The sequence below is a fragment of the Streptomyces sp. NPDC091272 genome (genome assembly GCF_044757485.1).
Classification (GTDB): domain Bacteria; phylum Actinomycetota; class Actinomycetes; order Streptomycetales; family Streptomycetaceae; genus Streptomyces.
Map to the genome: position 1 here is coordinate 169,311 of NZ_JBIVVC010000005.1, position 112,859 is coordinate 282,169.

General features: G+C 71.3%; 103 protein-coding genes, 2 tRNA genes and 1 pseudogene (2 of these 106 cut by a window edge). 34 read left to right on the forward strand and 72 right to left on the reverse strand.

Annotated elements, in window-relative coordinates; genetic code table 11:
• From ACIQM4_RS16390 to ACIQM4_RS16405, 4 genes are all read right to left on the reverse strand, one after another.
• Positions 1-635: the beginning of a deoxyguanosinetriphosphate triphosphohydrolase gene (locus tag ACIQM4_RS16390; protein WP_401591732.1), read on the reverse strand. 655 nt of this gene lie to the left of the window's left edge; 635 of the gene's 1,290 nt are visible here — the first part of the coding sequence; the start codon lies at positions 633-635; its stop codon lies off the left edge, out of view.
• Positions 636-756: 121 nt separating this feature from the next.
• Complete coding sequence (locus ACIQM4_RS16395; protein ID WP_401591733.1) at positions 757-1,002, reverse strand: hypothetical protein; 246 nt, start codon at positions 1,000-1,002, stop codon at positions 757-759.
• A 194-nt stretch (positions 1,003-1,196) separates the two neighbouring features.
• Entirely contained in the window at positions 1,197-1,550 is a 354-nt protein-coding gene (locus ACIQM4_RS16400; protein WP_401591735.1) for a PRC-barrel domain-containing protein, read from the reverse strand.
• 191 nt (positions 1,551-1,741) lie between these two features.
• Positions 1,742-1,912, reverse strand: coding sequence for a hydrophobic protein (locus ACIQM4_RS16405; RefSeq protein WP_401591737.1), 171 nt, complete (start codon positions 1,910-1,912; stop codon positions 1,742-1,744).
• Positions 1,913-2,086: 174 nt separating this feature from the next.
• Here ACIQM4_RS16405 and ACIQM4_RS16410 point away from each other — a divergent pair, with 174 nt between their 5' ends.
• Positions 2,087-2,785 carry a vancomycin high temperature exclusion protein gene (locus ACIQM4_RS16410; RefSeq protein ID WP_401591739.1) on the forward strand — a complete coding sequence of 233 codons (699 nt, stop codon included), beginning with the start codon at positions 2,087-2,089 and terminating at the stop codon, positions 2,783-2,785.
• 98 nt (positions 2,786-2,883) lie between these two features.
• Here the strand turns inward: ACIQM4_RS16410 and ACIQM4_RS16415 are convergent, their stop codons facing one another.
• Positions 2,884-3,213, reverse strand: a complete 330-nt coding sequence (locus ACIQM4_RS16415; protein WP_401591741.1) for an I78 family peptidase inhibitor — start codon at positions 3,211-3,213, stop codon at positions 2,884-2,886.
• A 253-nt stretch (positions 3,214-3,466) separates the two neighbouring features.
• On the opposite strand from ACIQM4_RS16415, the gene ACIQM4_RS16420 reads away from it, so the two are divergent.
• The gene (locus tag ACIQM4_RS16420) at positions 3,467-4,357 is read left to right on the forward strand and encodes a hypothetical protein (RefSeq protein WP_401591743.1); all 891 of its coding nucleotides are present in this window, start codon (positions 3,467-3,469) and stop codon (positions 4,355-4,357) included.
• Positions 4,358-4,397: 40 nt separating this feature from the next.
• Positions 4,398-5,690, forward strand: coding sequence for an ATP-binding protein (locus ACIQM4_RS16425; protein ID WP_401591745.1), 1,293 nt, complete (start codon positions 4,398-4,400; stop codon positions 5,688-5,690).
• Positions 5,691-5,804: 114 nt separating this feature from the next.
• Here ACIQM4_RS16425 and ACIQM4_RS16430 read toward each other — a convergent pair whose 3' ends face one another.
• Positions 5,805-6,437 carry an NADPH-dependent FMN reductase gene (locus ACIQM4_RS16430; RefSeq protein WP_401591747.1) on the reverse strand — a complete coding sequence of 211 codons (633 nt, stop codon included), beginning with the start codon at positions 6,435-6,437 and terminating at the stop codon, positions 5,805-5,807.
• A gap of 295 nt (positions 6,438-6,732) precedes the next feature.
• On the opposite strand from ACIQM4_RS16430, the gene ACIQM4_RS16435 reads away from it, so the two are divergent.
• On the forward strand, positions 6,733-7,716 hold the full coding sequence (locus tag ACIQM4_RS16435) for a hypothetical protein (protein WP_401591749.1): 984 nt from the start codon (positions 6,733-6,735) through the stop codon (positions 7,714-7,716).
• Between the two features lie 255 nt (positions 7,717-7,971).
• Entirely contained in the window at positions 7,972-8,619 is a 648-nt protein-coding gene (locus ACIQM4_RS16440; RefSeq protein WP_401591751.1) for a class F sortase, read from the forward strand.
• Positions 8,620-8,753: 134 nt separating this feature from the next.
• Here ACIQM4_RS16440 and ACIQM4_RS16445 read toward each other — a convergent pair whose 3' ends face one another.
• The 3 genes from ACIQM4_RS16445 to ACIQM4_RS16455 all read right to left on the reverse strand — a co-directional run bounded on the left by ACIQM4_RS16445 (position 8,754) and on the right by ACIQM4_RS16455 (position 11,190).
• Complete coding sequence (locus ACIQM4_RS16445; protein ID WP_401591753.1) at positions 8,754-9,536, reverse strand: sulfite exporter TauE/SafE family protein; 783 nt, start codon at positions 9,534-9,536, stop codon at positions 8,754-8,756.
• A 37-nt stretch (positions 9,537-9,573) separates the two neighbouring features.
• Positions 9,574-9,777, reverse strand: a complete 204-nt coding sequence (locus tag ACIQM4_RS16450; protein WP_401591755.1) for a hypothetical protein — start codon at positions 9,775-9,777, stop codon at positions 9,574-9,576.
• 81 nt (positions 9,778-9,858) lie between these two features.
• Positions 9,859-11,190, reverse strand: a complete 1,332-nt coding sequence (locus ACIQM4_RS16455) for a ferric reductase-like transmembrane domain-containing protein (RefSeq protein ID WP_401591757.1) — start codon at positions 11,188-11,190, stop codon at positions 9,859-9,861.
• Positions 11,191-11,595: 405 nt separating this feature from the next.
• On the opposite strand from ACIQM4_RS16455, the gene ACIQM4_RS16460 reads away from it, so the two are divergent.
• Entirely contained in the window at positions 11,596-11,919 is a 324-nt protein-coding gene (locus ACIQM4_RS16460) for a putative quinol monooxygenase (protein WP_401591759.1), read from the forward strand.
• 175 nt (positions 11,920-12,094) lie between these two features.
• On the opposite strand, the gene ACIQM4_RS16465 is transcribed toward ACIQM4_RS16460, so the two are convergent.
• The 3 genes from ACIQM4_RS16465 to ACIQM4_RS16475 are packed head-to-tail and all read right to left on the reverse strand — an operon-like array spanning position 12,095 to position 14,784.
• Positions 12,095-12,760, reverse strand: a complete 666-nt coding sequence (locus tag ACIQM4_RS16465) for a response regulator transcription factor (RefSeq protein ID WP_401591761.1) — start codon at positions 12,758-12,760, stop codon at positions 12,095-12,097.
• 15 nt (positions 12,761-12,775) lie between these two features.
• On the reverse strand, positions 12,776-14,161 hold the full coding sequence (locus ACIQM4_RS16470; RefSeq protein ID WP_401591763.1) for a sensor histidine kinase: 1,386 nt from the start codon (positions 14,159-14,161) through the stop codon (positions 12,776-12,778).
• Positions 14,162-14,169: 8 nt separating this feature from the next.
• Complete coding sequence (locus ACIQM4_RS16475; RefSeq protein ID WP_401591765.1) at positions 14,170-14,784, reverse strand: sensor domain-containing protein; 615 nt, start codon at positions 14,782-14,784, stop codon at positions 14,170-14,172.
• 102 nt (positions 14,785-14,886) lie between these two features.
• On the opposite strand from ACIQM4_RS16475, the gene ACIQM4_RS16480 reads away from it, so the two are divergent.
• Complete coding sequence (locus ACIQM4_RS16480) at positions 14,887-15,825, forward strand: oxidoreductase (protein WP_401591766.1); 939 nt, start codon at positions 14,887-14,889, stop codon at positions 15,823-15,825.
• Positions 15,826-15,840: 15 nt separating this feature from the next.
• On the opposite strand, the gene ACIQM4_RS16485 is transcribed toward ACIQM4_RS16480, so the two are convergent.
• Entirely contained in the window at positions 15,841-16,254 is a 414-nt protein-coding gene (locus ACIQM4_RS16485; RefSeq protein WP_401591768.1) for a VOC family protein, read from the reverse strand.
• Positions 16,255-16,642: 388 nt separating this feature from the next.
• Between ACIQM4_RS16485 and ACIQM4_RS16490 the strand changes: the two genes are divergently transcribed.
• From ACIQM4_RS16490 to ACIQM4_RS16505, 4 genes are all read left to right on the forward strand, one after another.
• Positions 16,643-17,926: an ABC transporter substrate-binding protein gene (locus ACIQM4_RS16490; protein WP_401591770.1), complete on the forward strand. Its 1,284-nt coding sequence runs from the start codon at positions 16,643-16,645 to the stop codon at positions 17,924-17,926.
• A 284-nt stretch (positions 17,927-18,210) separates the two neighbouring features.
• Complete coding sequence (locus tag ACIQM4_RS16495) at positions 18,211-19,125, forward strand: carbohydrate ABC transporter permease (protein WP_401591772.1); 915 nt, start codon at positions 18,211-18,213, stop codon at positions 19,123-19,125.
• A 5-nt stretch (positions 19,126-19,130) separates the two neighbouring features.
• Complete coding sequence (locus ACIQM4_RS16500) at positions 19,131-19,967, forward strand: carbohydrate ABC transporter permease (protein ID WP_401591774.1); 837 nt, start codon at positions 19,131-19,133, stop codon at positions 19,965-19,967.
• Positions 19,968-20,064: 97 nt separating this feature from the next.
• The gene (locus tag ACIQM4_RS16505; RefSeq protein WP_401591776.1) at positions 20,065-21,225 is read left to right on the forward strand and encodes an alkaline phosphatase PhoX; all 1,161 of its coding nucleotides are present in this window, start codon (positions 20,065-20,067) and stop codon (positions 21,223-21,225) included.
• A 74-nt stretch (positions 21,226-21,299) separates the two neighbouring features.
• On the opposite strand, the gene ACIQM4_RS16510 is transcribed toward ACIQM4_RS16505, so the two are convergent.
• The 3 genes from ACIQM4_RS16510 to dusB all read right to left on the reverse strand — a co-directional run bounded on the left by ACIQM4_RS16510 (position 21,300) and on the right by dusB (position 27,195).
• The gene (locus tag ACIQM4_RS16510) at positions 21,300-22,250 is read right to left on the reverse strand and encodes a DUF5937 family protein (protein WP_401592338.1); all 951 of its coding nucleotides are present in this window, start codon (positions 22,248-22,250) and stop codon (positions 21,300-21,302) included.
• A 688-nt stretch (positions 22,251-22,938) separates the two neighbouring features.
• Positions 22,939-25,692 (reverse strand): pyruvate, phosphate dikinase, encoded by a 2,754-nt coding sequence (ppdK, locus tag ACIQM4_RS16515; protein ID WP_401591778.1) that lies wholly within the window; start codon positions 25,690-25,692, stop codon positions 22,939-22,941.
• A gap of 375 nt (positions 25,693-26,067) precedes the next feature.
• Positions 26,068-27,195 (reverse strand): tRNA dihydrouridine synthase DusB, encoded by a 1,128-nt coding sequence (gene dusB / locus ACIQM4_RS16520; RefSeq protein ID WP_401591780.1) that lies wholly within the window; start codon positions 27,193-27,195, stop codon positions 26,068-26,070.
• Positions 27,196-27,278: 83 nt separating this feature from the next.
• On the opposite strand from dusB, the gene ACIQM4_RS16525 reads away from it, so the two are divergent.
• Positions 27,279-28,757, forward strand: coding sequence for an MFS transporter (locus ACIQM4_RS16525; RefSeq protein WP_401591782.1), 1,479 nt, complete (start codon positions 27,279-27,281; stop codon positions 28,755-28,757).
• Positions 28,758-28,810: 53 nt separating this feature from the next.
• Here ACIQM4_RS16525 and ACIQM4_RS16530 read toward each other — a convergent pair whose 3' ends face one another.
• Positions 28,811-29,872, reverse strand: coding sequence for a helix-turn-helix transcriptional regulator (locus ACIQM4_RS16530; RefSeq protein ID WP_401591784.1), 1,062 nt, complete (start codon positions 29,870-29,872; stop codon positions 28,811-28,813).
• A gap of 158 nt (positions 29,873-30,030) precedes the next feature.
• Here ACIQM4_RS16530 and ACIQM4_RS16535 point away from each other — a divergent pair, with 158 nt between their 5' ends.
• Positions 30,031-31,434 (forward strand): MFS transporter, encoded by a 1,404-nt coding sequence (locus ACIQM4_RS16535; protein ID WP_401592340.1) that lies wholly within the window; start codon positions 30,031-30,033, stop codon positions 31,432-31,434.
• A 200-nt stretch (positions 31,435-31,634) separates the two neighbouring features.
• On the opposite strand, the gene ACIQM4_RS16540 is transcribed toward ACIQM4_RS16535, so the two are convergent.
• Positions 31,635-31,844, reverse strand: coding sequence for a DUF6243 family protein (locus ACIQM4_RS16540; RefSeq protein ID WP_401591786.1), 210 nt, complete (start codon positions 31,842-31,844; stop codon positions 31,635-31,637).
• A gap of 235 nt (positions 31,845-32,079) precedes the next feature.
• A complete protein-coding gene (locus ACIQM4_RS16545; protein ID WP_401591788.1) occupies positions 32,080-33,459 on the reverse strand; it encodes a glycine--tRNA ligase in 1,380 nt (459 codons plus the stop codon).
• 224 nt (positions 33,460-33,683) lie between these two features.
• Here ACIQM4_RS16545 and ACIQM4_RS16550 point away from each other — a divergent pair, with 224 nt between their 5' ends.
• The 4 genes from ACIQM4_RS16550 (at position 33,684) to ACIQM4_RS16565 (ending at position 36,891) form a co-directional block, all read left to right on the forward strand.
• On the forward strand, positions 33,684-34,661 hold the full coding sequence (locus ACIQM4_RS16550) for a metal ABC transporter substrate-binding protein (protein ID WP_401591790.1): 978 nt from the start codon (positions 33,684-33,686) through the stop codon (positions 34,659-34,661).
• Between the two features lie 5 nt (positions 34,662-34,666).
• Complete coding sequence (locus ACIQM4_RS16555) at positions 34,667-35,482, forward strand: metal ABC transporter ATP-binding protein (RefSeq protein ID WP_401592342.1); 816 nt, start codon at positions 34,667-34,669, stop codon at positions 35,480-35,482.
• A 13-nt stretch (positions 35,483-35,495) separates the two neighbouring features.
• Positions 35,496-36,377, forward strand: a complete 882-nt coding sequence (locus ACIQM4_RS16560) for a metal ABC transporter permease (protein ID WP_401592344.1) — start codon at positions 35,496-35,498, stop codon at positions 36,375-36,377.
• 76 nt (positions 36,378-36,453) lie between these two features.
• Positions 36,454-36,891 carry a Fur family transcriptional regulator gene (locus ACIQM4_RS16565; protein WP_401591791.1) on the forward strand — a complete coding sequence of 146 codons (438 nt, stop codon included), beginning with the start codon at positions 36,454-36,456 and terminating at the stop codon, positions 36,889-36,891.
• 90 nt (positions 36,892-36,981) lie between these two features.
• On the opposite strand, the gene ACIQM4_RS16570 is transcribed toward ACIQM4_RS16565, so the two are convergent.
• The 7 genes from ACIQM4_RS16570 to ACIQM4_RS16600 form a co-directional block, all read right to left on the reverse strand.
• A complete protein-coding gene (locus ACIQM4_RS16570) occupies positions 36,982-37,428 on the reverse strand; it encodes a response regulator (RefSeq protein WP_401591793.1) in 447 nt (148 codons plus the stop codon).
• Entirely contained in the window at positions 37,425-39,137 is a 1,713-nt protein-coding gene (locus ACIQM4_RS16575; RefSeq protein WP_401591795.1) for a CHASE3 domain-containing protein, read from the reverse strand. Before ACIQM4_RS16575 ends, ACIQM4_RS16570 begins: the two co-directional genes overlap by 4 nt.
• Position 39,138: 1 nt before the next feature.
• On the reverse strand, positions 39,139-40,341 hold the full coding sequence (locus ACIQM4_RS16580; protein ID WP_401591797.1) for a PP2C family protein-serine/threonine phosphatase: 1,203 nt from the start codon (positions 40,339-40,341) through the stop codon (positions 39,139-39,141).
• An 84-nt stretch (positions 40,342-40,425) separates the two neighbouring features.
• Positions 40,426-41,277, reverse strand: coding sequence for an isoprenyl transferase (locus tag ACIQM4_RS16585; RefSeq protein ID WP_401591799.1), 852 nt, complete (start codon positions 41,275-41,277; stop codon positions 40,426-40,428).
• Positions 41,278-41,341: 64 nt separating this feature from the next.
• Positions 41,342-42,091, reverse strand: coding sequence for a DNA repair protein RecO (recO, locus tag ACIQM4_RS16590; RefSeq protein ID WP_401591801.1), 750 nt, complete (start codon positions 42,089-42,091; stop codon positions 41,342-41,344).
• Between the two features lie 21 nt (positions 42,092-42,112).
• On the reverse strand, positions 42,113-42,331 hold the full coding sequence (locus ACIQM4_RS16595) for a hypothetical protein (protein WP_401591803.1): 219 nt from the start codon (positions 42,329-42,331) through the stop codon (positions 42,113-42,115).
• Entirely contained in the window at positions 42,328-42,516 is a 189-nt protein-coding gene (locus tag ACIQM4_RS16600; protein WP_401591805.1) for a hypothetical protein, read from the reverse strand. Before ACIQM4_RS16600 ends, ACIQM4_RS16595 begins: the two co-directional genes overlap by 4 nt.
• Positions 42,517-42,689: 173 nt before the next feature.
• Between ACIQM4_RS16600 and ACIQM4_RS16605 the strand changes: the two genes are divergently transcribed.
• Both ACIQM4_RS16605 and ACIQM4_RS16610 read left to right on the forward strand, forming a co-directional pair.
• On the forward strand, positions 42,690-43,523 hold the full coding sequence (locus ACIQM4_RS16605; protein ID WP_401591807.1) for a Scr1 family TA system antitoxin-like transcriptional regulator: 834 nt from the start codon (positions 42,690-42,692) through the stop codon (positions 43,521-43,523).
• Entirely contained in the window at positions 43,505-43,711 is a 207-nt protein-coding gene (locus tag ACIQM4_RS16610) for a DUF397 domain-containing protein (protein ID WP_401591809.1), read from the forward strand. Before ACIQM4_RS16605 ends, ACIQM4_RS16610 begins: the two co-directional genes overlap by 19 nt.
• Here ACIQM4_RS16610 and ACIQM4_RS16615 read toward each other — a convergent pair.
• The 3 genes from ACIQM4_RS16615 to leuA all read right to left on the reverse strand — a co-directional run bounded on the left by ACIQM4_RS16615 (position 43,708) and on the right by leuA (position 47,235).
• On the reverse strand, positions 43,708-44,520 hold the full coding sequence (locus ACIQM4_RS16615) for a hypothetical protein (RefSeq protein WP_401591811.1): 813 nt from the start codon (positions 44,518-44,520) through the stop codon (positions 43,708-43,710). The genes ACIQM4_RS16610 and ACIQM4_RS16615 overlap by 4 nt on opposite strands.
• 57 nt (positions 44,521-44,577) lie before the next feature.
• Complete coding sequence (locus tag ACIQM4_RS16620; protein ID WP_401591813.1) at positions 44,578-45,294, reverse strand: TerB family tellurite resistance protein; 717 nt, start codon at positions 45,292-45,294, stop codon at positions 44,578-44,580.
• Positions 45,295-45,447: 153 nt separating this feature from the next.
• Positions 45,448-47,235, reverse strand: coding sequence for a 2-isopropylmalate synthase (gene leuA, locus ACIQM4_RS16625; protein ID WP_401591815.1), 1,788 nt, complete (start codon positions 47,233-47,235; stop codon positions 45,448-45,450).
• Positions 47,236-47,543: 308 nt separating this feature from the next.
• On the opposite strand from leuA, the gene ACIQM4_RS16630 reads away from it, so the two are divergent.
• The 3 genes from ACIQM4_RS16630 (at position 47,544) to ACIQM4_RS16640 (ending at position 50,430) form a co-directional block, all read left to right on the forward strand.
• Positions 47,544-48,620: a M4 family metallopeptidase gene (locus tag ACIQM4_RS16630; protein WP_401591816.1), complete on the forward strand. Its 1,077-nt coding sequence runs from the start codon at positions 47,544-47,546 to the stop codon at positions 48,618-48,620.
• A gap of 70 nt (positions 48,621-48,690) precedes the next feature.
• A complete protein-coding gene (locus ACIQM4_RS16635; RefSeq protein WP_401591818.1) occupies positions 48,691-48,963 on the forward strand; it encodes a protealysin inhibitor emfourin in 273 nt (90 codons plus the stop codon).
• Between the two features lie 93 nt (positions 48,964-49,056).
• On the forward strand, positions 49,057-50,430 hold the full coding sequence (locus ACIQM4_RS16640) for a GH1 family beta-glucosidase (protein WP_401591820.1): 1,374 nt from the start codon (positions 49,057-49,059) through the stop codon (positions 50,428-50,430).
• 57 nt (positions 50,431-50,487) lie between these two features.
• On the opposite strand, the gene era is transcribed toward ACIQM4_RS16640, so the two are convergent.
• The 4 genes and pseudogenes from era to ACIQM4_RS16660 all read right to left on the reverse strand — a co-directional run bounded on the left by era (position 50,488) and on the right by ACIQM4_RS16660 (position 53,654).
• Positions 50,488-51,441, reverse strand: coding sequence for a GTPase Era (era, locus tag ACIQM4_RS16645; protein WP_401591821.1), 954 nt, complete (start codon positions 51,439-51,441; stop codon positions 50,488-50,490).
• A gap of 146 nt (positions 51,442-51,587) precedes the next feature.
• Positions 51,588-51,890 (reverse strand): annotated as a pseudogene (locus ACIQM4_RS16650) (transglycosylase family protein); the annotation flags it as partial.
• A gap of 440 nt (positions 51,891-52,330) precedes the next feature.
• Positions 52,331-52,699 carry a cytidine deaminase gene (locus ACIQM4_RS16655; protein ID WP_401591823.1) on the reverse strand — a complete coding sequence of 123 codons (369 nt, stop codon included), beginning with the start codon at positions 52,697-52,699 and terminating at the stop codon, positions 52,331-52,333.
• Positions 52,700-52,748: 49 nt separating this feature from the next.
• Positions 52,749-53,654, reverse strand: a complete 906-nt coding sequence (locus tag ACIQM4_RS16660) for a helix-turn-helix transcriptional regulator (protein ID WP_401591825.1) — start codon at positions 53,652-53,654, stop codon at positions 52,749-52,751.
• A 96-nt stretch (positions 53,655-53,750) separates the two neighbouring features.
• On the opposite strand from ACIQM4_RS16660, the gene ACIQM4_RS16665 reads away from it, so the two are divergent.
• Positions 53,751-55,307 carry an MFS transporter gene (locus tag ACIQM4_RS16665; RefSeq protein ID WP_401591827.1) on the forward strand — a complete coding sequence of 519 codons (1,557 nt, stop codon included), beginning with the start codon at positions 53,751-53,753 and terminating at the stop codon, positions 55,305-55,307.
• Here ACIQM4_RS16665 and ACIQM4_RS16670 read toward each other — a convergent pair.
• The 13 genes from ACIQM4_RS16670 to hrcA all read right to left on the reverse strand — a co-directional run bounded on the left by ACIQM4_RS16670 (position 55,288) and on the right by hrcA (position 67,483).
• Positions 55,288-55,644 (reverse strand): MmcQ/YjbR family DNA-binding protein, encoded by a 357-nt coding sequence (locus ACIQM4_RS16670; protein ID WP_401591829.1) that lies wholly within the window; start codon positions 55,642-55,644, stop codon positions 55,288-55,290. The two genes, ACIQM4_RS16665 and ACIQM4_RS16670, sit on opposite strands and share 20 nt — an antisense overlap.
• 30 nt (positions 55,645-55,674) lie before the next feature.
• A complete protein-coding gene (locus tag ACIQM4_RS16675; protein ID WP_401591831.1) occupies positions 55,675-56,964 on the reverse strand; it encodes a hemolysin family protein in 1,290 nt (429 codons plus the stop codon).
• On the reverse strand, positions 56,961-57,458 hold the full coding sequence (gene ybeY / locus ACIQM4_RS16680; protein ID WP_401591833.1) for an rRNA maturation RNase YbeY: 498 nt from the start codon (positions 57,456-57,458) through the stop codon (positions 56,961-56,963). Before ybeY ends, ACIQM4_RS16675 begins: the two co-directional genes overlap by 4 nt.
• 14 nt (positions 57,459-57,472) lie before the next feature.
• The gene (locus ACIQM4_RS16685; RefSeq protein WP_401591835.1) at positions 57,473-58,543 is read right to left on the reverse strand and encodes a PhoH family protein; all 1,071 of its coding nucleotides are present in this window, start codon (positions 58,541-58,543) and stop codon (positions 57,473-57,475) included.
• Positions 58,544-58,677: 134 nt separating this feature from the next.
• Complete coding sequence (locus ACIQM4_RS16690) at positions 58,678-59,778, reverse strand: carbohydrate kinase family protein (protein WP_401592345.1); 1,101 nt, start codon at positions 59,776-59,778, stop codon at positions 58,678-58,680.
• 368 nt (positions 59,779-60,146) lie between these two features.
• Entirely contained in the window at positions 60,147-61,052 is a 906-nt protein-coding gene (locus ACIQM4_RS16695) for a ribonuclease Z (protein WP_401591837.1), read from the reverse strand.
• 19 nt (positions 61,053-61,071) lie between these two features.
• Positions 61,072-61,431 (reverse strand): histidine triad nucleotide-binding protein, encoded by a 360-nt coding sequence (locus ACIQM4_RS16700; RefSeq protein ID WP_401591839.1) that lies wholly within the window; start codon positions 61,429-61,431, stop codon positions 61,072-61,074.
• A 114-nt stretch (positions 61,432-61,545) separates the two neighbouring features.
• A complete protein-coding gene (locus ACIQM4_RS16705; protein WP_401591841.1) occupies positions 61,546-62,502 on the reverse strand; it encodes a hypothetical protein in 957 nt (318 codons plus the stop codon).
• Positions 62,503-62,607: 105 nt separating this feature from the next.
• Entirely contained in the window at positions 62,608-63,012 is a 405-nt protein-coding gene (locus ACIQM4_RS16710; protein WP_401591843.1) for a VOC family protein, read from the reverse strand.
• A gap of 191 nt (positions 63,013-63,203) precedes the next feature.
• Complete coding sequence (locus ACIQM4_RS16715; protein WP_401592347.1) at positions 63,204-63,947, reverse strand: 16S rRNA (uracil(1498)-N(3))-methyltransferase; 744 nt, start codon at positions 63,945-63,947, stop codon at positions 63,204-63,206.
• Positions 63,944-65,041, reverse strand: coding sequence for a nitronate monooxygenase (locus tag ACIQM4_RS16720; RefSeq protein WP_401591845.1), 1,098 nt, complete (start codon positions 65,039-65,041; stop codon positions 63,944-63,946). The genes ACIQM4_RS16715 and ACIQM4_RS16720 overlap by 4 nt, the downstream gene beginning before the upstream one ends.
• A gap of 288 nt (positions 65,042-65,329) precedes the next feature.
• Positions 65,330-66,466 (reverse strand): molecular chaperone DnaJ, encoded by a 1,137-nt coding sequence (gene dnaJ / locus ACIQM4_RS16725; protein ID WP_401591847.1) that lies wholly within the window; start codon positions 66,464-66,466, stop codon positions 65,330-65,332.
• Positions 66,467-67,483, reverse strand: a complete 1,017-nt coding sequence (gene hrcA / locus ACIQM4_RS16730) for a heat-inducible transcriptional repressor HrcA (RefSeq protein ID WP_401591849.1) — start codon at positions 67,481-67,483, stop codon at positions 66,467-66,469.
• Positions 67,484-67,654: 171 nt separating this feature from the next.
• On the opposite strand from hrcA, the gene ACIQM4_RS16735 reads away from it, so the two are divergent.
• Positions 67,655-68,386: an MBL fold metallo-hydrolase gene (locus ACIQM4_RS16735; protein WP_401591851.1), complete on the forward strand. Its 732-nt coding sequence runs from the start codon at positions 67,655-67,657 to the stop codon at positions 68,384-68,386.
• Between the two features lie 34 nt (positions 68,387-68,420).
• A complete protein-coding gene (locus tag ACIQM4_RS16740) occupies positions 68,421-69,248 on the forward strand; it encodes a DUF3097 domain-containing protein (protein WP_401591853.1) in 828 nt (275 codons plus the stop codon).
• A 233-nt stretch (positions 69,249-69,481) separates the two neighbouring features.
• Here the strand turns inward: ACIQM4_RS16740 and hemW are convergent, their stop codons facing one another.
• Positions 69,482-70,723, reverse strand: coding sequence for a radical SAM family heme chaperone HemW (gene hemW / locus ACIQM4_RS16745; RefSeq protein WP_401591855.1), 1,242 nt, complete (start codon positions 70,721-70,723; stop codon positions 69,482-69,484).
• 140 nt (positions 70,724-70,863) lie between these two features.
• Positions 70,864-72,801 carry a SpoIIE family protein phosphatase gene (locus ACIQM4_RS16750; RefSeq protein ID WP_401591857.1) on the reverse strand — a complete coding sequence of 646 codons (1,938 nt, stop codon included), beginning with the start codon at positions 72,799-72,801 and terminating at the stop codon, positions 70,864-70,866.
• Between the two features lie 416 nt (positions 72,802-73,217).
• Between ACIQM4_RS16750 and ACIQM4_RS16755 the strand changes: the two genes are divergently transcribed.
• Positions 73,218-73,802 (forward strand): two-component system response regulator, encoded by a 585-nt coding sequence (locus ACIQM4_RS16755; RefSeq protein ID WP_401591859.1) that lies wholly within the window; start codon positions 73,218-73,220, stop codon positions 73,800-73,802.
• A gap of 118 nt (positions 73,803-73,920) precedes the next feature.
• On the opposite strand, the gene ACIQM4_RS16760 is transcribed toward ACIQM4_RS16755, so the two are convergent.
• Positions 73,921-75,810: an AMP-dependent synthetase/ligase gene (locus ACIQM4_RS16760; RefSeq protein WP_401591861.1), complete on the reverse strand. Its 1,890-nt coding sequence runs from the start codon at positions 75,808-75,810 to the stop codon at positions 73,921-73,923.
• 265 nt (positions 75,811-76,075) lie between these two features.
• Entirely contained in the window at positions 76,076-77,941 is a 1,866-nt protein-coding gene (gene lepA / locus ACIQM4_RS16765) for a translation elongation factor 4 (protein WP_401591863.1), read from the reverse strand.
• Between the two features lie 247 nt (positions 77,942-78,188).
• On the opposite strand from lepA, the gene rpsT reads away from it, so the two are divergent.
• A complete protein-coding gene (rpsT, locus tag ACIQM4_RS16770; RefSeq protein ID WP_401591865.1) occupies positions 78,189-78,455 on the forward strand; it encodes a 30S ribosomal protein S20 in 267 nt (88 codons plus the stop codon).
• Positions 78,456-78,704: 249 nt separating this feature from the next.
• On the opposite strand, the gene holA is transcribed toward rpsT, so the two are convergent.
• Positions 78,705-79,700, reverse strand: a complete 996-nt coding sequence (gene holA, locus ACIQM4_RS16775) for a DNA polymerase III subunit delta (protein ID WP_401591867.1) — start codon at positions 79,698-79,700, stop codon at positions 78,705-78,707.
• Positions 79,701-79,779: 79 nt separating this feature from the next.
• Here holA and ACIQM4_RS16780 point away from each other — a divergent pair, with 79 nt between their 5' ends.
• Positions 79,780-80,025: a hypothetical protein gene (locus ACIQM4_RS16780; protein ID WP_401591869.1), complete on the forward strand. Its 246-nt coding sequence runs from the start codon at positions 79,780-79,782 to the stop codon at positions 80,023-80,025.
• Between the two features lie 156 nt (positions 80,026-80,181).
• Here ACIQM4_RS16780 and ACIQM4_RS16785 read toward each other — a convergent pair whose 3' ends face one another.
• The 6 genes from ACIQM4_RS16785 to leuS all read right to left on the reverse strand — a co-directional run bounded on the left by ACIQM4_RS16785 (position 80,182) and on the right by leuS (position 90,344).
• The gene (locus ACIQM4_RS16785; protein WP_401591871.1) at positions 80,182-81,081 is read right to left on the reverse strand and encodes a YceI family protein; all 900 of its coding nucleotides are present in this window, start codon (positions 81,079-81,081) and stop codon (positions 80,182-80,184) included.
• 366 nt (positions 81,082-81,447) lie between these two features.
• Positions 81,448-84,135, reverse strand: coding sequence for a ComEC/Rec2 family competence protein (locus ACIQM4_RS16790; RefSeq protein WP_401591873.1), 2,688 nt, complete (start codon positions 84,133-84,135; stop codon positions 81,448-81,450).
• Positions 84,132-84,842, reverse strand: coding sequence for a helix-hairpin-helix domain-containing protein (locus ACIQM4_RS16795; RefSeq protein WP_401591875.1), 711 nt, complete (start codon positions 84,840-84,842; stop codon positions 84,132-84,134). Before ACIQM4_RS16795 ends, ACIQM4_RS16790 begins: the two co-directional genes overlap by 4 nt.
• Before the next feature lie 638 nt (positions 84,843-85,480).
• Positions 85,481-86,326 (reverse strand): DegV family protein, encoded by an 846-nt coding sequence (locus ACIQM4_RS16800; protein ID WP_401591877.1) that lies wholly within the window; start codon positions 86,324-86,326, stop codon positions 85,481-85,483.
• Between the two features lie 193 nt (positions 86,327-86,519).
• On the reverse strand, positions 86,520-87,287 hold the full coding sequence (locus ACIQM4_RS16805) for a hypothetical protein (protein WP_401591879.1): 768 nt from the start codon (positions 87,285-87,287) through the stop codon (positions 86,520-86,522).
• Positions 87,288-87,458: 171 nt separating this feature from the next.
• A complete protein-coding gene (gene leuS / locus ACIQM4_RS16810; RefSeq protein WP_401591881.1) occupies positions 87,459-90,344 on the reverse strand; it encodes a leucine--tRNA ligase in 2,886 nt (961 codons plus the stop codon).
• 425 nt (positions 90,345-90,769) lie between these two features.
• Between leuS and ACIQM4_RS16815 the strand changes: the two genes are divergently transcribed.
• Both ACIQM4_RS16815 and ACIQM4_RS16820 read left to right on the forward strand, forming a co-directional pair.
• Positions 90,770-91,591: a hypothetical protein gene (locus tag ACIQM4_RS16815; RefSeq protein ID WP_401591883.1), complete on the forward strand. Its 822-nt coding sequence runs from the start codon at positions 90,770-90,772 to the stop codon at positions 91,589-91,591.
• A 44-nt stretch (positions 91,592-91,635) separates the two neighbouring features.
• The gene (locus ACIQM4_RS16820) at positions 91,636-93,180 is read left to right on the forward strand and encodes an NADH-ubiquinone oxidoreductase-F iron-sulfur binding region domain-containing protein (RefSeq protein ID WP_401591885.1); all 1,545 of its coding nucleotides are present in this window, start codon (positions 91,636-91,638) and stop codon (positions 93,178-93,180) included.
• A 59-nt stretch (positions 93,181-93,239) separates the two neighbouring features.
• On the opposite strand, the gene ACIQM4_RS16825 is transcribed toward ACIQM4_RS16820, so the two are convergent.
• Positions 93,240-93,312: transfer RNA gene (locus ACIQM4_RS16825), tRNA-Ala, on the reverse strand.
• Between the two features lie 158 nt (positions 93,313-93,470).
• Between ACIQM4_RS16825 and ACIQM4_RS16830 the strand changes: the two genes are divergently transcribed.
• Complete coding sequence (locus tag ACIQM4_RS16830) at positions 93,471-94,739, forward strand: glycosyltransferase 87 family protein (RefSeq protein ID WP_401591887.1); 1,269 nt, start codon at positions 93,471-93,473, stop codon at positions 94,737-94,739.
• Here ACIQM4_RS16830 and ACIQM4_RS16835 read toward each other — a convergent pair.
• From ACIQM4_RS16835 to ACIQM4_RS16865, 7 genes are all read right to left on the reverse strand, one after another.
• Positions 94,718-94,951, reverse strand: coding sequence for a hypothetical protein (locus ACIQM4_RS16835; protein WP_185026367.1), 234 nt, complete (start codon positions 94,949-94,951; stop codon positions 94,718-94,720). The two genes, ACIQM4_RS16830 and ACIQM4_RS16835, sit on opposite strands and share 22 nt — an antisense overlap.
• A 107-nt stretch (positions 94,952-95,058) precedes the next feature.
• A tRNA-Ala gene (locus ACIQM4_RS16840) sits at positions 95,059-95,131 on the reverse strand.
• A gap of 135 nt (positions 95,132-95,266) precedes the next feature.
• Entirely contained in the window at positions 95,267-95,959 is a 693-nt protein-coding gene (locus ACIQM4_RS16845; RefSeq protein WP_401591889.1) for a histidine phosphatase family protein, read from the reverse strand.
• Positions 95,960-95,979: 20 nt separating this feature from the next.
• Entirely contained in the window at positions 95,980-96,429 is a 450-nt protein-coding gene (gene rsfS, locus ACIQM4_RS16850; protein ID WP_401591891.1) for a ribosome silencing factor, read from the reverse strand.
• A 102-nt stretch (positions 96,430-96,531) separates the two neighbouring features.
• Positions 96,532-98,268: an LCP family protein gene (locus tag ACIQM4_RS16855; protein ID WP_401591893.1), complete on the reverse strand. Its 1,737-nt coding sequence runs from the start codon at positions 98,266-98,268 to the stop codon at positions 96,532-96,534.
• Between the two features lie 47 nt (positions 98,269-98,315).
• Positions 98,316-98,990 carry a nicotinate-nucleotide adenylyltransferase gene (nadD, locus tag ACIQM4_RS16860; RefSeq protein WP_401591895.1) on the reverse strand — a complete coding sequence of 225 codons (675 nt, stop codon included), beginning with the start codon at positions 98,988-98,990 and terminating at the stop codon, positions 98,316-98,318.
• A 50-nt stretch (positions 98,991-99,040) separates the two neighbouring features.
• Positions 99,041-99,205, reverse strand: a complete 165-nt coding sequence (locus ACIQM4_RS16865) for a hypothetical protein (RefSeq protein WP_401591897.1) — start codon at positions 99,203-99,205, stop codon at positions 99,041-99,043.
• Positions 99,206-99,427: 222 nt separating this feature from the next.
• Between ACIQM4_RS16865 and ACIQM4_RS16870 the strand changes: the two genes are divergently transcribed.
• On the forward strand, positions 99,428-100,552 hold the full coding sequence (locus tag ACIQM4_RS16870; protein WP_401591898.1) for a M48 family metallopeptidase: 1,125 nt from the start codon (positions 99,428-99,430) through the stop codon (positions 100,550-100,552).
• Positions 100,553-100,700: 148 nt separating this feature from the next.
• Here ACIQM4_RS16870 and ACIQM4_RS16875 read toward each other — a convergent pair whose 3' ends face one another.
• From ACIQM4_RS16875 to galE, 6 genes are all read right to left on the reverse strand, one after another.
• Positions 100,701-102,005 (reverse strand): hypothetical protein, encoded by a 1,305-nt coding sequence (locus ACIQM4_RS16875; protein ID WP_401591900.1) that lies wholly within the window; start codon positions 102,003-102,005, stop codon positions 100,701-100,703.
• A 180-nt stretch (positions 102,006-102,185) separates the two neighbouring features.
• The gene (locus tag ACIQM4_RS16880) at positions 102,186-102,824 is read right to left on the reverse strand and encodes a hypothetical protein (protein WP_401591902.1); all 639 of its coding nucleotides are present in this window, start codon (positions 102,822-102,824) and stop codon (positions 102,186-102,188) included.
• Between the two features lie 72 nt (positions 102,825-102,896).
• Complete coding sequence (locus tag ACIQM4_RS16885; RefSeq protein ID WP_401591904.1) at positions 102,897-104,192, reverse strand: glutamate-5-semialdehyde dehydrogenase; 1,296 nt, start codon at positions 104,190-104,192, stop codon at positions 102,897-102,899.
• 191 nt (positions 104,193-104,383) lie between these two features.
• On the reverse strand, positions 104,384-104,890 hold the full coding sequence (locus ACIQM4_RS16890) for a hypothetical protein (RefSeq protein ID WP_401591906.1): 507 nt from the start codon (positions 104,888-104,890) through the stop codon (positions 104,384-104,386).
• A gap of 174 nt (positions 104,891-105,064) precedes the next feature.
• Positions 105,065-106,225 carry a glutamate 5-kinase gene (gene proB / locus ACIQM4_RS16895; protein WP_401591908.1) on the reverse strand — a complete coding sequence of 387 codons (1,161 nt, stop codon included), beginning with the start codon at positions 106,223-106,225 and terminating at the stop codon, positions 105,065-105,067.
• A 257-nt stretch (positions 106,226-106,482) separates the two neighbouring features.
• On the reverse strand, positions 106,483-107,457 hold the full coding sequence (gene galE, locus ACIQM4_RS16900; RefSeq protein WP_401591910.1) for a UDP-glucose 4-epimerase GalE: 975 nt from the start codon (positions 107,455-107,457) through the stop codon (positions 106,483-106,485).
• Between the two features lie 190 nt (positions 107,458-107,647).
• On the opposite strand from galE, the gene ACIQM4_RS16905 reads away from it, so the two are divergent.
• Together ACIQM4_RS16905 and ACIQM4_RS16910 are read left to right on the forward strand one after the other, a co-directional pair.
• Positions 107,648-110,554, forward strand: a complete 2,907-nt coding sequence (locus ACIQM4_RS16905; protein ID WP_401591911.1) for a CDP-glycerol glycerophosphotransferase family protein — start codon at positions 107,648-107,650, stop codon at positions 110,552-110,554.
• Positions 110,551-111,696, forward strand: coding sequence for a glycosyltransferase (locus ACIQM4_RS16910; protein WP_401591913.1), 1,146 nt, complete (start codon positions 110,551-110,553; stop codon positions 111,694-111,696). Before ACIQM4_RS16905 ends, ACIQM4_RS16910 begins: the two co-directional genes overlap by 4 nt.
• A gap of 94 nt (positions 111,697-111,790) precedes the next feature.
• Here the strand turns inward: ACIQM4_RS16910 and ACIQM4_RS16915 are convergent, their stop codons facing one another.
• Positions 111,791-112,859, reverse strand: partial view of a glycosyltransferase family 2 protein gene (locus ACIQM4_RS16915; protein WP_401591915.1) — the 3' portion only. The gene runs 566 nt beyond the window's last position; the window shows 1,069 of its 1,635 coding nt (coding positions 567-1,635); its start codon lies beyond the right edge, outside the window; it ends in the stop codon at positions 111,791-111,793.

The following is a 112,859-nucleotide window of genomic DNA, read 5'->3' on the forward strand; positions in this document are numbered from 1 at the left end:
ACCTGGGCCTCGAAGCACTTGCGCAGCCCCGGGGCGCCCTCGCGTGCCCACCGGAAGACCGGCAGGTCGTCCTCGTACACCCCGAACTTCACCGAGTGGGGGTCGGTGGGGTGACTGCCGCGCGGCCAGGGGTACTTGGTGGCGGCGTCCAGGGCGGCCCTGGTGAGGTTGAGGCCGACGCTGACGAGAGCGCCGCTCTCCTCGCTGCGTACGAAACGCTTGGGTTCGAGGCGGGTCAGCAGCCGCAACGACTGGGCGTTGCCCTCGAACCCGCCGCAGTCCTTGGCGAATTCGTGGAGCGCCTGCTCGCCGGTGTGCCCGAAGGGCGGGTGGCCCATGTCGTGGGAGAGGCAGGCCGCTTCGACCAGGTCGGGGTCGCAGCCGAGGGCGGCGCCGAGCTCCCGGCCGACCTGGGCGCACTCCAGGGAGTGGGTGAGCCGGGTGCGGGGGCTGGAGTCCCAGGCCTGGCTGCGCGAACCGGGCGTGACCACCTGGGTCTTGCCCGCCAGGCGGCGCAGCGCGGCGGAGTGCAGCACCCGGGCACGGTCGCGCTGGAACGCGGTCCTGCCGGGCCGTTTGTCGGGCTCGGCGTCCCAGCGCTGTGTCGCGGCCGAGTCGTATGCGGTGCTTTCCATACCGATGACCGTAACCGCAGCGACTGACAGCCGCGCCCACCCGCCGCGTGCAGGTCAGGCGGGTGAGGGGCCACCGGCCCGGCGGGAGCGGCCCACCGGTCGGGCAGGTTTGGTTCGCCGGTCAGGCGGGTGAGGGGGTTCCGGTGCCGCGCGGTGCGCCGTGGGGGTACTTCCCCTCGGCCCGGGTCCCGTTGAAGGACGTGCCGCCGAGCTGGGTGGACAACTGGGCGGTGATACGGGTGAGGAGCTCGGCGACGGTGTCGAACGGCAGGGAAGGCGTCCCACCGGGCCCGGGGGCGGGGCCGGCCCCCTGGACGGCGCGGGGCTCCCGAGGTGCTTCTCGCGGCGCTGCCGGCTCTGTCGTCATGCCGTCGATACTCCCCCTCACACATTGCACCGGCGTTGCGCGAGGGTGACCGCTGTTCACCGCCCTGCCCCGGCCCGCCAGAACCGGTTCCGCCCGGCCCCTGCTTCCCGTGGCGGCACGGCGGCGGGGCCGGCCGGGAGTCTCCTCCCGGCCGGCCCCGCCCGCGGTACTTGACGTCACCGCCCGCGCACCTCTCAGGGGCGCCGGTGCTTGCCGTAGTAGCCGCCGATCTGCTCGTGGTAGCCCGAGTCACCGATGTGCTTGTCCTTGTCGAACTCGGGCGCGTCCTTGATCTGGTCCTTGGTCAGGTCCACGTAGATCTTCTTCTCGGCCGCGTCGACGCTCTTGACCGTGCCGGCCGGCAGCAGCACGTGCTTGCCGAAGATCCAGACACCGGTGTCGACGACCAGGTAGGCCGAGCCCACCTCGTCGGAGTGCTTGTCGACCTTGCCGATGCTGCCGTCGGTCGCCTCGACCTTGTACCCGGTCAGGGCGGTGCCCGACTGGTGACCGGCCGTCGGCTGGTAGCCCCAGATGTTCTCGCTCATGAATGGCTCCTTCATCGTAGGCAATTGACGCGTGTCCCACGTCTTTCGTATCCGTCTTTCGTACCGGGAAAGCGTCCGCTCAACAACTGCCGCTTTCCCTCTGACGGACGGGTGCCCGGTGTTTTCTTTCCTACACGGGACAAACCGCCGGAATTTCTTCGCCGTCCGGCGGCCCGGCCGTCACGCCTCTTCTACCAGCGGTACCAGCGACCGCGTCGGCCACCGCTGCCGCTGGACCGCGCAACGAATCCGAGCGCCCACAGGATCAGCACCGCGAGGGCGATCCAGAAGAAAATCTTGACCGCGAATCCCAGTCCGAAAAGAAGCAGGATCAGCAGAAGTACCACCAACAGGGGAACCATGGTTATCAACCTCCAGGCACACGTGTTCCCCGGCAATTGGGCGCCATGCACAATGCATTCGGAACAACGCCGCCCCCCTGCCCTTCCGTTCGCCGCACGGGAGGAGGGGAACCTTCCGTGCCGCCCGAGCGTCCAGAGGGTGAGGAGCGGACGGGTACCACCAGGGGGAATGTGATGCGGTTCGGGCTACCGAGTGTCAAGTGGCCCCGGCTGCCGCGGAGCCGGGGGGCGAGACGGCGGCTGGTGCGGGCCGTGGTGGCCGGGTGCGTGCTCGCCCTGCTGCCGTCGACGTGGACGTACGCGGCGACCGGCGGGCGGGTCGGCGGCACCGGGGAGGCGCCGGAGCGGGAGGTGGGCATCGTCTTCGGGGCCGGGCTGTGGCGCGGCGGGCCCACGCCGTACCTGGCGCGCCGGCTGGACGCGGCGGCGGAGCTGTACCGGGCGGGGAAGATCCGTGTCGTGCTCGTCACCGGGGACAACAGCCGCGAGGAGTACGACGAACCGGACGCCATGCGCACCTACCTGGTGCGGCACGGGGTGCCCGCCGGGCACATCGTCAGTGACTACGCCGGATTCGACACCTGGGACTCGTGCGTACGGGCAAAGAAGATCTTCGGGGTGGACCGGGCGGTACTGATCAGCCAGGCCTTCCACATACGGCGGGCGGTCGCGCTGTGCGACGCGGCCGGGGTCGAGGGCTTCGGCGTCGGGGTCGACGACGTGCACGACGCGACCTGGTACTACGGCGGGGCCCGTGAGGTGTTCGCCGCGGGGAAGGCCGCCCTGGACGCCGCGTTCCGGCCCGATCCGCGCTTCCTCGGGGCGCGCGAACCCGGGGTGAGCGAGGCGCTGGCGGGGCCGCCTGCCCGCTGAGGCGCCGGACCTCTGCCGGTGGAGGGGCCCAGCGCTCTCCTCGCGGGGGCGCCGGGCCGCCGGGCAGGCGAAATCGGCAGGCAGGCGCGGTCGCCGGATCAGCCGAAGTTGACGCGGGTGATGGTGTTCCGGTCGTCGACGTAGAGGTTGAGCCGGTCCGGGCTGTACTCCTGGGTGACGAAGGAGTCCGGGGCGACGATCCGGTACGGCTCGGGGATGTCCCGCTCGTGGACCAGCCGGCCGGCGGGCACGCCGGAGGGGTCCGGTGAGCCGGTCGGGACGAGGGTCCTACCGACCCACTGGTCGTAGTCGGGTGCGACGGCCACCGCCGGCTGGGACTCGGCCGCATGGGACTCCCCCGTCGGCGCGAAGAACGTCGCCGCCAGGGCCGCCGCCGTGAACAGGGTCTTGAGGTGGGTGCTGTGCATGCACGGCAGGTTGCTACTGGCCACGCCCAACTTCCAAACTTCCCCCACCCATTCGGGTGTATCGCGTGTCGGCCCGCGACGGGGGCGGCCGTCCGGTGCGGAGCAGGGGGAGCCGGGCCCGTCGGGTGCGGGCGGCGGGACTTTCCGGGCGACCCGGACCGTACGCACGGTTGTTACAGAATGTCCGGGTTGCCGTGATGCTCGGTGCATAGGCTCAGGTAGCCCCTGTGTCCGTACCGGCAGATCGAGCCCCATGCGCAGAGCGAGCGGTCCTCCCGCCGCCGTCCCGGCCCCGGCCGCCGCGGCGGTACTCGCCGCGCTCGGCTGCGGGGTCCTGCTGACCGGCTGCGGCGCGCCGTCCGGTCTCGGCGAGGGCGGGCCGGCCCCGTCCGCCACCACCGAGGCGCAGCCGAAGAACCTGTGGCCCGCCTGGTCCCCGGGCTCGCCCGCCGCGTCGGACGCCGCCGCCGACCCCGCGCGGCAGCCCGCTCCCGATCCGCTGTCCGGCGCCCCCACGGTGCCGCCGGGCGGGCTCGCCGCCATGGATCAGCTGGACGTGCTGCGCGCGGATCCGCGCATGGCGCGCCCGGCGGGGCGCGGCGCGGTCGACAGGCCGGGCACGCCCGGGGTGCGGCCCGCCGCCCTGCACGACCTCACCGGTGACCGGCAGCCCGAGCTGATCAGCGCGGTGGACCTGGAGAGCGGCCGGATGCTGCTGGCGGTGTACACGGTGCGCGAGGGGCAGATCGTGCCCGTCCTGCACACCAGTGGCCTGCGTCCGGTCGTCGAGGCGGTCGGCGAAGACCTCGTCGTGCGCGGCCCGACGGCCGACGGCGGTGAGCAGGCGGTCCGTTACCGCTGGGACGGCAGGCGGATGGTCACGGCCAGCGAGGTGCGCAGCGTACGTACGACGTCTCCCGAGCCGGACGCCCCGACGGCTCCCGCACCGCGCACGTCCTCGCCCGGCGGGACGGCCCCCGCACCGCGCACGTCCTCGCCCGAAGGACCGGCTCCCGCGCCGAGCACGTCACCGCCGCGTGGACCGGCATCCGCGCCGAGCGCGTCGACGCCGGGTGGACCAGCTCCCGTGCGTACGACCGCGCCGGCCGCGGCCCCTGCGGCCGGGCCGGCGGGCGCCCCGTGATCCGCCGGGTGCGCGGTGCGGCCGGCCCGGCGGGTGCTTCGTGATCCGCCGGGCTGTCCGCCGGGTGCGCGGCTTCGCCGCCGGGCTCAGCCTGCGCTGGAAGATCGCCGCGCTGCCCGCCGTGGGCGCGGCGGTCGTGGCACTGGCCATCGGGGCGCTGATCCACCAGGCCCGTACCGCCCAGGTGGCCGAGACCGCCCGCGAGTCCGCGCTCGCCGAGCTGTACCGGGTACGGCAGCTGTACGAGCTGACCGGGCACGTCGACGCCGCCGACACCGGCTCGGCGATCGACTCCCCCGACCTGCCCGGCCCGTTGCACGACGCCGCCCGCGCCGGGATCCGCAACACCTACCTCGACCTGTCCGGTCACTCCCCCGCCGTGTGGGCGGCCCGCCCGGTCGGTGAGCGGGTGCTGTCGGTCCGGCTGCCGCTGGACGCCCAGCGCGAGGAGATCCGCGAGCTGGACCGGAGTCTGGTGGTGTGGGGTGCGGTCGTCGTCGTACTGGCCGCGCTCGGCGGGGCCGCCCTGGCGTCCCGGCTGAGCCGGTCGCTGCGCACGGCGGCGGCGACCGCCCGCCGGATCAGCGACGGGGACCTGGACGCCCGTGTCGCAGGCGGCGACCGGGCGCCGGGGGACGGCAAGGACGAGGTGGCCGAGCTGGCCGCCGCGGTCAACACCATGGCCGCTTCCCTGCAACGCCGCATCGAGGCCGAGCGGCGGTTCACGGCCGACGTGGCGCACGAGCTGCGGACCCCGCTGACCGGTCTGCAGACCGCCGCCGAACTGCTGCCGCCGTCCCGGCCGACCGAGCTGGTACGGGACCGGGTGGCCGCGCTGCGCACCCTCACCGAGGACCTGCTGGAGGTGGCCAGGCTGGACTCCCGTACGGAGGAACCGGACCTCGCCTCGCATCCGCTGGGGAAGCTGGTGGCGTCCGTCGCACTGCGGCTCGGCTGCCCGTTCACCGGGCCGGCCGAGGACGAGGACACCCGCGTCACGACGGACGCGCGCCGGCTGGAGCGCATCGTCGTCAACCTGGTCGCCAACGCGCGCCTGCACGGCGCGGACCCGGTGGAGGTCGAGGTGGAGGGCCCGTCCGTCGTGGTCCGTGACCACGGCCCCGGCTTCCCGCCGGCCCTCCTGCGGGACGGCCCGCAGCGGTTCCTCACCGGGGCGGCCGAGCGCGGCACGGGCGCCGGGCTCGGGCTGACGATCGCGTTCGGCCAGGCGCGGGCGATCGGCGCGGAGGTCCAGCTGCGCAACGATCCGCACCACGGGGGCGCGGTGGCGGTCGTGACGCTGCCTCAGGCGCCCGGGACGTCACAGGGGTAGCCCCGGGGCGCTCGGCCACCGCTGTCACAGGGAGAGCCCGGACTCCCTCGACCGCCCCTGCTCGTGCCTCTCACGGCTCAGCAGGCTCCTCGACCGGCTACGCCGAGAGACCGGTTACGCCGAGAAGGGGCGGCGCGACTTGGCGTCGCGCAGGGCGTGGGCCCACCAGGTCAACTGGTTGAGGAGCGACTTGGCGGCGGTGTTGGCCTCGCCGGGAGCGGTGTGCTGCCCGGCCTCGTCGAACTGGCCCCACGGCCCGTGGAAGGAGACGGTGTCGCGCAGGGTGACGGCGTGCAGTTCGGCGAAGACCTGCCGCAGGTGCTCGACGGCGCGCAGCCCACCGGAGAGGCCGCCGTACGAGACGAAGCCGACGGGTTTGGCGTGCCATTCGGTGTTGTGCCAGTCGATGAGGCTCTTGAGGCCCGCGGGGTAGGAGTGGTTGTACTCGGGGGTGATGACGACGAACGCGTCGGCCGCCGCCAGCCGCTTCGACACCCTGTCGCGCTCGGCCTGCACCTCGTCGGAAGGCTGGAAGGAGAGCGCGGTCGGCAGGTCGACCTCGGCCACGTCGACGACGTCGACGTCCAGCCCGCCGAAGTCCTCGGCGCGGGAGAGGAACCAGTCGGAGATCACGGGGGCGAAGCGGCCCTCGCGGTTGCTGCCGATGATGACGGCCACCCGGATGGGCTTCTCGGCGGGCGAGTTGGTGGCGGCAGATACGGCGGGTGCGGTGCTGTTGATGTCCATGCGGAGAAGGTTGTGACGTCAAGTCCACTTGAGGTCAAGCGCCGTACGGAATTCCCTCGCCGCCGGCCGCGGCGGGCGGGGTGTCACCCGTTCGGTCCGGCAGCGGGGGTGAGCCGCTGTCACCGCTGTGACCTGCCGGGATGTGCTGGCGTACGGGTGAAGGGGCGGCCCGTTGGGCCCCGTGGGGACGGTCCTCGGGAGGCGGGTGCGGCGCCGCGCCGCTTATCTCGGAGACAGAGCCGACACGTGTACAGGACGAGTACGGCCGGGCCCGCCCCAGCCTCCGGAGGACGACATGCGCAGCAGTGCCGCCCCACCCCGCCGCAACCGGCTGACCGGCGCGGTGTGCGCCGCGGCCGTGCTGGCGCTGGGCGGGAGCGCGACGGCGGCGGGCAGCGCGTACGCGGCCCAGGGGGGCACGGAGCAGGCCCGCGCCGGGCACATCCCGAACGACCGCGGGGCGCAGGTCGCGTACGAGAGCGCGGGGGATGCCGCGAGTGCCGGGCCGACCGGGCTCACCGCGGGGGAAGCGACGCCCGCGGAGGACGAGCGGTCCCAGCAGGATGCGGCGCCCCCTGAAGGCGCGTCACCGGTGGAGGACGGGCCGTCCCTGGCGGACGGGTCACCCTTGGAGGACGGGCCGCCCGCCGAGGGTGAGCTGCCCGCCGGGGATGGGCTGGCCGCCGAGGGTGGGCTGCCCCCCGGGGATGGGCTGGCCACCGAGGATGGGCTGCCCACCGGAGAGCAACCGTCCACCGGTGAGCGGCTGCCCGCAGGCGAGCAACCGTCCGCCGGTGAGCAGCCGCCCACCGGTGAGCATCCGTCAGCAGGCGGGCTTGAGTTCAACCCCGCGACCGCGTCGCCCGGTGACGTCGTCACCGTGAACACCACCGTGTGCGGCCCCGGCGAGCACGGCACCGGCAACGCCTCCTCGCTCTCGCTCGGAGACTTCACCATGCGGACGAGCACTCACCAGGAGGTGCTGGTCGGGCAGTTCACCGTGCCGGCGCACACCGCCGAGGGCGATTACACGATCAGCGTCTCCTGCGCGGACGGTCACAAGTCGGCGAAGGGCACCCTGTGGGTGACCGCGGACGGTGGGCCGAGCCCCGGCCCCGCCCACCCCGACCACCCCACCGGACACGTCCGTACCGGAGTCGGCGGCGGTACGTCCGCTGTCCCCGGCACCCCCCAGATCGCGGCGGGGGCGGCCTTTCTGGCCGCGTCCGCCGTGGGCGGCACCTGGCTGCTGCGCCGCCGGGCGAGCGGCACGCGCTAACAGCCTGGGCGGAGCGGGTGCGAGAGCACCGGCTCCGCGGGGCCAGTGCGGGAGCACAGGCCCAAACGCCGCCACCGCCCCGCGTCCCCGCCCTTCACCATGAGTCCCGGGCGGGGACGCGGGCCCAGACCACGAGCCGGAGTTCGGAGTAGCGCCGTGCCCAGGATCCCCAGGACCCTCAGGACGCCCAGGACCCTCAGGACGCCAAGGACCCTCAGGACGCCAAGGCCACCCCGGGCCATCTTCCCGGCGCCCGTGGACTCCGCCAGGTTCCGCACCCACTGCGCGCTGGTCGTGCTCTGCGCGCTCGCCGGGCTCTGGCTGGTGCAGGGCGGCCCGGGGAGCCTCAAGGAGCCGCCGCAGCCCACGTCGGCCGAGGCGTTCACGCCTGGACACGCGGGGCGGGAGGGCGAACGGCAGGCCTCCACGACGCGTCCCGTGGCGCTCCCCCGGTCCGCACCGGTGCGGCTGCGCATCCCGCAGATCCGGGTGGACACACCGATGATGCGGCTCGGCCTGGACGCGGCCGGTGGCCTCCAGGCCCCGCCCGCGGGCAATCCGAACCTCGCCGGGTGGTACCAGGACGGCCCTCCGCCCGGCGCCCCCGGAACCGCCGTCGTCGCCGGCCATGTCGACACGGCGGACGGCCCGGCGGTGTTCTACCGGCTCGGCGCCCTGCGCAAGGGCCACACGGTCGAGGTGCTCCGCGAGGACGGCCGTACCGCCGTCTTCTCGATCGACGCGGTCGAGGTGTACGACAAGGACGAGTTCCCCGACCGGAAGGTCTACGGCAGGGCCGCACGGGCCGAACTGCGGGTGATCACCTGCGGCGGCGGCTTCGTCGAGGGCAAGGGCTACCGGGGCAACGTGGTCGCCTACGCCCACCTGACGCGCGTCAAATAACCGCCGGGACACTTCGCCGATCCCCGGAGGTCACTCTGCCGAGTGGTCCCCGGGGCCACTTCGCCGAGTGGTCCCCAGGGTCACTTCGCCGAGTGGTCCCCGGAGCTCACCTTGCCGAGTGACGACCCCCGTGGTCACTTCACCCACTGGTCGAACGCCAGCTTCGCCACCATGGCGAACACCACCACCAGCAGCACCACCCGTACGAATCCGCTGCCCTTCTTGAGCGCGGTACGCGCCCCGAACATGCCGCCCGCCAGGTTGAACACCGCCATCAGCGCGGCGAGCTGCCAGAGCACGTACCCCTGGTAGGCGAACATCGCGAGCGCGCCCGCGTTGGTGCAGACGTTGACGATCTTCGCGGTGGCCGACGCGGTCACCATGTCGAAGTGCAGGATCGCGGAGAGCGCGAGTACGAGGAAGGTGCCGGTGCCGGGCCCGAACAGCCCGTCGTAGAAGCCGATACCCAGACCCGCGAGGGCGATCGCGGCGAGGATCCGCTGCCGGGAGGCCGGGCCGAGGGCCGGGGCCGTGCCGAACTGGGGGCGGAAGATGACGAAGCTGCCGACACCGACGAGTACCACCATGATCATGGGGCGTAGCACGTCGTTGCTGATCCCGGCGGCGAAGGAGGCACCGGCGGTGGACCCGGCGAGGGCCGCCAGCCCGATCCGGACCGCGATCTTCACGTCGATCGGGGCCTTGCGCACGTACGTGACGGCGGCGCCCGAGGTACCGACGATCGAGACCGCCTTGTTGGTGCCGAGCGCGAAGGTGCTCGCCATGCCGCCCGGCAGGCCCATGATCAGGGCGGGCAGGAGCAGCAGCCCGCCGCCGCCCACCACCGCGTCCACCCAGCCGGCCACCGCCGCGGCGAGGCAGAGGAGCAGGACGGTGGTGAGTGAGATGTCGGGCATGAGCACGACAGTACGGAGCGTAAGTCCCCTGCGTCACTTACTTGGGGGAAAGTTGAGCGAGATCTGAGGTGATGTTGCCCCGGTCCCGGTCCGGGGCGGGCGGAGCGGCCGGTTCCACCGCTGTGACCAGGAAGGTCGCGGCGAGCGCACTCGCCCCGAAGAGGCCGGCGGCGACCCTTCTGCGGGCGCGGTCGGTGACGGCTGCGGGACGGGCGGGTACGGGTCTGCGGTGACGTGCCACGAGGGGCCTCCAGGGGCTGGCCGGCGAAAGGGAGGATCAGGGGGACCCGGCGGGGGGGATCGAGGGAATCGGGCCGGGAGGTCAGAAGCGGAAGAGTTCGGTGTGGATACGGGCCGCCGGAACCCCGGCCCGTATCAGCGAGGCCGTCGCCGTGTCCGCCATCCCGGGCGGCCCGCACAGGTACACGTCGTGCTCGGCGAGATCCGGCACCAGTGCGCGCAGCGACTGGGGAGCGAGCGGGTCGTACGCGGCGTCGGAGGCGCCGAGCAGGAAGTGCAGCCCGGCCCGGCGCTCGCGGGCGATCCGCTCCAGCTCGGCCCGCAGCACCAGCTGCCCCTCGCCGCGCGCCCGGTAGAGCAGCGTCAGGTCCCCCGGCGCGCACGGCAGCGTCTCGAACAGCGCCCGCATCGGCGTGATGCCCACACCGCCCGCCAGCAGCAGCACCTTGCGCCGGGTGCGCCGGTGCGCGGTCATCGCCCCGAAGGGGCCGGTCGCCAGCACCCGGGTGCCGACCCGCAGCCTGCGCAGCCGCCGGGTGTGGTCCCCCGCAGCCTTGACCGTGATGCGCAGGGTGTCGTCCCTGACCGGTGCGGACAGCGAGAACGGCAGCGCGGTCCGCCACACCCGCCGCTGCAGGAACCGCCACCGGAAGAACTGGCCCGGCTCGGCCCGCAGCTCGTCGAGCCCGATGCCCTGCACCACCACCGACACCACGCCCGGCGCCTCGTCCCGCACCTCGGCCACCCGCAGACTGTGCCGCAGCGCCTGCCGTACGGGGACCACCGCGCGGTACCAGAGCAGCAGCACCGCCACACTCGCGTGCAGCATCGCCCACGCCCACCGCACCAGCGGATGGCTCGCCACGTCGGGGCCGACGAGCTGGTGCACGAAGCCGAGTGCGACGCCGAGGTAGGTGAGCAGGTGCACGGCCCGCCAGGTCTCGTGCGTGACCTTCCGCCGTACGGCACGGGCCGAACTCACACCGGCCGCCGCGAGGAGACCGGTGCCCACCACAGCCGCGAGGATGCCGCCGTAGCCCAGCAGCTCGGCCGAGGCGGAGAGGAGGTCGGTGCTGCGGTGCGCCGCGTACCCGCACAGCGCCAGCACCGCGTGCCCGGCGCACAGGGACAGCACGTACCGGCCGCCGAGCGCGTGCCAGCGGGCGAGCCGGTCGGCGCCGACCCCGTGCTCGACGGCGGGCACCCGGGCCATCAGGAAGAGCATGACCAGCACCCCGTAACCGGCCAGCAGCCCGCTCAGATGCGCCCCGGCGGCGAACAGCGCGTCCAGCCGGAAGGACGGCACGGCCTGTACGCCCCACAACAGGCAGACGGCCCCGACCCCGGCGACGATGCCGGCGCTGACGGTACGGGGGGCCAGCCGGGGCGCGGGACGGGGACGGCGCACGGGCATGGGACGGAGACGGCGCTCCGACACCGGGCGGGGACGGCGCTCCGACACCGTACGGAGACGGCGCTCCGACACCGGGCGGGGACGGCGCTCCCGCGCCCGCACAGGTGCCGGCTCCGGTACCGGCGCCGGTTCGTCAGCGGGCGGCCGGGGAGCCCGCACGGCAGCCCGGGGCCCCGGCCCGGCCTCCGAACGGGACAGGTACGCCGCCAGGGCGGGGTAGGTGTCCGGCGGCGGGGCGGACGCGCTGGGCGCGGGGATGGCAGGTGCGGGGGCCTCGATCGTCACGTCCGTCAAACTAGGCGCAACCCGGCCCGCGAAGGCCCTGGTCAGAGCCGGGCGGGCGATCTTTAAGGCGCCCTTGAGGGAGCCCTGAAGAAGGATTAAGGGCAGCCCTAGAATGGGGCAATGATCTTTATTGTCGTGAAGTTCCCCGTGAAGCCCGAGTACGCCGATTCCTGGCCGCAGCACGTGGAGGCGTTCACCGCCGCCACGCGCGCGGAGCCGGGCAACCTGTGGTTCCAGTGGTCGCGCAACGTCGAGGACCCGAACGAGTACGTGGTGGTGGAGGCCTTCCAGGACGACGCGGCCGAGGCCCACGTCAACTCGGACCACTTCCGCGCCGCGATGGAGACGATGCGCCCGCTGCTGCGGCACACGCCGGAGATCGTCAGCACGATGATCGAGGGCCAGACGGGCTGGAGCGAGATGGGCGAACTGAAGATCGGCTGACCCGGCCGCCCCTCACCGGGGGCGCGCAGGGCCCGCAGGCAGCACCCCGCACTCCGGGCCTTCCGCACCCCCGGCCTTCCGCGCCCCCCGGGGCGCACGGCAGCAGGGCTCCGCACCACCCTCGGCCCTCCGCACCCCAGCTCTCCGCGCCCCTGACCCGGCGCGGCACCCCCGCCTACCCCTCCAGGTACCGCAGCACCGCCAGCACCCTGCGGTGTCCGCCCTCCGCCGGGGAGAGGCCGAGCTTGCTGAAGATGTTCGCGACGTGCTTCTCGACGGCGCGCTCCGTCACCACGAACCGTCCCGCGATCCCCTGGTTCGTCAGCCCCTGGGCCATCAGGGCCAGTACCTCCCGCTCGCGTGGCGTCAGCGTGTCCAGCACCGAGCCGCGCCTGCTGGCCCCGAACAGCCGGGCCACCACCTCCGGGTCGAGCGCGGTCCCGCCCGCCGCGACCCGGCCCAGCGCGTCGACGAACTCCCCCAGGTCGACGACCCGTTCCTTGAGCAGGTAGCCGATCCCCGCGCCGCCGCCCGCGCCGCCGAGCAACTGGGCCGCGTACGCGGTCTCCACGTACTGCGAGAAGATCAGCACGCCGGTCCCGGGGTGGGTCCGGCGGATCTCGACGGCCGCCCGCAGCCCCTCGTCGGTCTGGGTGGGCGGCATGCGCACGTCGACGACGGCCGCGTCCGGCCGGTGCTCGGCCACCGCCGCGAGCAGGGCGTCGGCGTCCCCGACGGCGGCCACGACCTCGACGCCCCGCATCCCCAGGAGCTGGGCGAGCCCGTCCCTGAGCAGAACGGAATCCTCGGCGATGACGACCCGTAGGGGCCCTGGCGGCATGTTCGTGAACTTCCTCTAGAGGTACGGCAGCACGATCCGGACCACCGTAGGCCCGCCCGCCGGGCTGTCGCACTCCAGCGTGCCGTCCACGGCCCTGATCCGCCCCAGCAGCCCGGTCAGCCCGCTGCCCGCCCCGACGACCGCACCGCCGCGGCCGTCGTCCCGTACCACCAGCGTCAACGCCCCTTGTGACCCGTCCACTTGGACGTCCACCGTGTCCGACCCACTGTGCTTGGCGCAGTTGGCGAGGAGCTCGGCCGTGCAGAAGTACGCGATGGCCTCGATCGCAGGGGACGGCCGCGGGCCGACCGCCACCCGTACCGCCACCTCCAGCGGGCTGTCCGCCGCCAGGTTCGCCAGGGCCGCGGCCAGTCCCTGGTCGAGTACGGGCGGATGGATGCCCTTGACCAGGCCCCGCAGGTCGGCGACGGCCTGCTTGGCGTGCGACTGGGCGGCCTCCACGACGGCGAGCACCTGCTCCCGTTCGGCGCCGCCGGCCACCAGCTCGCGGATCATGGTGAGGTGCATGCCGAGCCCCACGAGCCGGACCTGGGTGCCGTCGTGGAGGTCCCGCTCGATGCGCCGCAGGGTGGCGGCGGCGTCCTCCACGGCCTGCGCGCGGGTCTCCTCCAGCGCCTGGATGCGCAGGTCGGCGGCCCCCGGCCCGAGCAGCGCGCGCAGGACCGTCACGTACGGGCGCATGGCCAGCCGCACGAGCCGGGGCGCGAGGGCGAGCAGCAGCACGCCCACCGCGACCACGGCCGGCCACCGCGGCCAGGAGTCCATCGGGGCACCGAACCACTCCACCGAGATGTGCTGCTCGCTGCCGTCGGGGGCGCGCACCGTCCGGTGGTTGAGGTGCCGGAGGAAGGGGTGCAGGAGGTAGAGCACTCCGTACGCGTAGCCCACCAGGACTGCCACCGGTCCCGGCGCGGCGAGCACGGGGGCGGCGAGGGTCCATCCCACCGCCCGCCGTCCGGCCCGGTCGGCGAGCACGGCGCGCCGCCACCCGAAGGGCCCCGGCGCGGCCGGGGAGGCGGGAGGGGCCTCGACCTCGACCCCCAACAGGGCGCGTGCCAATGCCCGTTGGACGGCAGCCAGCCCGCACGCCCCACGCAGGGTGGCGGCGATCAGCCACGGTCCGAGCGCGGTGACGGAGAGCGCGCCGCCCACCAGCAGGCCGGCGAGCACCAGGACCAGGCCGACGAGCGCCAGGGGCAGCGCCAGGAGGGCGTGCAGCAGGGCCCGCAGCTGACGTGGCGCGAGGAGGGCGCGCAGCAGGGCCCGCAGATGACGTGGCGCGAGGAGGGCGCGCAGCAGAACCCGCGGGCGTGGCCGTGCCGGGAGGGCGTGCGGCGGCATGAGGAGGGCGTGCGGCAGGGCTCGCGGGCGACGTGGCACGGTGCCCACTAAAGCTGATGGACGATCGGCACGGCGAGGAGCCCGCACACGGCCGCGCTGCCGAGCGCGAGGGCGAGGGCTCCTCCGGCGCCCCGCCGGTCCCGGCCGAGCAGTGACGCGGCGAGCCGCGTCTGGAGGGTGGTGAAGCCCCTGGCGACCCACGGCGCGAGGAGGAGGAAGCCCAACCCTCCGACGACGCCGTGCAGCGCCCAGGCGCCGGCCATGGTGGGGCCGCCCCACGAATCCGTCGGGTCGTTGTCCGGCCGCAGCGGATAGCCCAGGTTGATGACCACCACGAACCAGCAGAAGTACGTCACCACCAGGGCGACCAGGTGCACGGGCAGCGCGGCCAGGGCGTGGACGGCGCCGAGCACCTCGGCCCGCTCGCGCACCTCGAACTCCTTGCCCAGCAGCCTTCTGTGCAGCGTGAGTTGCAGTCGCCCGACGGGCCTGCCGACCAGCGCCGGCGGCACACAGAGCAGTCCCACCGGGAGCGCCAGGAGCAGAAAGAGCATCCGCCGCCAGGTCTCCGCCAGGAACGGCTCGCGCAGGATCTCCCGCGGGCCGGGAAACCTCCGGCCGTGCGGCGCGGGCACTGTCGACTGCGTGGTGAGGGTGTCCATTCCTCAAGGGTGTCGGGGCCCGCCCCCGCCTTCGATCGTGCCCGCACGACACCGGGGGTGGGGCAAACCGAACCACCGCCCGCCCCGCCGTACCCTGAGGCGATGACTACCGGTTGGAACGCCCACGACATTCCCGACCAGACCGGCCGCACCGCGGTGGTCACCGGTGCCAACAGCGGAATCGGACTGGTGACCGCCAGGGAGCTCGCCCGGCGTGGTGCGCACGTCGTTCTCGCGTGCCGTGACGAGGGCCGGGGCAGGGCGGCCGAGGAACTGCTGCGCAGCGAGGTGCAGCGCGCCCGCGTGGAGTTCAGGCCTCTCGACCTGGCGGACCTGTCCTCGGTACGGGACTTCGCGGCGGCCTGGGCGAAGGACCACGGTCCGCGCCTGGATCTGCTCATCAACAACGCGGGCGTGATGGCGCTCCCCGAGGGCCGCACCGCCGACGGCTTCGAGACCCAGTTCGGCGTCAACCACCTCGGCCACTTCGCCCTGACGGGGCTGCTGCTCCCGCACCTGCTCGACACCACTGGCGCCCGGGTCGTCACCCTCTCCAGCGGACTGCACGTCCTCGGCAACATCGAGATCGGTGATCTCAACAGTGAGCGCCGCTATCAGCGCTGGCTCGCCTACGGCCGCTCCAAGACGGCCAATCTCCTCTTCGTGCACGAGCTGGCCCGCCGCCTGACCGCCGCGGCCTCGGGTCTGGTGGTGGCCGCCGCCCATCCCGGGTACGCCGCCACCAACCTCCAGACGGCGGGGGTGCGCATGGAGGGCCGCAAGCGGGTGGAGCGGCTCGTCGAGATCGGCAACCGGATCCTCGCGCAGCCCGCCGAGACGGGCGCACTGCCCACCCTCTACGCGGCGACCGCGCCGGGCGTGCGGTCCGACTCCTTCACCGGGCCCCGGATCCAGGGCCTGCGCGGGGCCCCCACGAAGTCGCTGCGCGCGCCGTGGACCCGCAACGACAGGGCCGGTGAGCTGCTGTGGGCGGCCTCGGAGCAGCTCACCGGGGTGACGTACCCGGACCTCGGCGCCTGACCGGCACCCCGTCCCTCAGCCCTCGACGGCCGCGGGGTCCATCCAGATGACCTCCCAGTTGTGCCCGTCCAGGTCCTGGAAGGAGCGGCCGTACATGAACCCGTGATCCTGCGGCTCGGCGGCCGGCGCGGCGCCGGCGGACAGGGCCGCGTCGCACAGCTCGTCGACCTTGGCCCGGCTCTCGGCGCTGATCGCGATCAGGGCCTCGGTGGTGGTGGCGGTGTCCGCGATCTCCTTCTTGGTGAAGTCCTTGAAGCGCGGCTCCGTCAGCAGCATCACCACGATGGTGTCGCTGATCACCATGGACGCGGTCTTGTCGTCGCTGAACTGTTCGTTGAAGCCGTAGCCCAGTTTGCCGAAGAAGTTCTTCGAGGCCTCCAGGTCCTTGACCGGAAGGTTCAGGAAGATCATCTGCTGGTACGTCGCCATGGTCGGTGCCCCTGTCTCTGCTGTCCGGCGCGGCCCGTCTGCCGCCGTCTTTCACAGATATAGACCGGGGGTGCGGCGATAAGTCATCGCCCGCGCGGAAGAAAAATGAAACAAGATTCGAACGGCAGCCGCGGGACGGAACCGGAAGAAGGCCGGCAGAAACAGACCCGCCCGACCAGGCGGACACGGGCCCGCCCGACCAGGCGGACGCGGGCCCGCCCGACCAGCCTGCGCGAGCGATGTCAGTCTCTGCCGGCGCTCCGGTTACCGACACGCGGTAGCAACACGCCGTACGTGAGCGGGGCGCATGGTTGATCGCCGGGGCGTCCCGCAGCACGATGTCCCGGTCCGACGTGCAACCGGCGTGCCAGCTCAGGGGGAACACCACATGACGATCAGCCGCAGGGCACTTCTCGGTACGGCAGCGGGTCTCGGCGCCGCAGGCGCGTTGAGCGCGTGCGGCTCCAACACCGGGCGGGGCGGCGGTGGTTCGGGTGGTGGCCAGGGCAGCGGGCCCGAGCTCGCGCAGTGGTACCACCAGTACGGCGAACCCGGTACCGAGCAGGCGGTCCGCCGGTACGCCGCCGCGTACAAGAAGGCCAGGGTCACCGTCCAGTGGCGGCCGGGCAACTACGACCAGCAGACCGCCGCCGCCCTCCTCACCCCGGGTGGCCCCGACGTCTTCGAGGTCAACGGGCCGACCCTCGACCAGATCCGGGGCGGCCAGGTGGTCGACCTCACCGACCTCTTCGACGGCCCCGGGGTGAAGGACGACTTCAACGCCGCCGTCCTCGCCCCGAAGACGTACGAAGGGAAGATCTGGTCGGTCCCGCAGGTCGTCGACATGCAGCTGCTCTTCTACCGCAAGAGCCTCCTCAAGGCAGCGAATGTCCGGCCGCCGCAGACGCTCGACGAACTCGTGGACGCGGCGCGGGCGTTGACGAACAAGACGACCAAGGGTCTCTTCCTCGGCAACGACGGCGGCGTCGGCGCCATCGGTGGCACCCCGCTCTACGCCGCCGGGCTCTCCCTCGTCACCGAGGACGGCAAGGTCGGCTTCGACGACCCGGCCGCCGCCCGCGCCCTCGGCAAGCTGCGCCAGCTGTACGCCGACAAGTCGCTGCTGCTCGGCGCCCCCACGGACTGGTCCGACCCCTCGGCCTTCGTCCAGGGGCTGACCGCGATGCAGTGGTCGGGGCTGTGGGCGCTGCCCGCCGTCCGCAAGACACTCGGCGACGACTTCGGCGTGCTGCCGTTCCCCGAGGACGGCGCGGGCGGCAGACCGTCCGTGCCGGTCGGGGCGTACGGCGCGGCCGTCGGCGCGCGCAGCAAGCAGCAGGCCGCCGCCAAGGAGTTCGTCAAGTGGCTGTGGATCGAACAGGCCGACTTGCAGAATGACTTCGCCCTGTCGTACGGCTTCCACATCCCGGCCCGCACCTCACTGGCCGAGAAGGCGGACAAGCTGAAGGAGGGCGCGGCGGCCGACGCCGTGCGGTACGCGGGCGAACACGCCTACGCACAGCCGCTCCTGTGGACGCCCGCCTCGGCGACCGCCTACCAGGACGCCCTCAGCCGCATCATCAAGGACGGCGCCAACCCGGACACCGAGCTGAAGGCCGTCGTACGCAAGGCGGGCGAGGAACTTCAGCGCGTGAAGAAGAAATCGTCGTGAGGGAAGGGATCCCGGGCGCCCGGGGCCGGGACGGCGCGAGGGCGCGCGGCGCCCGGGGCCAAGCCGGCGCGACGGCCCGCGACGCCCAGGGCCAAACCGGCGCGACGGCGCGCGGCGCCCGGGACCGCGCCGGTGCCACAACGGCCACGGACCAAGCCGGCACCACAGCGGCCCGGGACCGCGCCGGGGCGACAGCGCGACGCGCCCGGGACCGCTCCGGCACCACGGCGCGGGTCCCGACCCCCCGCTCCGGCACGGGCGCCGGTACGGCCACCGGCACCACCATGAGGACACGGCTCCTGGGCACCCAGAACCACACCCTCTGGTTCTGGGTCTTCGTGGGCCCCTTCGCCGTCGGGCTCGGCCTCTTCACCTACGTCCCGCTGCTGTGGAGCCTCTACCTCAGCTTCTTCGACGCGCACAACACCGTCTCCCCGACGGACTTCGTCGCCTTCGACAACTACGCGGCGATGCTGCGCGACGACGCGTTCACCAGCAGCCTCGGCACGTTCGTCGTGTTCACCGCGTTCATCGTGCCCGCGACGTACGCGCTGTCCCTCGCGCTCGCGCTGATGGTCAACCGGATCCGCTTCGCGCAGGCCTTCTTCCGGTCGGTCTTCTTCCTCCCGGCGGCGTGCAGTTACGTCGTCGCGGCGCTCATCTGGAAGATGTCGATCTTCAACGGGGTACGGTTCGGCCTCGCCAACACCGTCCTGGGCCTGTTCGGCGTCGACCAGACGGCCTGGCTGTCGACGACCTCGCCGCCCTGGTACTGGCTGGCCATCGTGACCGTACGGCTGTGGCTCCAGGCCGGCTTCTACATGATCCTCTTCCTGGCCGGGCTGCAGCGCATCTCCCCCACCCTCTACGAGGCGGCGGCCGTCGACGGGGCGCGCCCCGGCTGGCAGGTCTTCCGCCACCTCACCTTCCCGCAGCTGCGGGCCACCTCGGTCGCGGTCGTCCTGCTCCTCGTCATCAACGCCTTCCAGGCCTTCGACGAGTTCTACAACCTGCTCTCCGACTCCCGCGGCTACCCGCCCTACGCCCGCCCGCCGCTCGTGTACCTGTACCACCAGGCGCTGGGCCAGGGTCAGAACCTGGGGCTGGGCAGTGCGGGCGCCGTCATCCTGGCAGTGGTCATCGCCGTGGTGACGATCTTCCAGGCACGTTTCTTCGGCCTCGGCCGGAAGGAGGACTGAGGTCCGTGGACGACGCTCTGGTACGGGTGGGCCGCGCGTTGCGCGTGGCGCTCCTGGTCGCTCTCGCCCTGCTCTTCCTCGTCCCCTTCTACCTCCTGGTCCGCAACGGGCTGGCCACCGACGCCGAGATCACCTCGCCGCAGTGGACCTTCCTCCCCGCCGACCTCCGGTGGGACAACGTCGGCGAACTCTTCGACGACACCGCGATCCCCTTCGCCCGCTCCCTGCTCAACTCGGCGCTGATCGCGGTGGCCACCACGCTGGGCACCCTCCTCACCGCCTCGCTCGCCGGGTACGGCCTGGCGCGCATCCCCTACCGCCACTCGGACAAGGTCTTCTACGCGATCCTGGGCACCCTGATGGTCCCGGCCGCGGTCACCTTCGTGCCGAGCTTCGTGCTGGTCTCCTCGCTGGGCTGGATCTCCACCCTGCGCGGGCTGATCGTGCCGACGCTGTTCTCCGCCTTCGCCTGTTTCGTCTTCCGGCAGTACTTCCTGGGCTTCCCCAGGGAGTTGGAGGACGCGGCACGCGTCGACGGGCTCGGCCACTGGCGTACGTACTGGCGTGTCGTCGTGCCGAACTCCCGCCCGGTGTTCGCCGCCGTCGCCACCATCGTGTTCATCGGTGCGTGGAACGCGTTCCTGTGGCCGCTGGTCATCGGCCAGGACCAGCGGTCCTGGACGGTCCAGGTCGCGCTCGCCACGCTCAACACCGCGCAGACGGTCAACCTGCACGAGCTGTTCGTGGCGGCCGCCGTGTCGATCCTGCCGCTGCTGCTGGTCTTCCTGTTCTTCCAGCGGTGGATCGTGGCAGGGGTCGAAAGGTCGGGGATCGACGACTGATTCCGCTTGTGTTCACGACGAGTTGACGGTACGTCAATTAACGGCTTCTAAGTTCCACCGGCAGGCCCTGCCCGACCTCGCCACCTCTGGAGTCCCCATGGAACGCCGTACCTTCCTGCGCACCGCCGTCATCGGCTCCTCCGCCGCCGCCTTCGGGGGCACCCTGTGGCGGGGCGCCGCCCTCGCCGACCCCGCGCAGCCGGGCGCCGGCCCCTACGGCGCGCCCGGCGCCGCCGACGCCAACGGCATCCAGCTGCCCGCCGGGTTCCGCAGCCGGGTGATCGCCCGTTCCGGGCAGAAGGTCACCGGTACCTCGTACACCTGGCACAGCGCCCCGGACGGCGGCGCCTGCTACGCCGACGGCACCGGCTGGATCTACGTCTCCAACTCGGAGGTCAACCCGTCGGGCGGCGCCGGCGCGGTCCGCTTCTCGGCCACCGGGGCGATCACCGGCGCCTACCGCATCCTCTCCTCCACCCGGCAGAACTGCGCGGGCGGCAAGACCCCCTGGAACACCTGGCTGAGCTGCGAGGAGGTCGACCGCGGGTACGTCTTCGAGACCGACCCGTGGGGCGTGAAGGCCGCCGTCCGCCGGGACGCCATGGGGCGCTTCAAGCACGAGGCCGCCGCCGCCGACCCCGTCCGCAAGGTGATCTACCTGACCGAGGACGTCACCGACGGCTGCTTCTACCGCTTCACCCCCTCGGTCTGGGGCAATCTCGCCGCGGGCAAGCTGGAGGTCCTGAAGATGGGCTCCGGCACCAGCGGGCCCGTCACCTGGGCCACCGTCCCCGACCCGTCCGGCGCCTCGAAGGCCACCCGGGACCAGGTCTCCGGCGCCAAGCGCTTCACCGGCGGCGAGGGCTGTTTCTACGCCGACGACGTCTGCTTCTTCACCACCAAGGGCGACAACCGGGTCTGGCGTTACGACGCCGCCGCGCAGAGCCTCGCCCTGGTCTACGACGACTCCCTGGTCACCGGCGGCGGCGCCCCGCTGACCGGCGTCGACAACGTCACCGGTACCTCGTCGGGGGACCTGTTCGTCGCCGAGGACGGCGGCAACATGGAGATCTGCCTGATCACCCCGGACGACGTCGTCGCCCCCTTCCTGCGGATCGGCGGCCAGTCGGGCTCGGAGATCACCGGCCCGGCCTTCTCCCCCGACGGCAGCCGTCTCTACTTCTCCAGCCAGCGCGGTACGAGCGGCAGCTCGTCGGGCGGCATCACCTACGAGGTGACGGGCCCGTTCCGCGCCTGACCGCCTGACCGCCTGCCCGCCTGACCGCCTGGCCGCATGCCCGTCTGACCGCCTGCCCCCTGGCCGTCCGGCCGTCAGTACTGCAGCGCCGGCGCCGCCCCGCCGCGCAGCAGCGCCGCACCCAGGGGGGTCAGCGAGTGGAGCACCGCGCTGCCGTTGCGCAGTGTGACCACCAGCCCCGCCTCCCGCAGTACGCACGCGTGCTGGCTCGCCGACGCGAGGGACACCCCCGCGCGGCGCGCCAGCTCGCTCGTCGTGCAGCCGTGGTCGATGGCACGCAGCACGGCGGACCGGGTGTGCCCGACGAGCCTGCCCAGGTGCGGGCCGCCCGCCGCCGACGTACGGGGGGCGGCGTGCTCCACCGGGTAGACCAGCACCGGTGGCAGCCCGGGGTCGTACAGCATCACCGGCGCCCCCTGGCAGAAGAACGACGGCTGGAGCCGCAGCCCCCGCCCGGCGAGCATCACGTCCCGGTCCACCGGGTAGTCCGCCTCCAGCACGGGCGAGCGCCAGCGCAGCGCCGGCGGCAGCGACGCGAGCAGCGCGTCGGCGCCACCGTCGAGGAGGGCGCGCCCCCTGGCCGCCCGTTCGGCCTCGACCCGGGCGTGCACATGGGGCCAGTACGGCGCGACGGCGGCCCGGTGGTAGTCGCCCAGGGCGTCCACCAGGGCGGCGAGCCGCGGTGGCTCGTCGAACTGTCTCTTGAGCAGCGCGAGTTCGCCCGCGAACCGGCCGCCGGCCGTGGCCCGTACGGCGGAGAGGCCCTCCTCCCAGCCGTGTACGCCCTCCGCGGGGGTGAGGAAGTCGGGGAAGTAGCCGCGTGCGGGCACCACCGAGGCGAGCAGCCGCCGGGAGCCTCCCCTGCCCAGCCGGGTCCGCGCCTGGGCGCGCCAGTCGCCGTACACCCGCCCGCCCCGCCGGTCCCGGAGCCGGTGGAAGCTGAGGACCGTCTCCCAGAGGGCGTCAGGACGGGCGGCGAGCCGCACCCGTGCGAGATCCTCCCCCGTGAAGTGGATACGCAGCACCACTGATCCAACTCCCCACCCTCGCCGACCGGTTGCACCCGCAACCGTTCCCCCGAACGAGTATGCACGCCCTTACACCGGGTCACCATGGCCTTTCGGCCATGCGTGAAACGCCTCGCGGGTGCGCCGGGCAGCGGCGAAGCTTGACGGCGTCGGACACCGACAGCCTCGGACGCCCGAGGGGAGCGACGAAGGCCGTGGGGGGCTTCGCCGCACTTGACGGCGGCGTACGGGGTTGCGCACTCGGTGCCCGGCCGAGGTGCGTGGGTGCGGGCGGCGGGTGGGGATCCGCCGTCCGCGCTCCGCACCACCGCACCGCCGCGCGACCGCCCCCGGCCGCCGTACCCCGGCGCCGCGAAGGTCAACTTTTCAACTGCCACTTCGCGCAGTTGGGTTGACCTTCACCCTCCGGCAATGTGCCGCCACAGCGAGTGTCCGCACCCACCACCGTGGCGCGAACTCGCCGCGGAACTGCCGAAGCGGCGGCACCCCCGCACAGGGTGCCGCCGCTTCGTGGGGGCCGGAGCCGCCGCCGGGGGTGAGGGTGGGTAACAGGTCCCGGCGGGGGTTCCGGTGGTTCGTCGGGCCGCCCGGAGCAGGTGCCTGCCCGGGACTCAGCGACCGTGCCTGCCCGGGGCTCAGCGACCGTGCCTGCCCTGCGGCCCGGAGGCCGTGCCTGCCCGGGGGCTCAGCGGCTGTCGCTGCCCGAGGACTGTGCCGCCGCCCGGCCCGCCTCCAGCCGCGCGACCGGAATCCGGAACGGGGAGCAGGAGACGTAGTCCAGGCCGACCTCGTGGAAGAAGTGGACGGACTCCGGGTCGCCGCCGTGCTCACCGCAGACGCCCAGCTTGAGGTCGGGGCGGGTCTTGCGGCCGGCCTCGACGGCCGAGCGCACCAGCGCGCCGACGCCGTCCCGGTCGATGGTCTCGAACGGGGAGACCCCGAAGATGCCCTTCTCCAGGTACGCGGTGAAGAACGAGGCCTCCACGTCGTCCCGCGAGAAGCCCCAGACGGTCTGCGTGAGGTCGTTCGTACCGAAGGAGAAGAACTCCGCGGCCTCGGCGATCTGACCGGCCGTGATGGCCGCCCGCGGCAGCTCGATCATCGTGCCGAGCGCCAGCTTTAGGTCGGTGCCGTGGGCCGCCTCGACCTCGGCGATGACCGCTTCGGCCTCCTCGCGGACGATCTCCAGCTCCTGGACGGTGCCGACCAGCGGAATCATGATCTCCGCGCGCGGGTCGCCCTTGGCGTTCTTGCGGGCGGCGGCGGCCTCGGCGATGGCGCGGACCTGCATGGTGAACAGGCCGGGGATGACCAGGCCGAGCCGTACGCCGCGCAGGCCGAGCATCGGGTTCTGCTCGTGCAGCCGGTGCACGGCCTGGAGCAGCCGCAGGTCGTTCTCGTTGGCGTCCTTGCGGGACTCGGCGAGCGCGACCCGTACCGACAGCTCGGTGATGTCGGGAAGGAACTCGTGCAGCGGCGGGTCCAGTAGGCGGACGGTGACCGGCAGGCCGTCCATCGCCTCGAAGAGCTCTATGAAGTCCTTCTTCTGGAGCGGCAGCAGGCCCTTGAGGGCGTCCTCGCGCTCGTCGTCCGTGTCGGCGAGGATCAGCTTCTCGACCATCTCGCGGCGCTCGCCGAGGAACATGTGCTCGGTGCGGCACAGACCGATGCCCTGGGCGCCGAAGCGGCGGGCGCGCAGCGCGTCCTCGGCGTTGTCGGCGTTGGCCCGCACCCGCAGCCTGCGGCGGCGGTCGGCGTACGCCATGATCCGGTGCACGGCCTCGACCAGTTCGTCGGCGTCGTCGGCGCCGGCGTGCATCCGGCCCTCGAAGTACTCGACGACCGGCGACGGGACGACGGGGACCTCGCCCAGGTAGACCTTGCCCGACGAGCCGTCGATGGAGACGACGTCGCCCTCCTCGACCACCGTGGAGCCGACGGTGAGCCGGCGGCGCTTGGTGTCGACCTCGATCTCCTCGGCTCCGCAGACGCAGGTCTTGCCCATGCCGCGCGCCACCACGGCCGCGTGCGAGGTCTTGCCGCCACGACTGGTCAGGATGCCCTCGGCGGCGATCATCCCGTCGAGGTCGTCCGGGTTGGTCTCACGGCGGATCAGGATGACCTTCTCGCCCGAACGCGACCACTTGACGGCCGTGTACGAGTCGAAGACGGCCTTGCCGACGGCGGCGCCCGGCGAGGCGGCGATGCCGCGGCCCAGGAGCTGGGTCTTCTTCGCGTCCCCGTCGAAGCGCGGGAACATCAGCTGCGCGAGCTGTGCGCCGTTGACGCGCTGCAGGGCCTCGGCCTCGTCGATGAGGCCCTGGTCGACGAGCTGGGTGGCGATCCGGAAGGCGGCGCCCGCGGTGCGCTTGCCGACCCGGGTCTGGAGCATCCACAGCTGACCGCGCTCGATGGTGAACTCGATGTCGCACAGGTCCTTGTAGTGCGTTTCGAGGGTCTCCATGATCTGCATCAGCTGGTCGTACGACTTCTTGTCGATGGACTCCAGATCGGCGAGCGGGACCGTGTTGCGGATGCCAGCGACGACGTCCTCGCCCTGCGCGTTCTGGAGGTAGTCGCCGTAGACGCCCTGATGCCCGGAGGCCGGGTCACGGGTGAAGGCGACGCCGGTGCCGGAGTCGGGGCCGAGGTTGCCGAAGACCATCGAGCAGATGTTGACCGCGGTGCCCAGGTCGCCCGGGATGCGCTCCTGGCGGCGGTAGAGCTTGGCGCGGTCGGTGTTCCACGAGTCGAAGACCGCGTTGATGGCGAGGTCCATCTGCTCACGCGGGTCCTGCGGGAAGTCCCGGCCGCACCCGTCGGAGACGATCTTCTTGAACTTCTTCACGAGCTTCTTGAGGTCGGCGGCCTCCAGGTCGGTGTCGACCTTGACCTTCTTGGCCGTCTTCGCCTCGTCGAGGGCCTCTTCGAAGAGTTCGCCGTCGACGCCGAGGACGGTCTTGCCGAACATCTGGATGAGGCGCCGGTAGGAGTCCCACGCGAACCGCTCGTCCCCGCCGAGCTGCTTGGCGAGCCCGGTCACGGACGCGTCGGAGAGGCCGATGTTGAGGACGGTGTCCATCATGCCGGGCATCGAGAACTTCGCGCCTGAGCGGACCGAGACGAGCAGCGGGTCGTCCTGCTGGCCGAGCTTCTTGCCCATCTTCGACTCAAGGGCGTCCAGGTGCGCGCTGACCTCGTCGCGCAGCTCCCTGGGGGCGTCGCCGCTGTCGAGGTAGACCTTGCAGGCCTCGGTCGTGATGGTGAACCCCGGAGGCACCGGCAGGCCGAGGTTGGTCATCTCGGCGAGGTTGGCGCCCTTGCCGCCGAGCAGGTCCTTGAGGTCCCTGTTGCCCTCGGTGAAGTCGTAGACAAACTTCTGCCCGGCCTGCTGCGCGCTGCCGCGCTTCGCTACATGGGGTTCTTTGTTTTCCGACACGGTCTCGGCTCCTCGAAGACGCGTTGGCTGCCCTGACGGCGAGGAACATACCCAGATCGAAGGTGTCTGGGTATGTCCACTCAACCGTCATACGGCTTTAACCACCCGTCCGCCACCGGATCGAAAGTGGTCCGCCGTCGCCGGATCGTTGCAGCATTACTTCAGGAGTTGAACGCATCACTACGCTCCGAATGCGACATGCACTATTCACCGACTCTCCGTGATCGAAACCCATGAAGAGTGAAAAAATAAAGGGTGGCACTGGGTGCCACCCTTTGGAAAATGCATACCGCCGTCGAGCGCTCATCTGAGCGTCTACATCATCAGGCGTGGCGAGAATCACGCCGCCGAGCGCTCATCGGAGCACCCCAGATCTCACCCTCCGGACGTATCCAGCTCGGCTTCGTCACTGATTCCGGCGCAGTCGTAGGGGTCCTTGAGCCAGCCATCAGGTAGGACAACCCGCCCATTTCCGGACGTACGCCCCCTGGGCCCATCCGCCCCCTGGGGCCACGGCTGGTCCAGATCAAGCTCGCTCAGATGAGCGTCCATTTCGGCGAGAGAAGACGCCACAGCGAGCTTCTTGCGCATCTCGCCACCCGTCGAGAACCCCTTGAGGTACCAGGCCACATGCTTGCGGAAGTCAATGACACCGCGTGCCTCGTCGCCGATCCACTCGCCGAGCAGTTCCGCGTGCCGCCGCATCACCACGGCCACCTCGCGCAGGGTCGGCGTCGCCCGCTCCGCACGCCCCTCGAAGGCGGCCACCAGGTCGCCGAACAGCCACGGCCGTCCCAGACAGCCACGGCCCACCACGACGCCGTCACAGCCCGTCTCGCGCACCATCCGCAGCGCGTCGTCCGCCGACCAGATGTCGCCGTTGCCGAGCACCGGGAGCTCCGGGACGTGCTCCTTGAGCCGCGCGATGGCGTCCCAGTCGGCCGTGCCGCCGTAGTGCTGGGCGGCGGTGCGGCCGTGCAGGGCGATCGCGGTGACGCCCTCGTCCACGGCGATGCGGCCCGCGTCCAGGAAGGTGATGTGGTCGTCGTCGATGCCCTTGCGCATCTTCATCGTGACCGGCAGGGCGCCCGCGCCCGTGACCGCCTCGTGCAGGATCGCCCGCAGCAGCGGCCGCTTGTACGGGAGGGCCGAACCGCCGCCCTTGCGCGTCACCTTGGGCACCGGGCAGCCGAAGTTGAGGTCGATGTGGTCGGCCAGGTCCTCGTCCACGATCATGCGGACCGCCTTGCCGACGGTGGCCGGGTCCACCCCGTACAGCTGGATCGAGCGAGGCTGTTCGGTCGCGTCGAAGCGGATCAGCTGCATGGTCTTCTCGTTGCGCTCGACCAGCGCCCGCGTCGTGATCATCTCGCTGACGAACAGCCCCTTCCCGCCGGAGAACTCACGGCACAGGGTGCGGAAGGGGGCGTTCGTGATGCCTGCCATGGGTGCGAGGACCACGGGCGGCTGCACGGCATGGGGGCCGATGTTGAGCGAGGTCATTACCTCATTGTCGCGCACGCCAGGCCCTCGGCCGAGCGAGTTGTTTAGTTATCCGTACTATCGAACTGGCTTACCATCGGAAGATGTCCGAAGCCCTTGCCGCGCGGCCCGCCCCGCCGCTCCCCCACAGCCGCCGCATGCTCGTCCTCGGCATCTGCTGCATGAGCCTGCTGATCGTCAGCCTCGACAACACGGCGCTCAACGTCGCCCTGCCCTCCATGCAACGGGAGCTGGACGCCAGTGTCTCCGGGATGCAGTGGACGATCGACGCCTACACCCTGGTGCTGGCCTCGCTCCTGATGCTGGCCGGCTCCACCGCCGACCGCATCGGCCGCCGGAAGGTCTTTACGGCCGGCCTGGTGATGTTCACGCTCGGCTCGCTGCTCTGCTCGCTGGCGCCGAACCTCGAATCCCTGGTCGCCTTCCGCGCGGTCCAGGCGGTCGGCGGCTCCATGCTCAACCCGGTCGCCATGTCGATCATCACCAACACCTTCACCGAACCGCGCGAGCGCGCCCGCGCGATCGGCGTCTGGGGCGGCGTGGTCGGCATCTCCATGGCGGCGGGGCCGCTGATCGGCGGGCTGCTCGTCGACTCGGTGGGCTGGCGCTCGATCTTCTGGGTCAACCTGCCGGTGGGCCTCGCCGCGCTGCTGCTCACGCTGCGCTTCGTACCCGAGTCCCGTGCCCCGAAGGCCCGCAGGGCCGACCCGGTGGGCCAGCTCCTGGTCATCGGGCTGCTCGCGTCACTCACGTACGCGATCATCGAGGCCCCGGAGGCGGGCTGGACCTCGCCGCTGACGCTGACGCTGGCGGGGGTCTCGGTGCTCTCGCTGATCGGACTGATCGTGTACGAGCCGCGCAGGCCGGAGCCCCTGATCGACGTCCGGTTCTTCCGGAGCGCCCCGTTCAGCGGCGCCACGGTCATCGCCGTCTGCGCCTTCGCCTCGCTCGCCGGGTTCCTCTTCCTCAACACCCTCTACCTCCAGAACGTCCGGGGTCTCTCCGCCCTGCACGCCGGGCTCTACATGCTGCCGATGGCGGCCATGACCTTCGTCTGCGCGCCGTTGTCGGGACGGCTGGTCGCCGCACGCGGCCCCCGGCTGTCACTGGTGGTCGCGGGGGTGGCGATGGCCGTGAGCGCGGTGCTGTTCGCGGGCTTCGAGGCGGAGCGCAGCGATCCGCTGATGTTCACCGGGTACGTGCTCTTCGGCCTCGGCTTCGGCATGGTGAACGCGCCGATCACCAACACGGCTGTCTCCGGGATGCCCCGCGCACAGGCCGGGGTCGCCGCCGCGGTCGCCTCCACCAGCCGGCAGATCGGCTCCACCCTCGGGGTCGCCGTCATCGGCGCGGTCCTCGCGGCGGGCGTCAGCGGGACCTCGTACGCGGCCGGCTTCGTGACGGCGAGCGTGCCGGCCTGGTGGATCATCGCGGGCTGCGGGCTCGCGGTGCTCGTGGTCGGGCTGCTGACCAGCGGCAACTGGGCACAGCGCACCGCGAGGCAGACGGCGGACCGGCTGGAGGAAGAAGCGGCCCCGGCGAAGACCTCGGCACACGCCTGAGCGGACGGGGACGGGGACGGAGACGGGGACGGGGACCGGCGGCGGGCCTCGGATCAGCCGCGGGCAGCGGCAGCCCCGTCGCGGGCCTCCGTCAGTGCCTGGAGGCGTTCCAGTCGCGCCCTGGTGCCATCGTCGACCGGCGGGTAGCTGACCAGCCGCGGCCCGGTGGACGTGCTGGTGCCAGGGCTGAGCCAGAGGTTGACGTGCTCGACGTGCAGCAGCCCGACCTCGGCGTTACGGAGATGCTTGGTGTGGGCGACCTGCTCGACGACCTCGTGCCGCTGCCACAGCTCGCGGAACTCCGCCGACTCCGCCTCCAGCCGCGCCAGCAGCGCCTTCCAGGCGGGCTCGGCGAGGTGCCCCGCCATCGACACCCGGAACTTCGCGGCCATCAGCCGGTTGACCTTGGGCCGGTCGACGACCGAGGCCCGCCACTCCTCGTTGGTGAAGGCGAGCAGCATGCAGTTGCGGTCGGCGCGGGGCAGCGCGTCGAGGTCGCAGAGCAGCCGGGCGTACGTCCGGTTGTAGGCGAGGATGTCGTACCTGCTGTTCTGGATGCAGGCCGGGATCGGCTCCAGCTGGCGCAGCAGCGCCCGGTAGGCGGGGGTGACCGTCGGGCACGGCCCGTCGGGGGCGGGGTCGGGCGTCCCGGCGAGCGCGAACAGATGGCTGCGCTCCACCCGGTCCATCCGCAGCGCACGGCCGATGGCGTCCAGGACCTGCGGGGACACCTGGATGTCCCGGGCCTGCTCCAGCCACGTGTACCAGGTGACCCCGACGGCCGCGAGCTGCGCGACCTCCTCGCGGCGCAGGCCCGGTGTCCGGCGCCGGGGTCCGCGCGGGAGACCGACCCGCTCGGGGGTGATGCGTTCGCGGCGGCTGCGCAGGAAGGCGGCGAGCTCGGCCCTGCGGACGTCGGGCTCGCCGTTCCGCGCCGCGGGGGCGGCCTCCGGCGCCTGCTCCCGGACGTCCGCCTGCGCCGCCCCCGGCACAAGCCCTTGCGCCACTCCCTGCACGAGCCCCTGCGCCGCTCCCGGCACGAGCCCCTGCGCCGCCGTTCCCGGCGTCGTCTCCCGCCCCGGCCCTCGCGTCGTCACCTGTGCCATGGTCGTCATGCCTCCACCCTCGCCGAAGCTCCCGAGGACCGGCCAGCCCGTTGCCGGGTACTGCTTGTACCAGGATAGAGAGACTCTGGTACCAGGCTGCGGGCCCCCGCAGAGTGGCTGTCGTGACCACAACGACCCCGCTTCCCCCGGCTCCCGCCCGCCCCTCCTTGCGCTCCCGTACCGCGGAGCCCTCCGCCCTCGGTCCGCTCGGGCTGTTCACCGTGCTGCTCGGTGCGGCGCTCCCGCTCGTCGACTTCTTCATCGTGAACGTCGCCCTGCCGACCATCGACCACGAGCTGGCCGCGGGTCCTGCGATGCTCGAACTGGTCGTCGCGGGCTACGGCCTCGCGTACGCCGTCCTGTTGGTGCTCGGCGGGCGGCTCGGCGACCTGTTCGGCCGGCGCAGGCTGTTCCTGTGGGGCATGGCGGCCTTCGGCGTCACCTCCCTCGCCTGCGGTCTCGCCCCGGACGCCTGGACCCTCGTCGGCGCCCGGGTCGCGCAGGGCGCCGCCTCCGCCCTGATGCTGCCGCAGGTGCTGGCCACCATCCAGTCCTCCACCGCGGGGCCGCGCCGGGCGAAGGCGATGGGCCTGTACGGGGCGACGGCCGGGCTCGCGATGGTCGCCGGGCAGATACTCGGCGGTGTCCTCGTCGCCGCCGACCTCGCCGGGACCGGCTGGCGGTCGATCTTCCTCGTCAACGTGCCCGTGGTGGTCGCCGGACTGCTGCTCGCCGTGCGCACGGTGCCCGAGAGCCGCTCCGATAAGCCCTCGCCCGTCGACGTACCGGGAACGCTGCTGCTCGCTCTCTCGCTGATCACCCTGCTGGCGCCGCTCACCGAGGGCCGCGCGGCCGGCTGGCCGCTGTGGACGTGGCTGTCGCTGGCCGCCTTCCCGTTCCTGCTCCTCGCGTTCTTCCTGGTGGAGCGGCGCGCCGACCGGGCCGGGCGCACCCCGCTCGTCCCGCCGAGCCTGTTCGCGGTGGAGTCGCTGCGGCGCGGGCTGCCGCCGATCGTGCCGTTCTCCATCAGCTTCGGCGGCTTCATGTTCGTGATCGCGGTGGCGCTCCAGCAGGGTCTGGGCATGGGCGCGGTGGCCGCCGGGCTCGCCCTGGTCCCGATGGCACTCGCCTTCTTCGGGGCGTCCCTCGCCGGCCCTCGGCTGATCGGCAGGTTCGGCGGGCGGATCACGGTGGCCGGTGCGCTGTTCCAGGCGGTGGGCCTGGTGTTGCTGATCCTGGCGGTGCGCCGTGGCTGGCCGGATCTCGGCTTCGCGGAGCTGCTTCCGGGGATGCTGCTCGCCGGGCTCGGGCAGGGTTTCCAGCTCCCGGTGCTGCTGCGCATCGTGCTCTCCGACGTCCCGGCCGACCGTGCGGGGGTGGGCAGCGGGGTGATGGTGACTGCCCAGCAGTCCGCGCTCGCCGTGGGTGTGGCCACGCTCGGCACGCTGTTCCTGGCCCTGACGCCCACGCTGGGCATGGGTGCCGCGCTCACGGTGACCCTGCTGGTGCAGCTGGGGGTGGTGGCGCTGACGGGCCTGCTGAACCTCCGGCTGCCGCGCACCGTCAGCTGACGTGCGCCCGGGGTGGGAACACGGCCGCAGGGCCCGGACCGCGTACTTCGGCGGTCCGGGCCCTGCGGTGTGAAAGAGGTGCGTCCGGGACGCGCGGCCTTCGTCAGGCCTCGCTCTCGGGTCGCGTGGCCTGTGTCAGACCTCGCGTTCGGGTCGCGTGGCCTGTGTCAGACCTCGCGTCCGGGGCGCGTTGTTCGGCGTCAGGCCTCGGCGCCCGAGCCCGTCTCGCCGCTGCTCTCGCCCGCGGCCTTCTCGCGCATCTTCGCGACCAGTTCCGCCTTCTTGTCGGCGGCGCTCTGGCGGTCGGCGTTGCGGTGCGGGCCGTTGTTCGCGCGCTCGTCGCGGGACTGCCTCTTGCGCTGGCCGCCGCCCTGGCCCACGGGGTTGTTGATGTTCTTGCTCGTGCTCATGGGTTCTCCCGGAGTGAAGTGAGGTGATCTACGGATTCATCGGTGGGGGACGCGCCACGAAGGGGGCGTCGCGCTCTCACTCGTAAATCGGCGTCTGGAAGAACATGGTCAGAACGGTACCCCCTCCCGCTCGCCGACCGCACCAGATTTCCGGCCGCCCGACCGGCCCGCACGCCGCGACCCCCGGCCGCGCAGAGCGGCGGCCGGGGGTCGCGGGAAACGCGGGAGAAGGAGGTCAGCAGCCCAGCAGCCGGACCGCCAGGTACTCCTGGATCATGTCGAGGGAGACGCGCTCCTGCTTCATGGTGTCACGCTCGCGCACGGTGACCGCGTTGTCGTCGAGGGTGTCGAAGTCGACGGTCACGCAGAACGGGGTGCCGATCTCGTCCTGACGGCGGTAGCGGCGGCCGATGGCGCCCGCGTCGTCGAACTCGATGTTCCAGTTCTTCCGCAGGTCGGCGGCGAGGCCCTTGGCCTTCGGCGAGAGCTGCGGGTTGCGGGACAGCGGCAGGACGGCCACCTTGACCGGGGCCAGACGCGGGTCGAGACCCATGACGACGCGCTTCTCCATGACGCCCTTGGCGTTGGGCGCCTCGTCCTCACGGTAGGCGTCCAGCATGAAGGCGAGCATGGCGCGGTTGACACCGGCCGCCGGCTCGATGACGTACGGCGTCCAGCGCTCGTTGGCCTCCTGGTCGAAGTAGACCAGGTCGTGGCCGGACGCCTTGGAGTGCGCCTTCAGGTCGAAGTCGGTGCGGTTGGCGACGCCTTCGAGCTCGGAGAACTCCTGACCGCCGAAGTTGAAGCGGTACTCGATGTCGGCGGTGCGCTTGGAGTAGTGCGACAGCTTCTCGGCCGGGTGCTCGAACCAGCGGATGTTCTCGGGGTTGATGCCGAGGTCCAGGTACCAGTTCCAGCGCTGCTCCATCCAGTATTCCTGCCACTGCTCGTCCTCGCCCGGCTTGACGAAGAACTCCATCTCCATCTGCTCGAACTCGCGGGTGCGGAAGATGAAGTTGCCCGGAGTGATCTCGTTCCGGAAGGACTTGCCCATCTGCGCGATGCCGAACGGCGGCTTCTTGCGGGAAGTCTGCTGCACCTGGGCGAAGTTGGTGAAGATGCCCTGCGCGGTCTCCGGCCGCAGGTACGCGGCGGAGTCCTGGGTCGGGCCCAGGTGCGTCTGCAGCATGCCGGAGAACTGCTTGGGCTCGGTGAACTGGCCCTTGGTACCGCAGTTGGGGCAGTTGACGTCGGCCAGGCCGTTCTCGGGGGCGCGGCCGTGGTGCTTGGCCTCGTACGCCTCGATCAGGTGGTCGGCGCGGTGCCGCTTGTGGCAGGCGGTGCACTCGGTGAGCGGGTCGGAGAAGGTCTGGACGTGACCGGACGCCTCCCACACCTCGGGGGCCAGGATGACCGACGAGTCGATACCGACCACGTCTTCGCGCGCGATGACCATCGCGCGCCACCACTGGCGCTTGATGTTCTCCTTGAGCTCGACACCCAGCGGACCGTAGTCCCAGGCAGCCCTGGAGCCGCCGTAGATCTCACTGCACGGGTAAACGAAGCCACGGCGCTTGCTCAGGCTGACGATGGTCTCGATCTTGTCGGCGGCCACGGTGCTCTCTTCATTACGACGACGAGGTCTGTACGTTCTCAAGTTGCTTTCGACGCCGGTGCGCGCAGTCCCGCGCGGCCCCCCTGCACGGCCACGACCCGGCTCCGCCCGGCGAATGCTTCAGGTTACCGGCGTGCGGGGGCCCAGGATCAAATCGGTATGGGGTACAGAGCGGACAACCGCACTATTGACAATCGTTTCCACTTTTGTTGAAAATGACTGTCATGAACGTACGTCGCCTCATACCCGCCACCGCCGCCGCCGTCTCCCTGGGCCTGGTCACGCTGTCCGCGTGCGCGGGCAGCTCGTCCGCCGCCGACGGGAAGAACACCGACGGCAAGCTGGACGTGATCGCGTCGTTCTACCCCATGCAGTACCTGGCCGAGCAGATAGGCGGCGACAAGGTCGCGGTCAGCACGCTGGCCAAGCCGGGCCAGGAGCCGCACGATCTGGAACTCAAGCCCAAGCAGACCGCCGAGCTCTCCGACGCGGACCTGATCCTCTACCTGCGCGGCCTCCAGCCCGCCGTCGACGAGGCCGTGCAGCAGTCCGGCGCGAAGTCGGCCGTCGACGCCGCGACCCTGACGAAGCTGGAGACGCACGGCACCGAGGCCGGCGGGCACGAGCACGCCGAGGAGGAGGCCGGGCACGAGGGCCACGACCACGGGCACGACGAGGCCGGCACCGACCCGCACATCTGGCTGGACCCGGTGAAGTACGCCGAGGTCGCCAAGGGCGTCGGAGCTGCCCTTGAGAAGGCCGACCCGGACAACGCGGCGACGTACAAGAAGAACACCGCGACCCTGGTCACCAAGCTCGACGGCCTGAACACGGCGTTCGAGAACGGCCTGAAGAACACCACCACCAAGACCTTCATCACCACCCACTCCGCCTTCGGCTACCTCGCCGAGCGGTACGGCCTGGAGCAGGAGGGCATCAGCGGCGTCGCCCCCGAGTCCGAGCCCAGCCCGGCCCGCATCAAGCAGCTCCAGAAGATCGCCAAGGACGACAAGGTCAGCACGGTCTTCTTCGAGACCCTGGTCAGCGACCGGACGGCGAACACCCTCGCCAAGGACACCGGCCTCAGGACCGACGTCCTGGACCCGCTGGAGGGGATCACCGACAAGTCCAGGGGCGCCGACTACCTGGAGGTCATGCGGTCCAACCTCACGGCCCTGAAGAAGGCGCTCGGCGCGAAGTGAGCCGAATCCCGCAGCAGACGTCCCAGGAGGCGCGAACCGTGCGACACGACGCCGTCATCTCCCTGAGCTCGGCCACCGCCACGCTCGGCTCACGCCCGGTGCTGCGCGGCGTCGACCTCGCCGTGCGGCGCGGCGAGGTCGTCGCCCTGCTCGGCGCGAACGGCTCCGGCAAGTCCACGGCCGTGCGCTCGGTCATCGGCCAGGTGCCGCTGACGGGTGGCTCGGTCGAGCTGTTCGGCACCCCGCTGAAGCAGTTCAGGCAGTGGGCGCGGGTGGGATACGTGCCCCAGCGCACCACCGCCGCGGGCGGGGTGCCCGCCACCGTCCGCGAGGTGGTCTCCTCCGGCCGGCTCTCCCGCTCCCGGCTCGGCCTGCTCTCCTCGAAGACCGACAAGGCCGCCGTCGACCGGGCGATCGGCCTGGTCGGCCTCGCGGACCGGGCGAAGGACTCGGTGAGCGCGCTCTCCGGCGGCCAGCACCAGCGGGTGCTGATCGCGCGGGCGCTCGCCTCCGAGCCCGAGCTGCTGATCATGGACGAGCCGATGGCGGGGGTGGACCTGGCCAGCCAGGAGATCCTCGCGGGGACCCTGCGCCGGCAGGTCGCCGCGGGCGTCTCGGTCCTGCTCGTGCTGCACGAGCTGGGCCCGCTGGAGCCCCTCATCGACCGGACCGTCGTCCTGCGCGACGGCCTGGTCGTGCACGACGGTCCGCCGACGGCGGGCGCCCTGCCCGGCCACGACGACCACCACCTGACCAAGGAAGACTGCCACCCGGACGCGGCGGGCGCCGCGTCCCCGCTGCCGACGGGACTGCTGAGCTGACATGAGCGAACTGATGGACATCTTCAGCACCCCGTTCATGCAGCGGGCGCTGATCGCCGCCGTGCTCGTCGGCATCACCGCGCCCGCGATCGGCATCTACCTCGTGCAGCGCCGCCAGTCGCTGATGGGCGACGGCATCGGGCACGTCGCGATGACCGGGGTCGGCCTCGGCTTCCTGCTGTCGGCGAGCCCGGTCTGGACGGCGACCGCCGTCGCGATCGCGGGCGCGGTCGTCATGGAGCTGATCCGCTGGTACGGCAAGACCCGCGGCGACATCGCGCTGGCCATGCTGTTCTACGGCGGCATGGCGGGCGGCGTGCTGCTGATCAACCTGGCCCCCTCCGGCTCCAACGCCAACCTCTCCTCGTACCTCTTCGGCTCGCTGTCCACGGTGTCGCAGCAGGACGTGACGGCGATCGTCATCCTCGCCGCCCTCGTCGTCCTGGTGACCGTCGGGCTGCGCCGCCAGCTGTTCGCCGTCAGCCAGGACGAGGAGTTCGCCCGGGTCACGGGGCTGCCGGTGCGCGCACTGAACCTGCTGGTCGCGGTCACCGCCGCGGTGACCGTCACGGTCGCCATGCGGGTCGTGGGCCTGCTCCTGGTGAGCGCGCTGATGGTGGTGCCGGTGGCCGCCGCGCAGCAGGTCTCGCGCAGCTTCACGGTCACCTTCGTCCTCGCCGTCGCCATCGGCACCGCGGTGACCCTGGCCGGCACCGTCACCTCCTACCAGTACGACGTGCCGCCCGGTGCGACGATCGTGCTGCTGGCCATCGGCTTCTTCGTCGTCACGACGCTTCTCGCCGCGCCCCTGGCCCGGCGGCGCTCCCGCGCGGGACACTCTGCGCAGCGGGCGGCGGAGGGCGCCGCGACGGCCGCCGATCCGGTGAAGGTCTGAACGGGGCGCGGCCGGCGCTCCTGGCACAATGGCCCGACGCGTCTATTCGCGTAACGGGCGACCAGAGGAGGCACCTGTGACAACGGCGCCGAGCGGTGCGAGCGCGACGACCAACTCCGCACCGGTGCGGGGGCGCTCCACCCGGCAGCGAACGGCCGTGGCTGCGGCGCTCGACGAGGTGGACGAGTTCCGCAGCGCGCAGGAGCTCCACGACATGCTCAAGCACAAGGGCGACTCGGTGGGCCTGACCACGGTCTACCGGACGCTCCAGTCCCTCGCCGACGCGGGCGAGGTCGACGTGCTGCGCACCAGCGAGGGCGAGTCGGTCTACCGGCGCTGCTCCACGGGCGAGCACCACCACCACCTGGTGTGCCGGGTGTGCGGCAAGGCCGTCGAGGTCGAGGGTCCGGCCGTCGAGTCGTGGGCCGACTCGATCGCCGCCCAGCACGGATACGTGAACGTGGCGCACACCGTGGAGATCTTCGGTACGTGCGCGGAGTGCGCGGCGGCCTGACCCCTCCCCCGCCACCACCGGCGCACGTCCCGGCTCCCCCGCGGGGCCGGGGCGTGCGCCGTCCCGCGGCGGGCGTGGACCGGGCCTGGGCTAGCGTCCCTTCGGGGGCAGCTTCACCACCGTGACGAAGAACTCGTCGATCTGGCGGACCGCCGAGATGAACTGGTCCAGGTCCACCGGCTTCGTCACGTACGCGTTGGCGTGCAGCTTGTAGCTGCGCAGGATGTCCTCCTCGGCCGCCGACGTGGTCAGTACGACCACCGGGATGTGTGAGAGCTCGTCGTCGTTCTTGATCCGCTCCAGCACCTGCCGGCCGTCGTACTTCGGCAGGTTGAGGTCCAGCAGGATCAGATCGGGGCGGACCGCGTCGACGTGCGCCCCCTGCCGGTAGAGGAAGTCGAACGCCTCCTGGCCGTCGCGCACCACGTGCAGCGTGTTGCGGATCTTGTTGTCGGCGAAGGCCTCCCGGGTCATCAGCTCGTCCCCCGGGTCGTCCTCGACGAGCAGCACCTCGATGGGCGTGACGGGAGTGGTCATGTACGGACTCCTGAGGATTCGGTCGGCGGAGCGTGGGCCTCGTCCATACCCGCGACCGGCAGGCTGAAGCACACCCGGAGCCCGGCGGGCGCGGGCCCACCCGGCCCGGCCGGTGCGGGCCCACCCGGTCCGGCGGGCGCGGGCCCACCCGGTCCGGCGGGCGCGGTCCCGCCGGACCCGGAGTCGTCGGACCCGGAGTCGTCGGGCGCCGCTTCGAGCCGGATCGTGCCCCCGTAGTACTCCACGATCTTCCGGCACAGGGCGAGACCGATCCCGGTGCCCGCGTACGCCTCCCGCGAGTGCAGCCGCTGGAAGAGGACGAAGACCTTCTCGGCGAACTGCGGAGCCACCCCGATCCCGTTGTCGGTGACGCAGAACCGCCACTGCCCGTCGGCCTGTTCGCACGACACCACGATCCGCACCGGCGACCGCTCCGGGTGCCGGAACTTGATCGCGTTGCCGATCAGGTTCTGCCACAGCATGGTGAGACTGGTCGGGTCGCCGACCACCACCGGCAGCTCGGTACGCACCTCGACGACCGCGCCGGTCTCCTGGACAGCCATCGCGAGGTTGCCGAGCGCGTGCCCCAGGACTTCGTCCATGGCGACCTGGACCGGGGCGTCGTCCAGCCGGCCCACCCGGGAGAAGGTCAGCAGGTCGTTGATCAGCACCTGCATGCGTTTCGCGCCGTCGACGGCGAAGTCGATGTACTGCCTGCCCCGGTCGTCGACGACGTCCGCGTACCGCTTCTCCAGGAGCTGGCAGAACGCGGCCACCTTGCGCAGCGGCTCCTGGAGGTCGTGCGAGGCGACGTAGGCGAACTGCTCCAGCTCGGCGTTGGAGCGCCGCAGGTCCTGCGCCTGGACGGCGAGGTCGGCGGCCTGCACGGCGAGCTGGCGCTCGCGCTCCCTGGCCTCGGTGAGCTCGCCCGCGATCCGCCTGCGCATGGAGTCCACGGACTCGCCCACCGCCCGTACGTCCTCCGGGCCCCGCACCTCGATGCTGCGGTCGAAGTCGCCGCCCGCCACCTGGTCCGCCGCGGCGCGCAGCGCGGCCAGCGGGCGGACCACCGTCCGGCTCAGCAGCACCGCGATGAGGCCGCCGGTGACCGCGATCACGACGAGCATGGCGAGGAACGCCCAGTCGCGCTGCGTGCGCAGGTCCGCCACGTCGGCGCGGGCGGTCGCGCGTGCCTCGTCGAGATGGAGTTCCTGGACCCGCAGCAGTTCGCGCAGCACGTCGAAGGACCGCTTGCTGCCCTCGACGCGCGACTGTACGGAGGCGACGCTCGCACCGGCCCGGATCGCGGCGATCAACGGCTCGGCCTCCCGCTCGCGCCAGCGCGCCGCCTGCGCGCGGACGGCGGCCAGGTCGCTGCCGAACGTACCCGCGGAGCCCAGGAGTTCGGCCGTGGCGGCCAGCTGGCGCTGTTCGTCCCGCAGCCCCTGTTCGTACGGCTGGAGGAACGCCTCGTTGCGGCTGAGGGCGAAGCCCCGTACGCCGGTCTCCTGGTCGAGCAGGGAGCGCTGGAGCAGCAGCACCGCGGAGCGGCCCGGCTGGATGTGGTCGACGAGGTCGGCGTTGCGGACGCCGGTGCGTTCCAGCAGGACGGCGCCGACGCCCGCGCAGATCGCCAGCAGGGCCGCCATGGACACCAGCACCAGCCGGATCCAGCCCCGCACGGAGAGCCGCCGCGGCTCGCGGCGCACCTCAGCCGCTCCCCCACGCGAGGTGCAGTACCGCTATGTCGTCCGCGAGCCCGCCGTGCGGTGCGGCGGCGACGGTGGCCGCCTGGACGAGTGCCTGGACGAACTGCTCTGCGGGCAAGGCCCCGTACTCCTTCGCCAGCCGCAGCAGCCCGTTCTCGCCGAGCCGCGTGCGGGGTCCGGTCAGTCCTTCGAAGAGTCCGTCGGTGAACACGACGACGCCGGTGCCGCGCTCCAGCAGGAGGTCGGTCTGCGGCCAGGTGCCGGTGCCGGGCGCGATGCCGAGCGCCATGCCGCCCGGCGCGTCGTACCAGGTGGTGCCTGCCGGGCCGCGCAGCATCAGCCCGGGGTGACCGGCCCGCACCACCCGGACCGAGCGCCGGTCGGCGGGGAAGACCAGGGACGTCATGGTGGCGAAGACCTGCTGGGCGGACCGCTCCGCCACCATGATCTCCTCCAGCAGGCGGAGCTGGGCGGGGCCCGTGCAGCCGCTGAGCACCGCGGCACGCCAGGCCACCCGCAGGCACACGCCGAGCGCGGCCTCGGTCGCGCCGTGCCCGGACACGTCGCCGATCACCGCGTGCACGGTGCCGTCCGCGGTCTGCACGACGTCGTAGAAATCCCCGCTGAGCAGGCCCTGTTCGCGGCCCGGGTCGTAGCGCGCGGCCACCTCGAAGCCGGTGGAGCGCATCAGCGGCACGGGCAGCAGCCCCAGTTCGAGCCGGGCGTTCTCCTCGGCCCGCAGCCGGCCGGCGTGCAGCGCCACCGAGGCCTGCTCGACCTGCTTGCGCTGCACGGAGTAGCGCACCGCCCGGCTCAGGATCTCCGGGTCGAGCCTGCCCTTCACCAGGTAGTCCTGGGCGCCCTCGGCCACCGCGGTCTGCCCCACCTCGCCCTCGACGAGACCGGTCAGTACGACGATCGCCGCGTCCGGGTGCGCGGCGAGCACCTGCCGTACGGCGTCCAGTCCGCGCACGTCCGGCAGGTGCAGGTCCAGCAGGACGCACACCGGCCCGTGGTGGCCCCTGAGGAACCCCCGCGCCTCGTCCAGGGAGGTGCACCAGTGGACCTCGGCGCGCAGGTCGCTGTCGGCCAGCACCTCGGTGAAGAGCAGGGCGTCGGCGGCGTCGTCCTCGACCAGCAGCAGTACCGCGTCGAGGTCCCTCGTGCCGGGTCTCGCACCGGGCACCACGAGTCGTTCAGCCACCGCTCAACCCCCGCCCCGGGAAGCCGGTCGGCCCGGCCCGCTCGTGCTCCCCTCGGCCGAATGATACTGCCGGGGGGCGGGCCATCAGCCCTGTTCGGGAACCTGCGGCAGCGGCGTGGAGCCCACGCCCTGCTGCTCGTTGGGCACCGCGCCGCCGAACCGCCGGTCACGCTGGGCATATGCGTAGCAGGCGTCCCACAGGTTGCGCCGGTCGAAGTCCGGCCACAGCACGTCCTGGAAGACCATTTCGGCGTACGCGCTCTGCCAGAGCAGGTAGTTGGAGGTGCGCTGCTCGCCGCTCGGCCGCAGGAAGAGGTCCACGTCCGGCATGTCCGGGTAGTACATGTACTTGGCGAAGGTCTTCTCGTTCACCTTCGACGGGTCGAGCTTTCCGGCGGCTACGTCACGGGCGATGGCCTGCGCGGCGTCGGCGATCTCCGCCCGTCCGCCGTAGTTGACGCAGAAGTACAGGGTCATCGCGTCGTTGTCGACGGTCTGCTCCTGGGCCACCTGGAGCTCCTGGACGACCGACTTCCACATCTTCGGCATCCGGCCGACCCAGCGGATCCGGATGCCCAGCTCGTTCATCTCGTCGCGGCGGCGGCGGATCACGTCCCGGTTGAAGTTCATCAGGAAGCGCACCTCGTCGGGCGTCCGCTTCCAGTTCTCGGTGGAGAAGGCGTAGAGCGAGAGGTTCTTCACCCCCATCTCGATGCAGCCCTTCAGGACGTCGAGCACCACGCCCTCGCCGACCTTGTGGCCCTCGGTGCGCGGCAGCCCGCGCTCCTTGGCCCACCGGCCGTTCCCGTCCATGACGATCGCCACGTGCTCGGGGACCAGGTCCGCGGGGATGCTCGGCGGCCGGGCACCGGACGGGTGCGGCTCGGGGATCTTGTACTCGCGCCGGCCCAGTCCCAGAATCCCGCGTCGTGCCATGGCTCGTGCTCTCCCTGCTGCTGTGCTGACGTCTTCTTGGGCTTTCAGGCTTCTGCTGCGGCGCTCAGGCCTTCTCCACGTACCGCATCGAGCGCAGCCCGCGCTCCAGGTGCCAGTGCAGATACGCGGACACCAGCCCGCTGCCCTCGCGTGCGTGCCGCGGCTCGCACATGTCGGCCGCAGTCCAGTCGCCCGTGAGCAGCGCGCTCAGCAGGGCGACGGCCTCCGCAGAGGGTACGACGCTGCCGGGCACCCGGCACTCACCGCAGGTGACCCCGCCCGCCGCGACGGAGAACAGCCGGTTCGGCCCCTCGACCCCGCACCGGGCGCAGTCGTCGAAGCTGGGCGCGTAGCCGTTGACGGCGAGCGAGCGCAGCAGGAAGGCGTCCAGGATCAGGTTCGGTGCGTGCTCGGCCCGCGACAGCGTCCGCAGCCCGCCCACCAGCAGCAGGTACTGCTGCACCGCGGGCTCGCCCTCGTGGTCGGTGAACCGTTCCGCCGTCTCCAGCATGGCCGTGCCCGCGCAGTACCGCGCGTAGTCGGTCACGATCCCGCTGCCGTACGGGGCGATGATCTCGCCCTGCGTGCACAGCGGCAGCCCGCGCCCGACCAGCTCGCTGCCCCGCGCGAAGAACTGCACGTCCACGTGGCTGAACGGCTCCAGCCTGGCCCCGAACTTCGACTTCGTCCGCCGCACGCCGCGCGCGACGGCGCGCACCCTGCCGTGGTTGCGGGTGAGCAGCGTGATGATGCGGTCCGCCTCGCCCAGCTTCTGGGTGCGCAGGACGATGCCGTCGTCACGGAACAGGCTCATGCGTTCCATTGTCCCGTACGGCTAGGGGAGCTCCCCCCTGCTCCTCGCGTTCACGTACGCGGTCGCCGCGCGCAGCCGCTCGGCGGTGGTGGCCGGGCGGACCTCGCCCTGGTCGCGGTACCACTCCCGGCCGCTGCCCACCGGGGTGAGCCGCAGCAGGCCGCCCACCCCCGAGGCGACGCGGCCGACCCGCCCGGTGGTGAGATCCACCACGTACGCGCCGGGGGCCGGCGGCTTCACCTCTGCCCCGCCCCTTCCGCTTCCCCCCGGGGCAGTGCCACGGCCATCCGCAGGGCCGTGTCGACAGTGCAGCGGCCCAGGTCGACCAGCGGGCAGCCGGCCTCTCTCGTGTACGAGGTGGCCTCCACGCCGAGCGACGGCAGCACGACGCCGGCCCTCCCCAGCGCCGCGCGCAATTTCTCCACAACGTCCTCCGCCTCTGCGATGCATTCTGCCGAGTGGTGCGGGCTTTCCATCATTGTCATCCCTTCCCGTTCCGAATCGATTTCACGTTTCGCATTACGAGGATGGGGCTGGCTGGCTACGCTCGGAAGAGGTCTGCGCGCTACAAGGGCGCGGCTGGCGAGGGGGTTGACCTGTGGCCAATGCTGGGCGGCACCGATCATGGGAGCACTTCGGCGAGGAGCTGAAGCACCACCGGGAGGTGGCCGGGCTGACACAGGAGGCGCTGGGGCGGCTGGTGTTCGTGTCGGGCGGCTACATCGGCCAGTTCGAACAGGCAATTCGGAAACCGCAATTGGACATTGCGCAACGCATTGATGCTGCACTACAAACCGACGGTTTTTTCGAACGAACCTGGCGCAAGCTGATCAAAGACTCGCGGTACGCCGACTACTTTGCGCCCGTGGTGGAACTGGAACGGTTGGCGACGAAGATCTGCGAGTTCGCGCCGACGGTCGTGCCGGGGCTTCTTCAGACCGCCGAGTACGCCCGAGCCCTCACGATCGCTCGCAACCCGTTCGCCGAGGACGAGCACGTGGAGGAGAAGGTCGTCGCACGCCTGGAGCGGGCGCACATCCTTCAGCGCACTACAAGGCCCGTGCTGTGGGCAATCCTGCACGAGCAGGTGCTGCGTATCCCGGTCGGTGGCACTGCCTGCATGGCCACACAGCTGGAACACATCGCGCGGCTCGCGCGGGGTCGAGCAGTGTTGCTCCAGATTCTCCCCACATCGGCCGGAGCGTTCTCACTGATGGACGGAACGCTCACGTTGATGGATTTCGAGGATGCGCCGCCAACTGCCTATACGGAGACCTCGCTTTCGGGAACCTTGCTCGACGATCCAGCCGTGGTGAAGGGCGCGCAGGCCGCATACGATCTGCTCAGGGCCGCCGCGCTGTCGCCGGAGGTGTCCCTGGCCCTGGTCGAGTCGGCGGCGGAGGACTACAGAAAATGCGCAAGCACGACCTGACTACCGCCCAGTGGCGCAAAAGCTCCTACAGCAACGGAGAAGGTGGCAGCTGCGTCGAGGTCTCCGACGATCTCCCCGGCCTCGTCCCCGTCCGCGACTCCAAGGTTCAGGACGGGCCGGTCCTGATGTTCCGCGCCAACGTCTGGGGGCCCTTCGTCGACTCCCTCAAGGGCCGCCGCCGCGCCTAGTTCTCGATCTCCTCGCGGGACTCCACGTCCGCGTCCCGCAGGATCAGGAAGTGCCGGTCCACGTCCGTCATCACCTTCAGGAAGCCCGGCTCGGCCTCCAGCACGTACCCCACCAGCGGCGCCTGCCCGTCCCCTACCTCGATCCGCTCCAGCGGCATCCACGGGGTGCGCACCAGCGCCGCGCTGAGCAGCATCGCCAGGATTCCCGCGGCGGCCACCAGGGCGCCGAAGTTGCGGCCTGCCCAGCGGGACGCCTGGCCGACCTGTCCCTGCGACCGGCGGGCCAGTGCCAGGAAGCCGACCATCGCCGCCCCGACCAGCACGATCGCCAGCAGCAGCCACCAGGCGCGGAAGGTCAGGATGTAGGCCGTCACCCCGGCGACCACGATCGCGAGCAGTACCAGGCCCGCCAGGTCCACCGGGCTGCGTGCGCCGGCGGGCTGCTCGTGGGCGTCCGGCGGCCGGTCCACGACGCGTCTGCGCATCCGTACGGCCATCATGAACCCGCCCAGCACCCGGAAGAGGAACGCGGGCAGCAGCACCGCGAGCAGCACTGCGGCGACCACCGAGTCGGCCATCACGGTGCCCAGCACGATGCCGACGGCGTCGTCGATGTCGATGGTGTGGAGCACGGCGAAGGCGGTGTGCCAGTGGTACCCGGAGACGGCGAACAGCCGCAGCAGGAGGAAGAGGAACGCGGCCGTCGTCAGCGTCAGGCCGCTGTTCCAGCCGTGCCCGCGCTCCTCCGGGCCCTCGCCGGGCCCGGCCTCGGGGGGCCGCCGGGCATCCGCCTGTTCCGTGTGCGCCATGCGGCCCAACCTGCCACAGCGGCCGGGCCGCCGCCTCTCCTGAGGGGCCGGGCCCTGTCAGGAGGGTGTGCGGGCCGCGGCCAGCAGGCGGGACGTGTCGTCCGCGCACAGTTGCAGGGCCGTCCCCGCCAGCAGCAGGACCTCCCGCTCGGCGGCGCTGTACGGGCCGTCGGCGAGGGCGATGCGGGCGCCCTGGAGCAGGATCGACTCGCGGCCCGCGGGGGCCAGGTGCGGGGCGAGGGGGCCGAGTGCCTCGTGCAGCTCGATGGCGAGGGTGGCGCTGTACGGGCAGTCGGCCGCGCCGTCGGAGAACCGCCGGCCGGGGTCCGCGGCGAGGGCCTCGACGAGGAGCGTGAGGCCCTCCTCCGTACACTCCTCGAACCCGGCCGAGCGGACGGTGGCCGCCGCCGTGCTCGTCACCGAGCGGGAGGACGTGCCGCCGGCCGCGAGGACGGCCAGCGCCACCGTGTGGACGGCGTCCCTGAGCATCGCGGAGAAGCGGACCGTCGTCGGGTGGTCGAGGGCGTCGGCCCCGAACCGGCCGTCGCAGGACGCGCATTGGACGACGGGGCCGACCGTGCCGCGGGCGGCGAGCGGAACCCCGAGGACGGTCAGGCGCCGACGGCCCGTGCGGTGGGCGTAGTTGCGGTCTCCGCCGCAGCCGGGGCAGAAGAACTCGCCGTCCCCGACGGTGGTCCAGGTGGTGCGCACGCCCCACGGGCTGCGCACCACACTGCCCCGCGGGCTGGACGATCGGCCTCGTACTGGCAGCACGGCGCACCTCCGTAACGCTTCGGCATCTTTGCCGGGTTGGACGTGATGTTAGCCACATCCGGCAGGTGCCGTCAGCACCCCGGGGAAAGACGGAGGTCCCGCCCCCGGTGACCGGCGGGCGGGACCTCGTGAAACTTCACGGAAACACTCAGGTCAGCGCGCTGCCCGGTTCACGGCGGAGACAACTGCCTTCAGGGAGGCCCGAGTCGTGTTCGGGTCGATGCCGATGCCCCACAGGACCTTCCCGTCGATCGCGCACTCGATGTACGAGGCGGCCTGCGCCGAGGCGCCCTCGCTCATCGTGTGCTCCTGGTAGTCCAGCAGCCGGGCGTCCACGCCGACCGCGGCCAGGGCCTCGAAGAAGGCGGAGATCGGGCCGTTGCCGGTGCCGGTCAGTACCGTGTCCACGCCGTCCACGACCGCCTCGACGGTCAGGGTGTCGCGGCCCTCGGTGTCCGTCGTGGTCTGGCCGGAGCGGACCTGGATGCGGCCCCACGGGTTGCCGCTGTCGGGCAGGTACTCGTCGCTGAAGGCCGACCAGATGGCCTTCGGGGTGACCTCGCCGCCCTCGGTGTCCGTCTTCTGCTGGATGATCTTCGAGAACTCGATCTGCATCCGGCGCGGCAGGTCCAGCTTGTGGTCGTTCTTCAGGACGTAGGCGATGCCGCCCTTGCCGGACTGCGAGTTGACCCGGATCACGGCCTCGTAGGAGCGGCCGACGTCCTTGGGGTCGATGGGCAGGTACGGCACGGCCCACTCGATGTCGTCCACGGTCTTGCCCTGGGCCGCGGCGTCGGCCTCCATGGCGTCGAAGCCCTTCTTGATGGCGTCCTGGTGGGAGCCGGAGAAGGCGGTGTAGACCAGGTCGCCCGCGTAGGGGTGGCGCGGGTGGACCTCCATCTGGTTGCAGTACTCGGAGGTGCGGCGGATCTCGTCGATCTGGGAGAAGTCGATCTGCGGGTCGACGCCCTGCGAGAACAGGTTCATGCCCAGGGTGACCAGGTCGACGTTGCCGGTGCGCTCGCCCTGGCCGAACAGGCAGCCCTCGATGCGGTCCGCGCCGGCCATGATCGCCAGCTCGGCGGCGGCGACGGCGGTGCCGCGGTCGTTGTGCGGGTGGACCGACAGGCAGACGTGCGCGCGGCGGGTCAGGTGGCGGGACATCCACTCGAAGCGGTCCGCGTGCGTGGAGGGCGTCGAGCGCTCCACGGTGGCGGGCAGGTTCAGGATGATCTCGCGGCCCTCCTCGGGGCCCCACACGTCGCAGACCGCCTCGCAGACCTCCAGGGCGAAGTCCAGCTCGGTGTCGGTGAAGATCTCCGGGGAGTACTGGTAGCCGAAGATCGTCTCGGGGCCGAGGATCTTCTCCGCGTACTCCATGACCAGCCGGGTGCCGTCCACGGCGATCTGCTTGACCTGCTCCTTCGAACCGCGGAAGACCACCCGGCGGAAGGTGGGGGCGGTCGCGTTGTACAGGTGCACGGTGGCGCGCCGGGCGCCGCGCAGCGACTCCACGGTGCGTTCGATCAGCTCTTCGCGGGCCTGGGTGAGGACGGAGATCGTCACGTCCTCGGGGATCGCGCCCTCTTCGATGATGGAGCGTACGAAGTTGAAGTCGGTCTCGCCGGACGACGGGAAGCCGACCTCGATCTCCTTGTAGCCCATCCGCACCAGCAGGTCGAACATCTCGCGCTTGCGGGCCGGGGACATCGGGTCGATCAGGGCCTGGTTGCCGTCGCGCAGGTCCGTGGAGAGCCAGCGGGGGGCCCTGGTGATGCGGGCCTCGGGCCAGGTCCGGTCGGGGATCTCGACCGCGTCGTAGCCCGCGTACTTGTGCACCGGCATCCCGGAGGGGCGCTGGAGCTGCGTCGCGTTGGTGACGGGGGTGGGCCGGCCGACGGACTTCTCGTTCGGCTGCTGGGCCGACTGCTGGGTGGTCATGACGTAGGGCTCCTCGGGTCTCCTGCAAGGGGACGGCCGACGTGGTCTGCGCAGCACCAGATCCCGCGGGGAGGGAGTCGGCCTACGACTACAGGCCCTCGCCGCGGCAGCTAAGGAGAAGCAGCCCGAAACGCATGATGTGCCGCAGCCTAACCGAGGTACGGCGGGGGCGCCGGTCCCGTATCAGTATGCAAGACCGGACATGCTGGGCGGGGAAAGAGTGATCCTTCACTCCAAGCGATGAAATATGGACCGAATTTCGGTTGCAGGTAGTGACAGCGGCATGACCCGGTGCCACATTGCTCGCCATGGAAGCCATCCACCCCGTCTTCTGCACCATCGTGCCGCCCCACGTCCTCGACAAGCTCGCCCAGGCCGAGGACCCCGCGCTCGCCGGACCCGCCCGCCGCACCCTTGAGGCCGACGCCGCCCAGCGCACCCGCCGCCGGATGACCACGGTCGTCGGCGCCCCCGCGGCGGCCCCGGCCCCGGGAGCCGCCGACAACCTGATCCACCGCACCCTCCACGACGCCCGCAACACCCGCGACCTGCCCGGCCAGGTCGTGCGCAGGGAGGGCAAGGGCCCCACCAAGGACGCCACCGTCAACAGGGCGTACGCCGGCCTCGGTGCCACCTTCGACCTGCTCCTGAAGGCCTTCGGGCGCAACTCGATCGACGGCGAGGGACTGCCGCTGCTCGCCACCGTCCACTACGACCGGGACTACGGGAACGCGTTCTGGGACGGCGAGCAGATGGTCTTCGGCGACGGCGACGGCGAGCTGTTCCTCGACTTCACGATCCCCGTCGACGTCATGGCCCACGAGCTGGCGCACGGCGTGACCCAGTACACGGCGAACTTCACGTACTTCGGCCAGCCCGGTGCGCTCAACGAGTCCGTCTCGGACGTCATCGGCTCGCTCGTGAAGCAGTACGTCAACGACCAGACGGCCGGCGAGGCCGACTGGCTGATCGGCGCGGGGCTCCTCGCAGAGCGCGTCGAAGGCGTCGCCCTGCGCTCCATGAAGGCCCCCGGCACCGCGTACGACGACGACGTGCTGGGCAAGGACCCGCAGCCCGCCACGATGGACGACTACGTCTCCACCGGCCGCGACAACGGCGGCGTGCACATCAATTCCGGCATCCCCAACCACGCGTTCTACCTGCTCGCCGACGCCCTCGGCGGCAAGGCGTGGGAGCGGGCCGGGCAGATCTGGTACGACACCCTGACCGCCGGGACGCTCACCGTCACACCCACCTTCGCGGACTTCGCGCAGGCGACGGTGGTGGCGGCGCGCAGTCGGTTCGGGGACGGCGAGGAGCAGGAGGCACTGCTCAAGGCGTGGGAGCAGGTGGGCGTGCCCACCCGCCCGCAGGCCAAGCTCTAGGAGCGTCCGCCGGCCCGCCGGCAGGAGCGCCCCCTACCGGCGGGGACCCGGTTCGTACTAGAACGGACCCATGCTTATTCAGGTGGTCCGCACCGGAGGTTTCGCCGGCATCGAGCGCCGGGCGGAGGTAGACACCTCCGCCAGGCCCGACGCCCAGGAGTGGCACGCCCTGGCCGCGGCGGCAGTCGCCGACGGCCGGGGCGCCCCGCTGCCCGGGGCCGCGATCCCGGACGGTTTCAACTACGAGATCACGGTGGACGGCCGGACGGTGCACTGCGCGGAGCCTCAACTCTCCGAGGAGCAACGGGACTTGATCTCCCGGGTGCTGAAGGAGGGTGCGTGACGGCGGGCGTGTGACGGCGGGCGCGCCCGCCGTCACATCGCGCTGCGTCGCAGGCGTTGACACCTTCGCCCGGGGATACGGAGCATCTCCCCCATGACGACGCCGCCACCACTCCCGGCCGCCCCGCACGCCCCGCTGCCCCGCTTCCCGGCCAACTTCCTGTGGGGCGTGTCCACCTCGGCCCCGCAGATCGAGGGCGCGTCGGCCGAGGACGGCCGCGGCCCCTCCACCTGGGACGCGTTCGCCGCCGGTCCCGGCCGGATCAGGGACGGTTCCGACCCGTCGGTCACCGTCGACCACTACCACCGCCACCTGGAGGACGTGGCCCTGCTCAAGGGGCTCGGGGTGGGCGGCTACCGCTTCTCCGTCTCCTGGTCGCGGGTGTTCCCCGAGGGTGCGGGCGCGCTCAACAAGGCGGGCCTGGACTTCTACGACCGGCTCGTCGACGCGCTGTGCGAGGCCGGGGTGCGCCCGGTGCCCACTCTCTTCCACTGGGACACGCCCCTCGCCCTGGAGGAGCGGGGCGGCTGGCTGGAGCGGGACACGGCCTTCCGGTTCGCGGAGTACGTGGACGTGGTCGCGGACCGGCTCGGCGACCGGGTCGGCCACTGGATCACCATCAACGAGCCCGCCGAAGTCACCTTCCTCGGCCACGCGTTGGGCACGCACGCACCGGGCAGGCGGCTGCTGTTCGACGCGCTGCCCGTCGCGCACCACCAGCTCCTCGCGCACGGTCTGGCCGTGGACGTCCTGCGCTCGCGCGGCTCGGGCACCATCGGCATCGCCAACTCGCACGGCCCGACCTGGCCCGCCTCCCGCTCCGCGGCGGACCGGGACGCCGCCGACCTCTACGACCTGCTGCTGAACCGGCTGTTCGCCGACCCGCTGCTGCTCGGCGAGTACCCGGACGGCATCGCGGAACAGCTGCCGGGCCCCGTCGCGGAGGACCTCGCGCTGATCTCGCAGCCGCTCGACCGGTACGGCGTGAACTACTACCAGCCGACCCGGGTGGGCGCCCACGACCCTTCCGTGGGCACGGACTTCGCGGGGGTCGAGATCCCCGCGGAGATGCCGTTCTCGGTGCACCGGGTCGAGGGGTACCCGCGCACCGCCTTCGACTGGCCGGTGGTCCCGTCCGCGCTGAGCGAACTGCTCGTCTCGTTCCACGAGCGCTACGGCGACAGCCTGCCGCCGGTGGTCATCACCGAGAACGGGTGCAGCTACGAGGGCGTTGACGACCAGGAACGCATCAGCTACCTGGACGGCCACCTGCGGGCCCTGCACGACGCGATGGAGGCCGGCGTCGACGTGCGCGGCTACTTCGTGTGGTCCCTGCTCGACAACTGGGAGTGGGCCGAGGGCCACACCCAGCGCTTCGGCCTGGTCCATGTGGACCTCGCCGACGGCACCCGCACCCCGAAGTCCTCCTACGCATGGCTGCGGGCGGCGCTACGGGCCCAGCGGTGAGCGCCACGCCCCGCGACCACCCGCCCCGGCGACCGCCGGACCGGGCAGCCGCGCGCCTCAGAACCCCAGCTTGCGCAACTGCTTGGGGTCCCGCTGCCAGTCCTTGGCGACCTTCACATGGAGGTCCAGGTACACCGGCGTCCCCAGCAGCGCCTCGATCTGCTTGCGCGACTTCACGCCCACGTCCTTCAGCCGCTGCCCCTTGGGACCGATGATGATCCCCTTCTGGCTCGGCCGTTCGATGTAGACGTTCGCGTGGATGTCCAGCAGCGGCCGGTCCGCGGGCCGGTCCTCGCGGGGCAGCATCTCCTCCACCACCACCGCGATCGAGTGCGGCAGCTCGTCCCGCACCCCTTCGAGCGCCGCCTCGCGGATCAGCTCCGCGACCATCACCATCTCGGGCTCGTCCGTGAGGTCGCCCTCCGGGTACAGCGGCGGGCTCTCGGGCAGCATCGGCGCGATGAGGTCCGCCAGCAGCGACACCTGCTGGTCGCCGACCGCGGACACCGGCACGATCTGCGCCCACTCGATGCCCAGCTCGCGTCCGAGCTCGTCGATCGCCAGCAGCTGCTCGCGCAGCTGCTTCGGCTGGACGAGGTCCGTCTTCGTCACGATGGCGATCTTCGGGGTCTTCCTGATCCCGGCGAGCTCCTTGGCGATGAACTTGTCCCCGGGGCCCAGCTTCTGGTCGGCGGGCACGCAGAAACCGATCACGTCGACCTCGGCCCACGTCGTGCGGACCACGTCGTTCAGCCGCTCGCCGAGCAGCGTGCGCGGCTTGTGCAGGCCGGGCGTGTCCACCAGGATCAGCTGGGCGTCGCTGCGGTGCACGATGCCGCGCACCGTGTGCCGGGTGGTCTGCGGGCGACTGGAGGTGATCGCCACCTTCTGACCGACCAGAGCGTTCGTGAGGGTGGACTTGCCCGCGTTGGGGCGGCCCACGAAGCAGGCGAAGCCGGCCCGGTGGGGGGCGGGGTCGGCTGCGGGGTTTTCGGGAGTACGAGCGCTCATGGGCTTCATTCTCCCCGATGTACGCCGAAGGGCCGACCAGTGGTCGGCCCTACGCAGTCGTACGGGATGGCGAACGGTGTCGCGCCGGGCCCACGAAGGCCCGGCAAGGGTCCCGGGGGCGGGTCAGGTCAGAGCCCGGCCTTGGCGCCGCAGGAGCCCCAGGCGCCCGCGCCCTGGCCCGCGAGGACCTTCTCGGCGACGGCGATCTGCTCGGCCTTGCTGGCCTGGTGGGGGCTGGCGGCGTGCGCGGTGCCGCCGTAGGCCGCCCAGGTCTGCTGGGTGAACTGGAGGCCGCCGGAGAAGCCGTTGCCGGTGTTGGTGGACCAGTTGCCGCCCGACTCGCACGCGGCGACGGCCGACCAGTTGCTGCCCGAGGCGGCGGAGGCGGAGCCCGCGCCCGTCACGAGCAGGCCCGCTGCGGCGCCTGCCGCGACGACGGTACCGGTGATGCGGCGGGCGGCGGTGGTGCGGATCAGGGAGGAGAACACGTAGTTGCCTAACGCTGGGGAACGTGGACCGCCACCTGGAAACTTGCGATGTCCCCTTGCGGCGTACCTCCACACTCCCAGCGCGCACCGGCCCGTTCCACGGCCCTTCGGGGGGCCTGCGGGGGCCGGACGTCCCGCCCGCGGAGCCCCCCTCCCCCGGGGCGAAGGACCCGGGCCGAAGGTCCCGGCGCGCGCGTCATGCCGTCGGGCCCGCCCCGCGCGCCGGGCGACCGGCGGGGGCCGCCCGGCCCACGACCCGCCCCGGCATGGCCTACGTCACACCGGCCGCCCGCCCGTGCCCCGTACCCGCGCCCCACGGCCCCCGTACCCGAGCCGCACGGCCCGCACGGGCCCGCCAGTCCCGCGGGTCCGCCCGGCCCGCCAACTCGCGGTCCGCCCGGCTACGCCCCGAGCCGTGCCCTGACCGTCGCGTCCGGCCCGGCCACCAGTACCGGGGTGCCCGCGCCGCCCAGGTCCCGTACCGCCGCCAGGTCGTCGTCCGCCACGCCGTCGGCCGCCGTCACGACCGCCGCCGCCTCCAGGGAGTCCGCGCCGCTGGCGACCGCCATGGCGACGGCGGTCCGCAGCGCGCTGAGCCGCAGCGAGTCGAGGGCGACGGTTCCTGCGACGTACGTACGCCCGGTCCCGTCACGTACGGCCGCGCCCTCGGGCACCGCGTTACGGGCGCGGGTGGAGCGCGCGAGGGTGATGAGCTTCTGGTCCTCGGCGCCGACGGGGGCCGCGGTGTCCTGGCTGTCCTGAGAGGTCATGCCCCGAGCATAGGAAGCCCCGGCCGCCGTGCGCCGCAGGGGCCCCGTCTCACCCCGTCACCGGATACATCGCCCCGCGCCGCCCCTCCGGCGTCGCCAGCCACTCCAGCTTCTGCGCCGTCCCGGTGTCCGGCCGCGGCGTGTGCAGCACGATCACCAGGTCGGGACGGGCCGGCACCCGCAGCTGCGTGCTCTCCACGTGCAGCAGACCGACCACCGGATGGGTCAGGTCCTTGGCCAGCTGCCCGCCGGGCGCGATGTCCCGCCGCTCCCACAACTCCTCGAACTCGGGGCTCACTTCCCGCACCTTCGCGACGACCTCACGGAAGCCGTCGTCCTCCGGGCGCTCCGAGCACGCCGACCGGAACTGGGCCACCACCTGGCTCGCGAGCTGCTCCCAGTCGTGTGCCCTGGACCGGTACACCGGGTCGGTGAAGAAGGCGATCAGACAGTTCTGGACGATGCCGGGCCGCATGCCGAGCACCATGGCCGCGGCGTCGTTGTACTGGATCGTGTTCCAGTAGGCGTCCATGATGTGCGCGGGATAGGGCATCCACGCGTCGATGAGCCGCCGCAGCCCGTCGCACATGTCCGTGTTGGCGGGGTCGACCTCGGGGGCGGGCGGGTTGAGCCCGGCGAGTACGTAGAGGTGACGGCGCTCGGAGCTGCTCAGCCGCAGCACCCGCCCCACCGAGTCGAGCACCTGCGGGGAGACGGTGATGTCCCGTCCCTGCTCCAGCCACTGGTACCAGCTGACCCCGACCCCGGCGAGCACGGCGACCTCCTCGCGGCGCAGTCCCGGGGTGCGACGCCTGGCCCCGCCGTCGGGGAGCCCCGCCTGGCCGGGCGTGACGCGGGCCCGGCGGCTGCGCAGGAACTCCCGCAGCTCGGCGAGCCGGTGCTCCTTCGTGCTCAGGTGCCCGCCGTCGTCCGTGCGGTGTGCTGCCGTCGTCATCGCGACTCTCCCCCTGGTTCCGGCTGCCTGGTGGTGGCGCCAACAGGATAAGTTCCCGCTCCCCACGGGCATTCCGGCGAACGGAAGCTGTGGCACATGGCACTCGACACTCCCACCCCGCCCACCGCACCGGAGGACCTGGCCGCCACGGCCGGCCGGGCACCCGCCGCACCGGCCGCCCCGGCCGCCCCGGCCGCCGCCGAGCTTCCCGCCGCACCGGCCGCCGCCCCTGCCGCCGCCGCCGCTGCCGCCGCCGCCACCGCCGCTGCCGCCGCCCGGCGGACCGGCCGGCCCGGACGGTCCGCGCTCGTCCTCTTCGTGCTGTGCGCCGCGCAGTTCATGGTCGCGCTCGACTTCTCCGTACTGAACGTGGCGCTGCCCGCCCTCGGCGCCGACCTCGGCATGAGCCGGTCCGCCCTCCAGTGGGCGGTCACCGCGTTCGCCCTCCCCTCCGGCGGCTTCCTGCTCCTCTTCGGGCGCACCGGCGACCTGTTCGGCCGCCGCAAGCTGTTCCTGGCCGGGCTCGCCCTCTTCGGCGCGGCGTCCCTGCTCGCCACCTTCGCCTGGGACCCGGCGTCCTTCCTGGCCGGCCGGGCCCTCCAGGGCGTCGGCGCCGCGGCGATCGTCCCCACCGGGATGTCACTGCTCACCACCACCTTCCCCGAGGGCCCGCAGCGCGACCGCGCGCTGGGCATCAGCGGCACGCTCATGTCACTGGGCTTCACCGTCGGCATGGTGTCCGGCGGAGTCCTCACCGACGCGCTCGGCTGGCGCTCCACCATGGGCCTGCTGGCGCTGTTCACGCTGATCGTGCTGCCGCTGGCCCCCGGCATCCTGACCGAGTCCCGCAACCCGGAGCGCCCCCGCCTGGACGTGCCCGGCGCCGTCACCGTCACCGGTGGTCTGTTCGCCCTGATCTACGCGCTGTCCACGGCCGCCGAGCGCGGCTTCGGCGGCTGGGACGTGCTCGTCACCCTCGTCGCGGGGCTCGCCCTGCTCACCGCCTTCGTGCTCGTCGAGGCGAGGGCGAAGGCCCCGCTGGTCTCCCTGGCCATGCTGCGTCGCCCGTCGGTGGCCTGGGGCAACCTGGGCGGTCTGGCCACCTTCGCCACGATGACCACGGTCGTCTTCGTCCTGACCCTGTACCTCCAGGAGGTTCTGCACCTCTCCGCCTCGCAGACCGGCCTGATCTTCGGGGTGCAGGGCGTCATGTCGGTGATCGCGGGCGCGCTGACGCCGAGAGTCGTCGGCCGGCTCGGCGCCCGGCGCACGCTGGTGGTGTCGCTGCTGCTGCAGGGCCTGCTGATGGCGGCGCTGGTGAGCGTCGGGGCGCGGTCGGGGGCACTGCTCGTGACGGTCCTCGTGTCGCTGGCGAGCATGGCGCACCTGGGCGCGATCGTCTCGTACGGCCTGACGGTCACCTCGGGGGTGCCCGACGCGGAGCAGGGCCTTGCGACCGGGCTGGTCACCACCACGCAGCAGGTGTCCCTGACGGTCGGCATCCCGTTGCTCGGAGTCCTGGCCACCACCCAGGACGACCTCTTCACCGGTGTGCGCCTGGTCCTGGCGCTGGCGGGCGGCCTGGCCGTACTGACCGCCCTGCTGGCCGCGTACGGACTGCGCGGCCGTGCGCTCAGGGGCGGTCGAGCCTGAGCCGGTCCGCCTTCGCCAGCTTGGCGACCACCAGGTCGTAACTGTCCTCGACCAGCTCGCGCACGAGCCGGTCGGGGACGGTCCCGTCGAGGGTCACGGTGTTCCAGTGCCGCTTGTTCATGTGCCAACCGGGAACGATCGCGGGGTGCTCGGCGCGCAGCCGGAGCGCGTCCTGCGGGTCGCACTTCAGATTGACGGTGAGCGGGACGGCGTCCAGGGCGCTCAACGCGAACATCCTGCCCAGCACCTTGAAGACGGACGCGTCGGGGCCGAAGGGGAACTCTTCGACCGCCCCGTTGAAGTCGAGACAGAAGGCACGCAGCCGGGCGGGCGTCATGGCATCAGTATGCGACGCCGACGCCCGTCCCTACTCCCCGCCCCCGTCCGCCGTCACCGGCTCCGCCAGCACCGTCACGATCTTGTTGCGCCGGCCCGCGGGCGACTCCGCGGTCAGCCGCAGCCGGCGGCCGTCCGGCAGGTCGACCGTCGCCGACGCCCCCGCGATCGGCACTCGGCCCAGCGCCTTCGCGAGGAGCCCGCCGACGGTCTCCACGTCCTCGTCGTCGTACTCGTCGAGCCCGTAGAGCTCCCCGAGGTCGTCGATGTCGAGCCGTGCGGTGACCCGGAAGCGGCCCTCGCCGAGGTCCTCGACCTGGGCGACCTCGCGGTCGTACTCGTCGGTGATCTCACCGACGATCTCCTCCAGGATGTCCTCGATCGTCACGATGCCGGCCGTGCCGCCGTACTCGTCGATCACCACCGCCACGTGGTTGCGCTCCTGCTGCATCTCGCGCAGCAGGTCGCCCGCGTTCTTCGTGTCGGGCACGAAGACCGCGGGGCGCATCGCCGTCGACACGAGGTCCGACTCGGAGTCCCGGTTGACGTGCGTCTTGCGGACCAGGTCCTTCAGATAGACGACCCCCACCACGTCGTCCTCGTTCTCCCCGGTCACCGGGATGCGGGAGAAGCCGGAGCGCAGCGCGAGCGTCAGCGCCTGGCGGACCGTCTTGAAGCGTTCGATGGAGACCAGGTCGGTCCTTGGCACCATGACCTCGCGCACCAGGGTGTCGCCGAGTTCGAAGACCGAGTGGACCATGCGGCGCTCGTCGTCCTCGATGAGCGACTCCTGCTCGGCGAGGTCGACCATCGCGCGCAGCTCCGCCTCACTCGCGAAGGGCCCCTTGCGGAAACCCTTGCCGGGGGTGAGGGCGTTGCCGATGAGGATCAGCAGCTGCGGGACCGGCCCCATGACGCGGGCCAGCGGCAGCAGTACGTACGCGGAGGCCGTCGCCGTGTTCAGCGGGTGCTGCCGGCCGATGGTGCGCGGCGAGACGCCCACCGCGACATAGCTGACGAGGACCATCACCGCGATGGCGACGAGCAGCGCCTGCCACGTCCTGTCGAAGACTTCGAGGAAGCCGTACGTGACGAGGACGCCGGCCGCCATCTCGCACGCGACCCGCGCCAGCAGCGCGACGTTCAGGTACCGGGTGGGGTCGGCGGCCACCTGCGCGAGTTTCGCGCTGCCGCGCTTGCCCGCCCGTACCGCCTCCTGCGCCCGGAAGGTGGAGATCCGGGCCAGCCCCGCCTCCGCGCACGCGGCCAGCCAGGCCGCGACGACGAGGGCGACGGCGCCGGCGATCAGTTGCGGGCTCATGAGACGGTCGGCGCCGGAGAGGGACCGTCGAGGCCCTTGTCCGCCCGCCAGCCGTCGACGATGGCCGCCTGCAGGCCGAACATCTCGGCCTTCTCGTCGGGCTCCTCGTGGTCGTACCCGAGGAGGTGCAGCACGCCGTGCACGGTCAGGAGCTGGAGCTCCTCGTCCATGGAGTGCTCGGTGTCCGCGTCCTTGCCCTGCTGCTCGGCGACCTCGGGGCACAGCACGATGTCACCGAGGAGCCCCTGCGGGGGCTCCTCGTCGTCCTTCGCCGGCGGACGCAGCTCGTCCATCGGGAAGGACATGACATCGGTGGGGCCGGGCAGGTCCATCCACTGGATGTGCAGCTGCTCCATGGCGTCGGCGTCCACGACGATCACCGAGAGTTCGGAGAGCGGGTGGATGCGCATCCGCGTGAGGGCGTAGCGGGCGATGTCGAGGATCGCCTGCTCGTCGACCTCGGTTCCGGACTCGTTGTTGACGTCGATCGACATGGTGCTTGTCTGCTCTACTTCCCGCTCTGGCCGCGCCGTCCGTCCTGCTGGGCCTCGACGCGGCTGTCGTACTGCTCGTACGCGTCGACGATACGGCCGACGAGCTTGTGCCGTACGACATCCTCCGACGTGAGCCGCGAGAAGTGGATGTCGGGGACGTCACCCAGGATGTCCTGCACCTGGCGCAGACCGCTCTTCGTGCCGTTCGGCAGGTCGACCTGGGTGACGTCACCGGTGATGACGATCTTCGAGTCGAAGCCGAGCCGGGTGAGGAACATCTTCATCTGCTCGGTGCTGGTGTTCTGCGCCTCGTCCAGCACGACGAACGCGCTGTTCAGCGTGCGGCCGCGCATGTACGCCAGGGGGGCCACCTCGATCGTCCCGGCCGCCATCAGGCGGGGGATGGTCTCGGGGTCCATCATGTCGTGCAGCGCGTCGTAGAGCGGACGCAGATAGGGGTCGATCTTGTCGAAGAGCGTGCCGGGCAGGAAGCCCAGGCGCTCGCCGGCCTCGACCGCGGGACGCGTCAGGATGATCCGGTCGACCTGCTTGGACTGGAGCGCCTGCACCGCCTTCGCCATGGCCAGGTAGGTCTTGCCCGTACCGGCGGGGCCGATGCCGAAGACGACGGTGTTCCTGTCGATGGCGTCGACGTACCGCTTCTGGTTGAGCGTCTTGGGGCGGATGGTGCGGCCGCGGTTGGAGAGGATGTTCTGCGTGAGCACCTCGGCGGGGGTCTCGGTGACCTCCCCGTCGCCCTGCCCGTCCTTCCCGCCGCCGTTCTTGCCGTTGCCGTTCGCCCTGAGCATGGCGATCGAGCGTTCCACTGCGTCCTCCGTCATCGGCTGCCCGGTGCGCAGCACCAGCATCATCTCGTCGAACAGCCGCTGGATGAGGGCGACTTCCGCCCGGTCCCCGGTTGCGCTGATCTCATTGCCCCGGACGTGGATGTCGGCCGCCGGGAAGGCCTCTTCGATCACGCGCAGCAGGGCGTCGCCCGATCCCAGCACCATCACCATGGGATGGCTGGCGGGGATCTTGAACTCGGCACGGGCCTGTGGCTTACGTGTGGGTGTCTGAGTCATGGGCCGGCACTGTGGCCTGCACATACCTCCCGTTGCAGGGTTCTCGCTGGTCGAGGACCTCTGGAATCCCAAGCGTACGACCCCCCACCGACAACACCGAGGGGTTTTACCCCCGGGCCCGCCCGGCGCGCCGCTCAGGCCCTGAATCCGATGGTCGGCACCGCCCTGCGCAGCGGCCACGGCCGCGCGTCGGCGGGCAGCAGGTCCTCCAGGAAGGCGTACCGGCGCAGCGCCCCCTGGTCCTGGGCCGCGTACCCCTGCACCTGCTGCCACCACGCGCCGATCTCCGACCAGCCGGGCGCGGACAGCGACCCGCCGAACTCCTGTACGGACAGGGCGGCGGTCAGGCCGGCGAAGGCCAGCCGGTCGGCGAGCGGCCAGTCCGCGAGGGTGCCGGTGACGAACCCGGCGACGAAGACGTCGCCCGCACCGGTGGGGTCCAGGGCCTCGACGGCGATGGCGGGCACCTCGGCGGTCTCGCCGGTCGCGCCGTCCACCGCGTAGGCGCCCTCCGCGCCGAGGGTGACGACCGCGAGGGGGACCTTCTCGGCGAGGCGGTGCGCGGCCCTGCGGGGGCAGTCGGTGCGGGTGTAGCGCATGGCCTCCTCGGCGTTCGGCAGGAAGGCCTCGCAGTGCTCCAGGTCGGCCAGCCCCGCCAGGTCCCAGCGGCCCGTGTCGTCCCAGCCCACGTCGGCGAAGATCTTGGCGCCGCGGCGGGCCGCGGCGGCGGCCCACTCCTCGCGGCGGCCGGGGGCCAGCGAGGCGATGGCGGCACGCGCGCGCGGGGGGCACGCGGGGAAGAGGGCCGAGCCGTCGGGCGGGGGCGCCTCGTGGCCGTGCGACACCATGGTGCGCTCGCCCTCGTACGCCATGGAGACGGTCACCGGGGAGTGCCAGCCGGCGACCGTACGGGACATGCCGAGGTCGATGCCCTCGCCGTCGGCGAGCGCGTCCCAGCAGTACTCGCCGTAGTGGTCGTCGCCGAAGGCCGCGGCGAGGGAGGTGTGCAGGCCGAGCCGGGCGAGGGCGGTGGCCATGTTGGCGACGCCGCCGGGGCTGGAGCCCATGCCGCGGGCCCAGGTCTCGGTGCCGCGGACGGGGGCGCTGTCCAGGCCGGTGAAGACGATGTCCAGGAACACCGTGCCGGTGAGGAACACGTCGCACGCGGGCCCGTCCGGCGCGCGCAGGCCGTCCAGCGGGTCGAGGCGGCGGGCCGGGTCGTCACCGTCGCGCAGACCCTCGCGGCGGTCGGCGAAGCGGGCGCCCGGGTCGTCGCCGGGACGGTCGGCGAAGTGATCGCCGTGGTGCTGGTGCGTGCTCACTGGTCGCTCCCCGTGCTGCGGTCGTGTGCCTGCGTGCTGCGGTCGTGTGCCTGCGTTTCGCGGCCAGTGTGCACGATCGCGGGGCGGGGGCGGCGGTCCGTGAACGGGGTGTGACCTCGACGTCACGAAGCTGCCGGGCGGCGGAGCACCCCTGGGAGGGGTTGTGTTCGTGCCCGCTCCCACGCCTGCTCCTGTGCCGGCGGCGGAGCGCACCCGGGAGGGGCCGTGCCGAGGGTCCCGGGTGGGGTGCGGCGCGGCGCACCGGGCCGCGCCCCCCGGTCTCACAGGCGTTTGGGTACCGGCACTCTCATCAGGTCGGAGGCGACGGTCAGTTCACCGTCGAACCCGGCCGCGCGGGCCTGCCGTTCGAACTCCTCGGGGTCGCTGTAGCGCTGCGAGAAGTGCGTCAGGACCAGGTGCCGTACGCCCGCCTGCTGCGCCGCCCGCGCGGCCTGCCCCGCGGTGAGATGGCCGTGATCGGTGGCGAGCCGGACGTCCTCGTCGAGGAACGTGGACTCGATGACGAGCATGTCGCAGCCCTCGGCGAGGGCGTGCACGCCCTCGCACAGCCGGGTGTCCATGACGAACGCGAAGCGCTGCCCACGGCGTTCCTCGCTCACCTCCGCCAGACCCACGCCGTTCAGCGAGCCCTCCCGCTGGATGCGGCCGACGTCCGGGCCCCGGATGCCGTGCGCGGCGAGCCTGTCGGGCAGCATCCGGCGGCCGTCGGGCTCCACCAGGCGGTAGCCGTAGCTCTCCACCGGGTGCGACAGCTTGTGCGCGTACAGGGTGTACGCGGCCGTGTCGGCAAGGACGCCGTCCGCGGACACCGGGGCCGTCGCGATCCGGACCGTCTCGCGGTAGGCCGTGGAGTACCGCAACCGCTCGAAGAAGTGCTGCCCGCTCGCCGGGTAGTGGGCGGTGACGGGGTGCGGCACCTGGTCGAGGTTGATCCGCTGGATCACCCCGGCGAGGCCCAGCGAGTGGTCGCCGTGGAAGTGCGTGACGCAGATCCGGTCGATGTCGTGCGCGGCGACCCCGGCCCGCAGCATCTGGCGCTGGGTGCCCTCCCCCGGGTCGAAGAGGAGGCCCTCGGCGTCCCAGCGCAGGAGGTAGCCGTTGTGGTTGCGGCGGCGGGTGGGTACCTGGCTGGCGGTGCCGAGGACGACCAGTTCGCGTGCGGACACGGTGTCAGGGCCTTCCGCGTCAGCCGGGCGGCCAGGTGAGGCCGCGTCCGGCGAGCACGTGCGCGTGGGCGTGGAAGACGGTCTGGCCCGCGCCCGCGCCGGTGTTGAACACGATGCGGTAGCCGCTGTCCTCGACCTTCTCGTCCAGGACGACCTGCCCGGCCTCACGCAGCACGTCGGCGGCGATCTCCGGCTCCGCAGCGGCCAGCGAGGCGGCGTCCGGGTGGTGCACCTTGGGGATGACCAGGACGTGCGTGGGTGCCTGCGGATTGATGTCGCGGAAGGCGACGGTCGTCGCGCTCTCGCGCACGACGGTGGCCGGGACCTCCCCCGCGACGATCCTGCAGAACAGGCAGTCCGCCTGCGGTTCGCCTGCCATGGCGTGCCCTCCTCGGGATTGCGGTGATCGGCTAGGGCGCATGCTATCCGCACGCCCCGGGCCCGCCCGCTACGCCCTCCCGAGCCCCGCCGGCAGCAACTGCCCTTACTCCCGCTACGCCCTCCCGAGGCCCGCCAGCAGCAACTGCCCGTACTCCCGGTGCGCCAGCGGCAGCCGGAACGAGCCGTCGTCCTCCGGCAGCACCACCGACGCGTCGATCAGTGCGGCCAGCGCGCCGTCCCCCGAGAACACCGTGTCGACCTGCGCGGCGGTGAAGTTCCCCGTGAACGCCGACAGCCGCGCCCACAGCAGTCTCTCCGCGCGCCCGCACAGGTCGTGGCTCCACGCGATCGCCCGCAGCAGGGTGCGGTGGCGGGCGGGCTCCTTGGGGCCGTGTATCAGCACCCCGAACCTCGCCCCCGGTTCGCACAGGCTCCCGTACAGCTGCTGCGGCGTCACCGCCCTGCCCAGGGTGCGCGCCGCGAGCAGCACGCTCAGCGGGTCGCCGTCGAGACGCTCGGCCAGCAGCCTGGTCCAGAACACCGGCAGGTCCACCCCCTGCATCGCCGCCTTCTCGCGCAGCAGCTCGACGGTGAGCTCGCGCGACAACGGGCGCAGCGGCACCAGGTGTTCGTCCGGCACCCCGATCGGGGTACGGCTCGTCACCAGGATCTGCAGCCCGGGACACGCGTCGTGCAGCCTGCCCACCAGGTACGCACAGCCCACCCGGACCCGCTCGCAGGTCTCCAGCACGAGCAGCCCGCGCCGGCCCGACAGCAGCCGCAGCAGCGCCTCCGTGGGGTCCGTCCCGCTGCCGGGCGCGGTCCCCGCGTGCAGGGCCGCCGCGACGGTCTGCGGGACCAGTGCGGCGTCCGCGCAGGCGGAGAGGTCCGCCCGGTGCACCGGAAGGTCCGTGACGGCCTCCGCCACGCGTGCGGCCAGATGCGACTTGCCCACCCCCGCGGGCCCGGTGACGGTCACCAGCCCGGTCTCGGCGAGCACGCCGAGGAGCTCGCCGAGAACCGGCTCGTGAGGGGTACGGGGGACGGGGGGTCCGTATGCGGGAGGCATGGGCCCACTCTGGCCGGGCACCGGCCCCCCGCGCGCCCCCGAGGGCCGGAGATCCGTACACCTAATTCCCCTGGTGGGAACTACGTAGGTATGCGCGCCGGACGCTCAGCCGCCGAGCAGCAGCCATTCCTGGAGCTCCACCAGGTTCCCCTCGGGGTCCTTCAGGTGGGCGGCGCGCATGCGCTCCGTCATCGGCGCCGGGCCGTGCACCAGGACCGCGCCGCGACCGGTGATCTCCGCGCAGTACCGGTCGAGTTCGTCGACCCGCAGCACCACGAACGACCGGTGCCCCACCGGCTCCACGCCCAGCTCCACGCCCAGCTCCTCGCGCAGCTCGGCCGTCCTGGCACGGTCCTGCAGGGCGATCCCGGCGGACCCGGCGGACGGCGAGAACCTCTCGTAGGGGCCGTCGGCGAAACCGGACTGCGGCTTCAGCCCCAGCACCTCCCCGTAGAAGCGGTAACAGGCGGCGAAGTCCGAGACCAGCAGCCGGACCTGGGCGAGTTCCATGACGCGCTCCTTCATGGGGCGGTGGCCGTGCGGCCACGAGGTGGGGACACGGGGCGAAACCCCCTGCGGGACCTTCCTGCCGGGCGCCCCCCGCGGCGGCGACCTCAGGACCGCCTCCCCCGCGGAGGCACCCTCAGGACCACCTCCCCCGCGGAGGCGACCTCAGGACCGCCTCCCCCCGCAAGGCACCCTCAGGACCACCGGCCGGTGCGCCCCAGCAGCAGCGCCGTCGCCGCCGTGCCCGCCGTGGACGTCCGCAGCACACTGCGCCCCAGCCGGTACGGCCGCGCGCCGGCCGCGGCGAAGACCGCCAGCTCCTCGGGGGAGACTCCCCCCTCGGGGCCGACGACCAGGACGATGGTGCCCTCCCGGGGGAGTTCGGCGAGGGCCAACGCGCCGCTGGGCGCGTCCCGGTCCTCGTGCAGCACCGCGGCGAGGTCCGCCGTGGCCAGCAGCGCCGCCACCTGTTTGGTGCTCATGACGTCCGTGACCTCGGGGAAGCGGAGCCTGCGCGACTGCTTCCCGGCCTCCCGTGCGGTGGCCCGCCACTTGGCGAGGGACTTCGCGCCGCGCTCGCCCTTCCACTGCGTGATGCAGCGCGCCGCCTGCCAGGGCACCACCGCGTCGACCCCGGTCTCCGTCATGGTCTCGACGGCCACCTCACCACGATCGCCCTTGGGCAGGGCCTGCACGACGGTGAGACGCGGCCGGGGCTCTTCCTCGACGAGCGTTCCCGTCACCCGTACGACGAGCCGGTCCTTGCCCTCCGTGGCGGTGACGACGCCCTGGGCGCCGTTGCCCGACCCGTCCGCCAGGACGACCGCCTCGCCCTCCCGCAGCCGCCGTACGGACACCGCGTGGCGCCCCTCGGGGCCGTCCAGGACGTAACTGCCCTCCCGCGGCACGCTCTCCACCACGAACACCGGCGCCGTCATGTCCTCGTCCTCCTCGAAGCCGTGTCCGCCCACGCCGAGTCCGCCTCGGCCGCGAGCACCTGGACGAGCCGTCCGGCGGGCAGGTCCCGCGCCAGCCGGTGCCCCTGCCCCGCCCACAGCGCCATCCCCTGCGCGTCCCCCGCCCGCGCGGCCGCCCTGCGCAGCCCGGCGGTCAGGTGGTGGACCTCGGGGTACCCGGACGGGGCGTACGGGCCGTGCTCCCGCACGAACCGGTTGACCAGGCCCCGCGCGGGCCGGCCGGAGAACGCCCGGGTGAGTTCGGTCGTCGCGAACAAAGGGTTCTTCAGCGCCTTCTTGTGCATCGCGTGCGCCCCTGACTCCGGGCACGCCAAGAACGCCGTCCCCAGCTGCGCCGCGTCCGCGCCCGCCGCCCGGACGGCGGCGATCTGCGCGCCGCGCATCAGTCCGCCTGCGGCGATCAACGGCAGCTGCACCGTCTCGCGCACCTGGGTCACCAGCGACAGCAGTCCGAGTCCGGCGCTGCTGTCGCTCTGCGGGTCGTCCTGGTGCGTGCTGCGGTGCCCGCCCGCCTCGATGCCCTGCACGCACAGGGCGTCCGCGCCCGCCCACTCGGCGGCCTGCGCCTCTTCGGGGGTGGTGACGGTGACGACGGTGAACGTCCCCGCGTTGGCCAGGGCGTCGAGTTCGTCCCGTGAGGGGCAGCCGAACGCGAACGACACTACCGGCACCGGGTCGTCGACCAGGAGCGCCAGTTTGGCCTCGTACGCGTCGTCGGTGCCGTGCGCGTCGCCCTCGGCGATCGGCGTCCCGTACAAGGAGCTCTCACCGGCGAGCTGGCGGCGGTACCGGTCGACGGCCGCCGGGTCGGCGGCCGGCTGCGGCATGAACAGGTTGACCCCGAACGGCTCGCGGGTCAGCGCGCGCAGCTGCTCGATCTCCTCGTACATTCCCTCGGCGGTGCGGTAACCGGCCGCGAGGAAGCCGAGCCCGCCCGCGTCGCAGACGGCGGCCGCCAGTTCGGGACAGGAGACCCCGCCGGCCATGGGCGCCTGCACGATCCCCCGCCGGCACAGCTCCCCCAGCGCGGGCACCACCTGGGACTCAACAGACATGCCCGCATCGTTTCACGACCGGGCCGACCGGCCGAATCGGACCGGCGCGGAACAGTTCGGAGCGGCGAGGAACACTTTCTATCGGCGCGGAACAGTTCGGAGCGACGAGGAACAGTTCGTAACGGCGAGGAACAGTTCGCAGCGGTGAGGAACAGTTCTTAACGGCGCGGAACAGTTCGCAGCAGCGCAGAACAGTTCCTGACGGCGCAACGGCGCAGAACAGTTCTCAGCGGCGCAGAACAGTGGGGCCGGGCCACCCGGCCCGGCCCCACTGTCACTCCCCGGGACTCATCGCCCGTTGAACGCGTCCTTGAGCCGCGAGAACAGCCCCTGCTGTCCCGGCTGGAACTGACCCGTGGGGCGTTCCTCGCCGCGCAGCTTCGCGAGCTGGCGCAGCAGGTCCTCCTGGGCCGGGTCCAGCTTCGACGGCGTCAGCACCTCGACGTGCACGATCAGGTCACCGCGACCGCCCCCGCGCAGGTGCGTGACACCGCGCCCGTGCAACGGCACCGACTGGCCCGACTGCGTACCGGGCCTGATGTCGATGTCCTCGACCCCGTCGAGCGTCTCCAGCGGCACCTTGGTGCCGAGCGAGCCCGCCGTCATCGGGATGGTCACCGTGCAGTGCAGGTCGTCGCCGCGCCGCTGGAAGGTGGGGTGCGCCAGCTCGTGGATCTCCACGTAGAGGTCGCCCGCGGGGCCGCCGCCGGGGCCGACCTCGCCCTCGCCCGCCAGCTGGATGCGGGTGCCGTTGTCGACACCTGCCGGGATCTTCACCGTGAGCGTGCGGCGCGAGCGGACGCGGCCGTCGCCGGCGCACTCCGGGCACGGCGTCGGCACGACCGTACCGAAGCCCTGACACTGCGGGCAGGGCCGCGAGGTCATGACCTGGCCGAGGAAGGACCGGGTGACCTGCGAGACCTCACCGCGACCGCGGCACATGTCACAGGTCTGCGCGGAGGTGCCGGGGGCCGCGCCCTCGCCGCTGCAGGTCGTGCACACCACAGCGGTGTCGACCTGGATCTCCTTGGTGGTGCCGAAGGCCGCCTCGTTGAGGTCGATCTCCAGCCGGATCATCGCGTCCTGGCCGCGGCGGGTGCGCGAGCGGGGCCCGCGCTGGGACGCCGTACCGAAGAAGGCGTCCATGATGTCGGAGAAGTTTCCGAAACCACCCTGGCCGAAGCCACCTGCTCCGCCGCCGCCCGACTGGGACAGCGGGTCGCCGCCGAGGTCGTAGACCTGCTTCTTCTGCGGGTCCGACAACACCTCGTAGGCGGCGTTGATCTCCTTGAAGCGCTCCTGAGTCTTCGGATCCGGATTCACGTCCGGGTGAAGCTCACGCGCAAGACGCCTGAACGCCTTCTTGATTTCGTCCTGGGAAGCGTCGCGGCGCACGCCGAGTACGGCGTAATAGTCCGTGGCCACTTACGACTCCGCCAGGATCTGTCCGACGTAACGTGCCACTGCGCGTACCGCTCCCATCGTTCCGGGGTAGTCCATGCGGGTCGGTCCGACCACGCCTAGCTTGGCTACTGCCTCGTCGCCCGAACCGTAGCCGACTGCGACCACGGACGTGGAACTGAGTCCCTCGTGAGCATTCTCATGACCGATACGTACGGTCATGCCGGACTCCGTCGCCTCGCCGAGCAGCTTCAGCAGCACGACCTGCTCCTCCAGCGCCTCCAGCACGGGGCGGATGGTGAGCGGGAAGTCATGGCCGAAGCGGGTGAGATTGGCGGTTCCGCCGATCATCAGCCGTTCCTCGGTCTCCTCCACGAGCGTCTCCAGAAGGGTCGCGAGAACCGTCGCCACGGTTCCCCTGTCCTCCGGTTCGAACGACTCGGGAAGCTCCTGCACCAGTTGCGGCACGTCCGCGAACCTGCGGCCCACGACCCGGCTGTTGAGCCGTGCCCGCAGGTCCGCGAGGGACGTCTCGCCGAACGGCGCCGGACAGTCGATCATCCGTTGCTCGACCCGGCCGGTGTCGGTGATCAGCACCAGCATCAGCCGGGCGGGCGCCAGCGACAGCAGCTCCACGTGCCGCACCGTCGACCGCGTCAGTGACGGGTACTGCACGACGGCCACCTGCCGGGTCAGCTGCGCGAGCAGCCGCACCGTACGGGCGACGACGTCGTCGAGGTCGAGGGACGCGTCGAGGAAGTTCTGGATCGCCCGCCGCTCGGGCGTCGACAGGGGCTTGACCCCCGCCAGCCGGTCGACGAACAGCCGGTAGCCCTTGTCCGTGGGGATCCGCCCGGCGCTGGTGTGCGGCTGGGCGATGAACCCCTCGTCCTCCAGGGCCGCCATGTCGTTGCGGACGGTGGCCGGTGAGACACCGAGCTGATGCCGCTCGGTGAGGGCCTTGGAGCCGACGGGCTCCTCCGTGCCGACATAGTCCTGGACGATGGCGCGGAGCACTTCAAGTCTGCGTTCACTGAGCATCGCGCACACCTCCAAGCCGTGATGTTCCCCGGTGCGGACCGGGCGTACGGGGCTGGTGCCCCGCCACCGGCCTGGCACTCCCCGAGGGCGAGTGCCAGCCTTTACCCGGGTAAGTGTACGGCGGCGGGGCGCTTCCCGGGCAAGGGCGGCGGCTCACGCTAGCGTCACGGTATGGAGATGCGAACGGAAGAGGCGGGCTGGGAACGGCTCGCCCCCGGTGTCCACAGGCGCAGGCTGCCGGGCTGGGACGCGACGACCGGCCTGGTGGCGGGGGCGCACGGGGCGCTCCTGTACGACACCGGATCCTCCCTGCGCGAGGGCGCCGAGATCCGGATGCAGGCCGAGCGGATGCTCGGCCGCAGAGTGACACATCTCGCGCTCGGCCATCCCCACTTCGACCACGTGCTGGGCTCCGGGGTCTTCGCGGGGGTCGAGGTGTTCGCCGCCGCGGGCATGGACATCCTGCTCACCGCGCGGCGGGAGACCATCGCCGACGAAGCGGTACGCGAAGGGGTGGCGCCCGCCGCGGCGACCGAGGCGGCGCAGCTGCTGGCCGCCCCGCACCACCTGGTGTCCGACGAGCGGACCCTCGACCTGGGCGGCGGGCGCAGCGTCCTGTTCGCCAACCTGGGGCCCGCCCACAGCGGCCACGACCTCGTGGCCCTCGTCCCGGGCCTGGAGGGCGGTCCCGAGATCGTCTTCTGCGGTGACCTGGTGGAGGAGTCGGGCGAACCGCAGGCGGGCCCCGACGCGGTCGGCAGCCGGTGGCCGGCGGCGCTGGACCGGCTGCTGGCCCTGGGCGGCGAGCAGGCCCTGTACGTACCGGGGCACGGGGCGGTGGTGGACGCGTCGTTCGTACGGGCCCAACGCGACGCCCTCGCGCGCCGGTTCGAGGTCTCCTGACCGCACCTCACGCAGGTGTCGTAGCGTCTGACGCATGCGCAGCTACAGCCCCGACCTCACCCCGCCCTGGAAGAAGTCGACGCCCGCCCCCGAACTCCCCGCCGACCGCGACCTGGTGGTGGAAGAGGTGTCCACCGGCTTCTGCGGGGCGGTCGTCCGCACCGAGAAGACCGCCGAGGGCCCCACCGTCACCCTGGAGGACCGCTTCGGCAAGCAGCGGGTGTTCCCGATGACCGCGGCCGGCTTCCTGCACGAGGGCACGCCGGTGACGCTGGTACGGCCCGCGTCCGGGGCGGGCCCGGTGCGTCCCACCCGTACCGCTTCCGGGTCGCTCGCCGTCACCCACGCGCGGGCGCGCGTCGCGCGGGCGGGGCGCATCTATGTCGAGGGGCGGCACGACGCGGAACTCGTGGAGCGGGTGTGGGGCGACGACCTGCGCGTCGAGGGCGTCGTCGTCGAGTACCTGGAGGGCATCGACGACCTGCCGTCGATCGTCGCCGGGTTCGCCCCGGGGCCCGACGCACGACTGGGCGTCCTGGTCGACCACCTGGTACCGGGCTCCAAGGAGTCCCGGATCGCCGCACAGGTGACGGATGCCGACGTCCTGGTGGTCGGGCACCCGTACATCGACGTGTGGGAGGCGGTGAAGCCGTCCTCCGTCGGCATCGCGGCCTGGCCGCGGGTCCCCCGCGGGCAGGACTGGAAGACCGGCGTGTGCCGGGCACTGGGCTGGCCGGAGAACACCGGCGCCGCCTGGCAGCACATCCTGGGGCGGGTGCACACCTACCGGGACCTCCAGCCGGAACTGCTCGGCCGCGTCGAGGAACTGATCGACTTCGTGACGGCTCCCGAGGAGCCCTAGGACCGCTGAAGCACGGGCGGCGGACGGACGGGAGGGCGGGACCGCCCGTCGCCCCAGGGCGCCGCACGCGGCGCCCTCTCCGATCCGCCAGGCCCGGTGCTCGGCACCGCAGCGTCCCGTGCCGGGCGCCGCCAGGGCCGGTGTTCGGCGCCGCAGCGTCCCGTGCCGGGCGCCGTCAGGGCCCGGTGCTCGGCGCCGCAGCGTCCCGTGCCGGGCGCCGCCAGGCCCGGTGCTCAGTCGACCAGGTCCCGTACCACCGCGTCCGCAAGCAGCCGGCCGCGCAAGGTGAGCACCGCGCGGCCCTGCCTGTAAGGACCGTCCTCCAGGAGGCCGTCCCTTACCGCCTGCTCTGCGGCGGCCAGCCCGGCGGGCTTCAGCAGCGACAGCTCGCAGCCCTCGACCAGCCTGAGCTCCAGCAGGATCCGCTCGACCCTGCGGTCCTCGTCGAGCAGCACCTCACGCCCGGCCCCGGGGGACCGCCCGTCGCCCAGTGCCTGTGCGTACGCGCCCGGGTGCTTGACGTTCCACCACCGCACGCCGCCGACGTGGCTGTGCGCGCCGGGCCCGGCGCCCCACCAGTCCGCGCCGCGCCAGTACAGCTCGTTGTGCAGGCACCGGCCGGCCTGCGAGGTCGCCCAGTTGGACACCTCGTACCAGGAGAAGCCGGCCGCCGACAGCGCGGCCTCCGTCATCAGGTACCGGTCGGCGTGCACGTCGTCGTCGGTCATCGGGACCTCGCCGCGCCGGATCCGCCGGGCGAGCTGGGTACCTTCCTCGACGATCAGCGCGTACGCACTCACATGGTCGGGGCCCGCTCCCACCGCCGCGTCGAGAGAGGCCTGCCAGTCGGCGTCGGACTCCCCCGGCGTGCCGTAGATGAGGTCGAGGTTCACATGGTCGAACCCGGCCGCCCGCGCCTCCGCCACACACGCCTCGGGGCGCCCGGGGGTGTGCGTACGGTCCAGGATCTTCAGCACGTGCTGCCGGGCGCTCTGCATGCCGAACGACACCCGGTTGAAGCCGCCCTCACGCAGTTCCGCCAGATAGGCCGGGTTCACCGACTCGGGGTTGGCCTCCGTGGTGACCTCGCAGTCGTCCGCGAGGCCGAACTCCTCGCGGATCGACGCCAGCATCCGTACGAGGTCGGCGGCGGGCAGCAGGGTGGGCGTGCCGCCGCCCACGAAGACCGTGCGGACCGGGCGGGGGTCGTCGCCCAGCACCTTCCGCGCGAGACGCACCTCCTCCACCAGGGTCGCCGCGTAGTTGTCACGGGAGGCGAGCGCACCGCCGGACCCGCGCAGCTCGGTCGCCGTGTAGGTGTTGAAGTCGCAGTACCCGCACCTGGTGGCGCAGTACGGCACGTGCAGATAGAACCCGAGGGGCCGCTCCCCCGCCCCCCGCAACGCGTCGGGAGGCAGCGCCCCGTCCTCGGGCATGGGCTCACCGTCAGGCAGTACAGAAGGCATGTCCTCCATTGTCCGCCCTCCGGGCACCCGCATCGCCCGCCACCCGCGCGGTGCCCTACCGGCGCCACAGGACCCCCGCGCCGACGCCTGCCGTGGCACTGCTGGGCTGCGTACCGCCTACGTCCCCCCGCGGCGCCCTGGCGCCCCCTCTACTCCGCCCGCAGCACCAGCAACGCGAGGTCGTCGTCCGGGGGGTCCGCCGCGAAGCCGTGCACCGCCTGGGTGATCTTTTCCGCGACCCCCTGCGCGGAGAGCCCCGCACACCCCGCCAGCTCCAGCGCCAGCCCGTCGCCGTCGTCGAACATCACCCGCCCGCAGCGCCGCTCCGTCACTCCGTCGGTCACGCTCAGCAGTACCTCCCCCGGCGCCAGCACGAACGTCTCGCTCTCGTACGCGGCCTCGTCCAGCACCCCGAGCAGCACGCCGGGCCGGGCCGCCGGGCGCACCTCGCCGTCGGGCCGCAGCACCAGCGGCAACGGGTGCCCCGCGCTGGAGACGGTGCAGCGCACACCGCCGCCGTCGGCCTCCGGGAGCGGTTCCAGCTCCCCGTACAGCATCGACAGGAAACGTGCCTGCGGCCCGTCCGGAAGGTCCTGCCCGCCGGCCGTCGCGACGACCCGGGCGGCCGCGTCGGCGGACTCCGTCGCGTCGTCGAGCAGCAGCCGGTTGAGCCGGTCGAGGACCTCGGAGACCTGGTAGCCCTCGCGGGCGAGCAGCCGCAGCCAGGGCCGGACCAGGCCGGTGACGACGGCGGCCTCCGGGCCGTTGCCCTGGACGTCGCCGAGGGCGAAGCACCAGCGGCCGTCGGCCGCGTGGAAGATGTCGTAGAAGTCGCCGCCGGCCACCCCCTCGCCCCGGGGCTGGTAGACGAGCGCGCTGGTCAGGCCGGGGATCTCGGCGACCTGGCTGGGCAGCAGGGCGCGCTGCAGGACGCTGGAGATGGTGGCCTGCTGGGTGTATCTACGGGCGGCGCCGACGGCCAGCGCCACCCTGCGGACGAAGTCCTCGACGAGCCCGGTCACCTCGTCGGGAATGCGCAGGATCCCCGCCCTGCCGAGCATCAGGATGCCGACCCGGCGCCCGCCGACCACCATCCGCACGGCAAGCACCGCCCCGGCCCCGCCGAAGCTCTCCGCCGTGCCCGGCCAGGGCAGCGGCACGGGGCCGCCGCGCGCGGACTCGGGCAGCCGTGGCGGTTCCTTCTCCAGGAGGGTGCGCAGTTCCTCCATGCACGCCTCGCGCGCGTGCCAGACGCGGGCGAGGCGCGGTTCGGCCCCCGGGCCGCCGCCCTCGGGGTCGAGCCACACCGCGCACCAGTCGGCGAGCCGGGGCACCAGCAGCTGCGCGGCGAGCGCCACCACCATGTCCTGGTCGAACTGTCCGGCCAGCAGGTCGGAGGCCTCGGCGAGGAACGACAGGGCGCCCCTGCTGATCCAGTCCGGGTCCTCGTCCCGGACCTGCCTGCGCGGCAGCGGGGCGAGGATCTCGGCGGCCCGCAGCCCGCGCTGGAGCGCCTGGTGGGAGGTGAGGGCGGCCGGGGTGAGCGCGGGGTCGTCGGCCACGGTCGGCTGCCAGCCCTCCAACGGGAGGGCCGCCCAGACGGTCTTGAGGCCGGTGCGGTAGGTCACGCCCCAGCTCTCGGCGAGCCCGGCGACGAGGTGGAGTCCACGGCCGTACTCGGGGGCGCCGCTCCGGTCGCGCCGCTGCGGTTCGTTGCGCACGACCCGGGAGGGGTGGTGGTCGGACACCTCGATGACGAGCGCCGCGGCCTCGCTGGTGGCGCCCGGCAACTCGATCCGGCAGAGGAGTTCGACGGTGGTGCCGGCGTGCACGACCGCGTTGGTGACGAGTTCGTTGACGACCAGGGCGGCGTCGTCGGCGAGCCGGCCGGCGAACTGCTCGTCGGCGGGCAGCAGGGGCGTGCCGGACCAGTCCGCGATGGCGGCCCGCAGGAACTTCCGGGCGGCGGAGGGCGCGAGCGGGTTCCCGGGCAGACTGGTGCGGGCCTCGGACTGGATCTCGTGCCTCCCGGCCCACGGACTTGTCGCGCGGGCGACGGTGGCCCGCTGCGTCGGAATGGATGCCACAGTGCGGCTCCTGATCGGTTCTCGCAATGCGCCGCTGACGACAACCCCAGGGTGACAGACTGAGCCTGCCCATAAGCACCGAGTCACCGAAGTGGGCCACAATGAACGAAGATCGTGTCATTTCGCGCACCGGCGACGGATCGGGACCATACGACCCCTCAACCGGCCCAGGGGCGGTGACACGGGACGGTGACCGGCAGGGGGCGGCCCCGTCGCACACCCGGCCGGACGGCTGGCCGCGCGCCTCCGAACTGCGGCCTCTCCCGCCGCGATGACCTCACTGCGGGACGGGGACTCCCGGGTACGACTGCTGGAGGCGCAGGAGGGGGTGCCGAACGCCCCCGTCGTCCCGGGGCAGGCCGACGCTCAAAGGGAGCCCGCGGGCCCACCACCGACGCTGTGAGGCAAGTAGACCGATGACCGCTGAAGCACCGCAGAGCGATCGCGCCAGCATCCTGCTCGTGGACGACATGGAGGACAACCTCATCGCGCTGGAGGCAGTTCTCGGCGCGTTGAACGAGCCTCTGGTACGGGCCCGTTCCGGCGAGGAGGCGATGAAGGCACTGCTGCGCCAGAGGTTCGCCGTGGTCCTTCTCGACGTCCGGATGCCCGGCATGGACGGCTTCGAGACGGCGTCCAACATAAAACGGCTCGACCAGACGAAGGACGTGCCGATCATCTTCCTCACCGGCACCGAGGGCGACTCCGGTTACGCGTTCCGCGGGTACGCCACCGGGGCCGCCGACTTCCTGACCAAACCGTTCGACCCCTGGGTACTGCGCGCCAAGGTGAACGTGTTCCTCGAACTGCACCGAAAGAACCGGCAACTGGAACGGATGCTGGCACAGGAACGCAGACAGTTCGAGCTGCTCGCCGAACAGTTGGCGGAAATCGAGGAACATGTCCTGGAGAACCGCCATGGAGACGCGTCACAACTGCGCGAACAGGTGGCCCGGATGAGGGACACCCTAATAGAGATGCGCCGCGGCCAGGGCTGCTGACCGCGGCGCACCCCGGGGTGCGCCGGGGTGCGCCGGGAACAACAAATGTTCCGACGTCCCGACGTCCCGACGTCCCGACGTTCCGTAAGAACGGCAGAGTGTTTTCGGAATTCGGCGGTCAGGCCTCCCGGCTGCCCGCGTACATCTCGTCGATCAGGTGCTTGTACTCCCGCTCCACGACCGGCCGCTTCAGCTTCAGGCTCGGCGTGAGTTCACCGTTCTCGACGTCCAGGTCGCGCGGCAACAGCCGGAACTTCTTGATGGTCTGCCAGCGCTGGAGCCCGTCGTTGAGCTCCCTCACGTAACCCTCGATCAGGGTCTGCGTCTCCGGCGCGGCCACCACCTCGGCGTACGTCGTCGCCCTGAGGTCCTGCTCCTTCGCCCAGCCGAGGATCGTCGGCTCGTCGAGGGAGATCAGCGCCGTGCAGAAGTTCCGGTCGGCGCCGTACACCAGGATGTTCGACACGTACGGGCAGACCGCCTTGAACCGGCCCTCGGTCTCGGCGGGCGAGATGTACTTGCCACCGGACGTCTTGATGATGTCCTTCTTGCGGTCGGTGATCTTGAGGTAGCCGTCCGGGGAAAGTTCGCCGATGTCTCCGGTGTGGAACCAGCCGTCGGACTCCAGCACTTCTGCGGTCTTCTCCGGCAGCCCGTGGTAACCCTGCATGATGCCGGGGCCGCGCAGCAGGATCTCGCCGTCCTCGGCGATCCGCACCTCGGTGCCCGGGAGCGGCTTGCCGACGGTGCCGGTGCGGTACGCCTCACCTGGGTTGACGAAGCTGGCGGCGCTGGACTCGGTCAGTCCGTACCCCTCCAGGATGTGAATGCCGGCGCCCGCGAAGAAGTACCCGATGTCCGGAGCCAGCGCGGCCGAGCCGGAGACACAGGCCCGCAGCCGGCCACCGAACGCCTCGCGGATCTTCGAGAAGACCAGCGCGTCCGCGACCTTGTGCTTGGTGTTCAGCGCGAACGGCGCCGTCGCCTGCCCCGTGCGCCGGAAATTGTCCTGCGTCACCTTCGCGTACTCGCGGCCAACGCCGGCCGCCCACTGGAAGATCTTGTACTTGGCCCCGCCGCCCGCCCGCGCCTTGGCGGCGACGCCGTTGTACACCTTCTCGAAGATGCGCGGCACCGCGGCCATGTATGTCGGCTGCACGACCGGCAGGTTTTCAATGATTTTGTCGATGCGGCCGTCGACAGCCGTGACGTGTCCGACCTCGATCTGCCCGGAAGTGAGCACCTTGCCGAACACGTGCGCAAGCGGCAGCCACAGGTACTGGACGTCGTCCTTGGTGATCAGCCCGGTCCCCACGGTCGCCTTCGCCATGTACGACCAGCAGTCGTGCGGCAGCCGTACCCCCTTGGGGCGGCCGGTGGTGCCCGAGGTGTAGATGAGCGTGGCGAGCTGGCCGGAGGTGATGGCCGCGACCCGGTCGCGGACCGCGTCGGGGTTCTTCTCCAGGTGCGCCGCTCCGCGTGCCTCCAAATCGGCGAGCGAGAGGACCCAGCCTTCCGGGTCGCCGTCGGCCGAGGTGGCGTCCTCGGCGTTGACGACCACGACATGGGCGAGGTTCGGCAGTTCGGCGCGCTTCTCGCGGGCCTTGGCGAGCTGCTCGGCGTCCTCGGCGATCAGGACGCGGCTCTCGGAGTCGGAGAGGATGTACGCCGACTCCTCGGCGTTGGTCGAGGGGTAGATCGTGGTGGTGGCCGCTCCGGCGCACATCACGCCGAGGTCGGCGAGGATCCACTCCACCCGGGTGGCCGAGGCGAGCGCGACCCGCTCCTCGGGCCGCACCCCGAGCGCGACGAGACCCGCGGCGATGGCGTACACCCGCTCGGCGGCCTGCCCCCAGCTCAGCGAGCGCCACTCGTCGGGCCCCTGTCCGCCGGACGGTGGCACCGGATACCGGTAGGCCTCCCCGTCCGGCGTGGCAGCCACGCGCTCAATGAAGAGGGTCGCCACGGACGGCGGCCGGTTCTCGATCAAGGTCTGTGTGTCGCTCACGACGTCCTCCGGGCCCACGGCATTGCTGCGCGACTGGCTGGTATTTAACTGGCGAGTAACAAACGATCTGCGATCAGACTAGAGCGCGCGGCCCTGGCGCGTAAGGCCCACCGGTCCTCCTTTTCGTAACGGGCCGAAGCCGTCACCGCCGCACGGCGTCCCGCAGGCAGTGCGAGCGCGTCACCAGGCCCGACGAACGGGGACGGGCCCGCCGCACCGAGGTGCGACGGGCCCGCTGCCACGCCTGGGTCCGGGAAACGCCGGGCTACTTCTTCTTGCCGCCCGAGTCGTCGCTGGAGAGAACCGCGATGAAGGCTTCCTGCGGCACCTCGACACTGCCGACCATCTTCATGCGCTTCTTTCCCTCCTTCTGCTTCTCCAGGAGCTTGCGCTTACGGGAGATGTCACCGCCGTAACACTTGGCGAGAACATCCTTACGGATGGCGCGGATCGTCTCGCGGGAGATCACCCGGGATCCGATCGCGGCCTGGATGGGGATCTCGAACGCCTGCCGCGGGATGAGCTCGCGCAGCTTGGCGACGAGACGCACCCCGTACGCGTACGCCGCGTCCTTGTGCGTGACGGCGGAGAAGGCGTCGACCCGGTCGCCGTGCAGCAGGATGTCGACCTTGACCAGGGCCGCGGACTGCTCGCCGGTGGGCTCGTAGTCCAGGGAGGCGTAACCGCGGGTCTTGGACTTCAACTGGTCGAAGAAGTCGAAGACGATTTCCGCCAGCGGCAGCGTGTAACGGATCTCGACCCGGTCCTCGGAGAGGTAGTCCATGCCCAGGAGCGCGCCGCGACGGGTCTGGCAGAGCTCCATGATCGCGCCGATGAACTCGCTGGGCGCGAGGATCGTGGCCCGTACGACCGGCTCGAAGACCTCCGAGATCTTGCCCTCGGGGAATTCGCTCGGGTTGGTGACGATGTGCTCGGAGCCGTCCTCCATGCCCACGCGGTAGACCACGTTGGGCGCCGTCGCGATCAGGTCGAGGCCGAACTCGCGCTCCAGCCGCTCACGGATCACGTCGAGGTGCAGCAGTCCGAGGAAGCCGACACGGAACCCGAAGCCCAGCGCCGCCGATGTCTCCGGCTCGTACACCAGCGCGGCGTCGTTGAGCTGGAGCTTGTCGAGGGCCTCACGCAGGTCCGGGTACTCGGAACCGTCCACCGGGTACAGACCGGAGAAGACCATCGGCCTCGGGTCCTTGTAGCCGCCCAGCGCCTCGGTCGCGCCCTTGTTCAGCGAGGTGATGGTGTCGCCGACCTTGGACTGCCGGACGTCCTTCACACCGGTGATGATGTAGCCGACCTCACCGACGCCCAGACCGTCGGAGGGGGTCATCTCCGGTGAGGAGACGCCGATCTCCAGCAGCTCGTGGGTGGCGCCGGTGGACATCATCTTGATGCGCTCGCGCTTGTTGAGCTGTCCGTCGACCACTCGTACGTACGTCACGACGCCGCGGTACGAGTCGTAGACCGAGTCGAAGATCATCGCGCGGGCGGGCGCGTCCTTGACGCCGACCGGCGCGGGCACGTCACGCACGACCCGGTCGAGCAGCGCGTCCACGCCGACACCGGTCTTCGCCGAGACCTTCAGAACATCCTCGGGCTGGCAGCCGATGAGGTTGGCCAGTTCCTCGGAGAACTTCTCCGGCTGGGCGGCCGGCAGGTCGATCTTGTTGAGTACCGGAACGATCGCGAGGTCGTTCTCCATCGCCAGGTACAGGTTGGCGAGTGTCTGCGCCTCGATGCCCTGCGCCGCGTCGACCAGCAGGACCGTGCCCTCGCAGGCAGCCAGCGAGCGGGAGACCTCGTAGGTGAAGTCCACGTGGCCGGGGGTGTCGATCATGTTGAGGATGTGGGTGGTGCCCTTGCCCTCGCCCTCGGTTGGCGCCCAGGGCAGCCGTACCGCCTGGGACTTGATCGTGATGCCGCGCTCGCGCTCGATGTCCATGCGGTCGAGGTACTGGGCACGCATCTGCCGCTGGTCGACCACACCGGTCAGCTGGAGCATCCGGTCGGCAAGCGTCGACTTGCCGTGGTCGATGTGCGCGATGATGCAGAAGTTGCGGAGCAGTGCCGGGTCGGTACGGCTCGGCTCGGGCACGTGGAGAGGAGTCGCGGGCACGCAGGGTCCTGATTCTTGAGAAGACGTACACGGAAGGCGCCACGACTGTGCGTCGGGCGCGCGCGTGCGTCGTTCTCGTCTCGGTCCGGAAGTTGTGAAGTCTTCCCATGGTCCCACGGCCGGGGGCCTGCGGCCGGTTTGGGCCGGTCGGCGGGCGGCTGGTAGCCTGGGCAGCTGTGTCTCGTGCACCCTCACGGGTGACGGGACGCACACATCGAGATTCAACCGAACCTGTAAAGGCTCTTTCGTGGCGAACATCAAGTCCCAGATCAAGCGGAACAAGACCAACGAGAAGGCGCGCCTGCGCAACAAGGCCGTCAAGTCCTCGGTCAAGACCGCCGTGCGCAAGGCCCGCGAGGCCGTCGTCGCCGGTGACGTCGAGAAGGCCACGCTGGCCGCTCGCGACGCCTCCCGCGCGCTCGACAAGGCCGCAAGCAAGGGTGTCATCCACAAGAACGCCGCCGCCAACAAGAAGTCGGCGCTGGCCGCCAAGGTCGCCACCCTGCAGGCCTGAGCATCCAGCTCTGAGGTACCTGTGGTAAATCGCCGGCGTCAGGATTCAGCGGACCCTCTCTACCGCTCCTGACCCGGCACCCCCGCCGCGCACCGAACGCGTTCGCCACGCGGGCGCGGTGGACCCTTCTCGAACCGGAACCCCGGCCCCGTCCTTCCCCAGGACGAGGCCGGGGTTCTGGCGTTTCCCGCCGGACGGGCGCCGGACGTAGGGACGTGTGGACGTAGGGACATACGGACGTACGGACGTCTAACGGGCCGACCGCGCCCGAGCGGCCCGAGCCACCGCGACCACGGCCTTCTCCAGCGCGTACTCGGGATCGTCACCGCCGCCCTTGACGCCCGCGTCGGCCTCGGCGACCGCGCGCAGGGCGACTCCGACGCCGTCCGCCGACCAGCCGCGCATCTGCTGGCGGACCCGGTCGATCTTCCACGGCGGCATACCCAGGTCCCGGGCCAGGTCACCGGGGCGGGCCCCGCGCGGGGCCGAGGCGAGCTTGCCGATGGCGCGCACGGCCTGGGCTAGCGCGCTGGTGATCAGGACGGGGGCGACACCCGTCGAGAGCGACCAGCGCAGCGCCTCCAGGGCTTCCGCCGCCCGCCCCTCGACCGCGCGGTCGGCGACGGTGAAGCTGGAGGCCTCGGCGCGGCCCGTGTAGTACCGCCCGACGACGGCCTCGTCGATGGTGCCCTCGACGTCCGCGACGAGCTGCGAGACGGCGCTGGCGAGCTCGCGCAGGTCGCTGCCGATGGAGTCGACGAGCGCCTGGCCCGCCTCGGGGGTGGCGGACCTGCCGAGGGCGCGGAACTCGGACCGTACGAAGGAGAGCCGCTCGGCGGGCTTGGTCGTTCTGGGACAGGCGACCTCGCGGGCGCCGGCCTTGCGGGCCGCGTCGAGGAGCCCTTTGCCCTTGGCGCCGCCCGCGTGCAGCAGCACGAGGGTGATCTCCTCGGCGGGTGCACCGAGGTACGCCTTGACATCCTTGACGGTGTCGGCGGAGAGGTCCTGTGCGTTGCGCACGACGACGACCTTGCGCTCGGAGAAGAGCGAGGGGCTGGTCAGCTCGGCGAGCGTGCCGGGCTCCAGCTTGTCGGGCGTGAGATCGCGTACGTCGGTGTCCGCGTCGGCGGCGCGCGCCGCCGTCACGACCTGCCGCACGGCACGGTCGAGCAGCAGGTCCTCCTGCCCCACGGCAAGGGTAACGGGGGCGAGCGGATCGTCGGTCGTGTTCTTCCTGGTGGCCATCGCGGTCCAGCATCCCACGGGCCACCGACAGCGCCCGCCCCGCCGGGTCCGCGCACAGGGGGTGCCGGACAATGGGCCCGTGAGCGATGTACGACATGTGTTGGTGCTGCCGGACCGGGACGCCGCCGAGGAGGTGGCGCAGGAGCTGCCGGACCGGTTCCGGACCACCGAGGAGCCCCAGCTCGTACGGGACGCCCTGGCGGGCGAGGACGACGCCGAGGACGCCCAGTGGCTGGTGGTGGTCGAGGATCCGGAGCGGCGCCTGGACACGGCGGCGCTGGACGCGCTGGCCGCGGAGTACGAGGGCTGGCTGGAGGCCCCGTAGGAGCTGCGGTGCGCCGCCCGTTCCCAGGGGCGGGCCGGGCAACCCTTCTCGGAGTCCCGTGGAGGGCTTGCGTCGGCTCGCGCGGAGACGGGCGTGCGGCGGCCCGTGCCGAGGCAGGCATGCGGTGGCCCGCTCGCACGGATCTCTGCGGCTCGTTCAGGAGGCCGGGGCGCCCGACTGCTTGGGGACGATCTGGATGTCGAGCTCGACAGCGATGGACGACCCGACGGCGGCGATGCCGTGGCCGAGCATCGTCTGCCAGGTGAGGGTGAAGTCCTCGCGGTGCAGTTCGGCCACGGAGTGGACGGCCGCGCGGGTCTCGCCCTGGATGCCGTTGCCCGTGCCGAGGTACTGGCTGTCGAGCGTGACGGTGCGGCTGACGCCGTGCAGGGTCAGTGCGCCGGTGACGGCCCAGCGGCTGCCGCCGCGGTGCACGAAGCGGTCGCTGTAGAACTCCATCGTCGGGTAGTTGGCGACGTCGAAGAAGTCCTTGGAACGCAGGTGGTCGTCGCGCATCCTGACGTTGGTGTCGATGGACGCGGCGTCGATGATGACGTGCATGGCGGAGCTCTCCATGCGCTCGCCGATGCGGACAGCACCCGCGAAACTGTTGAACCGGCCGCGGATGCGGGCGAGTCCGATGTGCCGTGCGGAGAAGCTGATCTGGGAGTGCATCAGGTCGATCTCCCACTCGCCCGGGTCGGGCAGCGGGGGCGGCGAGGCGATCTGCAGGGTCACGTCGCCGAGTCCTGAGTGGCCGCTCTCGGTGACGGTGGCGCTGCCGCGGAAGGGCGTGAAACCCTCCGCGGTCACGGCGAGCCTGTAGTCACCCGCCGGTACGGCGGCGACGAGTGAACCGTACGGATCGGTCTCGCCCCCGACCACCTTGCGCCCGGACCCGTCGGTGACGACGAACTCCGCCTGCCGGACGGGCTCGTTCACCGGGTCCAGGACCCGGCAGCTGAGTACTCCCGCGGAGGCGGGGACGGAGAGCCCGGCGAGCGGGTTGGTGTGGCTTGCGGAGGCCGGGCGTCGGCCGAGCCAGCGGGAGATCATGATCTGCGCACCCCCGTGCGATTCGTTTCGTTGCTACAGGGGCGCGTCGAAGCACGACGAACCGTCGGGATGGCGACCCTTTGACGAAAAAACATTCGATCACTCATGGGGTGTTCGAGGCAAACGAGGGGCTCGGTGTGGAGATGGCCATGCCTGTCCCCAGAGGTCTGAATTGAGCATTCCGCTTGTCCGTACTCGCTGGTCACTGCCGCGTTACCCGCAGTAATCCAACTTCAGGTGCGGAGTTGCGAAGACCTCATGGAGACAGTAGGCCGGAGACACCGACAGCCTCGCGCAGCGACGGGCCAACTTCCTTGCCCAGGACGGGAACACGGCTGAAATCAGCTCCTCCGTAACATCTCCCACTCAGCCCTCCAGGGGGACCGCCCCCAGCTCTGCCCCCGAGCCGGTCACCGCGATCGGCCCGTCCGTGTCCGTACGGAGCACCATCGCGCCGCCGGACGTCAGCGCCGCCAAGGCCGCGGGAGCGGGGTGGCCATACGGGTTGTCCCGGCCCACCGGAACGAGAGCCAGCCGCGGGGCCAGCCTGCGCAGCAGCCCCGGATCCTGACGGGCCGACCCGTGGTGGGCGACCTTGAGAACGTCCACCGCGGAGAGTGCCGGACTTGACCGCAGCAGGGCCTGTTGGGCGGCCGGTTCGAGGTCGCCGGGCAGGAGCAGCGTCACGGCCCCGGCTTCGCCTTCATGTTCGCCTCCGCCGTCGCCTTCACCGGGAGCGCGGGCCTCGGGCCTCCCTTGCGCCTCGCCGTCCGTGCGGCCGTGCCGGCGGTCCGGGCCACCGTGCCGTACGAGCAGCGTGATGCTCGCGTCGTTCGGCTCATGGGGCGTCGGGTGCGGCAGCGGCGGCGGCCACAGCACCTGCCAGTCGAGCGGACCGATGCGACGCCGCTCCCCCGGTTGCACCGCGATCACCGGCACGCCCGCCCCGGCTGCTGTCCGGTGCACGAACTCGGCCTGGTCCCGAGGCTCCTGGAGCGTCGTCGTCTGGATCGCCCCCACCGCCCGGCCACGCAGCACCCCGGGCAGCCCCGCCACATGGTCGGCGTGGAAGTGGCTGAGCACCACCAGCGGTACGCGGGTGACACCGAGTTCACGCAGGCAGCGGTCGGCCAGGACCGGGTCGGGGCCCGCGTCGACCACCACGGCCGTGTTCCCCCCGCCGGCCGCGAGTACCGTCGTGTCGCCCTGGCCCACGTCGCACAGTACGAACTTCCAGTCCGGCGGCGGCCAGCCGGTGAGTGCCCCGGTGATCGGCGGCGGCCGCACCACCGCGAGCAGCAATAGAAGTACGCAGCCGCAGGTCAGCCAGGGATGACGCGGGGCGCGGCGCACGGCGAGCACCACCGCGACGGTCACCACGGCCATCAGCAGCCCGCCCCACCAGCCACCCGGCCAGCCGATCTCCGCCCCGGGCAACGCTGCCCCTGCCCTGGCGACCTCCGCGATCCACCCGGCGGGCACACCGGCGACCGCGGCGATCACCTTCGCGGCGGGCATCACCGCCGGGGCGGCCGCGAGCGCGGCGAAGCCGAGCACGGTGGCAGGGGCGATCGCCAGTTCCGCGAAGAGGTTGCAGGGGATCGCCACCAGACTGACCCGGGCAGCCATCACCGCGACCACCGGCGCACACACCGCCTGCGCCGCACAGGCAGCCGCCAGCACCTCGGCGACCCTGGGCGGCACCCCGCGGCGTTGCAGTCCTGCGCTCCAGAGCGGGCCGATGGTGAGCAGCGCCCCGGTGGCCAGCACCGAGAGCAGGAACCCGTAACTGCGGGCCAGCCACGGGTCGTACAGCACCAGCAGCAACACGGCGGCGGCCAGCGCCGGGATCAGCGACCTGCGCCGGCCGGTACCGATGGCCAGCAGGGTGATCAGCCCGCAGGCGGCGGCCCGCAGCACGCTCGGCTCGGGACGGCACACGATGACGAAGGCAAGGGTGAGCGCCCCGCCGAACAACGCCGTGGTGCGCAGCGACATACCGAGCCAGGGCGCGAGCCCCCGGCGTTCCGCGCGCAGGGCAAGGGCGGGCGGTCCGATGAGCAGGGCCAGGACGATCGTGAGGTTGCTGCCGCTGACAGCTGTCAGATGCACCAGGTCGGTGGCCTCGAAGGCGGCCTGCAGGTCGGGTTCCATCCGGGAGGTGTCGCCAACGACGAGACCGGGCAGCAGCGCCCGCGCGTCCGGCGGCAGCCCTTCGGTGGCCTCTCGCAGGCCCGCTCTGAGCCCGCCGGCCGTGCGCTGCACGGCGGTCGGCGCCGCCACGACCTCCGGGGGCCCGCTGCCCGGAACCCGCAGCACCGCGGCGATCCTGCCGCCCTCCAGAAACGGCGGCGCCAGCCGCGCCACGGCCACCCGCAACCGGGTGGAGGGCAGCAGACGCAGCCACTGTGCGGCGGGCCCGCGCATCGGGGCGAGGACCAGCAGCGGGGTCCGGACCTTGGTGACCGTCCCGTCGGCGGCGGTGACCCGGGTGAGTTCCGCGTCCAGGACGACGGACCGGGGCGCCGTCCGGTCACCATTCACCCGGGGCCGGGTCCGTCGTGGGTCACCGGTGACGGTGAGTTCCGCCTGCACCGTGGCGTACCGGCCCGCCAGCTCGGGCACCGGCCCGCGGTGGAGGTCCGCCGAGTGCAGAGCGGCCGACGCGGTGGCCCCGGCAGCGCAGAGCAGCACGGTGGCCACCGCCGTGAGCCGCAGACAGCGCCCGTCGGCCTGCCGGCCGTTCCCTCCCTCGCACGACCCCTCGGTCTGCGCACTGCGCCCCCGGCCCGGGCCCCGCGTTGCCAGGAGGGCCGCCGCCACGGCTCCGACGAGGGTGATGGACAGGAGCGCGACCGCCGGCGCCGCACGACCACCCACGGTCAGTGCCGCTGCCGCCCAGGCCGCGAGCGCCGGCGGCACCAGCCTGAGGTCCGCCGGCCCCTCCTGGCGCGGATGGGAATCCCCCAGCCGACGCCCGGACGCGGCGTGCACATCGGCGCCCACCCCCGCTGCCGCCCCGGTCGGAGGGCCGGAACCGTCTTCGCGGTTCACGGCCGTACGAGGTTCTGCAGGTCCGTGAACCTGCGATCTCCGATCCCGTTGACCTCACGGAGTTCCCCCACCGAGCGGAAACCGCCGTGCTGCGTGCGGTAGTCGACGATGTGGCGGGCCAGCACGGGGCCCACCCCGGGCAGGGTGTCGAGCTGCTCCACGGTTGCCGAGTTGAGGCTGAGCGGACCGCCCTGCGGAACACCTCCCGCCCTGAACCCCGGTGCGGGCACTCCCCCCGTCTGGGACGAAGGCGGCGCGGGCCCCCCGACCACCACCTGTTCGCCGTCGGTCAGCACCCGGGCCCGGTTGAGCCCGTCGGTGTCCACCCCTCTCTGGACGCCACCGGCCACCCGCAGGGCGTCGGCGACCCTCGACCCTGCGGGCAGCCGGTGCACACCCGGCTGCCTCACCTTGCCGCTCACGTCGACGACGACGACCGCACCCCCCGGGGCCTGCGAAGCGTCCATCACCCCCGGAACGGCGGGGACAGTCGCCGGGCCGGAGCCGGACGACGGCTGCACCGGAGATGCCGCGGGCGCGGCCCCCTGACGTTCGCCGGCCCCCGGCGGTGAGGCCACGGCCCCCGCCGCTCCCACCGTCTCCGGTGCGCGCACGGTCTCGGGGCGCCCCGCCCAGAAGTGCTGGAACGCGAACCCCGCGGACACGGCCAGCACGGCGGCAAGGGCTCCCAGGGTCCTGGGCTCCATCCCGCACCGTGTCTGGACCCAGACCGGCATCCGCTCCCGCACCGCGGTCCACCCCCGCCGTAGACCGCCCGCCCCCGGACGTGCGCGAGGTACGGGCGAGGGGGGCGGCACGCGGGCCGGCCTGACCCGAGGCCGGGGGAGCCGGAGCGCAGGTGCGGTAACCGGCCGCGCGAGAGGTGCCCGAGTGGAAGCCGCGGGCGCGGAGGGTGAGACGGCGGAGATGCGGGGTGAGGCAGCCGTGGTGGAGGGTGAGGCGGCCGTGCTGGAGGGGGCCAGCGCCCGCGAGAGCGTCCCGGGCAGCGCGAAGAGGGCGTCAGCGCGCCGCCGGGACAGGGCTGCCGCCGTGGCGGCGGCTGCCCCGCGCCGGCCTCGCCGGACCCCTGGTGAGGCACGGAGCCCCGTACCGGCGGACCGTGTGCCGACCGGCCTCGTACGGGCGAGGGAGTGAGAGGTACGACCGGGCGCGCGGCCCGGTCCTGTCGTGTCGTTTCGTGATCGCAGAGCCATGCAGCTGAAGGTAGGCACATCGCCGCGAACTCGCTGATCATGGTCAAATCCCGTGGATAACCCACCGGTTGTGGATAACTCGGCCACTCCCGCGCGTGACACACGCCACCGGCGTTGACGCGGCGTCCCCCTCAGCGAGCCGAGACCACCGCTCCCAGCAGGCCCGGCCCCGTGTGCGCGCCGATCACCGCCCCGACCTCGCTGACGTGCAGATCCGCCAGCCCCGGCACCCGCTCCCTGAGCCGCTGGGCGAGTGTCTCGGCGCGCTCGGGCGCGGCCAGGTGGTGCACCGCGATGTCCACACGGCGTTCACCGGCCTTCTCCACCGCGAGCTCCTCCAGCCGGGCGATCGCCCTGGAGGCCGTGCGTACCTTCTCCAGCATCTCGATCCGCCCGTCGGCGAGTTCAAGAAGCGGCTTGACCGCGAGGGCCGAACCCAGCAACGCCTGTGCGGCGCCGATCCGGCCGCCGCGACGCAGATAGTCCAGGGTGTCGACGTAGAAGTACGCGGAGGTGCCCTCGGCCCGTTTCTCCGCCGCTGCCACCGCATCGTCGACGGTGCCGTCCGCCTCCGCCGCCTCGGCCGCCGAAAGGGCGCAGAACCCGAGGGCCATGGCGACCATCCCGGTGTCCACCACCCGTACCGGCACCGGCGCATCCCGCGCCGCGAGCACGGCCGCGTCGTACGTCCCGGAGAGCTCGGCCGGCAGGTGCAGCGAGACGATTCCGGTGGCTCCCGCCTCCGCCGCCGCACGGTACGTCGCGGCGAACACCTCCGGGCTCGGCCGGGACGTGGTCACCGACCGACGCTTCTGCAAGGCCTGGGCGAGCGAACGCGCAGAGATCTCGGTGCCCTCCTCGAGCGCCCGGTCACCCAGGACGACAGTCAGCGGAACCGCGGTGATGCCGTGCCGCTCCATCGTCTGGTGCGGCAGGTAGGCCGTTGAATCGGTGACGATCGCGACATGGCGGGACATGAGCGGGAGGTTACCCGCAGGCGAAGCCCGGCGGCAGCCCGACCCCTGCCCGGCGCGGAACACCGGCCGAAGAGATCGGGTGGTGGTTCGCGCTGGGGAGGAGCGCCTCATGAGGTCGGGTAGTGGCCCGCGCCGAGGAGGGACGCCTCATGGGGGACGGGTGGTGCTCCCAGGCACGGGCGCATTCCGGTGATCAGGTGGTGCTCTCGGGCCGGGGCGCCTTCTGCCACGAGTACGGGGTCTGCCGGCTGTGGTCGCGTCCGGTGATCGCCTGCGGACCGGATCCCTTCTCCTCCGTCGCGGATCCGTCGGCTGCGGGATCGCCCTGGCTCGTCGTGCCCGCAGCCGGCTCGGGCCAGGTCTGCGAGGGTCCTGCGGCAGCGGACGCGTTCTGCCGCGTGGGGTCGGGATCGACTGCCGCCCAGTGGCGCAGCGCCCCGGACTCCATCCGGATCTGCTCACTCAGCGACGCCAAGTCGTCGTCCGCGAACCTCCGTGCCCGGTCCCGGGCTGCCCAGCGCAGCGAGTCCGCCGACTGCACGACCTGTTCCGTACGCTCCCGGAGCTCCGGGATCCGGTCGGCGGCCTGAGCCTTGTCCGGGCCGCGCTCCAGCCGGCGCAGCTCGTCGTCCAGCTGGTGGCCGTACTCACTGAGCCGCTCGAACAAGGCAATCGACTCCGACAGCGAGGCATCGGACGCGACACCTGTGGTCAGTGCCTCCTGAGTGGCCCGCATGGAGGTGCGCAGCGACAGCCGCAGCTGTGCCAGCTCGCCGCCCATTCCCATCTGGCCGTAACTCTTCGCCCGCAGCGCGGTGTCCTCGACGGTCCTTCTGGCCTGCGTGATCGTACGGTCCACGCCGCGCCTGGCGGCCCCGACCGCCTTCACGGTGACGTACACCCCCAATCCGACGAAGGCGAAGAAGAGCAGCGCCATGATCAGGATGACGACAGCTTCCATGACGCCCCTCCGCGGTAGGTCTGACGGGATGTTCCGCTGACTGAACTGTTGACCTGCTTCTCCACCGTAAACGGAGAGGGCAGGCCAGAGGTTCCAACGGAACCCCCAACCTGCCCGTAGGGGAAAGCCCTCAGCCGGTCCGACCAGCCGCCGCGGTCATGCCGGCCGGCACTATGCCGGAACGATGTTGACCAGCTTCGGCGCCCGCACGACGACCTTGCGGATGCCCGCGCCGCCCAGCGCCGCCACGACGGCGGGGTCGGCCAGCGCCAGCTTCTCCAGCTCGTCGTCATCGATCGACGGAGAGATCTCCAGACGCGCCTTCACCTTGCCCTTGACCTGAACGACGCAGGTCACGGTCTCGTCGACCACGTACGCCGGGTCCGCGACAGGGAAGTCCTCGTGAACGACCGATGCGGTGTGTCCCAGCTTGCGCCACAGTTCCTCGGCGATGTGCGGGGCCAGCGGGGCGATGAGCAGCACCAGGCGCTCGGCGACGGAGCGTGAGAGGGGGCCGCCCGCCTTCGTCAGGTGATTGTTCAGCTCGGTGATCTTTGCGATGGCCGTGTTGAAACGCATACCGGCCATGTCCTGGCCGACACCGTCGATCGCCTTGTGCAAGGCGCGCAGAGTGTCGTCGTCCGGCTCGGTGTCCGTGACGGTGACCTCACCGGTGCTCTCGTCGACAACATTGCGCCACAGGCGCTGCAGCAGCCGGTACTGACCGACGACGGCGCGGGTGTCCCACGGGCGCGACACGTCCAGCGGCCCCATCGCCATCTCGTAGAGGCGCAGGGTGTCCGCTCCGTACTCGGCGGAGATCTCGTCCGGGGTGACGGCGTTCTTCAGGGACTTGCCCATCTTGCCCAGAACGCGGCTGACCCTCTCACCCTGGTGATAGAAGCCACCGTCGCGCTCGTCGACCTCGGCAGCCGGTACTGCGATGCCTCGCGAGTCACGGTAGACGAACGCCTGGATCATGCCCTGGTTGTACAGCTTGTGGAACGGCTCGGACGACGAGACATGGCCCAGGTCGAACAGCACCTTCGACCAGAACCGGGCGTACAGCAAGTGCAGCACCGCGTGCTCCGCACCGCCGACGTACAGGTCGACGCCTCCGTGCGGCATGCCCTCGCGCGGCCCCATCCAGTACTGCTCGACGGCAGGGTCGACGAGCTTCTCGCTGTTGTGCGGGTCCAGGTAGCGCAGCTCGTACCAGCAGGAGCCGGCCCAGTTGGGCATCGTGTTGGTCTCGCGGCGGTACTTCTTGGGTCCGTCACCCAGGTCCAGGGTGACGTTGACCCAGTCCTGGTTGCGGGACAGCGGTGTCTCGGGCTGCGCGCCGGCGTCCTCGGGGTCGAAGGTGCGCGGCGAGTAGTCCTCGACCTCGGGCAGTTCCAGCGGCAGCATCGACTCGGGCAGCGAATGAGCGACGCCGTCCTCGTCGTAGACGATCGGGAAGGGCTCGCCCCAGTAGCGCTGGCGGCTGAACAGCCAGTCGCGCAGCCGGTAGTTGACGGTGCCCTCGCCGCAGGCGTTGGCGGCCAGCCACTCGGTCATACGGATCTTCGCGTCGGCCACGCCCAGTCCGTCCAGCGAGACGGTTTCCTCGGCCGCGGAGTTGACGATCTTGCCGTCGTACGAGGCGAACGCGTCCTCCCAGGCGGCCGGGTCCTGGCCGCGGCCGTCCGTCGGCTCGACGACGCAGCGCATCGGCAGCTCGAAGGCACGCGCGAAGGCGAAGTCACGGCTGTCGTGCGCGGGAACGGCCATGATCGCGCCGGTGCCGTAACCCATCAGCACGTAGTCCGCGATAAAAACGGGGACCCTTTCCCCACTTACCGGGTTGATCGCGTACGCCCCGGTGAAGACACCGGTCTTCTCCTTGGCATCGACCTGCCTCTCCACGTCCGACTTGGCAGCGGCCTGCTTGCGATACGCGGCGACGGCTTCGGCCGGCGTGGCGTGACCGCCTGTCCACACACCGTGCGTGCCCTCGGGCCAGGCAGCCGGCACGATGTCCGAAACCAGCTCGTGCTCGGGCGCCAGCACCATGTACGTCGCGCCGAACAGAGTGTCCTGCCGGGTCGTGAAGACCGTGATCTTCGTGTCGTCCCTGCCGTCGACCGCGAAGTCCACCCGGGCGCCTTCACTGCGGCCGATCCAGTTGCGCTGCTGCAGCTTGATCGCCTCGGGCCAGTCCAGGCCGTCCAGGTCGTCGATCAGTCGGTCAGAGTAGGCGGTGATGCGCATGTTCCACTGACGCAGCTTGGCCTTGAAAACGGGGAAGTTGCCACGCTCGGAACGCCCGTCCGCCGTCACTTCCTCGTTCGCCAGTACGGTGCCAAGCCCCGGCGCCCAGTTCACCGGCGCGTCCGACGCGTACGCCAGCCGGTACTCGCTCAGGACCTCGGCGCGTTCGGCGGCGTCCAGAGCCATCCAGGAGCGACCGTCGGGCAGCGTGCGCTCACCGCTCTCGAACTGCGCGACCAGCTCCGTGATCGGGCGGGCCTTCTGCGCCTCGGTGTCGTACCAGGAGTTGAAGATCTGAACGAAGATCCACTGTGTCCACTTGTAGTACTCGGCGTCGATCGTCGCGAACGAGCGGCGCTTGTCGTGGCCCAGGCCCAGTCGGCGCAGCTGGTCCTTCATGTTGGCCATGTTGGCCTCGGTGGAGGTCCGCGGGTGCGTGCCGGTCTGCACGGCGTACTGCTCGGCAGGCAGGCCGAAAGCGTCGAAGCCCAGCGTGTGGAGGACATTGTGGCCGGTCATACGCTGGTGACGGGCGTACACGTCAGTGGCGATGTAGCCCAGCGGGTGGCCGACGTGCAGGCCCGCACCGGACGGATACGGAAACATGTCCATGATGAATTTCTTGGGCTTCGCGGCCAGCTCCGCGTCACCCGACAGGTCTCCGTTGCCGGGATTCGGCGCCTCGTAGGTGCCTTCGGCGTCCCAGAAGTCCTGCCAGCGTGCCTCGATGTCGGCGGCCATGGCAGCCGTGTAGCGGTGCGCAGCTGCCGTCTCGGCAGCGGCAGCGGCATTCGTCTCGCTCATGATTTTCGAAGCTCCATCGATTTCGTCTCTGCCTACGGATATCTGCCTGCGGAAATGAAAAATCCCCTCGCACAGGAGGGGACGCCGCGCCGATGCCGACCAGGTTGTTCCACCGGTCGGGACTGATCAGCGCGGCTCACTAAGCAGAAGGCGTACGGCACGCATGGCGTCAGGGTACCGCAGGGGCCACGGGGGCCGCATCGAGCGGCCGCCGTCGAGCGGAACCCGACGGGCAAAGGCCCACCCGGGACGAAGAACGAGGGCGCGCGAGGAACACAAACGCCGGAAAGACACGAAGGCGAGTGCAGACCGTACCCGTCCGCGCACCTCTCGCACCACGGAACCACCAAACCCCCGCCCGTCCCGCACCGTCCCGCCTAGCCTCCCGCGTTGGGACCACCTTCCCAATCCCCGGAGTCTCTCCCGTGAACCCATCGCCTCCCCGGCCGAATCTGCGCCACAAAGCGGTAACCGCCCCGCGGCGCCCGTTGCCGCGCACCCTGCCGACGGCTGCGCTGCTCCTGGTGCCGCTGCTCGTCCTGCTCGGAGGTGACGAGCTCCGGGCAGCCCTCGACTTCACGACCGGCGTGCTGACCCTCGTCTCCCTCACCGCCTCCGTCGCCTGGGGCCTCCTCGCCACCGACCGGCTGCTGCTGAGGCCCCGGCACCGGCTGGTCGCACAAGGAGTGCACCGGATCACCGCAGTCGCCTCGCTCGGCCTTCTGTTGCTGCATGGCACGACCAAGGTCGTCCTCGGGCACGTGTCACTGCCCGCTGTTCTTCTGCCGTTCGCGGGCGAACTCTCCGGAACAGCCGTGCTCGTCGGGTTCGGATCCCTGGCCGGACTCCTGATGATTACGGCGGCCGCCACCGGCGCCCTGCGCAGCGCCTTCGCGACGCCGGGCCGGATACCAGGCCGCTGGCGCGCACTCCACATGCTCGCCTATCCGGCCTGGTGCTCGGCCCTTCTGCACGGACTGTTCGCCGGCCGCCCGGCCGCCGCCTGGGTGGTCACGATGTATGCCCTCTGCCTGACGGCCGTGGCGGCGGCCCTGTCCTTGCGTCTGCTTCCGGCCCGCCTGAAGAAGGGCATCGTCGGCGGCGCCCTGCCCGCGCCCCCGGAAACCACGCTCGTGCCCCGTCAGGGCCGCCCGGCCGACGCCCCGCCCTTCGAGCCCCTGCCCACCCCTGTGCCCCGCTCCTCCACTCCCCGGCATGCGCACACCCCCACAGGAGAACGCCGTTGAAAGCCCGCAACGCGCCCCTGCCCGACGTCCCTACCGTGGTCAGCGTGGGCCTGCCCCACCTCACCAACGGCTTCGACCTGGCCGGCCGCCTCGACCTCGGCACCCACCTCAAGGTGCACGGCCCCCTCGCCCCCGTCACCGGGGAAGACCTCGCCACCCTCGCGGAGGCGGTCTCCCTTCTCGGGAAGGGCGGCGCCGGTTTCCCCTTTGCCCGGAAGTTACGGGCCGTGGCCCAAGCCGCCCGCCGTCGTGGCATGCCCCCTGCCGTCGTCGTCAACGCCGGCGAGGGCGAACCCGCATGCCGCAAGGACACCGTGCTGGTCAACCGCGCACCGCACCTCGTCCTGGACGGCGCCCTCCTCGCTGCCGAGGCCCTCGGCGCCCGCACCCTCATCGTGGCTGTCACCCGCGACTCCACAGAAGCATCCGTCACAGACGCTTTCGCCGAACGCGGGCTGACCGACCGGCGCCTGCGCAACCGCGGAATCCGTGCGCGGATCGTCCGGACCCCCGAACGTATGGTCTCCGGCGAGACTTCGGCGGTGATTCGTGCCGCGAACGGCGGCCCCGCCCTGCCTCCCGGCCGTCGAGAACGCGCCGCCGAGTCCGGTGTGGGCGGCGCTCCCACCCTGTTGTCCAACGCCGAGACGTACGCCCAACTCGCCGTCGCCGCACGGCTGGGGCCACGCCGGTATTCGCGCACCGGCGTCCCGGACGAACCAGGGACCGTCCTGCTGACCCTCTCCGGCGATGTCACCCGACCACTCGTCGCCGAGGTTCCCTCCGGTGTCCCGCTCGGTTACGTCCTCGAACTGGCCGGGGCGCCGCCTGCCCCTCAAGGTGTTCTGACCGGCGGGTACCACGGCAGCTGGATCGACGCCCACGCCGCACACGACGCCGCGGTGTCACGCGCCTCCCTGGCGTCGTTCGGCGGCGCGCTCGGCGCGGGCGCCCTGCTCCCGATCGGCCCGGAGACCTGCCCTCTGGGCGAATCTCTGCGCATCGCGAGCTGGCTGGCCGCTGAGGCCGCAGGCCAGTGCGGCCCCTGCAAACTGGGGCTGCCCGCCGCAGCGGGCGCCCTGTCGGACATACTCAACGGTGGCGGCCAGTCAGCGCTCCAGGCCCTGCGCGAAGTGGCTCAGGCGGCGAGGGGCAGAGGCGCCTGCAAGCACCCCGACGGCTCGGTCCGCTTCCTGATGTCCACCCTGAACGCCTTTACGGACGACCTCGCCGCTCACGTCCTGGGCACCGGCTGCGGGCGGCCCGTGATCGGACTGCTGCCCCTACCCGGCCCGACCGCCCCGGAGGCCGCCCGCCACGGAAGCGGCACCCCCCGGGCCGAGAACCTCGCGGTGGACTGGACCCTGTGTCAGGGGCACGGCCTGTGCGCCGACGTCGTGCCGGAACTGATCCGGCTCGGCCCCGACGGTTACCCGGTACTCGCGGACGCCTCGGTGCCGCTCCATCTGGCGTCCCGCGCACAACGCGCGGTACGTCGCTGCCCCGCTCTGGCTCTGCGTATCGAGCAGCCCCCTGGGCTGTCCCCGGCCACGGCTGCGGGCAAGGCACCGGACCGGCGGCGTAGTTGAGAAGTACGGGCGCACAAAGAAGCGGACCATCCGATCGGATGGTCCGCTTCATGTTTCTGTGGAGCTAAGGAGAATTGAACTCCTGACCTCCTGCATGCCATGCAGGCGCTCTACCAACTGAGCTATAGCCCCGTGCTGTGCACTTGGTGTCGTTCTCCGTGGTTCCCCCCGGCGACATCGCCAACTTTAGACGGTGAATCGCCGCATCACCAAATCCCTTTCCGTGCTTCCGCCGGAGGCTCCGACCACCTCACAACGCCACCCAGTGAGTGACGGTACCGTCACACCACGTGACTGCCATCAGGAACGGGCCGCCCTTTGCCGCCCGCGACCAACGCCCGCCTCGCCCAATGCTCGTGGCGGGTGCGGTCTGCCTTGTTTCCTTCGTTCTGTTCTGGACGGCCCAGCGGATGGCGCAGGTGTCGATGATCGACCTGACCGTCTACCGCGCGGAGGGAGCAACCGTGCTTGCCGGCGGCGACCTCTATGCGATGCGTGTCACCGATGCCCGGCTCCCGACGACGTACCCGCCGTTCGCCGCCTTGTTGTTCACCCCGTTGACCCTGCTGGACACCGGCCCGATGCGCACCCTCGCAACGGCAGGCAACCTCGCCCTCCTGGTCGCCCTGGTGCACTTCTCCCTCAAACTGATCGGTCGGGGCGGCCCGGTGACCACCCTGTGGGTGGCGTCCGCCGCCGTATGGTGCGAACCGGTTTGGACGACGCTGCGGTACGGACAGATCAACCTGGCCGTGGCGGTCGCCGTGCTGTGGGACCTCACCCGCGACGACCGACACCGCTGGGCGGGTGTGGGAATCGGTCTGGCCGCAGCGGTGAAGCTCACGCCGGGACTGTTCGTCGTCCTCCTGCTGCTCGCCGGAGTGGTTTCGGCCCGCCGCGCGGGGACGTACCGCGACAATGCGTGGCTGCGGCGGGCAGCCGTCGCATGCACGGCCTTCCTGACGGCCTCGCTCGCATCGGCGGCTCTTCTGCCTGCTGACTCCCGCGCCTACTGGACCCAGAAAATCTTCGAGTCCGGTCGGGTCGGCAACGCCGAGGACACCGCCAACCAGTCCCTCGGCGGCTTCCTCGCCCGTCTCCTGCACACCGGTGAGCCCGGCCTGTGGTGGGTCGCGACGGCCGTGCTCATCGTCTGTCTCGGGTTGTACGCGGCCGTGACCGACGCTCTACGGGGCGAGCGTGCCCGCTCGGCGTTGCTCTGTGCGGTGACGGCCTTGTTGATCAGCCCGATCTCGTGGTCGCACCACTGGGTGTGGTGCGTACCGCTGGTTCTCTTCCTCGCCGCACAGCCGACGCGTCACGCGGGTCCGCGTGTGTCCGCAGCGTGGGTAACGGGGGCCGTCTTCTTCTCGTACGCCCTGTGGGCCGTGCCGCACGGCAGGCAGGGGCGTCCCGAGCTGCATCAGAACATCGGACAGTTCGCACTGTCGGCGATCTATCCGGCCGTCGGCCTGACTTTTGTTCTGACGCAATTTGTTCTGACGAAGACTTCGCAGGCGCGCTCCGCGCCCGCGGGTCAGGCCCTGGCGAAGGAGTAGAAGCGCTTCAGAGTGCAGTGTTCGTCGAGCAGACGGCCGTAGATGGGCTCGCCCTCCAGCTCGCGGTAGGTCTCGATCGGGTCGCCCTTTATGATCAGCGCCCGCGCGCACTCCTCGCACCAGTACTGGTACTCGGAGTTGACCGGTTCCATGTCGCGGACGATCGGCGTACCGCTGCCGCACCAGTCACATTTCCGCCTGTGTGCGCCCATCGTCCCCTCCCCTTCGGCGGCCGCCCCTCCGGTGCTCGATTCTGTCACGGCTCCGCAAGGGGGACAGCAAAAGATCCCGCCCCCTGACGGGGACGGGATCTTGATTGTGGAGCTAAGGAGAATTGAACTCCTGACCTCCTGCATGCCATGCAGGCGCTCTACCAACTGAGCTATAGCCCCGCGTGTTCTTGGTGCTGTGCGGTTTGTTCCCGCTCTGCGCTGCGAACAAGAAGAACTCTAGCCTGCGACCTGCCGGAAAGTGAAATCCGGGTCGACCGCCGTCCCGGCGTCTCCCGGAAACGGTCCGGGGACGGTTCAGTCGTCGTCCCCGAGCACGGGTTCCGGGAGCGTCCCCGCGTTGTGCTCCATGAGACGCCAGCCGCGGGCGCCCTCACCGAGGACGGACCAGCAGCAGTTGGAAAGGCCGCCCAGGCCTTCCCAGTGGTGCGACTCCAGGCCGAGGAGCCGGCCGATGGTGGTACGGATGGTGCCGCCATGGCTGACGACGACCAGGGTGGCGGCGTCGGCGAGCTTGTCGGCGTGCGCCAGGACGACGGGGGCGGCCCGGTCGGCGACCTCTGTCTCCAGTTCGCCGCCACCACGCCTGACCGCCTCGCCGCGCTTCCACGCGGCGTACTGGTCGCCGTACCGGTCGACGATCTCGTCGTGCGTGAGGCCCTGCCAGGCGCCCGCGTACGTCTCGCGCAGGCCGGCGTCGTGCGTGACTTCGAGCCCGGTCAGAGCTGCCAGTTCAGCTGCCGTGTCCGCGGCCCGCCGGAGGTCGGACGCGACGATCGCGTCCGGCTTCAGCGAAGCGAGCAGGCGGGCGGCCCGGCGTGCCTGGGAGACACCCGTGTCCGTGAGCGCGATGTCGGTGCTGCCCTGGAAGCGGCGTTCCAGGTTCCAGGAGGTCTGGCCGTGCCGCCACAGCACGATGCGGCGGCCCCGGTGCGGGTGCGCCGCACTGCCGCTGCCCGTCTGCTCCGCGGTCGTACTGTTCGTGCTCACGCCGTCCGGCCCCGTGCTGTTCAGAACCGGTCTCCGTTCAGGTCTCCGTCCAGCTCACCCGCGGGGTTCAGCTTGGCGTGCTCCTCGGCCTGGCCGCGGGTCTTCACAGCGTCCTCGGGCAGGGCGATCTCGGGGCAGTCCTTCCACAGGCGCTCCAGCGCGTAGTAGACGCGCTCCTCGCTGTGCTGGACGTGCACCACGATGTCGACGTAGTCGAGGAGGATCCAACGGGCCTCGCGGTCGCCCTCGCGGCGGACCGGCTTGGCGCCGAGCTCCTTGCTGAGCTTCTCCTCGATCTCGTCGACGATCGACTTGACCTGGCGGTCGTTGGGCGCGGAGGCGAGCAGGAAGGCGTCCGTGATGGACAGCACGTCGCTGACGTCGTACGCGATGATGTCGTGCGCGAGCCGGTCGGCGGCCGCCTGTGCGGCGGCGTTGATGAGCTCGATGGAACGGTCAGTGGCGGTCACAAGCAGGCTTTCGTCGGCGGTCGGTGATTACCACAAGGGTCTCACGTACTGCTGACATGCCCCGCCGGAGTTTCCCGGCGGGGCATCGGGCCGCGAGGCGGGCTATCCCCGGGAGGGAACCGTGTAGTCCTGGCCCAGGACTACGGACACCTCTGCGGCGGGTGCGACGGTGCCCTGGGTCACAGAGGTGGCGGGCAGCCCCAGGGTCTTGGCGACCTCCTCGGCCTTCGGCTTCTGCGCGGCGTCGCCGTAGCTCACCCGCGAGGCCGCCGCGGTGGCCGCGTTCCCGCCGTCGGCGAAGGTGTAACCGCCGTTGACCAGGGCGATCCGGGCGGCCTCCGTAGCGGATGGATTCCCGCTGCCGTTGCGTACTCCCACCCGTACGGAAGCGCCCTGCTCCGGGGTGGTGGCGACACCGCCGAGAACGGTCTTGACCACCGTGTCGGCGGCGCTGATCCGCCCGTCGTTTCCGACCGGCAGCAGCACGGTGCGGTAGGCGCCCTTCTTGGCGTGTCCGGCGAGCTTTGCCAGGGAAGCTGCGAGGGACTTCTCCGGCAGCGACGGGTCGAGGATCTGGGCGAGGTTCCGGACGGTGACGACGGCGGTCTGCGGGTCGTCCGAGATCTTCTTCAGAACTCCCTGCACGACCGCTCCGAAACGGGCCAACTGTTTGCTCTCGGGTTCACCGGGCGCGCGGTAGGTGGAGTACGCGACGGCCATGCGGCCGCTGAGGGTCTGCTGCTTTCCCGCGGTCACCACGGGCGCCGCGCCCTTCTTGGTGTCGGGCACGGTGGTGTCGGTGTCGATCTCGATGTTGCCGACCTGCTCGACGAGGTTCTCCAGGTACGGGGTGTCGAGGCGCCAGGTGCCGCCGATCTGGGTGCCGAGCGCGGTACCGAGCGATTCGCGCGTTCCGGTGCCGCCGTCGTCGCTGACGGACTTGGCGAGGGTGGTGGCGACGCCGTTGTCGTCGGCGAGAGTGAGGGTGCTGGGGAGCAGGACGGTGGTGCCTTGCCCGGTGCTGGTGTTGTCGACGAGCAGCACTGTCGACGTCATGCCGGGCTGCTTGGTGTTGTGCAGGTGCAGGGCGATCACGTCACGCTTCTGTGCGCCTGTCGCGACGGGCTTGTCGCTCTTGCCCGACGAGAGACCGGGCAACTTGTCGGCGTACCAGAGGTAGCCGACACCGCCCGCGACAACGAGTGCGAGGACGACGGCGAGCGCGACGACCCTGGAGCGGCCCCTGCGCTTGGCCTCCTCACGGCGCTCGGTACGGCTCTCGGTGAACTTGAGCCAGTCGATGACGTCTTCTGAGTTCTCGTCCGGCTCCTCGACGAAGGAGAACTGTTGCGTCCCGTATTCGGGGGCGTCGGCCCGGCGCTGGCCGGGCACCGTCTCCTGAGGTGTTTGTGCTGCCGGGCGTGGCGGTTCCGTGGGGGCGGGACGGGACGGCTGCCGGGGCTGCTGCGGCTCGTGGGCAGGAGCCTGCTGCGGGATCCACTGTTGTTGCTGGGCGGTGTCGTAGCCATACGCCTCGTGCTGCTGCTGCGGCGGTTGCTGCTGTGTCTGCTGCTGCGGCGGTTGTTGTGCGTACGGGTCGAACTGGGCCGGCTGTTGCGGTTGTTGCGCGTAAGGGTCGTAGCCGTACGCCTGCTGTTGCTGCGCGGGGGCCTGTTGTTGTGCGTACGGGTCGTACTGCTGCTGCGGTTGCTGTGTCTGCTGTTGTGGTTCCTGCTGGTACACCGGCTGTCCGTACGCGTCGTAGCCGATGATTACCGGCTCGGGCGGGGTGTACGGGTTCTGCGCGTGTGGGTCGTACGGGTTCTGGCGGTCGTTCACCGGTGCCCCATTTCCGTGCTGCTCCTGCTGCTCCGTGCCGCTCGCCGTCAGTCCCGGTACAGCTCGCGCTTGTCGATGTAGCGGACCACGCCGTCGGGCACCAGGTACCAGACCGGGTCGCCCCCGCGTACGCGTGCGCGACAGTCCGTCGAGGAGATCGCGAGGGCAGGCACCTCCACGAGGGAGACCCCGCCCTCGGGCAGGCCGTCAGAGGTGAGGTCGTGGCCCGGACGGGTGACACCGATGAAGTGGGCGAGAGCGAAGAGTTCTTCGGCGTCGCGCCAGGTGAGGATCTGGGAGAGGGCGTCGGCACCGGTGATGAAGAAGAGGTCCGCGTCGGCATTGAGCGCGCGCAGGTCCCTCAACGTGTCGATGGTGTAGGTCGGGCCGCCGCGGTCGATGTCGATGCGGCTGACCGAGAACTGCGGGTTGGACGCGGTCGCGATGACCGTCATCAGATAACGGTCCTCGGCGGGGGTGACCACCTTGTGGCTCTTCTGCCAGGGCTGTCCCGTCGGCACGAACACCACCTCGTCGAGGTGGAACAGTGCGACCACCTCACTGGCGGCCACCAGGTGTCCGTGGTGGATCGGGTCGAACGTACCGCCCATGACGCCGATCCTGCGCTTGCCCGTGCCGTCGGCGCTGCTCGTCGCGGCAGTGCCGCGCAGCGCGCCCGTGCTCGTACCGGCCGGACCGGTAGGCATTACCTGCTCTCCCATGCGTGCAGACCCTACTGGCCCGTGTGCCCGGCCCGGTCCCCCGGCCCGGCTCAGCGGTCCCGGTTGAAGCGGGTGGTGATCCAGAGCAGCAGCATGAGCGCGATGAATGCGCCGCCGCCGGTGATGAGGGGGTCGAGGGATTCGTGGTTGCCGCCGTGCTCGGCCTCGCCGGAGGCGAGGGTCACGAGGTGGGCTGCGGTGCTGTGGAGGCTCATCTTCGGCGGACCTATCGGGAGACGGAGGGGAGACTTCGGCATCATCGTATGCGGCGGTCGCGGGCACACTCACGCCGACTCAGGCGTTGAGGCGATGTCGGCTCTCCGGGCAACCGGTCCGGGCGGGGCCGCGTCAGCATCAGGGAGACCCTGGAAGGCCCCCTTTAGGCTGGGGCCGTCCGGGGGACGGGACGTGTCTCGTAGGAGAGCAGGGGGTCTTTCATGACAGACGGCAATCACGAGCAGAGCCGGGGCAACGGGGAGGGCGTCGGCCGGAAGAATCTGCCCGGCCGGCAGCGAAGGCGGTTCCCGGGAATCTCCTCCCGTGCGTACGAACACCCGGCGGACCGGTCCGCCCTGGTGGCACTGCGCAAGCTGAGCGGGTTCGACACGGTCTTCAAGGCGCTGAGCGGACTGCTGCCGGAGCGGAGTCTGCGGCTGCTGTTCCTGTCCGACTCGGTGCGGGTGAGTGACGAACAGTTCGCGCACCTCAATTCCATGCTGCGGGACGCCTGTTACATCCTGGACCTGGAGAAGGTTCCGGCGATGTACGTCACGCAGGATCCGAAGCCCAACGCGATGTGTATCGGCCTTGACGAGCCGATCATCGTCGTGACGACAGGTCTTGTGGAGCTCCTCGACGAGGAGGAGATGCGGGCGGTCGTCGGGCACGAGGTCGGGCACGCGCTGTCCGGGCACTCGGTGTACCGGACGGTTCTGCTGTTCCTGACGAGTCTCGCGCTGAAGGTGGCGTGGATCCCGCTGGGCAACATCGCGATCATGGCGATCATCACGGCGCTGCGCGAGTGGTTCCGCAAGTCGGAGCTGTCGGCGGACCGGGCGGGGCTGCTGGTGGGCCAGGACCTCCAGGCGTCGATGCGGGGGCTGATGAAAATTGCGGGCGGCAATCACCTGCACGAGATGAACGTGGACGCGTTCCTGAAGCAGGCGCAGGAGTACGAGGAGGGCGGGGACCTGCGCGACTCCGTTCTTAAGATCATGAATGTGCTGCCGCGTTCGCACCCGTTCACCACTGTGCGGGCGGCGGAGCTGAAGAAGTGGTCCGAGAGCCGCGACCACCAGCGAATCATGGACGGCCACTACCCGCGGCGGGACGAGGACAGGAACACATCGGTGACGGACTCCTTCAAGGAGTCCGCGACGCACTACGCGGACACCGTCCGCACCAGCAAGGACCCGCTGATGAAGCTGGTCGGCGACCTCGCGGGCGGTGCGGGCGACCTGGGCGGCAGGCTGAGAGGGAAGTTCGGCGGAGGCAACGGCTCCGGTTCCTCCGGGTCCGGTTCGTCGGGGTCCGGCGCGACCGGGCCCGCAGACGGGGCCTGAGACAACGCCTGCGAGAGCGTCCACGACGGCACCCGGGGGGTGGTCGGGACCGAGGCCGGAAAAGGCTGTTGCGGTACGGGAACGGGGCGCGGGCCCCGCTCCCGTACCGAGGGGGCGCCCCACTCCCAGGAGTCCGGTCCTCCCCCGCTCAGCGTGACCGCGGCGTCGGCATGGCCTCCGGTGCCAGGGTGCCGCAGGCCGGTCCCGCCGGCGTACCTGTGGCGTACGGGTCGGTGCCCGTGGGAACCTCGGCAGGAGACTTCGCTCCGGGGCCCGTCGCCGGCGCCCGCTCTCCCGCCAGCAGGGGCTGCCAGGACCGCGTCTGCGGGGCGGCGGAGCACGCCTGCGGACCTGCCGCGGTGTACGAGGTGAGCAGTTCCGCCCGGTGGCGTCGCAGGTCTTCCGCGTCGTAACGGAAGTGCAGTTCGCGGCGGACGGTGAACAGTGACGCGGCGTCGGCCTGTTCGGCGCCGCTGCCGGGGCGGGCGGCGGGGCGCAGCGGGTAGACGAAGGTGTGGTCGGTGGTTACGTCAAGGATGTCGGGGCCGGTCTCGACGGCCCGCAGCGTGCCGTTCACCCGCGCCGCCCCTGCGAGAGCGACCTTGTCCGGGTCGAAGCGGACCATCCAGCCACCGGCCGCAGTGCCGGTTCCTGACCGGCTGCCGCGGGCGTCGTCCTGTCCACGGCCGGAGGTGCTGCCGGATCCAGAACCGGTGCCGACACCCGACTCCGTGTCGCTGCCGGACTCGGTGTCGGTCCCCGAGTCGGTGTCGAGCCCGGAAGCGGTGTCGCTGCCGGAATCAGTGCCCGGTCCGCCGTTCTGATCGGTGGCGAAGCTCGCGTCGAACTGTTCCTGTTGGTCCGGGTCGAGGAGCAGTCGTACGGGGCGGATCGCCCCGCCCGTCAGGACTTCCGGGTCGACGGACGACTGGACCAGGTAGTCCTTGGCGATGGTCAGGGCGGCCATGACCTGACTCTCTGAGAAGTGCGGCGTGCTCCGGGGAACCGGTAACTGGATGCCCTCGGCGCCGGTGCGGAACTGTGCGGCCGGGCTGTGCAGAAAGAGGTCCGCGGGCCTGCCCCCGGGAACCTGCGCCTTGGGTGTCAGCGGCACGACGGTCGCGCGTAGTGCCTCGGCGTGGCGTTCCAGGGCCGGTGACACGGGAGTGCGTATGCCCATGTAGATCGCCGTACTGAAAGCCAGTACCACGAGCAGCATCATCAGGAACACCTGTTTGCGACCGTTGCCTGCCGTCGGGGGTGGCGCGGCCGTCGGGGCGAGGGTGCGGACCGCGGGTGCGTGGTAGCCGGCCCGCTCCGAGGCGGAGAATTCCTGGAGTTGGGCGGCGCGGACAAACGATTCGTCGAATACGACGGATCGGTAGTCGTCGTCACCACTGTTGGGGAGGCCCTCGGGCGGGGTGCCCTCGGGCGGGTCCGATCGACCTGCCATCGCTTCTCCCTGAGCACTGGGCCCTGCGGTGGGGAGAGAGTCTCCCTTTCAGGGTAGGTCGCGGGAAGCGAAGGTAAACGCCCCGGAACAGCAGAACTTCGGGAGAACTTCCAACTGTTTCGGATGTGTTGAAGGTTTCGGCGAGAGATTCGGCCATTCCCGAATTTTCGGCCGGGGCATTCAGGGGGTGCGTGGCTGGGCGGAGGCTGCCGGGGCCCGGTATTCCGCCGATACGGACGGCACGCCTCCGGTCGTGCCCGTTGTGGCAGCGGACCCGGGGGTGGGGTTGTCGACCTCGGTGGACGCCGGCGCCGGTGCCTGTCCGTCACGGCTGTCGGACGCGCCCCGGTAGACGGCGGAATAGGCGAAGGCGATGATGCCGATGCCCATCAGCAGGGCGAGCAGCCACGCGACGGGGCGGTGCCAGCGCGCGGAGTTGCGGTACGGGCGCATGGCGCCGCCGTGCCTGCCATAGGGCCCGTACGGCCCCACGAAGACTCCGTCCGCGCAGGTGTCGCGTCCCTCGCCGTCACTGTGGCCGCCGAGGCCGTAGGGCGCGTACGGGTCGCGGGGGTCGAGCGGGTCGTAGGGTTCGTCGTCGGGGCGCCGGCGGGCCCTGGCGCGGGCGGCGGCGTCGGCGTCCGCGCGCGCCTCAGCGGCGGCCAACAGTCGCTCCACCGCGCTCGGTTCATGAATGTCCGCGGCTTTGACGAAGGCCTCGTCGAAAACCACGGCGGCGAAGTCCTCGTCCGCGCCCCCGCGGTCGTCGTCGGGCTCCCAGCCATCCGGGAACGGCTTGCCCTCCACGTCGTCCGGCACCCGTTCAGCGTAGACCCGGTTGGTTGTTTTGGGCAGGGAACGGGCGACGCGGAGGGGCCGGCGGGAGGCGGGTCAGCGGATGTGGCCGTCGCCCGTCACGATGTATTTCGTGGAGGTCAGTTCGGGCAGCCCCATGGGTCCGCGCGCGTGCAGCTTCTGGGTGGAGATCCCGATTTCGGCGCCGAAGCCGAACTGTCCGCCGTCGGTGAACCGGGTCGAGGCGTTCACAGTGACGGTTGTGGAGTCGACGAGTTGTGTGAAGCGGCGGGCGGCGGCCTGCGAGGTGGTGACGATGGCCTCGGTGTGGCCGGAGGACCAGCGGCGGATGTGCGTGACGGCGTCGTCGAGGGATTCGACGACCGCTGCGGCGATGTCGTAGGAGAGGTATTCGTTCTCCCAGTCCTCCTCGACGGCCGGTACGACGGTGGCCTTCGAACCTTCGGCGAAAGTCAGAACACTTTCATCGGCGTGGACAGTGACTCCCGCCGCTGCCAGGGCGTCCAGCGCCGCCGGCAGGAAACTGTCCGCGATGTCTTTGTGGACAAGGAGCGTTTCGGCGGCGTTGCAGACACTGACGCGGTGCGTCTTGGAGTTGACCAGGATGTCGACGGCCATGTCGATGTCGGCGGTGGCGTCCACGTACACATGGCAGTTGCCGGTGCCGGTCTCGATCACGGGGACGGTGGACTCCTCGACGACCGTGCGGATAAGGGAGGCGCCGCCGCGCGGGATGAGGACGTCGACGAGTCCGCGGGCGCGCATCAGTTCGCGTACCGAGTCGCGGGATTCGCCGGGGACGAGCTGGACGGCGTCGGCGGGCAGCCCCGCTCCTTCGACGGCGTCACGGACCACACGTACAAGGGCGGTGTTGGAGGCGTACGCGGAGGACGAGCCGCGCAGCAGTACGGCGTTGCCCGACTTGAGGCAGAGGGCGGCGGCGTCGACGGTGACGTTGGGACGTGCCTCGTAGATGATGCCGACGACGCCGAGCGGCACCCGTACCTGTCGCAGGTCGATGCCGTTCGGCAGGGTCGAGCCGCGTACCACCTCGCCTACCGGGTCGGGCAGTGCCGCCACGTCCCGTACGTCGGAGGCGATGGCTCGTACCCGCGCGGGGGTGAGGGTGAGCCTGTCGACAACCGATTCCGCGGTGCCCGCCTCCCGCGCGCGTGCGACGTCCTCGGCGTTGGCGGCGACGACCTCGTCCGTACGGGTGAGGAGTGCGTCGGCGACCGCGAGGAGGGCCGCGTCCTTCGCGGCTCGCGGCAGCGGGGCGAGCGCGGCGGCGGCCTCCCGAGCCCGGGAGGCGGCGGCGAGGACCGGTGAACGGTCGGCGGTGGCGTCGGCGGGAGCGGTGTGCGAGGTCATGCCCGCAGCGTAATCCGGTGCCCTCGGTACCCGGTGGCCGTCCCGGACTCCGAGACGGCCACCGGACACCTGCCGGGCAGGCCGGACCGCCGCCCGCGCAGCCCCGGTGCCCGGTGCCGGTCCCAGTACGGGCGGGTACGCCGCTGCGGGCGCGGGTCTCAGTACGAGTGCGCCCGCTGCGGGTGCCGGCCTCAGTACGGGTGCACGCCGACAGGGGCGGCGGGGGGTGGTCCGTACCCCTCGGCCACCCGCTGGTGGTAGGTGTCGCGGTCGATGACTTCGAGGCCGACGATCTCCCAGGGCGGCAGTTTCGCCGTCGAGCGGTGTTCGCCCCACAGGCGCAGAGCGACGGCGGCGGCGTCGTGCAGGTCGCGGGCCTCTTCCCAGTAGCGGATCTCCGCGTGGTCGCCGGCGTAGCGGCTGGTCAGCAGGAAGGGGTGGTCGTGGGCGAGCTGTTCGAGGCCGCGGCGCACCTCGGTGAGAGGCGTGTCCGTGCCGGAGACGCTGAGAGTGATGTACCAGAGGCGGGACCGCTCGGTGTCCTGTCCTCGCTTGCTGGGGCCGGGTTCCCTGCTCCCTGTGGCGTCGGGGCCTTCCCGTCCTTCGTCGCCGTCGTCGAAGTCCGCGCCTGCCCCGACGCTCGTCAAGGCTCGCTCGGCTGTCCCTCGGGGCGGCGCCCCCGGGCGCGCTCGTCTCACCGGCGGCCTCCTGATGCGTATGTGTGCTGTATCCCCGCAACAAAGTTGACCAGTCCGGAGCCGGATGCGGGGGGTTTTCCTTAAGGTCTCCACCGTGAGGCTGGACTTTCGGCCGTTTGGTGGACGCTGTGCACGGGTGCGGCAGCTTTTCTTGCGCACGTGCGGGCCGGTCTGTCAGCGGTGCAGCAGTACCAGGTCGTCGCGGTGCACGACCTCGCGTTCGTAGGCGGGACCGAGTTCCTTGGCGAGGTCGCGGGTGGACCGGCCGAGCAGTTGCGGAAGTTCCTTGGCGTCGAAGTTGACCAGACCGCGGGCGACGGCCCGGCCGCTGCTGTCACGCAGCTCCACCGGGTCGCCCGCGCCGAACTCGCCTTCGACCGAGGCGATACCGGCGGGCAGCAGGGAGGTGCGCCGTTCGACGACGGCCCGTACCGCGCCGTCGTCGAGGGTGAGTGCGCCCTGCGGGGTGGAGGCGTGCGCGAGCCACAGCAGTCGGTCCGCGCTGCGGCGGCCGGTGCGGTGGAAGTAGGTTCCGGTGTCCCCTCCGGCGAGTGCGTCTGCGGCGTGCGTGGCGGAGGTGAGGACGACGGGGATCCCTGCGGCTGCGGCGATACGGGCGGCCTCGACCTTGGTGACCATGCCGCCGGTGCCGACGCCGGCCTTGCCCGCGCTGCCGATCTGTACGTGGGCGATGTCCTGGGGTCCGGTGACCTGGGCGATGCGGGAGGTGCCGGGCCTGGCCGGATCTCCGTCGTACAGGCCGTCGACGTCCGAAAGGAGCACCAGCAGATCGGCGCGTACGAGGTGGGCGACGAGGGCTGCGAGACGGTCGTTGTCGCCGAACCGGATCTCGTCGGTGGCGACGGTGTCGTTCTCGTTGACGATCGGCAGGGCGCCCATGGCGAGGAGCTGGTCGAGGGTTCGGTAGGCGTTGCGGTAGTGCGCGCGGCGGCTGGTGTCGGTGCTGGTGAGCAGGACCTGGCCGACGCGTACGCCGTAGCGGGCGAAGGAGGCGGTGTAGCGGGCGACGAGGAGGCCCTGGCCGACGCTGGCCGCGGCCTGCTGGCGGGCCAGGTCCTTGGGACGGCGGGCGAGCCCGAGGGGGGCGAGCCCGGCGGCGATGGCTCCGGAGGACACGAGCACGATCTCCCGGGCCCTGCCGCTCCTGGCCTTGGCGAGTACGTCGACAAGGGCGTCCACCCGGTCCGCGTCCAGGCCGCCGGAGGCGGTCGTCAGCGAGGACGAGCCGATCTTGATCACGACCCTGCGTGCTTCGGTGACGTCCTGCCTCGTGCCCTGTGCCGCCCGGTCGCTTTCCCCTGACACCTGCGTCATCCCCTTGCTCGGCCCTGTTTCCCGCAATGTACGTGAGGGGCCCGCCGGGCCGCCTGTGCGTTCCGGTTGCCGGACGCTCCGGCGAGGGGCGGCTCTGTGACGCACGACGGCGGACACATGACACACAGCGGCGTAAGCACGGCGGCGGACACACAGCGGCGTAATTACGGCGGCGGAAAACCCGCGGCGTACGCAAGACGGCGGGCCCCGGAGAGTTCTTCCGGGGCCCGCCGTCAACTTGTCGAGTGTGCGGCAGGTCAGCCCTGCGGGTGGCGGTGGCGCCAGCCCGCCCACGCGGATTCGACCATTTCCCGCACGCTGTGGCGGGCTTCCCAGTCGAGTTCGCCGTGGATGCGGTCGGCGGCTGCGACCACCCGGGCGGGGTCGCCGGCCCGGCGCGGGGCGATCTCGGCCTTGATGTCCTCGCGGCCGCTGACCTCGCGGATGAGGTCGATCATTTCGGCGACGGAGACGCCTTCGCCCTTGCCGATGTTGAGGATGAGCCGGGCGTCGGGGTCGGCGACCAGCTTGCGGGCGGCCGCGACGTGCGCGGAGGCGATGTCGGCGACGTGAATGTAGTCACGGACGCAAGTGCCGTCGGGCGTCGAGTAGTCGTCGCCGAAGATCAGCGGCGATTTGTCGGCGTCGAGCCGCTCGAACACCATCGGGACGAGGTTGAAGATTCCGGGGTCGCCGAGTTCGGGCGAGGCGGCGCCCGCGACGTTGAAGTAGCGCATGCAGGCGGTGGCCATGCCGTGTGCCTTGCCGACGGCCTCGACCATCCACTCGCCCGCGAGCTTGGTCTCGCCGTACGGGCTCATGGGCAGGCAGGGGGTGTCCTCGGTGACGAGGTCGACGTCGGGCATCCCGTACACGGCGGCGGAGGAGGAGAAGAGGAACTGCTTCACTCCGGCGGCCACGGAGGCCTCCAGGACGGTCTGCAGGCCGACCACGTTCTCGTGGTAGTAGAACAGTGGCCGCTCGACGGATTCGCCGACCTGCTTCTTCGCGGCGATATGCACCACACCGGTGACGGTGTGCTTGCGCAGTACGTCGTCGAGGAGGGGACGGTCGAGGACCGATCCGCGCTCCAGGGGAACACCCGCCGGAATACGGGCCACGTCTCCGGTGCTCAGATCGTCCAGCACGACGACGCTTTCACCGCCTTCGGCGAGCGCCTTTACCACGTGTGAACCGATGTATCCCGCACCGCCAGTTACCAGCCAAGTCATAGAGGCACTATACAGAGCAGCATTGATCACCGATCAGGCCATCTCTGGGCAGGGACTGGGCGCCTTCACTCGTAGGCTAGCCTGGCCAGGAGTGTCGAAATCCTTCAAGGCTGCTCCAGTTGGCCGTCCCTCGCATACCGCAGTTGTGAGGGGTCAGTAATCGAAACGTACCGAGGACGTGAACACAGAGGTGGCCTTGTCAAGCCCGTCTCCCTCGCCGGACAGCCCGCCGACGACCGTGCCGGACATCAGTGTTGTCGTCATCGTCTACAACGATGCCGACCGGTTGCCCACCGCCGTGCAGTCGGTTCTGGACCAGACGCTGCACAACGTCGAAGTGATTGTCGCGGACGACTGCTCCACCGACGGTTCGTACGAGGTGGCGAAGAAACTCAGCGCCGCACACCCCGACCGGGTCCGGGCGATCCAGCTGGAGGAGAACAGCGGTGGTTGCGGGGAGCCGCGCAACCAGGGCATCGCGGTGGCGCGCGGCCGCTATGTGATGTTCCTCGACAGCGACGACACGCTGGAGCTCAACGCGTGCCGCAACATGCTGGAGGCCGCCGAGACCACGGGCGCGGACCTGGTGTCCGGCATGTGCCTGCGGGTCCACGTCGACAGCAGGCACGGCAAGACGACCGAGTGGTACCGCTGGCTCTACAACTCCACGCGCACGATCGACTCCGTCGCGGAACTCCCCGACCTGTTGGTGTTCGACACCCTGTCGACCAATAAGTGTTATCGGCGCGAATTCCTGATCGAGAGCAACCTCGCCTTCCCGAAGCGGATCCACTACGAGGACCTGCTTTTCTCCGCCCAGGCGTACCTGGCGGCTTCCCGCATCACCCTCATTCCGAACACTGTTTATTACTGGAATGTGGTCGAGAAGACCGAGAAGAAGTCGATCAGTAATCGCCGCAACGAGATCAACAACTTTGCGGACCGGGTCGAGATCCACCGTCGGATCGACAAGATTCTCAAGTCCCGTTCCATGGACGACCTGAAGCTGCACAAGGACAGCAAGTTCCTGAAGCACGACCTGGTCCTCTACTTGCGCGAACTGCCGTTCCTCGACGACGCCTATCGGCACGCCTTCGCGGAGATGGCGCGCAGTTACGTCCAGGGTTTCGCCCCCGAGGCGTACAGCGAGCTGCACCCCGCCCACGCCATCTGCGCGTACCTCCTCCTGCAGGAGGACTGGGACAACCTGATGCCCGCGATCGACATGCTCCTCAACAGGAACAAGCTCGCGGTGCCCCTGGTGGAGAAGGACGGCCGGATCTACTGGTGCGAGGAGCACCTGGAGGATCCGCACGCCCGCGCCCTGCTCGACGTCACCGACCTCGGTTACCACACGAGGCGGGTGGAGCGGCTGGACCTGCGCAACAGCCTGACGGGTTACGACGAGAGGTCCACCGAGGTCGTCCTCGGCGGTGCGATCGTCAATCCGCTGGACAAGATCAAGCCGGAGTCGAAGCTGTCCGCGGAGATCGTCCTCAAGGCGCGCCGCACCAGCCTCCAGACGTTCCGCTTCCCCGTGCGCAGCGTCCGTCTCGACGGCGACCGGGTGCGCTGGGAAGCCTCCCTGCCGCTGGCCAAGGAACTGCGTCCGCTGGGCATCGTGGACGACGTGTGGAACGTACGGCTGCACCTGACGGTGGACGGCAGGACCACGGTGAGCGCCGTCACGGTCGGCGCGGCCGACATCGAGCGGACCGGCATCGTCCAGGTCAGGCCCCGGCTGACGCGGCTGGCGGGCGACCGTATAGAGGCAGAGGTCTCCGGGCGCGGCCATCTGGCGTTCCATCTCGTGCAGCACAGTGCCGCCTCGCAGAAGGCGCGCGCGCTGATCCGCGACAACATGGACAGCCTGCCGGCCCGGTTCGCGAAGAAGACGTACCGCAAGGCGCGTGACGTGCGCAAGGACCTCAATTCCGGTGCCCGCAAGATCGACGGTTACCACCGCATGGTCAAGGCGCTGCCCATTCGCAAGGGCACCGTTGTTTTCGAGAGCCACCTGGGCAAGCAGTACAGCGACAGTCCTCGCGCCATCTACGAGGAGCTGAAGCGCCGAGGTACGCCGATCCACGCGATCTGGTCGTACGCGGGTGCCAGGCCCACCGGTTTCCCGGACGACGTGGAACTGGTGCAGAGGTGGTCCTGGAAGTATCTGAGGGCGCTCGCACAGGCCGAGTTCTGGATCGACAACCAGGGCTTCCCGCTGAAGCTCCGCAAGCGTCCCGAGACGACGTACATCCAGACCTGGCACGGTTCCGCGCTCAAGCGCATGGGCTTCGACGAGCCCGGCTACCGGCTGATGTCGGAGGGCGAGCAGGCCACCTACCAGGCGTCGCTCGACCGGTTCGACCACTTCGTGGTGCGTACCGAGCACGATGTGCGCACGCTGGCACGCGCGTACCGGATGCCGGAGTCCAAGCTGTTGCGCACCGGTTACCCGCGTAACGACGCCCTGGTGAACGGGCGTGACGCCACGGTGGAGAGCCCGCAGGTGAAGGAGGTCAAGGAGCGCCTCGGCATCCGTGCGGACCTGCCGGTGGTGCTGTACGCGCCGACGTTCCGGGCCAACGCCCAGGGCAAGGTGCGGAAGTTCGAGTTTCCCTTCGACATCGAGAAGTTCGCCGAACACTTCGGTGACAAGTTCACGCTGTTGGTGCGTACGCATTACCTCAACCAGGTGTCGCTGCCGCCGGCGATGGCAGGGCGCGTCGTCAACGTCTCGGAGGAGCCGGACATCACGCCGCTGCTCCTGGCCGCGGACGTACTGATCACGGACTACTCCTCGGTGATGTTCGACTATGCGCTGCTGCAGCGACCGATGATCTTCTTCGCGTACGACTGGGAGGAGTACTCGCAGGACATCCGCGGCACGTACTTCAACCTCCTGGAGACGGCGCCCGGTCCCGTGCCGCGTGACGAGGAGTCGCTGTACGGGGTCCTGGAGGACCTGGACGGCGTGCGGACGCAGTACGGGCCGCAGGTGAAGGAGTTCGTGGACAAGTTCGGCGAGTACGACCACGGTGACGCCGCGGCCCGGATCGTCGACCGTTTCTTCGCGGGAAGGGGCCGGGCCAAATGACCCGACGCGACATCTTCTTCGTGGCCAACGAGGTCGACGAGCTCGGCGGTGTGGCCCGCTGGCAGGCCCAGATGGCTTCTCTGCTGGCCGGGCGCGGGCACCGGGTCACGATCGTCGGAATTGCTCCTGCCGAGGTCGCGATGGACCTCGGGGACGACCCGCCGTTCGAGACGGTCACGTTGTACGACGCCAGGCCGGCCGGGCGCAGGCCCGCGGCCGGGGTGCGGGGCTCGGTCGACGTGGGTGCCCGGCTGCACAACTCGCGGCGTGAGGCTGGGATGCGGGAGGCTTCCGCGAAGCTCTCCCGGATGTTCCAGGCGGCTTCCCCCGGCGCGATGATCGTCGTCACCCAGGTGTGGGCGATGGAGTGGGTGGCGCTCGCCGACACCGCGGGTCACCCGGTCATCGGCATGAGTCACGAGAGTTACGCGTACTCGCGGCAGTCGTCGCGTTTCGGGCGTGTTCAGCAGCACTACAGGGACGTCGACCGGCTGCTGCTGCTCACGCAGGAGGACGCCGACCAGTGGGCGGTCAAGGGGCTCAACAACGTCGGGTTCATGCCGAACCCGCTGCCGATGATGCCGGAAACTGTTTCTCCCCGTACGGAGAAGACCGTCGTCAGTATCGGGCGGCTCAGCCACCAGAAGGGCCTCGACATGATGCTCGACGCCTGGGCGGAGGCGTCCGTCCAGGCGCCGGGCTGGACGCTGAAGTTGTACGGGGCGGGCGAGCTTGAGCAGTCGCTCAAGAAGCAGGCGTCCGAGCTGGGTCTGGACTCGTCGGTGGAGTGGGCCGGCCAGACCCGCGACGTGGTCGGGGCGCTGCACGGGGCGTCCGTGTTCGCGCAGTCCTCGCGCGGTGAGGGTTTCCCGCTGGCACTGCTGGAGGCCATGGCGTGCGGGGTGCCGTGCGTGGCGTTCGACTGCGCGCCCGGTGTTCACGAGATCGTCCAGGACGGGGTGGACGGTCTGTTGGCCCGGCCGGGCAACACCTCGGAGTTGGCGCGGCAGTTGGTGCGGATGATGCAGGACCAGGAGATGCGGGACCGGATGGGCGATCTGGCCAGGGAGAACGTACGGCGGTATGCGCCGGGGTCGATCACTCAGCAGTGGGAAGAACTCTTCACCTTCCTGGAGCGGTGAGTGAACCCCCACAGTGGTGGTCGCCGCGCAGTGTGAGCACCGAGGAGCCCCTGTCCGCCGTCGCGGGCAGGGGCTTCGCTCTTGCCCCCTCGCGTCACCGCACCTTGCGTGCCAGCCGCTTGAGGCGGCGGCCCGCGACGTCGAGGCCGCCCTGTACGCCACCCACCACCCGGACCATGAGGGCGCGGCGCGGTGTGACGTGCGCCTGGACGAGCAGGGGCAGGCCGGCGCCGAGCACGACACTGCGGCGGGCGGCGGCCGGGGTCGCGGCCCGGACCTCGGCGGGGATGCGGGTTCCGTCGGCGCACACCACTTCGACGTGCACCCGCCAGGCCGTCAGCCGTGCCTGGTCCGCCAGGTCGCGTGTCCGTACGTCGAACCGTGCCTGCCAGCCGTCGGCGTCGGTGTGCCGCAGGGGTTGTTCGCATTCCACGGCGGGTCGGTTGTCCCGTTGGTCGGTGAGGCGCAGCAGGAGCCGTTGTGGCTGCAACGGGCCGAGCAGGCCGTGGAGTTCCCGTACGTTCAGGGTGAACCCGAGTGAGCGACCCACGGTCACCGTGCCGTCGACCGTCAGCGGCAGCTTCTCGGCGGGCAGTTCGGTGAGGCCGTCGAGTTCCACCTCGGGTGGGCCTTCGGCGAGCACCGGCGTTCCGGATGTGTTCGTGCGGTCGGGTGGCAGCAGCCGCGGGGGTTGCGCGGCGAGTGCGACGACCCGATCCAGTTCGGCGGGGGCGTCCCGGGCGACGACGGCGCGCGCGAGCCAGCGGGACGGGGCCTGGGCCGCCGTGTACGCCGCTTCGTCGAAGGTGGTGAGGTAGGCGCGTGTGGCGCGCCACCAGTCGGCCCGGTAGGTCGCGGTGCGCTGCGGCAGCTCCCGTACGTACATGGGCAGGTCATAGTCGAGGAATTTGGTCTGTGCGGCGGTCGTGAGGGCGTCGGGGGCGTCGGCCTTGCGGAATTCCTCGACGACGCGCCGGTGGGCCGCCACGCGGTGTTCCCAGTTGGTGATGGTGTCTCGGCGCAGGGAGATGGAGAGTTCGGCGGCGTCCCTGCGCACGTGCCACACGTACACCGGGGTGGCGATGACGGCGGTGCGGGGGGCTGCCGCGTACACCTTCGCGGTGAAGACGAAGTCTTCGTAGTGGAAGGCGCCGTCGGGGAAG

Bases quoted from the DNA above. Each gene is read 5' to 3' on its own strand.
- ACIQM4_RS16395 (WP_401591733.1), bottom strand. From the start codon at position 1,002: ATGACGACAGAGCCGGCAGCGCCGCGAGAAGCACCTCGGGAGCCCCGC.
- ACIQM4_RS16400 (WP_401591735.1), bottom strand. From the start codon at position 1,550: ATGAGCGAGAACATCTGGGGCTACCAGCCGACGGCCGGTCACCAGTCG.
- ACIQM4_RS16405 (WP_401591737.1), bottom strand. From the start codon at position 1,912: ATGGTTCCCCTGTTGGTGGTACTTCTGCTGATCCTGCTTCTTTTCGGA.
- ACIQM4_RS16410 (WP_401591739.1), top strand. From the start codon at position 2,087: ATGCGGTTCGGGCTACCGAGTGTCAAGTGGCCCCGGCTGCCGCGGAGC.
- ACIQM4_RS16415 (WP_401591741.1), bottom strand. From the start codon at position 3,213: ATGCACAGCACCCACCTCAAGACCCTGTTCACGGCGGCGGCCCTGGCG.
- ACIQM4_RS16420 (WP_401591743.1), top strand. From the start codon at position 3,467: ATGCGCAGAGCGAGCGGTCCTCCCGCCGCCGTCCCGGCCCCGGCCGCC.
- ACIQM4_RS16430 (WP_401591747.1), bottom strand. From the start codon at position 6,437: ATGGACATCAACAGCACCGCACCCGCCGTATCTGCCGCCACCAACTCG.
- ACIQM4_RS16435 (WP_401591749.1), top strand. From the start codon at position 6,733: ATGCGCAGCAGTGCCGCCCCACCCCGCCGCAACCGGCTGACCGGCGCG.
- ACIQM4_RS16445 (WP_401591753.1), bottom strand. From the start codon at position 9,536: ATGCCCGACATCTCACTCACCACCGTCCTGCTCCTCTGCCTCGCCGCG.
- ACIQM4_RS16455 (WP_401591757.1), bottom strand. From the start codon at position 11,190: ATGCCCGTGCGCCGTCCCCGTCCCGCGCCCCGGCTGGCCCCCCGTACC.
- ACIQM4_RS16460 (WP_401591759.1), top strand. From the start codon at position 11,596: ATGATCTTTATTGTCGTGAAGTTCCCCGTGAAGCCCGAGTACGCCGAT.
- ACIQM4_RS16465 (WP_401591761.1), bottom strand. From the start codon at position 12,760: ATGCCGCCAGGGCCCCTACGGGTCGTCATCGCCGAGGATTCCGTTCTG.
- ACIQM4_RS16475 (WP_401591765.1), bottom strand. From the start codon at position 14,784: ATGGACACCCTCACCACGCAGTCGACAGTGCCCGCGCCGCACGGCCGG.
- ACIQM4_RS16480 (WP_401591766.1), top strand. From the start codon at position 14,887: ATGACTACCGGTTGGAACGCCCACGACATTCCCGACCAGACCGGCCGC.
- ACIQM4_RS16485 (WP_401591768.1), bottom strand. From the start codon at position 16,254: ATGGCGACGTACCAGCAGATGATCTTCCTGAACCTTCCGGTCAAGGAC.
- ACIQM4_RS16490 (WP_401591770.1), top strand. From the start codon at position 16,643: ATGACGATCAGCCGCAGGGCACTTCTCGGTACGGCAGCGGGTCTCGGC.
- ACIQM4_RS16495 (WP_401591772.1), top strand. From the start codon at position 18,211: ATGAGGACACGGCTCCTGGGCACCCAGAACCACACCCTCTGGTTCTGG.
- ACIQM4_RS16505 (WP_401591776.1), top strand. From the start codon at position 20,065: ATGGAACGCCGTACCTTCCTGCGCACCGCCGTCATCGGCTCCTCCGCC.
- dusB (WP_401591780.1), bottom strand. From the start codon at position 27,195: ATGACCTCGCTCAACATCGGCCCCCATGCCGTGCAGCCGCCCGTGGTC.
- ACIQM4_RS16525 (WP_401591782.1), top strand. From the start codon at position 27,279: ATGTCCGAAGCCCTTGCCGCGCGGCCCGCCCCGCCGCTCCCCCACAGC.
- ACIQM4_RS16530 (WP_401591784.1), bottom strand. From the start codon at position 29,872: ATGACGACCATGGCACAGGTGACGACGCGAGGGCCGGGGCGGGAGACG.
- ACIQM4_RS16540 (WP_401591786.1), bottom strand. From the start codon at position 31,844: ATGAGCACGAGCAAGAACATCAACAACCCCGTGGGCCAGGGCGGCGGC.
- ACIQM4_RS16550 (WP_401591790.1), top strand. From the start codon at position 33,684: ATGAACGTACGTCGCCTCATACCCGCCACCGCCGCCGCCGTCTCCCTG.
- ACIQM4_RS16560 (WP_401592344.1), top strand. From the start codon at position 35,496: ATGGACATCTTCAGCACCCCGTTCATGCAGCGGGCGCTGATCGCCGCC.
- ACIQM4_RS16570 (WP_401591793.1), bottom strand. From the start codon at position 37,428: ATGACCACTCCCGTCACGCCCATCGAGGTGCTGCTCGTCGAGGACGAC.
- ACIQM4_RS16585 (WP_401591799.1), bottom strand. From the start codon at position 41,277: ATGGCACGACGCGGGATTCTGGGACTGGGCCGGCGCGAGTACAAGATC.
- recO (WP_401591801.1), bottom strand. From the start codon at position 42,091: ATGAGCCTGTTCCGTGACGACGGCATCGTCCTGCGCACCCAGAAGCTG.
- ACIQM4_RS16610 (WP_401591809.1), top strand. From the start codon at position 43,505: ATGCGCAAGCACGACCTGACTACCGCCCAGTGGCGCAAAAGCTCCTAC.
- ACIQM4_RS16615 (WP_401591811.1), bottom strand. From the start codon at position 44,520: ATGGCGCACACGGAACAGGCGGATGCCCGGCGGCCCCCCGAGGCCGGG.
- leuA (WP_401591815.1), bottom strand. From the start codon at position 47,235: ATGACCACCCAGCAGTCGGCCCAGCAGCCGAACGAGAAGTCCGTCGGC.
- ACIQM4_RS16630 (WP_401591816.1), top strand. From the start codon at position 47,544: ATGGAAGCCATCCACCCCGTCTTCTGCACCATCGTGCCGCCCCACGTC.
- ACIQM4_RS16635 (WP_401591818.1), top strand. From the start codon at position 48,691: ATGCTTATTCAGGTGGTCCGCACCGGAGGTTTCGCCGGCATCGAGCGC.
- ACIQM4_RS16640 (WP_401591820.1), top strand. From the start codon at position 49,057: ATGACGACGCCGCCACCACTCCCGGCCGCCCCGCACGCCCCGCTGCCC.
- era (WP_401591821.1), bottom strand. From the start codon at position 51,441: ATGAGCGCTCGTACTCCCGAAAACCCCGCAGCCGACCCCGCCCCCCAC.
- ACIQM4_RS16655 (WP_401591823.1), bottom strand. From the start codon at position 52,699: ATGACCTCTCAGGACAGCCAGGACACCGCGGCCCCCGTCGGCGCCGAG.
- ACIQM4_RS16660 (WP_401591825.1), bottom strand. From the start codon at position 53,654: ATGACGACGGCAGCACACCGCACGGACGACGGCGGGCACCTGAGCACG.
- ACIQM4_RS16665 (WP_401591827.1), top strand. From the start codon at position 53,751: ATGGCACTCGACACTCCCACCCCGCCCACCGCACCGGAGGACCTGGCC.
- ACIQM4_RS16670 (WP_401591829.1), bottom strand. From the start codon at position 55,644: ATGACGCCCGCCCGGCTGCGTGCCTTCTGTCTCGACTTCAACGGGGCG.
- ACIQM4_RS16675 (WP_401591831.1), bottom strand. From the start codon at position 56,964: ATGAGCCCGCAACTGATCGCCGGCGCCGTCGCCCTCGTCGTCGCGGCC.
- ybeY (WP_401591833.1), bottom strand. From the start codon at position 57,458: ATGTCGATCGACGTCAACAACGAGTCCGGAACCGAGGTCGACGAGCAG.
- ACIQM4_RS16685 (WP_401591835.1), bottom strand. From the start codon at position 58,543: ATGACTCAGACACCCACACGTAAGCCACAGGCCCGTGCCGAGTTCAAG.
- ACIQM4_RS16700 (WP_401591839.1), bottom strand. From the start codon at position 61,431: ATGGCAGGCGAACCGCAGGCGGACTGCCTGTTCTGCAGGATCGTCGCG.
- ACIQM4_RS16705 (WP_401591841.1), bottom strand. From the start codon at position 62,502: ATGCCTCCCGCATACGGACCCCCCGTCCCCCGTACCCCTCACGAGCCG.
- ACIQM4_RS16710 (WP_401591843.1), bottom strand. From the start codon at position 63,012: ATGGAACTCGCCCAGGTCCGGCTGCTGGTCTCGGACTTCGCCGCCTGT.
- ACIQM4_RS16715 (WP_401592347.1), bottom strand. From the start codon at position 63,947: ATGACGGCGCCGGTGTTCGTGGTGGAGAGCGTGCCGCGGGAGGGCAGT.
- ACIQM4_RS16720 (WP_401591845.1), bottom strand. From the start codon at position 65,041: ATGTCTGTTGAGTCCCAGGTGGTGCCCGCGCTGGGGGAGCTGTGCCGG.
- hrcA (WP_401591849.1), bottom strand. From the start codon at position 67,483: ATGCTCAGTGAACGCAGACTTGAAGTGCTCCGCGCCATCGTCCAGGAC.
- ACIQM4_RS16735 (WP_401591851.1), top strand. From the start codon at position 67,655: ATGGAGATGCGAACGGAAGAGGCGGGCTGGGAACGGCTCGCCCCCGGT.
- ACIQM4_RS16740 (WP_401591853.1), top strand. From the start codon at position 68,421: ATGCGCAGCTACAGCCCCGACCTCACCCCGCCCTGGAAGAAGTCGACG.
- hemW (WP_401591855.1), bottom strand. From the start codon at position 70,723: ATGGAGGACATGCCTTCTGTACTGCCTGACGGTGAGCCCATGCCCGAG.
- ACIQM4_RS16755 (WP_401591859.1), top strand. From the start codon at position 73,218: ATGACCGCTGAAGCACCGCAGAGCGATCGCGCCAGCATCCTGCTCGTG.
- holA (WP_401591867.1), bottom strand. From the start codon at position 79,700: ATGGCCACCAGGAAGAACACGACCGACGATCCGCTCGCCCCCGTTACC.
- ACIQM4_RS16785 (WP_401591871.1), bottom strand. From the start codon at position 81,081: ATGATCTCCCGCTGGCTCGGCCGACGCCCGGCCTCCGCAAGCCACACC.
- ACIQM4_RS16795 (WP_401591875.1), bottom strand. From the start codon at position 84,842: ATGGAGCCCAGGACCCTGGGAGCCCTTGCCGCCGTGCTGGCCGTGTCC.
- ACIQM4_RS16800 (WP_401591877.1), bottom strand. From the start codon at position 86,326: ATGTCCCGCCATGTCGCGATCGTCACCGATTCAACGGCCTACCTGCCG.
- ACIQM4_RS16805 (WP_401591879.1), bottom strand. From the start codon at position 87,287: ATGGAAGCTGTCGTCATCCTGATCATGGCGCTGCTCTTCTTCGCCTTC.
- leuS (WP_401591881.1), bottom strand. From the start codon at position 90,344: ATGAGCGAGACGAATGCCGCTGCCGCTGCCGAGACGGCAGCTGCGCAC.
- ACIQM4_RS16835 (WP_185026367.1), bottom strand. From the start codon at position 94,951: ATGGGCGCACACAGGCGGAAATGTGACTGGTGCGGCAGCGGTACGCCG.
- nadD (WP_401591895.1), bottom strand. From the start codon at position 98,990: ATGGGAGAGCAGGTAATGCCTACCGGTCCGGCCGGTACGAGCACGGGC.
- ACIQM4_RS16865 (WP_401591897.1), bottom strand. From the start codon at position 99,205: ATGAGCCTCCACAGCACCGCAGCCCACCTCGTGACCCTCGCCTCCGGC.
- ACIQM4_RS16870 (WP_401591898.1), top strand. From the start codon at position 99,428: ATGACAGACGGCAATCACGAGCAGAGCCGGGGCAACGGGGAGGGCGTC.
- ACIQM4_RS16875 (WP_401591900.1), bottom strand. From the start codon at position 102,005: ATGGCAGGTCGATCGGACCCGCCCGAGGGCACCCCGCCCGAGGGCCTC.
- ACIQM4_RS16885 (WP_401591904.1), bottom strand. From the start codon at position 104,192: ATGACCTCGCACACCGCTCCCGCCGACGCCACCGCCGACCGTTCACCG.
- proB (WP_401591908.1), bottom strand. From the start codon at position 106,225: ATGACGCAGGTGTCAGGGGAAAGCGACCGGGCGGCACAGGGCACGAGG.
- galE (WP_401591910.1), bottom strand. From the start codon at position 107,457: ATGACTTGGCTGGTAACTGGCGGTGCGGGATACATCGGTTCACACGTG.
- ACIQM4_RS16910 (WP_401591913.1), top strand. From the start codon at position 110,551: ATGACCCGACGCGACATCTTCTTCGTGGCCAACGAGGTCGACGAGCTC.